The organism is Micromonospora terminaliae (assembly GCF_009671205.1).
GTDB classification, from domain to species: Bacteria; Actinomycetota; Actinomycetes; order Mycobacteriales; family Micromonosporaceae; genus Micromonospora; species Micromonospora terminaliae.
Map to the genome: position 1 here is coordinate 5,684,712 of NZ_CP045309.1, position 112,111 is coordinate 5,796,822.

Genomic DNA, 112,111 nt, shown 5'->3' on the forward strand with positions numbered 1-112,111 from the left:
CCAGCACGAGGTCGCGGTAGAGCCCGCGGTACTCCTCGTCGGTGAAGTCGACGCGGTACTCGGTCCCGTCCGGGCCGAGCGCGCTCTCGATCCGCTCGCCCTCTGGCGTCAGCAGCTGCACGAGCTCCGGTTCGCCCGTGGCGGCGGCGCGCTTCGTACGGGGTGCGGCCCGCTTGCTGCGGGTGGCGGCCCCGGGATCGCCCTTTGCCATCCGTCTCTCCCTGTCTGGTCTGCGCCGGCGCCGGGGGGTGACCCGTGCCGCGCACATCGTGCGCCCGATCCGGCATGGTGCCGGACCGGTCCCTGGCGGCCGCGCCTAGCCCCGGTGAGGGTTGCCGCGCGGCGTGAGCCGGGTCCCGTGAGGAGCCCGACCCGGGAGCGCCGGCGCCGTACCGCACCAGCCGCGGGGTGCGCGGAGGTGGCGGCTGCGTTGCCGTCGTGCCTGAATGATTGCAGAGGAGGTGAGCGGGCCCACAGTACGGCCTCCTCGGGCGGTGACGTTCCGTCGTGTTCGTGATGCATAGACGTATTTGTCTGGTGAGTCACTCTCGGGCGACGGACAATTTGTGTGTCGACACGCTGTGGTGGCTGGTGAACTGAGCGTCACTGGTTCAAGCTGACGGTGGTTCCCTTGTGGCTTTTGTCCGTTTGGCTTGCGCCGGGATCCTGCCCTGTCGACGCGTACGAGGAGTGTGTCCGTGTCCGAGCCGCCAGAAGGTTCACCGTTCCTCGGGCGGCACCGGGCTGCGTCGCGGTCCACCTACCGGCGGGTGGTCGGCGCGCACCGCGCGCAGGGCCTGGGCGGCCCGAGCCGGGGCTACCTGTTCACCGTGGCGCTGCTGGCCGGCACCGCGTCCATGCCGATCCTCGCCGCGATCAGCGCCGGGTCGGCCACCGTGGGGAACAGCGCTCTTCCGGACACCAGCACCCCGTTCATCCCGACTCCCTCGGTCGGCCCGGTGGTGATCCCGCTGCCCGAGGGGACGCAGTCCCCGCTGCTGCCGTCCCCGACGCCGGTCGCCGGAGCCGCGACCGTGCCGCCCGCGGCACCGGTGCTGCCGGCCGCACCAGCCCTGCCCGACGACAGCGACCTCGCCGCGCGCCACCGGTCCCGGCCGCCCGCTCCCGCGCCGGCACCCGGCCCGACCCGTACCAGGCCGGCCGTCCCGCCGCGCCCGTCGCCGGTGCCCTCGCCGTCGCCGTCGCCGTCCGACCCGGTCACGCCGGAGCCGAGCCCCAGCCCGACCGCCGAACCGACCGAGACCGAGCCGACCCCCGATCCGACGCCGACGCCCGATCCGACGCCGACTTCCGAGCCGACGCCGACCGGCGATCCGACGACCGCCCCGCCGGACGGCACTCCGTCGCCCACCGGCACCCCGCCGGAGGAGTCGCCCACGCCGACCCGCACCCCGGCCGACGATCCGGACCCGAGCGCCACGGCGTCGGCCACACCCGAGGTGTGAGCCGGTGCCGGCGGGTCAGGCCGGGTCGTCGGTGAGGCGGTGGCGGTTCGCCTCGATCCAGGCGTCCAGCGCCACCGGGTCGTCCGGGTCGACGCCGTCAGCCATGAGCTGCGCGACCGCCGCCGTGGCCGGGCTGCGCCGCTCGCCGGTGCTGTAGAGCCGGGCGAACTCGGGGATCATCTCCTCGATCGCCTCGTCGGTGCGGGCGGCCGCCGCCGGCGCGAGCCCTCGCTGGCGGGCCGCGTACGCCGCCCAGCCACGCAGCACCCGCGGCAGCATGGCCGCGTCGTCCATGTCGAGGACGGCCCGCCGGTGCACCCAGTCGAGCAGGAACAGCTCGGCCACCGTCGGGCTCCACCGCATCGGGTCGGCGTCCGGGAAGCTCGCCGCGTGATCGAGCAGCAGCCCCAGGCAGAAGTGCAGCGAGGCCAGCTCCCCGTCGGCCACCCGGTCCAGGCCGAACCGGACCGCCTCCGGCGAGCCGAGGAAGGCGCGCACCAGCCGGGTCCGTGTCTCGTCGGTGAGCGGCGGGGCGACGGCCGCCGCCCCGGGCCCCGGAGCGGGCAGCGCGGCCAGCCGCGCGCCCACGAGCGCCCGGTCGGTGGCCAGCGAGCCCTGTGCGGGCAGCTCGCCGAGGTCGTCGGTGATCGCCAGATGCCGGCTCACCTCGGTGCGCATCCGGCCCGGGTCCTCGTTGCGGAACCAGGTGAACTCGTCCTGGGTGCAGATCTCCCGGGCCTGCTCGACGATCCGGGCGGCCGGACCGCCCACGAACACGTCCTTGGTGATCCCGATGTTGTGGTCGACGAGGGCCACGAGGGCGTGCTCCGGCCCGCCCTCGGCGTCGTCGTAGGCGAAGGTGGCCAGGTAGGAGGTCTGATCGCCGTACACGTCGCCGTACGACCAGGCACCCGTGAGGTGCACCCGGCCGAGCTGGCCGGCCCAGGCCGGGGCGTACGCGCCCGGGCGGACCCGGGCGGCCCCCTCGGCGTCGGGGACCAGGGCGGCGAAGACGGCGCGGATGGTCGTCGCGGCGGCGCTGCGGCGGCGCGAGGTGGCGGTGAGGAAGCCGGCCACGAACTCGCGGACGGCGGTGTCCCGGTCGGTCTCGGCAACGGCGTAGACGCTGCCCAGCAGCGCGGCGCCGAGCATCTCCGCGTCCAGGGCGGAGTCGAGCCTCGTCACGTCGCGAGCGGCGTGCAGCACCGCCTCGTAGGGGGTCTGTGGCGTGGCCATGCACCGACCCTACGCCGCCCGGCCCGCGCGGACACCGCTCAGCACGCCGGGCTTTCCGCGCCGGCACTCAGCCGCGGGCCGCCTCCCGCAGCGCCTCGCGCGCCTGTCCGTAGCGGGCCAGCACCGCCCAGACCGGGTTCAGCACGTACTTCTCGCCGACGCTGCCCACCGAGGTGAGCAGCCGCTCCTCGGCCCGGTGGCGCGCACGCCGCGCCGCCCACCGGATCACCGGACGGGTCAGCGCCGCGACCAGCAGGCCGGCCAGCAGGCCGCCGAGCAGCAGCACGGTGGGCCAGGGCACCTCGCGGAGTTCCGGGTAGTCGAGGGCGGGCAGGCCGAGGATGCGCAGCGCGTAGCCCAGCACCAGCCAGGCCAGGCCGGCCAGCGCGGCGAGGGTGACCAGCCACTGCAGCCCACCGATCACCCGCCACCAGACCGGCCGGCGGTCCATGCCGAGGTCCGTGGCGGCCACCGCATGGTCCAGCGCGTCCGGCAGGTCGGCCAGCCGGGACCGGGCCGCAGCGGTCACCGCGGTCGGCCAGGGCGCCGGCAGGCCGGCGGCGGAGCGGTCGGCCACCGCGCGGATGGCCAGGTTGAGCGCCGAGCGCTGCGCGGCGGTCGGATCCGGTACGGAGGTGGCCGCGACGAGGCTCTCCGCCGGCGCGTCGGCGCCCCCGCCGGGCAGGTGCAGCCGGCGCAGCGGGTCCGGTCGCAGCTTCCGCCAGCCCCGGACCAGCGGCCAGCCGGTGCTGCCGACGGCCCGGTGCCGGTACGCCCCCTCGACCGCCTCCGCCACGGTCGGCACCCCGGCCGCTCCGGCCAGCGCCGTGGTGAGCTCCCGCGCCGAGGCGTCACCCGGCCCGGTGCGCGGCGGCTCCGGCCCGACCAGCGGGCCGAGTCCGGCCACCACGGCGTCCACGTCGCCGGCCAGCCGGCGCAGCGCGGCCTGCCGCTCGGCGACCGTGCGCTCCAGCTCGGCGCGGAGCCCGTCCAGCCCCGCCGGGTCCACCGCCACCGTGGGCAGCAGCGGCACCCCCTCCAGCCCGTCGGCGTCGAGCAGCCGGCGGAGGTCGCCGAGGACCCGGGGCAGCTCGGCCGGGGGCAGCCGGTCGGCCTGGTTGAGCACCACCACGGTCACGTCCCTGTGCCGGTGGAACTCGCGCAGGTAACTGGTGTGGATCACGCGGTCCGCGTACTTCTGCGGGTCGACCACCCAGACCACCAGGTCGACCAGGCCGAGCAGCCGGTCGACCTCCAGCCGGTGGCTCCGCTGCACCGAGTCGAAGTCGGGCAGGTCCAGCAGGACCAGGCCGTGCAGGGCCGACTCGTCGTCGCCGTCCAGCGGGCTCTCCCGGACGAACCGGTGCCGCGGCAGCACCCCGATCCAGTCGAGCAGCCGGGACGCGCCGTCGAGCTGCCCCCACACGCAGGCGTGCGCCACCCCGGTGGTCGGCCGGCGGACGCCGACCGGGGAGAGGTCCAGCCGGGCCAGGGCGTTGAACAGGCTCGACTTGCCGCTGCCGGTCGCACCGGCGAGCGCGACCACGGTGTGGTGGCCGGACAGGGCGAGCCGGGTGCCGGCCCGCTCGACCACGGTGTGCGCGGCGACCAGGTCGGCGTCGGGCACCTGGCCGTCGACGGCGCCGAGGAAGCGCTGGACCGCCTGGAGGCGCGCGATCAGGGCGTCGGGGTCGACGCGCTGGTCGCCCCGGAACGCCTCCCGCATCCGGCCGACGATGTTGCTCACGCGCGCCCGCCCTCGTCGGCGGCGGGCAACGCCGGACCCGGCGTGCCGGAGAGGCCGGCGCGGTGCCGGGCCTTCTCCACCTCGCCGGCCGCCCGGCGCAGCGCGGCACCGGTCTCGGTGGCCGGGCGCGCCTCGGCGGTGCGGGCGAGGAACCGGTCGGCCTCCTCGCCGAGCAGCGCGCCGATCCGGTCCAGCAGGTCCACCCGCGCCTTGCTGGCCAGGTTGCGGACCGCCTGGTCGCCGAAGATCGCCTGGAGCACCGCCTGCGCGGCGACCGTGGTGCCGGCGCCGGTGGCGACCTCCAGGCCGGTCGGGATGAAGGCGGTGGCCGCGAAGACCGCGATCATGACGGCCAGGCCGGTGGCGTTGACCGCGTACGCCGCGGTGCGCGCCACGAAACGCCGGTCGCCGCCCTCGGCCCGGACCAGCTCCAGGACCCCGCGCTGCCAGTCGCGGACCAGCCGCTCGGCCCGCTCGGGCAGGTCGGCCGACGCGTGCGCCAGCTCCGGTTCGAGCAGCGCCGCACCGGCCGGGTGCGCCTTCCACCCGGTGTACGCGTTTTCCGCCGCCTCGGCGGACACCCCGCGCAGCAGCGTGACCAGCTGGGACTCGATGGCGTTCCGCAGCTCGGCGGCCGGGGCCGGCCGGCCGGTGACCGCGGCCACCAGGCGGTCCCGCAGCCGGCCGATCCGGGCCTCCAGGCTGCGGAAGAACTCACCGGTGCCGACGAACTCCTGCCAGCGGGCCAGCACCTCGCCGCGCAGCAGCCGGCCGTCCTTGAGCCCCTGGTCGACGGTCCGCTCCGCCCCCCGGTACGCGGCCCGGACCCGCTCGTCCAGCGCGTCGGCGGCGGCCACCTGCTCGTCGGCGGCGTCGGCCAGCGCGTCGACGGTGGGGTGCAGGGCGGCCAGCGCGCCGTCGAGGGTCTGCCGGACCACCGCCGAACGCGCCTCGGCGTCGGCGGCGAGCCGGGCGAACCAGGCGGCCAGCGGCGCGGTCACCTTGTCGGGGAGCAGCCCCTGCCCGTCGACCCAGGTCTCGGGAAGGACGAACAGCGGCGCGGCCCCCAGATCCTGTGCCGCGAGCATCTCGGACAGGTGGGCGGCGATCTCGTCGGCCGCTTCCGGGGGCACGCGGTCGAGGACCATGGCCACGGCCGTGCCGCGGGCGCGGGCGCTGCGCAGCAGCTCCCATGGGACGGCGTCGGCGTAGCGGGCGGCCGTGGTGACGAAGAGCCAGAGGTCGGCGGCGGCCAGCAGCTGCCCGGCGAGCGCCCGGTTGGCGTCGACCACCGAGTCGATGTCGGGCGCGTCGAGGAAGGCCAGCCCGGCCGGGAGCGCCGGGGCGGTGACCAGCTGGAGGGTGCCGGGGTTCTCGCTCGGCTCGGTGGTGCGGGTGAGGCCGGGCAGCAGCTCGCCCTGGCGGAACCAGGCCGCGTCGGCCGGGTTGCAGACCAGCACCGGCGAACGGGTGGTCGGGCGGAGCACCCCGGCGGCGCTGACCCGCGCCTGGACCAGGCTGTTGACCAGCGTCGACTTGCCGGCGCCGGTCGAGCCGCCGACGACCACGAGCAGGGGGGCGTCGAGGCGGGCCAGCCGGGGCAGCAGGTAGTCGTCGAGCTGGTCGGTGAGGCCGGTGGCGGTGCGCCGGGCCGGCTCGGCCGAGGGCAGGGCGAGCGGGAACCGGGCCGCCCCGATCGCGGCCCGCAGGCCGGTGAGCGCGGCAGGCAGACCTTCGGCGGCGTCGGCCGGCAGGCCCCCACCGGCGTCGTCGGGCCCGCTGCGGGCTGCGACGGCGGGCGCGCCGGCATGGGTGGCGGGATCGCCGTGCGTCGTCACCGCTAAAGCGTGCCCGACCGACGCAAGGTAAGACAACCGGACGGTAATAACGGTCAGGTTGCGTCGGGTCGGCTCAACCTCGACTTGCGGATCCCGTAGCGCGTGGCACTATTGAGTCAAGTTCACTCAACTTGTGGTGCGGTCGCTGCGGGCGACCCGCCGGGCAGGCCCGTTGACCTGCTCACCGTTACGAAGCGAGGAAGCGAACATGGCACGTGCGGTCGGCATCGACCTCGGCACGACGAACTCCTGCGTCAGCGTTCTCGAGGGCGGTGAGCCCACCGTCATCGCCAACGCGGAGGGCTCGCGGACGACCCCCTCGATCGTCGCGTTCGCCCGCAACGGCGAGGTGCTCGTCGGTGAGGTCGCCAAGCGCCAGGCGGTGACCAACCCGGACCGGACCATCCGCTCGGTCAAGCGGGAGATCGGCACCAACTGGACCGTCGACATCGACGGCAAGAAGTACACCCCGCAGGAGATCTCGGCCCGCACGCTGATGAAGCTCAAGCGGGACGCCGAGGCGTACCTGGGTGAGCAGATCACCGACGCGGTGATCACCGTTCCGGCCTACTTCAACGACGGCCAGCGGCAGGCCACCAAGGAGGCCGGCGAGATCGCCGGCTTCAACGTGCTGCGGATCGTGAACGAGCCGACCGCGGCCGCCCTGGCGTACGGGCTGGACAAGGGCTCCAAGGAGCAGACCGTCCTGGTCTTCGACCTGGGCGGCGGCACCTTCGACGTCTCGCTGCTGGAGCTGGCCGAGGGCGTCATCGAGGTCAAGTCCACCAGCGGTGACAACCACCTCGGTGGTGACGACTGGGACCAGCGCATCATCGACCACCTGGTGAAGACCTTCCGCGGCGAGCACGGCATCGACCTGTCCCAGGACAAGATGGCCATGCAGCGGCTCAAGGAGGCGGCCGAGAAGGCCAAGATCGAGCTGTCCGCCGCCACCACCACCAACATCAACCTGCCGTACATCACCGCCGGTTCGGCCGGCCCGCTGCACCTCGACGTGACCCTGAGCCGCGCCGAGTTCCAGCGGATGACGCAGGACCTGCTGGACCGCTGCAAGGGCCCGTTCGAGCAGGCCGTCAAGGACGCCGGGATCAAGATCTCCGACGTCGACCACGTCATCCTGGTCGGCGGCTCCACCCGGATGCCGGCCGTGACCGACCTGGTCAAGCAGCTCACCGGCCGCGACCCGAACAAGGGCGTCAACCCGGACGAGGTCGTCGCCGTCGGCGCCGCCCTGCAGGCCGGTGTGCTCAAGGGCGAGGTCAAGGACGTCCTGCTGCTCGACGTGACCCCGCTGAGCCTGGGCATCGAGACCAAGGGCGGCATCTTCACCAAGCTGATCGAGCGCAACACCACCATCCCGACCAAGCGCTCCGAGGTGTTCACCACGGCCGACGACAACCAGCCGTCGGTGCTCATCCAGGTGTTCCAGGGCGAGCGGGAGATCGCGGCCTACAACAAGAAGCTCGGCACCTTCGAGCTGACCGGCCTCCCGCCGGCGCCGCGCGGCGTCCCGCAGATCGAGGTCACCTTCGACATCGACGCCAACGGCATCGTCAACGTGCACGCCAAGGACCTGGGCACCGGCAAGGAACAGAAGATGACGATCACCGGCGGCTCGTCGCTGCCGAAGGACGACATCGAGCGGATGCGCCGGGACGCCGAGGAGCACGCCGACGAGGACAAGCGGCGCCGCGACGAGGCCGAGACCCGCAACGTGGCCGAGGCGCTCCAGTGGCAGACCGAGAAGTTCCTCGCCGAGAGCGGCGACAAGCTGCCCGCGGAGAACCGCGACCAGCTCAACGAGGCGCTCGGCGAGCTGCGCAGCGCCCTCGGCGGCCAGGACATCGACAAGATCAAGGCCGCGCACGAGAAGCTGGCGCAGGTCTCCCAGCAGGCCGGCTCGCTGCTCTACTCGCAGCAGCAGGGCGAGCAGGCCGGCCCGGGCGAGGCCGGGCCGGGCGCGGGTGCGGGTGGGCCCGGTGGCGCCCAGGCCGGCGGCCCCGACGACGTGGTCGACGCGGAGATCGTGGACGAGGACAAGAAGTGACCTTCGGTCCCGGACACGTTTCTCGCAGAGGGATGAGGTAGCCGCATGACGGAGAAGCCACGAGCCGCCGACCCGGGCTCCACCGGGTCGGCGCCGGGTGGCTCCGCGACCGCCGGGCAGGGCGCCGGCGAGGAGCCGCGGGTCGTCATCCGTGACAAGCGCAAGATCAGCAAGACCACCGAGCAGGCGGTGACCGACACGTCGGCCGCCGACGCCGCGGCCGACGCCCCCGCCGAGGGGCTGGTCGAAGAGGCCGAGGTCGTGGTCGACGAGATCGAGGGCGAGGCCGAGGCCTCGGTTCCCGGCCCGCCGGTGGTCGACGCCCCGGCCCAGCCGAGCGGGGAGGCCACCCCGGCGAACGCCCCGCTCGGCGCCGAGCTGGAGTCGCTCCGGGCCGAGCTGGACGAGCGGACCCGCGACGTCCAGCGGGTGTCGGCGGAGTACGCCAACTACCGCAAGCGGGTCGACCGGGACCGCAGCCTGGTCCAGGAGCAGGCCACCGGCACGGTGCTGACCGCGCTGCTGCCGATCCTCGACGACCTGGACCGGGCCCGCGAGCACGGCGACCTGGTGGGCCCGTTCGGCAGCGTGGCCGAGCAGCTCAACACCGCGCTGACGAAGTTCGGCCTGACCGCGTTCGGCGAGCAGGGTGACCCGTTCGACCCGACCCGGCACGAGGCGGTGGCGCACCAGACCTCCGCCGACGTGACCGAGCCGACCTGCGTGCAGGTCATGCGCCGGGGTTACCAGCTCGGCGAACGGCTGCTGCGGCCCGCCCTGGTCGCGGTCGCCGAGCCCGAGTAGTGCCGACCCGTGACGTCCCGCCCGCCCACACCGGGCGGGCGGGACGACCGGGAGTCCCGTGGAAGGGGGTGGACCGGTGAGTTCCAAGGACTGGATCGAGAAGGACTACTACGCCGCGCTGGGCGTGGAGAAGTCCGCCTCCTCGGACGAGATCAAGAAGTCGTACCGGAAGCTGGCTCGGGAGTCGCACCCGGACCACAACCCCGGTGACCCGAAGGCCGAGGAACGGTTCAAGGCCGTCTCCGAGGCGTACGCCGTGCTCGGCGACGAGAAGAAGCGCCGCGAGTACGACGAGATGCGGTCGCTCTTCGGCTCCGGCGCCTTCCGGCGCAACGCCCGCGGCGGGGGCCAGCCAGGCGGCATGCCGTTCGACGTCTCCGACCTGTTCGGCGGGGCGGCCGGCGGCGCCGACACCCGGTTCGGTGGCGGCGGATTCACCGATCTGTTCAGCTCGATTTTCTCGGGCGGCGGTGGCGGTGCGGCCCGCGCCCGCGGCCCGGCCCGGGGCCGGGACGTCGAGACCGAGGTGGCACTGGACTTCCCCGACGCGGTCCGGGGCGTCACCCTCCCGTTGACGCTGCGGGCCCCCGGGGTCTGCGAGACCTGCCACGGCAACGGGGCGAAGCCCGGCACCCAGCCGGTGGCCTGCCCGGTGTGCCACGGCGCCGGCGTGACCACCCGGAACCAGGGGTCGTTCAGCTTCTCCGAGCCGTGCCGCAACTGCCAGGGCGTGGGCACGATCGTCGAGGAGAAGTGCCCGGAGTGCCACGGCACCGGCGGCGTCACCAAGACCCGCACGCTGAACGTGCGCTTCCCGGCCGGTGTGGCCGACGGCCAGCGCATCCGGCTGGCCGGCCGGGGTGAGCCCGGCGAGCGCGGCGGCCCGGCGGGCGACCTGTTCGTGCACGTCAAGGTCCGCCCGGACGAGCTGTTCGGGCGCACCGGTGACGACCTGACCCTGACCGTGCCGATCACGTTCGCGGAGGCGGTGCTCGGCATCGACCTGCGGGTGCCGACCCTGGACGGCACGGTGACCCTGCGGGTGCCGCCGGGCACGCCGAGCGGCCGGGTCCTGCGCGCCCGGGGCAAGGGCGTCGTACGCAAGGACGGCCGCGCCGGTGACCTCCTGGTCACCCTCGACGTGGTGGTGCCCGCGAAGCTGTCGGACGAGGCGCGGGCGGCACTGGAGACGTTCGCGGAGCAGACCCCGGCGGCCGCGCGGGAACATCTCGACGCGCGGGTGCGTCGATTCAGTTGACCGGGTGACGAGGCAGCGGAGGTGAGCGGGGATGTCGCAGGAGTTCGTCGGCTCGGGTGACCCTGCCTACGAGGCCAAGGTTCTGATGATCTCGGTGGCCGCGCGCATGGCGGGCATGCACCCGCAGACCCTGCGCCAGTACGACCGGCTGGGCCTGGTGCAGGCCGGCCGGGCGTCCGGGGGTGGCCGCCGGTACAGCGTCCGGGACGTGGTGCTGCTCCGCGAGGTGCAGCGGCTCAGCCAGGACGACGGGATCAACCTGGCCGGGGTCAAGCGGATCATCAACCTGGAACGGCTCCTGGAGGAGGCCCAGCAGCGGGTGGCCCGGCTGGAGGCGGAGCTGGACGCCGCGTACCGCCGGATCGCCGAGCTGGAGTCGCTGGGCGGATTCTCCCGCGGGGACCTCGTCCCCACGAACCGCACCTCCACCGCGCTCGTCGTCTGGCGCCCCCGCCGCACCTCCGAACGCTGACCGCGATACGCCGCAGGCCGGTGCGTGCCCGCTCCCGGGTCGCGCCGGCCTTCCGCGTTCCGGTCCCCCGACCGGCCGCGGTCCGGGGTGCAGGAGTCGATCAGTAACGTCTCGGCGCATGAGAATTCTCGTCGTCGGGGCGGGCGCGACCGGAGGCTACTTCGGCGCCCAGCTCCAGCAGGCCGGCCGGGACGTCACCTTCCTCGTCCGGCCCCGGCGCGCCGACGTGCTCCGCGAGCGCGGGCTGCGGATCACCGGCCTGGGGACCGCTACCGTGCTCACGCCACGGCTGCTGACCGCCGCCGAGATCGACGGGCGCTACGACATCGTGCTCGTCTCGGTGAAGGCCACCGCGTTGCCGGCGGCCATCGAGGACGTCGCCGCCGCGGTCGGTCCGGGTACCACGGTGATCCCGTTCCTGAACGGGATGGCGCACATGGACGCGCTCACCGAGCGGTTCGGCGTGGACGCCGTGCTCGGCGGCGTGGTCCGCGTCCTCACCACGCTCGACGCCGAGGGGGACATCGTCCGGCTGGGCGCCCTCGCCGAGATCGTCATCGGCGAACAGCAGGGCGGCCCGTCGCCACGCGTCGAACAGATCGCCGAGGTGCTGTCCGGGGCGGGCTTCGACTTCTCCGTCTCGCCGGACATCCGCCGGGCCATGTGGCACAAGTGGGTCTTCATCAGCACTTTGGCCGCCCTCAACACCCTGGTACGCGGTTCCGTGGGCGACGCGACGGCGACGCCGGGTGGCGACCGCCTCGGCCCGCAGATCGCCGCCGAGGCCGCGGCCGTCAGCGCGGCGGCCGGTTATCCGCTGCCGCAGCAGGCGCTCGACGGCGTCCAGGCCTTCGTGACCCGGCCCGGCTCGGCCGACACCGCCTCGCTCTACCGGGACCTGGTGGCCGGGCAGCCGACCGAGGTGGAGCAGATCTTCGGCGACCTCACGGCGCGGGCCCGCACGCTCGGCGTACCCACCCCGCTGCTGGACGCCACGACGGTGGCCCTGCGCGTGCACGAACGGCGCCTCACCGGCGAATAGAGCTGCCGCAAGGCGAGTAAACCGGGGTGCCGGGCGGGCGCGATCCGCTACCGTCTGAACCAGGCCCAACCAACTCAATCCGGACTCCGAACTGGCAGGGGGAGCCATGGCGGAATCGGCGAAGACGGTGGCGGAACGGGCGGAGGAACGGCTGGAGCAGGTGGCCGAGAACGTCCGGGAGCGATTCGACCGGGTCACCGGAGGTCGCTTCACTGACAAGATCAAGGAAGGGCGCTTCGCCGACCAGTTGGACCACGGCGTCGACCGCGCCAGGGACGACGAGCGGCGGAAGAAGCGGGGCGGATCGACCGGCTGACCGATCCGCGACGTGCGGGCCGGGACCCACGGGGGGTCCCGGCCCGTTCGCCGTCTCAGGGCGGGGCCACACCCCACCCACAGAGCAGAGGAACTAGAGCCGCCGGTTCTCCCGCACCAAGCCGCCCTCGCACCAGTCCCGGTACACGAAAAGGTCCGGCCGCGCCAGCAGCACCCGGCTGTTGTGCGCCCAGTTGCGCATCAGCTCGTCGCCGGCTCGCTCGGCATGTTCGACGAGCTTGCGGAAGCGGCGCTTCGGGTGGGCCCGGAAGTTCGTCCGGATGCCGTCGGCCGCGTAGATGTAGAGGCAGTGCAGGGCGAACCGGCGGGCCGGGCAGGCCGGGTCCATGGCCAGGTCGAAGAGCGTCTGCACCAGGTGGTCCCCGGCGACAAGCAGGTCCCAGTCGGGCGGCATCGAGGTGAGCGGGACGGAGTCCGGCTGGTAGGCCCACGACCGCAGCTCGGCGGGCGACGGGTCGACGGGGTTGGCGAAGCCGTGGAACGTCTCTTCCTGCACGCTCACCGGCCGACCTTCCGCTTCCGCTGGCGGGGGCACCGGCCACCCGCGGACCCTGGCTGCTGGGCCGAAACGTTAACGCGGTTTCGCGGGGCGGCGGTAGACCTTCCCGGAATCAATTCGGCAACCGTTGGCCGGGCCGGGGCGACCGTACGGCGGACCCGGCCCGGCCGAGGTCAGTCGGCCACTCCCACCGGCACCGGCCGGCGGGCGGCGGCGCGCCGGCGCAGCCAGCGCTTGAACCAGGGCAGGTCGGGCAGACGGGCCAACATCGGGCCGGTCACCACGGTGATCAGCACGTACGCGGTGGCGAGCGCGGCCAGCCGGGGCTCGACCGGGTACGCGGCGGCGACGGCCAGCCCGGCGATGACGATGGAGAACTCGCCGCGCGGGGTGAGCGCGAAGCCGGCCCGCCAGCGACCGGGCTCGGCGATCCCGGCCCGGCGGGCGGCCAGGTAACCGGTGGCCAGCTTCGTCCCCATGGTGACCACGGCCAGCAGGAACGCCGGCAGCAGCACCGGCGGCATGTCGAGCGGGTCGGTGACCAGGCCGAAGAAGACGAAGAAGACCGCGGCGAAGAGGTCCCGCAGCGGCGAGAGCAACTCGGTGGCGTGGTGCGCCACCGGCCCGGACAGGGCGATGCCGACCAGGAACGCGCCGACCGCGGCGGAGACCTGGAGCTTGGCCGCGACCCCGGCGACGAGCAGGGTGAGGCCGAGCACCCCGAGCAGGAGCGCCTCCGGGTCCTTCGCCGAGAGCGCGGCGGAGATCAGGTGGCCGTACCGGATCGCGACGGTCAGCACGACGACCACGGAGAGCACCGCGACGGCGAGCGCGATGCCGCCCTTCACGAAGCCGACCCCGGCGAGCAGCGCGGTGACCAGCGGCAGGTAGAGGGCCATCGCCAGGTCCTCGATCACCAGGACGGAGAGGATGACCGGGGTCTCCCGGTTACCGACCCGGCCGAGGTCGCCGAGCACCTTCGCGATGACGCCCGACGAGGAGACCCAGGTGACGCCGGCGAGCACCACGGCGGCCACCCAGCCCCAGCCGAGGAGCAGGGCGAACGCGAAGCCGGGCAGCGCGTTGAGCACCGCGTCGATCAGGCCGGCAGGTGCGGCCGAGCGGAGGTTGCCCACCAGTTCGTTGGCGCTGTATTCCAGGCCGAGCATGACGAGCAGCAGGATGACGCCGATCTCCGCGCCGATGGCGAAGAACTCCTCGCTGGCGTTGAGCGGCAGCAGGCCGCCGTGACCGAAGGCGAGGCCGGCGAGCAGGTAGAGGGGGATGGGTGAGACACCGAAGCGGCGGCTGAGCCGGCCGAGCAGGCCGAGCAGGAGCAGCAGCGCGCCGACCTCGACGAGAAGCGTGGTGGTTTCGTGCATCCGCGCCTCAGCCGTCCGGGTCCGCTTCGGCGAGGATCGCGGTCACCCCGTCGAGCCCTTGCCGGGTGCCGACCACGACCACCACGTCACCGGCCTGGAACCGGAAGGTGGGATCGGGCGAGACGATCACCTCGCCCTGACGCAGCACCGCCACGATGGAGGCGCTGGTGCGGGTGCGTGCCTTGGTGTCACCGAGCGGCCGGCCGACGTAGCGGGAGCCGGCCGGGATGGCGATCTGCTCGGTGAGCAGCCCGGCGGCCTGGTCGCGCAGCCCCGCGAGCTGGCCGAGCATGAGCGACGCGCCGAGGATGTCGGCCAGCGCCTCCGCCTCGTCGTCGGTCAGCGGTATGTCGTGCTGACACGAGTCGGGGTCATCCGGGTCGTACAGGACCAGGTCGCGGCGGCCATTGCGGTGGGAGACCACGCCGAGGCGGCGCCCGGATTCCGTCATCAAATCGTGACGGACGCCGATCCCCGGTAGGGCAGTCTGTTCGACACGTACTCGCACCCGCGCAAGGCTACCGTGCGGAGGAGGCCCCATGATCGGGCGCCGATTGCTCCCGGGTCTCGGTCTGCTGCTGGTGCCGGCCATCGCCGCCTGCTCGATCGGTGACGTCCGCCGGGCCCCACCGGACCGGTCGTCCGCGCCCCCGCGGCCGGCGCCGACCGCGCCGGCGCCGTCGCGGCCCGTCGGTTTCGACGAGGTACGCCAGGTCCGGGTCGACGTCGACCGCCGGTACGACCGCCCGTTCGTGGAGTTCGCCGACGCCGACCACGGCTACGCCCTCTTCGTCGCCGCCTGCGACAACCCGCCGCCCAGCGGCGGCTGCCCCGGCCCCCGGCTGTTCGCGACGGTGGACGGTGGCCGTAGCTGGCGCGCCCTGCGGCACCCCCGTCCGGTGGCGGCGAGCCAGCAGCTCTACGCCGTGCCGGGGGCGCTCGTGCTGCTCTCCGAGCCGTACGGTTGGTACACGTCGACCGACGGCGGGGCGACCTTCGTCCACAGCACGGGGGCGGAGCCGGCGCCGCTGGTGGCCGCGCGGGGCCGATTCCAGGTGGTCGAGGGGCGCGGTGCCGTGGCCGAGTGGGACGGCGCGAGCCTGCGGCCGACGGCCGCCCAGCCGTCCGTACCCGGGCTGAACACCGTGGGCCACTCCGGCGACCTCGTGGTGGCGGCCGGCGTGCGCGACGGCCGTCCCTACGCCGCGCTGTCCCGGGACGGGGGCCGGCACTGGGCGTCGACACCGGTGTCCTGGCGGGGCGACGAGGTGGGGGTGCTGCGCGTGGCGATCGCCCCGGACGGCGGCGTGTGGCTGGTCGGGGAGCGCCCGGACCGGACGGGTTTCCCGGCGCTGTGGCGGCTGGTGGCCGGCTTCGAGTGGGCCCTGGTCCGGGCCGTCGGGCATCCGGCGCAGGCCCGTTCGGTGGCACCGCTCGGGGCCGAGCTGGTGGCGGTGACCAGCCCGGACGGGGTGGGCGTGGTGGCCGGCGGCCGTTACTACCGGGTCGACTGGCCGCTCACCGGGGAGCACCACCTCAGGGTCCTGGGTGACGGCACGATCGCCGCCAGCGGACCGGACGACCTGGTGCTCGGCACGGGCTGGACCGCAAACCGGCGCTGGGTCCGGGTGGTGCTCGACAAACAGCCGTAGTGACGGGCGTCACACCACTGGAGTTGAGCGGAATAGACTCAACTCTGGTTGTGTCCTTCCCAGTGGACACGCCGATCCGGGGGAGCCCATGAACACGGAACGACTCACCACCAAGAGCCGCGAGACCATCACCGGTGCCGTCGCGCTGGCGAACCAGCGCGGTCACGCCACCGTGGAGCCCTGGCACCTGCTGCTGGCGCTGCTGGACACCGAGGGTTCGACCGCCGCGGGCCTGCTGCGCGCCGTCGGGGCGGACCCCGCCGAGCTGCGCCGGGTCGCCCAGCGCTCGGTCGACGCCCTGCCCGCGGCGCGCGGCTCCAGCATCGCCGAGCCCACCCTGGCCCGGGAGTTCGTCAACGCCATCGGCGCCGCCGAGCAGATCGCCCGGCCGCTGGGCGACGAGTACACCTCGACCGAGCACCTGCTGGCCGGGCTGGCCCGGGTGGGCGGCGCGGTCTCCGTCGCGCTGAAGAACTCCGGCGCCACCGAGGAGAACCTCGTCGCCGCCTTCCCGACCGTGCGCGGCGGGGACCGGCGGGTCACCACGGCCGACCCCGAGCAGACCTACCAGGCCCTCGCGAAGTACGGCGTCGACCTGACCGCGAGCGCGCGTGAGGGGAAGATCGACCCGGTCATCGGCCGCGACTCGGAGATCCGCCGGGTGATCCAGGTGCTGTCCCGGCGTACCAAGAACAACCCGGTGCTGATCGGCGAGCCGGGCGTCGGCAAGACCGCCATCGTCGAGGGCCTGGCCCAGCGGATCGTCGCCGGTGACGTGCCGGAGTCGCTGCGGGACAAGAAGCTCGTCTCGCTCGACCTCGGCGCCATGGTGGCCGGAGCGCAGTACCGCGGCCAGTTCGAGGAGCGGCTCAAGTCGGTGCTGGAGGAGATCAAGAACTCCGACGGCCAGGTCATCACCTTCCTCGACGAGCTGCACACCGTCGTCGGCGCCGGCAAGGGCGAGGGCTCGATGGACGCCGGCAACATGCTCAAGCCGATGCTGGCCCGCGGCGAGCTGCGGATGGTGGGCGCCACCACGCTGGACGAGTACCGCGAGCACATCGAGAAGGACCCGGCGCTGGAGCGCCGCTTCCAGCCGGTGCTGGTGGGCGAGCCGACCATCGAGGACACCATCGGCATCCTGCGCGGCCTGAAGGAGCGCTACGAGGTGCACCACGGCGTCCGGATCACCGACGCCGCGCTGGTGGCCGCCGCCGCGCTCTCCGACCGCTACATCACCGACCGCTTCCTGCCGGACAAGGCCATCGACCTGGTCGACGAGTCCGCCTCGCGGCTCCGGATGGAGATCGACTCCCGCCCGGTCGAGGTGGACGAGATCGAGCGGGCGGTACGCCGGCTGGAGATCGAGGAGATGGCGCTGGCCAAGGAGCCGGACGCCGCCTCCGCCGAGCGGCTGGCCCGGCTGCGCAAGGAGCTGGCCGACAAGCGCGAGCAGCTCACCGCGCTCTCCGAGCGCTGGCAGCTGGAGAAGAGCCACATCACCAAGCTCTCCACCGCCAAGGAGGAGCTGGAGCGGCTCGGCGGCGAGGCCGAGCGGGCCGAGCGTGACGGCGAGCTGGAGCGCGCCGCCGAGCTGCGCTACGGCCGGATCCCCGCCCTCCAGGCCGAGCTGAAGCGGGCCGAGGAGGAGCTGGCCCGGCTCCAGGCCGACGGCGCGATGCTCAAGGAGGAGGTCGGCGCGGACGACATCGCCGCCGTCGTCGCCTCCTGGACCGGCATCCCGGCCGGCCGCCTGCTGGAGGGTGAGACCGCCAAGCTGCTCCGGATGGAGGAGACGCTGGGCTCCCGCGTCGTCGGCCAGACCGAGGCCGTCACCTCGGTGTCCGACGCGGTCCGCCGTGCCCGGGCCGGCGTCGCCGACCCGGACCGCCCGACCGGCAGCTTCCTCTTCCTGGGCCCGACCGGTGTCGGCAAGACCGAGCTGGCCAAGGCGCTCGCCGAGTTCCTCTTCGACGACGAGCGGGCCATGGTTCGCATCGACATGAGCGAGTACGGCGAGAAGCACTCCGTCGCCCGCCTGGTCGGCGCCCCGCCCGGTTACGTCGGCTACGAGGAGGGCGGCCAGCTCACCGAGGCGGTGCGCCGCCGGCCGTACTCGGTGATCCTGCTGGACGAGGTGGAGAAGGCGCACCCGGACGTCTTCGACGTGCTGCTCCAGGTGCTCGACGACGGCCGCCTCACCGACGGCCAGGGTCGCACCGTCGACTTCCGCAACGCGATCCTGATCCTCACCTCGAACCTGGGGTCGTCGGTCATCAGCGACCTGACGCTGGCCGAGGAGCAGCGCCGGGAGGGCGTCCTCGCGGTGGTCCGGTCGCACTTCAAGCCGGAGTTCCTCAACCGCCTCGACGACATCGTGGTGTTCGCCGCCCTCCAGGGTGAGGACCTGCGAGCCATCGTGGACATCCAGCTCGACCGGATGCGGAAGCGGCTCGCCGACCGCCGGTTGTCGCTGGACATCAGCGACGCCGCCCGGGTGTGGCTGGCCGAGCACGGGTACGACCCGATCTACGGCGCCCGCCCGCTGCGCCGCCTGGTGCAGTCGGCGATCGGCGACCAGCTCGCGAAGGCCCTCCTGGCCGGCCAGATCCGCGACGGCGACACCGTGCGGGTCGACCTGTCCGACACCAAGGACGGCCTCACGGTGACGGCGGCCTGACCCCGGACCCCGGCGATCAAGGAGTTTGCGTCGGCTGCGGCACATCGGCCGACGCAAACTTCTTGATCAACAGGGTCGGCGGGGGCCGGCCGGGGAAATAGTGGGGGCATGTTCGGGATCGGGGAGAAGGACCGGGAGTTGGACGCGGCCGTCGAGGAGCTTCGGCGGGCGGACACCCTCGCCTTCGGCGGGGTGGGTATCGCGGGGCAGATCCTGCCGGCGACCGAGGCGTACCGGCACGTGGAGCGGGCCCTGCGGGAGCATCCCGAGGCGGCCCGCAAGAAGGTCGACCGGCTGCTGAAGCACGGGTCGCCGGCCGGAAAGGCGTACGCGGCCACGCTGCTCGACACGGTCGACCCGGCGGCCGGCCGGGCCGCGTGGGAGCGGCTCCGCGACGACGACGGCGAGTTCACCACGTTCAGCGGCTGCCTCATGGACCGCGCCACCCTGCGCGAGTACGCCACCGAACGCCTCGCCGGCACCGCACGGTAGTTGAGCCGTCACTCAACGAACAACACTTCGGCGCGGGTGCGTCGGGTTGTTACCGTCTCCGCCGATGGACCTTGGGGGGAGACGGCCGTGAACGGTTCGCTGGCGTACGTGGTGACCACGTTGGGCTGCCTGGTCGGGGTGGCCGGCGTCGTGATCGCCGTGGTCGCCCTGCGCAAGGCCCGGTCGGCGCCACGCCCGAAGGCCGCACCCGGTGACCCCTTCCGGGACCGGGACGCCGATGCGCTGCGCGGCGACCCCCGCGCCCTCAAGCCGGGCGACATCGTGGAGATCCGTCAGGTCCCCTACACCGTGCGCGGCTCGGTGCACCTGGTCGAGGGCGGCTGGAGCTGGGCGGAGCACCTGCTCGACGACGCCGGCGGCGTGAAGCGCTGGCTCTCCGTCGAGTCGGAGCCGGACCTGGAGCTGGTGCTCTGGACCAGCGAGCCGTCGGCCACCGTCACCCCGGGCGCGCCGACCCTGGAGATCGCCGGGCGGCGCTACAACTGGGACGAGTCCGGCCAGGCCAAGTTCACCGCCACCGAGGGCACCGGCCTCGACCCGCGCGGCACCATGCGCTACCACGACTACCAGGCGCCCGGCGGCGCCCGGCTCTCGTTCGAGGCGTACGGGGAGGCCGGCTGGGAGGTGAACCTCGGCGAGCAGTTGCACCGGGCCGAGGTGATGATCTACCCGCAGGGCGGGCCGGAGAAGGTGGGCTAGAACGTGCTCGTCGCCCTGGAGGCCCCGTACGTCGACACCCGCGCCGCCGATCTGAGCCTGGCCCTCGGTGGCCCCGAACGCCCCGCCCTGCACGTGCGCGAGCTGACGCTGCCGAGCGGGCTGCGGGTGCGGCTGCGCCTGCTCGGCGCCTCGCACCAGGTGGTCTGCGGCGACCTCACCGAGACGGTCGCCTGCCTGCCCGGCCGCCCTCCGCACCTGCCGGACGCCCTGCACGACGAGACCGCCGGCTACCGGTTCACCGCCACGGTGCTCCGGCCGGCGGGCGACGGCCTGCGCACCCGGGTCGCCGCGCTCCGCGCCGACCTGGCCGACGACCCGTACGCGCTGGTCGGGGTCTTTCCCGGCGACGAGGACGCGGTCACCGCGCTCGCCGTCCGCCCGGACCCGCCGGACGGCTCGGTGGCCTGGCGCACCTGGCACGCGTATCCCCAGACGAACGAACTGGTCCTGACGGAGACGGTGGTGGCACTGTGACGTACCGACGGTGGTTCGTGGTCGGGATTGCGGTGGCCGTGGTGGGTGCCCTGGTCGCCGCCTTCGCGATCTTCTACGGCAACTTCTCGCCCCGCGGCTACGTGCAGGACCACTACACCCGGGCGGTCAGCCGGGACCTCGGCTCCGACGCGCTCGCGTACACCTCGACGCGGGCGCCGAGCCAGGTGGCGAAGGACGTCACCGACGCCTGGCAGCCCGCCGACCAGTACGTCGACGGCAGCGGTGTCTACCTGCGCTACGACGACGACTCGGTGGTGATCCTGCCGCTCGCCGCCGGTTCGCTGATCCTGCTCGAACGGATGACCACCGCCTACCCCCGCTACCACCACGTCGTCGGCGGTGGCTGGGGCTGGGGCCGTGGCACCACCGTCCGGGGCGGCGGCCCCGGCGCCGGCAAGTAGCCCGTCCGACCCCTCACCCTGGAGCCCCCTGTGCAGCACCTCGCCACCGATCTGCTGGTCACCCTCGCGTACGGGGTGGTCGGCGTCGTCCTGATGGGCATCGGGTACGCGCTGGTCGACCTGGCCACCCCGGGCCGGCTCAACCACCTGATCTGGCACGAGCGCAACCGGAACGCCGCCGTGCTGCTCGCCTCCAACCTGGTCGGCGTCGGCATCATCGTGGTCGCCGCGATCGTGGCGAGCGAGGACGACTTCGCGCTCGGCCTGGTCGGCGCGGCAGCATACGGGATCCTCGGCCTGGTGATCATGGCGGTGGCGTTCGTCCTGCTGGACGTGGCCACCCCGGGCAAGCTCGGTGAGCTGCTGGTCGACCCGGAGCCGCACCCGGCCGTGTGGGTCTCCGCCGTCGTGCACGTCGCCACCGGCGCGATCATCGCAGCCGCGATCAGCTGATGGCGGCCCAGCGTTCCGACCTGACCGGGGCGAAGAGTCCGGTCAGCAGCGGGAAGAGCGCCACGGGCAAACAGATCCTCGGCGGGCTGGGCGTCGTGGCGGTGATCGGGCTGTGCGCGCTCGCCGGTGTGTTCGGCGCCAGCGACTCCGGCACCGACGTCCCCGCGCCCGTGACCGACGAGCGGGCCGCCACGGTCTCGATCCTCCAGCGCGCGGCCGACAGCCAGGGCATCTGCTACGGGTGGAAGCTCCTCGACTGGACCAACCCGACCGACGCCGGCTCGAACCTGGGCGAGGGGGTGGCGGTGAACACCGACCCGCGCTGCCCGCGCTACGTCGAGGTGGTGGCCAACATCCGCTACACCTCCGAGAGCAGCGAAGCGTCGGACTCGGCCGAGATCCACGTCGAGGGATCGTCCGACTTCGGCGACGCCGACCTCTCCGCGATGGCGAGCGGCCTCGCGCGGTTCGGGCTCGACGAGGACGCCTTCATCGACGACCCGGGCTGGGCGGTCACCCGCGCGGCGACCACGCTTCCGCTGCTCGCCGCCGAGGCCGGGCTGGTGGAGCCCGCCCCCACCCCGACCGCCGCGCCGGCCGGTTCGCCCAGCCCGCTGCCCGCCGCGGGCAACGACTTCTGGCGGGACCGCTGGGGCGGCCTGCTCGCCGCGGTCGGGCTCTTCCTGCTCGCCGCGCTCCTGGTGGCCGTGGGCGTGGTGCAGCGCCGCAGGCAGCGTCGGGTGGCCGTGCCCGCGCAGCGTGCCGGGGCGTCGACCGCGCAGTCGCGTACCCGGGAGAAGGCGTGACCGCCGAGGCGCCCGCACGGCCGCGGTGGCGCCCGGCCCGCGCGGCGGTCCTGCTCGCGGTCTTCGTGTGCGCGGCCTGCGGCCTGGTGTACGAGCTGGCGCTCGTCGCGCTCGGCAGCTACCTGATCGGCGACGCGGTCGGCCAGGCGTCGATCGTGCTCGGCGTGATGGTCTTCGCCATGGGCGTGGGCGCGCTGGTCGCGAAGCCGTTCCAGTCCCGGGCGGCGGCCGCGTTCGCCGCGATCGAGCTGACCCTGGCCCTGCTCGGCGGGCTCTCCGTGCTCGGCCTCTACGCCGCGTTCGCCTGGCTCGACCTCTACGGGCCGGCGCTGGTCGGCACCGCCTTCGTACTGGGCCTGCTCATCGGCGCTGAGATCCCGCTGCTCATGGTGCTGCTGCAACGCATCCGCGCGCAGTCCGCCGGCAGCGCCGTGGCCGACCTCTTCGCCGCCGACTACGTCGGCGCGCTGCTCGGCGGGCTGGCCTTCCCGTTCCTGCTGATGCCGGTCTTCGGCCAGCTCAAGGGTGCCCTCGTGGTGGGCGCGGTCAACGCCGTCGCCGGTCTTGCGCTGGTCTGCACCGTCTTCCGGGCCGACCTCGGCCGCCGGGCCCGCGTCGCGCTCGGCGCCGGCGCCGCCGTGGTCGCCCTGTGCCTCGGGTACGCGTGGGTCACCGCACACGACTTCGAGGTGACCGCCCGGCAGCAGCTCTACCGCGACCCGGTGGTGCACGCCGAGCGCAGCCGCTACCAGGAGATCGTGCTGACCCGGTCGGTGCGGGAGGTCGGGCACACCGACACCGACCTGCGGCTGTTCCTCAACGGCGACCTCCAGTTCAGCTCGATCGACGAGTACCGCTACCACGAGTCGCTGGTCCACCCGGCCATGCGCGGGCCGCACGGCAACGTGCTGGTGCTCGGCGCCGGCGACGGCCTGGCGCTGCGGGAGATCCTCAAGTACCCGGACGTGCGCCAGGTGACCCTGGTCGACCTCGACCCGGCCGTGGTGCGGCTGGCCCGCTCCGAGCCGCAGCTGCGGGATCTCAACCACCACTCGCTCGCCGACCCCCGGGTGCGGGTGCTCAACGTCGACGCGTTCGGCTGGCTGCGCTCCGCCACGGAACGTTTCGACGTGGTCGTCGCCGACCTGCCCGACCCGGACGAGACGGCCACCGCCAAGCTCTACACGGTCGAGTTCTACGCGCTGATCCGGCCGGTGCTCGCCCCCGGTGGGCGGCTCGTGGTGCAGTCCGGCTCGCCGTACTTCGCGCCGCGGTCGTACTGGTCGATCGAGCGGTCGATCCGGGAGGCGGGCTTCGCCACCGTGCCGTACCACGTGGACGTGCCGAGCTTCGGTGACTGGGGTTTCGTGCTCGCCGCCCCGGGTGCGACGCCGCCCGCGCTGGGGCTGCCCGCCGACGCGCCGCCGCTGCGCTTCCTCACCCCGTCGGTGCTCGCCGCGGCGGCCACCTTCCCGGCCGACCGGGCGCGCGTCGACGTGCCCGCCTCCACGTTGCTGCAGCCCAGGGTGCTGGAGTACGCCCGCGCGGAGTGGCGCGGCTACTAGCGTCGGAACCATGCCCGCCCGTCCGTCCCGCTGGTCGCGACCGCCCCGGGCACTGGAGGCGCCGTCGTACCTTCAGGCGTTCGTGCTGTCCGGGGTGGTGACCGTGCTGGTCACCCGGGCGTACCTCCAGGCGACCGGGTTCCCGCAGCTCGGCGGCGGCGGGCTGCACATCGCGCACGTGCTCTGGGGCGGTCTGCTGATGACCGCGGGCCTGGGGGTGGGGCTGGTCTTCCTCGGCAGCGTGGCGCGCATCCTCGGGGCGATCCTGGGCGGGATGGGCTTCGGACTGTTCATCGACGAGGTCGGCAAGTTCGTCACCGCGGGCACGGACTACTTCTACGCACCGGCCGCCAGCATCATCTACGTGGCGTTCGCCCTGCTGGTCGTGCTCACCCAGGCGCTGCGCGGCCGGACCCGGCTGTCCGGGCCGGAGCGCACGGCGAACGCGCTGTACACCATCGTCGGCGGTCTCACCACCGGCCTCACGGCCCGGCGCCGGGCGGCCGTGCTGCGGCTGGTCCAGGGCTGCGGGCCGGAGGTGGAGGAGGCGGTCGTCCGGCTGCTCGACGTGGTGCCCCGGCGGGAGACGCCCCCGTTCCGGTTCTGGCACCGCTGGCTCCGCCTGGCCCGCCGCGGCCTGGTCTATGTGGCCACGCACCGGTGGGTGGTGTCCCTGGTGGTGCTCTACGTGATCGGCGAGCCGTTCGTCGTGGTGCTGCGGGTGCTGCTCGACGCGATCACCGGCCAGCTGCCCGACCAGGACGAATGGGGTGCGCTGCTCGGGGTCTCGGTCTCCGCGCTCATCACCGCGGTGCTGAGCATCCGCGGCGCCCTGCTGCTGCCCAGCGACCAGACGCGGGCCTTCCGGCTGTTCAAGCTCGCGCTCCTCGTGGACCTGCTGTTCGGGCAGATCTTCAGCTTCACGGTCAACCAGTTCGGCGCGGTCTTCGCGCTCGGCGTGGACCTCTTCCTGCTCGCGGTGGTGACGGCCGAGTACCGCCGGCTGCAGCGGGAGGCCGGGGAGGAGCCGACGAGCTGATCTTCGGTGCGCGGCATCGATGGGTCCGGGCCGCTACTGTGTGGGCCTGATCTAGAGAAGGAGAGAGTCAATGACCGATTCCTCCCCGGCGCCGGGCCGCGCGCGCCCGGGCGTGGTGGCGGCGTCCTTCTACCTGCTGCTGCTCTTCGCGCTCACCCAGTTGATCGGTCTGATCGCGACCGTCAGCGTCGCCAGCAAGCTGCGCGAGGGCTTCGAGCGGGCGTTCGAGGGCACGACGACGGGCGCCCAGGACGTCGGTACGTTCGTGGTCGGGTTCACCATCGGGACCGCCGCCCTGCTCCTCGTCCTCTCGCTGGTCCTGGTCGTCCTGGGCGTGTTCAACAACCGGGGCAGCAACGGCACCCGGATCACCACCTGGGTGCTGGGCGGCATTCTCGTCTGCTGCCTCGGTGGCAGCCTGATCAGCGGCGCCACCGGGGCCGTAGGCGGCAACACCGGGGGCGACGGGCCCTCCGCCGAGGAGCTGCGGCGCAGCCTCGACGACGCCCTGCCGTCCTGGTACACGCCGGTGAACACGGTGCTCGGTGTGCTGGGGCTGCTCTCGCTGCTGGTCGCCCTGATCCTGCTGGCGCTGCCGAAGGCCAACGAGTTCTTCCGCAAGCCGAAGCAGGGCTGGGAGCCGCCGGTCCCGGGTGGCGCCTACCCGGCCGAGCCCGGCTACCCGCAGACCCCGGGTTACCCGACCACGCCCGGTTACCCGGGCCAGCCCGCTCCGGGCCAGCCGGGTGCGGCCGCTCCGGGGCAGCCGGGTCCGGCCGGTCCGTCGCCGGAGTCCGGGGAGCGCCGGGACGGCGAGCCGCCATCGGCAAGTTGACGTTCGGATAAGAGCGACGCCGACGATCCCTCCGAGTAGGTTGCAAGCCGACGCCTACCGGAGGGATCTGTCGTGTCGTACCCCCATCAGGTCCCGCCCCGCCGGCCGGGCGCGGTGGTCTCGGCGGCGGCGCTGCTGCTGCTGATGGCGGTGGGCGCCGTGGCGTACGCGGTGGCCAGCCTGCTGGTCACGGCGGGCACGGTGGACCGCTTCCGGGAGGCGGCACGGGCGACCGGCGCGAGCGGCGGCGAGATCGACGGGGTGGCGTCGCTGCTGCGCGGCTCCACAGTCCTCTCCGCCGTGCTCGGCGTGCTGGTCGCGCTCCTGCTCCTCGGGCTCGCCCTCGGCCTGCTGTCCGGCCGCGCCGGCGCCCGGGTGGCCACCTGGGTGGTCGCCGGGCTGGGCCTGTTCTGCGGCTGCTGCGCCCTTGCGGTGCTGGTCGGGCAGCGGGCCGCCCCGCTCCGGCTCGGCGCCGACGAGCGGGTCACCGCCGACCTGCTGGCCCGGGTCGGCGACGCCTACCCGGACTGGTGGATCCCGGTGAACGCCGCGCTGTCCGTGGCGCAGATCCTCGGCTACCTGGTGGTCGCCGCCCTGCTGACGCTGCCGTCGGCCGGCGCCTTCTTCCACCGCCGCGCACCGCGCCCGCCGGCCGGTCCGACCCCGCCGCCCGGTCCGGTGGCGCCCGCGCCGACCGGTCCGGTGGCGGCCGCGCCCGCCTACGGACACCCGTCGCCCTGGGGGCCGCCCCCCGCCCCGCCGCCGCCGTCGGCCCCGCCCGGGCCGACCCGACCCCCCGAGGACCGCCCGTGACCGACGCACCACCCCCCTCCTCGCGCCGGGCCCTCGTCACCGGCGCCAGCCTGGGCATCGGCGAGGCGTTCGCCCGCCGGCTCGCCGCCGACGGCTGGGACCTCGTCCTGGTGGCCCGGGACGCGGGCCGGCTCGACGCCCTGGCGGCCGAGCTGACCGGCCGGCACGGCCACCGGGTCGAGACCATCGCCGCGGATCTGTCCACCGACGACGGCTGCGCCGCGGTGGAGGGCCGGCTGACCGCCGAGCCGCCCGTCGAGCTGCTCGTGAACAACGCGGGGATCAGCCTCAACACCCCGTTCGTCCGGTCGGCCGTCGCGGACGAGGCCCGCCTGGTCCGGCTCAACGTGCTGGCCGTGCTCCGGCTGACCCACGCGGCGCTGGGCCCGATGGTCGAGCGCAGCCACGGGGCAGTGATAAATGTCTCTTCCGTCGCGGGTTTCGGTGTCCCCATGCCGGGATCGACGTACTCGGCCAGCAAGGCCTGGGTGACGAATTTCAGTGAATCGATCGGCCAGTCGGTGGCCCCGCTCGGCGTACGCGTGATGGCGCTCTGCCCCGGTTACACCCGCACCGGCTACCACGAGCGGGCCGGCATCGACATGTCGCGGACCCCGGCGTGGATGTGGCTGCGGGCCGCGGATGTGGTCGACGAAGGGCTGCGTGACCTGCGCAAAGGCAAAGCCGTCAGCGTGCCGAGCTGGAAGTACAAGCTGGCCGTGGCGGGGCTGCGGCACGCCCCGCGGCGGCTGCTGCGCGGGGCGTCCCGGGACACCCGCGGCCGGGTCGGCCGGTCCGGCGGCTGACCGCGGGTCGGTGGACAGGTGTGCCGTCGCCGGGATGCCCGCCCGCTGACCGGCATGGACGGTCGCACAGCGTAGTCGGCCGTCGCCACCCGCCGGTCGCCCGCAGGGTTGACCGGGGTGGACCCCATGCCCGCCTCCCAGACTTGCGAAGTACCCTCTATCGCCATGGGGGACCACGACGACCTGCGTAAATTCATCACTGACCTGGCTGTGGTCCACGGCCGGGTGGTGCTCTCGTCGGGTCGGGAGGCGGACTGGTACGTCGACTTGCGTCGCGTCACGCTCCATCACCGGGCGGCGCCCTTGATCGGCCGGGTGATGTGCGACCTCACCGCCGACTGGGCGTACGACGCGGTGGGCGGCCTGACCCTCGGGGCCGACCCGGTGGCCACCGCGATGCTGCACGCGTCGGCCGGTACCGATCGCCCGCTGGACGCCTTCGTGGTCCGCAAGACGGGCAAGGCGCACGGCCTCCAGCGACGGATCGAGGGGCCGGACGTCGCCGGGCGCCGGGTCCTGGCGGTCGAGGACACCTCGACCACGGGCGGCAGCGTGTTGACCGCCGTCGAGGCATTGCGCGAGGCCGGGGCCGAGGTGGTGGGTGTGGCGGTTATTGTTGATCGAGGCGCCGGCGACGCGGTGCGAGCCGCCGGACTGCCTTATAGGGCGGCCTATACGTTGGCTGACCTCGGCCTTGTGGCGTAAAAGTTTGCCGATTCGGATCTGCTGATATGCAGGCGGATCGATGCTGCTGGTGGAAGGATGGAAAACGTGGGAACTGCGTTGGCTGAAATGACCATGCCTCAGATCTCGCCGCTTGCCGGCGAGCCGATCGAACGTGCCGACGCCGAGCGGCTTGCGGGGGTCCTCAAGGCCCTCGCGGACCCCGCCCGGCTGCGGCTGCTCAGCCTGATCCAGTCGGCTCCCGAGGGGGAGGCGTGCGTGTGTGACCTCACCGCGCCGCTCGGCCTCTCGCAGCCGACGGTCAGCCACCACCTGCGCATCCTCACCGAGGCCGGCTTGCTGGAGCGGGAGAAGCGTGGTGTCTGGGCGTACTACCGGCTGGTGCCGACCGCGATCGCGACGATCGCGGATCTGCTGACCCCGCCGCGGAAGCGGGCCACCAAGAAGGCCCGCTGAATCCGGACGTGTCCGAGTCGGTGGCCGCCTCGCACGAGTGCGGCGACGGGTGGCGTGCCAGGGGTGGCGCCACCCATCGGATGGCTGTCCGGGGTCGTGGCGCGGCGTCACACGCGCCGAGCCCGGACAGCCACGGGTGACGGCTGCCCGGCATCCGTGCCACCCGCAGGTCGACAGGTCGTAGTCGAAGGCCGGCCCCCGGTAAGGGGGCCGGCCTTCGGTGTGTTCGAGGTCAGCGGCGGTGCTGGCCGCCGCGCCGGTGCTGCTGGTCGTCGTCGCCGTCGATGGCGTCCCGGACCGCGTCCACCGCGCCCGCCGCGCTGGCGGCGGCGACCACCGCGACCGCCTCGCCGCGCTTGCGCGCCCGCCGGTCGCGGAGGAACTCGAAGACGATCGGCAGCACCGAGATCAGGATGATCAGCGCGACCACCGGCAGGATGTACCGGTCGATCTTGTCGCCGATCGCGTCGTAGATCTGGTGGGCCAGCAGGTAGCCGATCAGCAGGATGCCGTCCACCCACAGGATCGCGCCGACCACGTTCCACAGGAGGAACTGGCGGGCGGGCATGCCGAGCACACCGGCCACCGGGTTGAGGAAGGTGCGCACGATCGGGATGAACCGGGCCAGCACCACGGCCTTCGCCGGGCCGAACTTCTGGAAGTAGTACTCGGCCTTCTCCACGTACTCCCGCTTGAACAGCCGGGAGTTGGGGCGGTCGAACATCCGCTTGCCGTAGCGCGCGCCGAGCCAGTGCCCGAGCTGGGCGCCGGCGATCGCGCAGAGCGGGCCGCCGATCAGCAGGCCGGCCAGCGAGAGCCGGGTGCCGGATCCGAAGATCGCGTCGGCCACCGGCGAGGCGGCCACCCCGGCCAGGAAGAGGAGCGAGTCGCCCGGGAAGAAGAAGCCGACCAGCAGGCCCGTCTCGGCGAAGAGGATCGCCCACACGCCGATCATCCCGAAGGTGTGGATGAGCTCCTTCGGGTCGAGCGGGTTCAGGGCCACGCTCTCGGAGAGCACCCGGGTCTTCTCTGCTGTGTCCACGGCCACAAAGGGTACCCGGGCCCGGTCCGGCCATGCGCCGGACCGGGGTACGGGTCACAGCCGCGGGTCGACCGGCTCGGACTCGCAGGCGAGGATGGCGACGACCAGCTCGTGGCGGCGCCAGAGCGGGGCGTCCTCGGCCAGCGCGTCCAGGGCGGCCAGCCCCAGCGCGTGCTCCTGCAGGGCCAGGCCGCGCTTGCGGCCCAGCGACCGCTTGCGCAGCCCGGCGAGCTGCCCCGGCCCGGTGTACCCGGGACCGTAGATGATCCGCAGGTACTCCCGGCCCCGGCACTTGATCCCCGGCTGGAGCAGCGAACCCTTCGGCGAGCGGGCGGCCGGGCCCGCGTACGGCTTGACCACCATGCCCTCCCCGCCGGCCGCTGTGAGTGACAGCCACCAGTCGGTGGCCGCCGCCACCGCCGCCTCGTCGGCCAGGTCCACCACCTGCCGTCGGGTGGGGGTGAAGAACTCCGGGTCGGCCGCGCAGAGCCGGTCGGCCAGGGCCAGGTGCCAGCCGTGGTCCCGGTCGGCGTAGCTCGCCCCGGCCCCGGCCAGCACCGCGAACGGCGCCAGCGTCACCCCGCGCAGCCCGTCCGTCGGCCCCACGTACGCCCGGTAGGCCGCCGAGTACGCCTCGACCTCGGCCGCCCGGTCGGCCATCCGGCCGCGCAGCTCACCCACCGGCAGCCCGCGTCCGCCGGCGGCGTCGAGCGTCGCCAGCACCGCCGGCAGGGCCGCCCGGCCGGCCGCACCGACCCCGGCGTACTGCTCGCGGATCAGCCCGCCCGCCTTCGCCGACCAGGGCAGCAGCTCGCAGTCGAGGAGCAGCCAGTCGGTGCCCAGCTCGGCCCAGAGACCGGCCGCGGTGACCGCCGCGCGGACCCGGGCCAGCAGTTCCCCGTCCAGCGGCGGCCCGAAGAACGGCCGCCCGGTGCGGGTGTGCACGGCGCCGCCGGAGAACCGCCCCGGCTCCCGCTCGACCAGCACCACGGCCCGCGAGCCCATGTGCTTCTCCTCGCAGACCACCCGGTCCACGCCCGCCGACCGGTAGTCGGCGAACGCCTGCGCCGGGTGCTCCAGGAACCCCTCGACCATGGAGGTCGAGCAGGGCGCCATGGTGGGCGGCAGCCAGACGAGCCGGTCCGGGTCGAGCGCGTACCGGCTCATCACCTCGAGCGCGGCGGCGGCGTTCTCGGCCGGCACGGTCAGCGTCCCGTACGCGTGCGTGAGGTGCCGCCGGCCGGTCACGTCGGCCAGGTCGAGCACGGTGTCCGGCCGGGCCGGCCCGGGCGCGACCAGCGGGCGGGCCGGGGCGTACCACTCCTTGACCGCCGGTACGGCGACCAGCTCCTTCTCCGGGTAGCGCAGGGCGGTGAGCTTCCCGCCGAAGACGCAGCCGGTGTCCAGGCAGATGGTGTTGTTCACCCACTCCGGCTCCGGGGTCGGCGTGTGCCCGTAGACGACCATGGCCGAGCCCCGGTAGTCGCGCGCCCACGGGTAGCGCACCGGCAGGCCGTACTCGTCGGTCTCGCCGGTGGTCTCCCCGTAGAGCGCGGACGACCGCACCCGCCCGGACGCCCGCCCGTGGTAGGCCTCCTTGAGGCCGGCGTGCGCCACCACCAGCCGGCCGCCGTCCAGCACGTAGTGGCTGACCAGGCCGTCGATGAACGCCGCGGTCTCCGCCACGAAGCTGTCCGGCTCCGCCTCCAGCTGGGCCATCGTCTCGGCCAGGCCGTGGGTGAGCCGCACGTCGCGGCCGCGCAGCTTGCGCAGCAGCTTCTGCTCGTGGTTGCCCGGCACGCAGATCGCGTGGCCGGCCGCCACCATGCCCATGACCAGGCGCAGCACCCCGGGGGAGTCCGGGCCGCGGTCCACGAGGTCACCCACGAAGACCGCGGTACGCCCCGCCGGGTGCACCGCGTCCACCGGGCGGCCCGCGCCGTCGCGGTGCAGCGCGTAGCCCAGCCGGAGCAGCAGCGCCTCCAGCTCCTCGCGGCAGCCGTGCACGTCGCCCACGATGTCGAACGGCCCGGTCAGCTCGCGACGGTCGTTGAACAGCTTCTCGTAGCGGATCTCGGCGGCCTCGATCTCCTCGACGCCGCGCAGCACGTGCACCTTCCGGAAGCCCTCCCGGGCCAGCCGCCCGTACGACTGCCGCAGGTCGCGCTGCATCCGGCTGAGCACCTGCCGGCCGTGCGTCCGGTCGGCCCGGGAGTGCGTACGCTCCCAGGCCACCGCCTCCGGCACGTCCAGCACGATGGCCACCGGCAGCACGTCGTGCTCACGGGCCACCGCGATCAGCCCGGCCCGGGCATGCGGCTGGAGGTTGGTCGCGTCGACCACGGTGAGCCGGCCGCGGCGCAGCCGGATCCCGGCCACGTGGTGCAGCGCGTCGAACGCGTCGCCGGAGGCCGACTGGTCGTTCTCGTCGTCGGCCACCATGCCCCGGAACGTGTCGGAGGACAGCACCTGGCTGGGCCGGAAGTGCCGGCGGGCGAACGTCGACTTGCCGGAGCCGGAGACGCCGACCAGCGCCACCAGGGCGAGTTCGGGAATGTCCAGGACGGTCATCGGGTCGTCTCCTCCGTCCGGGTGCTGGTCTCCGTGCTGGTCAGGACGGCGAGCTGGGTCGGGGCGCCCACCTCCGGGTCGTGGTCGCCGATGCCGCTGATCGTCGCCGTGTAGCCGTGCGTGGTGGCCACCCGGTCGACCCAGGCGGCGAACTCGGCCCGGGTCCACTCGAAGCGGTGGTCGGCATGCCGGAACCGGCCCGCCCCGAGCCCCTCGTACCGGACGTTGTACTCGACGTTCGGCGTGGTCACGACGACCGTGCCGGGCCGGGCGTGACCGAACACGGCGTCCTCCAGCGCCGGCAGCCGCGGCGGGTCGAGGTGCTCGACCACCTCCATGAGCACCGCCGCGTCGTAGCCGCGCAGCCGGTCGTCCCGGTAGGTCAGGGCCGACTGCCAGAGCCGGATCCGGTCCCGCTGCCGCTCCGGCAGCCGGTCCAGCCGCAGCCGCCGGGCGGCCAGGGTGAGCGCCTGGCTCGACACGTCGGTGCCGACGACCTCGGTGAAGCGCCGGTCGGCGACCAGCGCGGCGAGCAGTGCGCCGCCCCCGCAGCCCAGGTCCAGCACCCGCGACGCCCCACTGGCGTGCAGCGCGGCCAGCACCGCCTCGCGCCGGCGTACGGCCAGCGAGGCCCTGGGTGCCTCGCTGCCGGCGCCGTCACCCGTGGCCGGCCCGCCCTCGACGCTGTCGTCGGCGGCCGGCTCGTCGGTGAGGCGCAGCTCGGCCAGGCGGGCCAGCGCGGTGCCGGCCAGGGCGCGCCGGTGCGCCAGGTAACGGCGGGTGATCAGACCCCGCTCGGGGTGGTCGGCCAGCCAGCCGGCGCCGGCCCGGAGCAGTTTGTCCACCTCGTCCGGCGCCACCCAGTAGTGCTTGGCGTCGTCCAGCACCGGCAGCAGCACGTAGAGGTGGTTCAGCGCGTCGGCGAGCCGCAGCGTGCCGGTCAGCGTCAGGTCGACGTAACGGCTGTCGCCCCACTCCGGGTACGCCTCATCGAGCGGGATCGGGGTGGCCGCCACGGCCCAGCCGAGCGGGCCGAACACCCGCATCGCCAGGTCGGCGCCGCCCCGGCAGCGCAGCACCGGCACCCGTACCTCCAGCGGGATGGCGGTGGCGGCCAGCTCCGGGCGGTCCCGGGACTCGCCGCGCAAGGCCGAGCGGAACACTTTGGCCAGCGCCGACGAGAGCAGGCTGGACGCCGCGTACGGGCGGTCGTTGACGTACTGCCCGAGCGTGAAGCTGTCCTGCGTGGCCGCCTGCCGGCGGCGACCGTTGCCCAGCTTCAGCGGGTCGACCTCGACCAGCAGCGCCGCCGTGCACCGCGCCTCGTCCGCCTCGGGGTAGAGCACGTGCGCGGTGCCGGCGGGCAGGTCGAAACTCTGCACGCGGTCCGGGTGCTTGACGAGGAGGTGGCCGAGGTCGGTGGCGGGGCGGTGAGTCGTGGTGAGGGTCAGCAGCACGGTTCTGATGCTCTCAGGGGTGTCGATGCTATTTCGCGGTTGCGGTGTGGGTTTCCGGGGAGCCCGACCCGCTCCGGGCGGTCAGGCTTGATCCCTGCGCGGGTCGGGCTCCCCGGAAACCTGACCTCGTCCGGCGCCGTCCGTGCCGGCTGCTTTTTCGGGCCTTGGGGGTGACCCGGGAATGACGGTGCCCCGCCTCCTGGGTGGGGGCGGGGCACCTTCTCGGTGCTTTGTCAGGCGATGAAGCGGGTCTTGCGGCGGCGGGTCACCACGTAGCCGGCCGCGCCGGCGGCGAGCAGCAGGGCGCCGACGCCGGCGATCAGAGCGGTGTTGGCGCCGGTGATCGGCAGCGAGCCGCCGTCACCGCCACCCTGGCCACCGCCACCCTGGCCGCCGTGACCGATGGCCTTCACCACGATCTTCGCGGTGTCGTTGGCCGGGTTCAGGTCCTTGCGGCCGGTCTCGTCCGGCCCGCCGTGGAACAGCTCGACCGTGCCGGCGAGGGTGCCGGGCTGGTCGACACGGAGCGAGAACGGGAACTCCACCTTCTTGCCGCTGCCCACCACCTCCGGCACGAAGCAGGCGTAGACGGCCGCGCCGGCCTTGCCGGAGTCCTGACCGAACTCGCCCTCGGCGTCGGCGCACTGCTCGGGCGCCTTCACGGCCGTGGTGCCCTTGGGCAGGGTGACCAGCGCCAGCGTGTAGATGCCGTCCTCACCGCCGGCGTTGATCGCCGCCGGGCCGTTGTTGGTGAAGCCGACCGTGACCGGGACGGTGGCACCCACCTCGGCGTCCACGGTCGCGCCGTTGGCCGCGACATCGGCCTTCTGGTTGCCCTTGATTGCCAGCTGGATCATGGTCTCGTTGTTGGTCGGGTCGACGTCCGTCTGCTGCATCGCGCGGGCCAGGGCCCGGGACGGAGCAGTCGGGTTGAGCTTCAGGACACCCTCGTCGCCCTTCTCGCTCTTGCCGAAGTCCGGCACCTCCGACCGGAACGCCTGCCAGTCCGCGGGGGTCATCCAGATCGCGAAGCCGTAGTCGGTGTTCGGCGCCCAGGCATCGCGCGGGACGGCAAAGCCGAAGGAGTCGTCCAGCTTCGCGCTGCCGCCCGCCGCAACCGTGGCGTCGAGCGTGCAGGCGTACGCGTACTCGTCGAAGTTGTCCTCGAAGTACTCGCAGTTCTCGTACCGCTTGGCCGGAGCGACACCGTAGGAGCCGAAGAAGAACAGCACGGCGCCCTCGGCGTCGGTCTTGCCCTGGTTGCCCACGGACAACGGCGCCGGGACGGTGCTGCCCGGGGTGCCGGACAGGTTGACGAACGGCTCGGACGTCAGGTCGACGCCTTCGCCCACCGTCACCGTGGAGCGGTAGGTGGCGGTGCCGGCGCTCGGGGTGGTGACGGTGAACTGGAGCTGGCCCTCCTGCCCGGCCTTCGCCCCGTCCCGCGGCAGCACCGCGAGGGAGAGCAGGTCCAGGTCCGGCTCCGCGTCGTTCTTCACGGTGCACGTAAGGACGGCCCCGGTCTCGGTGCAGGAGCCCGGGCCCTCCGGCTTCTGCACGTCAGCGAAGCCGTCGACCGCACTGCGGTCCACCTTGACCGTGTAATCGGTGAACGGTTCGTCCACCAGCGAGTAGAGCGAGATCCACTTCTCCGGGCCGTCCGGAGCGACGATGACGTTGTTCGCGTACAGCGAGAAGCCCTCGGCCCCGACCGCGTCGGCGATGGTGGGGTCCGCGGCGAAGGCGGGGGTGGCGGAGGCGGCGACGAACGCGCCTGCGACGCCCAACCCGGCGAGCCAGCGCCGGGTGGAGTTCGTGAGCATGGTTGGGGGTTCCTCCCGTGAATGATCAGGTGGAGCCCGTGGAGCTTAAAGAACCGTTAAGCCGCGCGCAGCCCTAGGCGGCGCCGCCCTGCAGATATTGACCGAACGGTTGATCGGCGTTGGTGCAATGTTCGGGCGGCCTGTGCCCGTCAACAGGGCGGGACACCGGGAGGTGCAGTGACGTACGAGGAGTTCGCCGACGCGCGGCTGGGCGCCCTGCTGCGGTACGCGGTCATGCTGACCGGCGATCCGCATCAGGCTCAGGACCTGGTGCAGGAGACCATGGTCCGGGTCCAGCTCAACTGGCGCCGGGTCGCCCGCAGCGACGCGCCGGAGCGGTACGTGCGCCGGATGCTCACCAACCAGTTCATCGACTGGCGGCGCGGCTCGTGGGCGCGCCGGGTGCTGCTGCGCGGCGAACCGGACGAAGGGGTGCCCGCCCCGGTCGACCACGCGCAGGCGGCGGTGGACCGCGACCAGGTCTGGTCGTGGCTGTCCCGGCTGCCCCGGCGGCAGCGGGCCACGCTGGTGCTCCGCTACTACGAGGACCTGCCCGACGCGGAGATCGCCGAGATTCTCGGCTGCGCCGTCGGCACCGTCCGCTCCTGCATCTCTCGCGCCCTGGCCACCCTCCGAGCCGAGTACGTGGAGGTCTGCTGATGATCGAGGACGACCTGCGGGCCGCCTTCGCCCGGCGTGAGGAGCTGACCCCGGCGGTCGGCCCGGTCCGGGCCGCCATCGACCGGGCCGTGGTCCGCCGCCGGCGCCGCCGGCTCCGGCTCCGGCTCGCCGGAACGGCGTTGGCCGTGGTGGCCGCCGCCCTCGCGGGCTTCACCGCGGTCGCGCCCCGCCAGCCGGACACCGCCGACCTGATCGCCGCGCCGGCGACGCCGCCACCCAGCGGGGCGCTGAACGTGCTGCTGCTCGGCTCCGACGCGGCCGGCCCCGACGGGAGCCGCCGGGCCGACTCGATCCTTCTGGTGCACCTTCCGGCGGACCGCAGCCGGCTCTACCTGGTCTCCCTGCCGCGCGACCTGGTGGTGCCGACCCCGGGCCGGGGGACCGCGAAGCTCAACCTGTCCCTCGCCGCCGGGAAGGACCTGGCCGCGGGCTACCAGGAGACCCGGCAGGTGGTCGCCCAGCTCACCGGCGTACGGATCGACGCCGGCGCGGTCCTCACCTACCGGGCGACCCGCGAGCTCACCGACGCGGTCGGTGGCGTGCCGGTGTGCCTGCCGACCGCGATCCGCTCCTACCACACGCGGCGGACCTACCCCGCCGGCTGCCAACGTCTCGATGGGGCGGCCGCCGTGGACCTGCTCCGCCAGCGGTACAACATGCCCGAGGGCGCCGTGGACCGGGATCGCAACGCCGCCCGGTACGCGGCCGGACTGCTCCAGCGGGTCCAGGAGCAGGAAGTGCTGACCAACCCGCTGCTGCTCAGCCGGTTGATCACGAAGGTCGGCCCGGACCTGGTGACCGACACCGGGGAGTCGTCCCTGCCGGCCCTGGTCTCGGCGGCCGGGGCGGCAGCGAACGCCGAGCCGGTCGCGGTCGGCCTGCCGGTCCGCCACGGGACCACGAAGGAGCTGCCGTACGGGTTCCGGCTCGACCCCACCCTGGCCCCGGGTTTCCTCGACGCGCTGCGCACCGACCGGCTGGGTGAGTGGACCGCCGCGCACCCGAAGCAGGTGACCACCCTGCGCTGAGGCGGGGCGGGGGCACCGGCCCCCGCCCCGCGCGGGCTCAGCGGTAGTCGTCCTCGTCGGCGGTGACCACCCGGGCCTGCTCCATGGCGTCCCAGTCGTCGACCTCGAGCCCTCGCTGCGGCTCGCCGTCGCCGTCGTCGGGGGTGACCGCCACGGTTTGCTCGACCGCGTCGGCCGGCTCCGCCTCCAGGTCCCGCTCCTCCGGAGCGAGGTGGTCGCTCGGGGCGAAGTCCTCGTCGGGCTGACCCATCGTCCCTCCCTGGATCTCGGTGCGGACAGTCACCACCACACCGTACGGGCTGACCCGGGCCCGCGCTCGGCGGCGGGCGGAACGGTGGAGTCGGCGATTGTCCCCTCCGGGGGGATCACCCGGTGCCAGGATGGTGACGTGGGCTTCCTCATCCGGCTGGCGATCACCGCGGTCGCGCTGTGGATCACCACGCTGATCGTGCCCGGCGTGGAGGTGACTGGCCACAACGGTTTCAACACGGTGTTCACCCTGGTCGTGGTGGCGCTCATCTTCGGCGCGGTGAACGCCCTGCTGAAGCCGGTCATCAAGGTGATCGGATGCGTGTTCTACCTGCTCACGCTCGGCCTGTTCGCGCTCGTGGTCAACGCCCTGCTGTTCCTGCTCACCGACTTGATCGCCCGCGGGCTGGATCTGTCGTTCCACGTCAACGGCTTCTGGGCCGCCTTCTGGGGCGCCATCGTGATGGCAGTGGTGACCTGGCTGATCAGCGTCGTGCTGCCGGACAGCCTGGACGAGCGGTGAGCGGATCCCGGGTCGGTTGTGTCCGGCGCGCGCTCCTACGGGATACTTCCCGCGGTGGACAGCGCGGTCCGGCGCACCCATGGACGTCAGCGGCCGGAACGGTCGCCTTCATGGAAGACAGCGGCCTGCACGGCCGAGAGCGGTAAGTAAGGAGCGTTCGACATGCCCATCGCTTCCCCCGAGGCTTACGCGGAGATGCTGGACCGGGCCAAGGCCGGCCGGTACGCGTACCCCGCGATCAACGTGACCTCGTCGCAGACGCTGAACGCGGCGCTCAAGGGCTTCGCCGACGCGGAGAGCGACGGCATCATCCAGGTCTCCACCGGCGGCGCGGAGTACCTGTCCGGCCCGTCCGTGAAGGACATGGTGACCGGCGCGGTGGCGTTCGCGGCGTACGCGCACGAGGTGGCCAAGAAGTACCCGGTGAACATCGCGCTGCACACCGACCACTGCCCGAAGGACAAGCTGGACAAGTTCGTCCGGCCGCTCATGGCCATCTCGCAGGAGCGGGTGAAGAACGGCCAGGAGCCGCTCTTCCAGTCGCACATGTGGGACGGTTCGGCCGTACCGGTGGCGGAGAACCTGGAGATCGCCGAGCAGCTGCTCACCGAGGCCGCCAAGGGCAAGATCGTCCTCGAGATCGAGGTCGGCGTCGTGGGCGGCGAGGAGGACGGCGTCGAGAACGCCATCAACGAGAAGCTCTACACCACCGTCGAGGACGGTCTGGCCATGGTCGACGCGCTCGGCCTCGGCGAGAAGGGCCGCTACATGGCCGCGCTGACCTTCGGCAACGTGCACGGCGTCTACAAGCCGGGCAACGTCAAGCTCCGCCCTGCCGTGCTGCACGACATCCAGGTGGCCGTGGGCGCCAAGTACGGCAAGGACAAGCCGCTCAGCCTCGTCTTCCACGGCGGTTCCGGCTCGCTGCTGTCCGAGATCCGCGAGGCGCTGGACTACGGCGTCGTGAAGATGAACATCGACACCGACACCCAGTACACCTTCACCCGGCCCGTCGCGGACCACATGTTCCGCAACTACGACGGCGTGCTGAAGGTCGACGGCGAGGTCGGCAACAAGAAGATGTACGACCCGCGCGTCTGGGGCAAGGCCGCCGAGGCCGGCATGGCCGCCCGCGTCGTGGAGGCCTGCGAGCACCTGCGCTCCAGCGGCACCACCATGAAGTGAGCTCGTGAAGAAAGGGGCCCCTCGTTCGAGGGGCCCCTTCGTTCATGCGGTGAGCACCCGGACGGCCTCGCGGACGTCGTCGGTGAGGTGCACGGTGCGCGACAGGTCGCCGAACGGTGAGGCCGCGAAGAGCGGCCGCAGCAGCGACTCCACCGGCAGCTCGGTCGTCCAGTAGGTCCGGTCCAGGAACACGTACGCCCCGCTAGCCCCGTCGGTGCCGTAGTAGGTCTTCGTGGCCGCCTGGAACACCTCCTGCACCGTGCCGGCCCGGCCGGGCGCGAAGACGATCCCGCCCCGGGCCAGCCGCAGGATGGTGTCCTCGCGGATGGCGTTGGAGAAGTACTTGGCGATCCGCCCGGCGAACAGGTTCGCCGGCTCGTGGCCGTACAGCCAGGTGGGGATGGCCAGCCCGCCCGAGCGGGCCCACTCGGTGCCCGCGGCCGCCGGGCGGGGCGTCGGCAGGGCCGGGCCGGCCGCGTACCGGGCCCGGACCCGCAGCGCCGCGTCGGTGTAGCGGTCGTGGTCGGTGAAGTCCGGCGCGGTGGCCAGCAGGTCGATCGCCGCGGTCAGCTCCTCCGCCGGCCAGGCCGCGAGGAACGCGCCCAGGTTGGCCGCCTCCATGACGCCAGGCCCGCCGCCGGTCACCACGAGCCGGTCGGCCCGCGCCAGCTCCCAGCCCAGCACCGCCGCCATCCGGTACGCGGCGCTGCCGCGCGGCACGGCGTGCCCACCCATCACACCGACGACCGACTGCGGCCCGTGCACGGCCAGCCAGGCCCGGGTGGCGTCGGCCAGGGCGTTGTCCACCCCGTGGTCGTGCAGCCGCTGGCCGAGCGCCTCCCGCACGTCGGGCAGCGCCCCGCCGTGCGCCCGGAAGTGCGCGTACACGCGGGTGTCGTACATCCCCTCGAAGCCGCCCTCGGCGAAGCCGGCGGCCAGGTCGTCGGCGGTGTAGAGGTGGGCCGGCTGCGTCGGGTAGGGCAGCCCGGAGAAGGGCGGTACGACGTTCGCGCCCCGCCGGACCAGGTCCGCACCGACCTCGCGGTCGGCGAACCGGCAGCCCACGAAGAGCGCGCCGGCGACCTCGACGCCGCGCAGGTCGGGCACCGGGTCCAGGTCAAGGCGGAGACCCTGCACGGTCAGTCCGGCGAGGCTCCCCTCGGCCAGGCGCCGGTCGAACTCGGTCCGGGTCTCGATCTCGTCGATGCTGGTGTCGTGCGGCTCGATGACGTCCGCGGGTGGTGGGGTCGGCACCAGATCATCCTGCCCCCGGGCGGCAAGCCCGCAAACTCGGGCGGCACGGACAGGAGCCCGGAGGCCAGGCCGCCGGGCTCCTGCACTACCCGGTCCTGGGGAGGCTCCGGATCTGTAGTTGTAGTGGAAAAGTCTCGCCGTGGCATGGGCCGCGGGTACGTGGGTGGCACACCGCAGGCGTGACGAAACCCTCAGCCGTTCAGCCGACCGGCTCGCCGGACCCCCTCGCGTACCCCAGGGCGAAGCGGGTTGAATGGGGCGATGCAGAACCTGTTGCCTGAGCCACCGGCCACCCTGCTCCCCGCCCACGAGGAGGCCGACGCCGCGCTGGCGGCCGCCGCCGAGCAGGACACCGACGAGGCGTACGCCGAGGTGGCCGCCCGCTTCCCCACCTACAGCGCGGGCTGGGCGGCGCTGGCCAGCCGGGCGCTCGCCGCGGGCCAGGTCATCCCGGCGTACGCGTACGCCCGCACCGGCTACCACCGCGGTCTCGACCAGCTCCGCCGCAGCGGCTGGAAGGGCCACGGGCCGGTGCCCTGGTCGCACAAGCCCAACCGGGGCTTCCTCCGCTGCCTCTACGTGCTGTCCCGCGCGGCCGGCGAGATCGGCGAGGCGGACGAGGCGGCGCGCTGCGCCCAGTTCCTCCGCGACTGCGACCCGGCCGCCGGGGACGCCCTGGCCAGCCACTGATCGCCGCGACGGCCGGTTCCCCGGGTGGGGAGCCGGCCGTCGCGCTGCTCACAGCCCTTCCGCCACCGAGGCGGCGATCTTCAGCCAGGCCTCGCGGGTGGCCGTGGAGAGCTGGCCGTACCGGATCGGCTCGCCGGTGTCGATGAGCCGCTCGTACGGCGCCAGCAGCACCGCCCGGGTCCGGGCCGCGAAGTGCTCCTGGATGGCCGGCAGGTCGATCTCCTTGCGGGACGGCGGCATCGACACCACCGTCACCGCCTGCCGGACCAGCCGCTGCCGGCCGCTCTGCTCCAGGTGGTCGAGCATCCGGGCGGCCGTCTCGGCCGAGTCGTTCCGCGCCGACATGGTCACCACGAGCTGGTCGGTGGCGTCCATGGCGGCCTGCCAGTTCTGCGCCCGGACGTTGTTACCGGTGTCCACGAAGATCAGCTTGTAGAAGCGGCTCACGACCTCGCGGATCTCGGCGAACGCGGCGGCCGTCAGCATCTCGCCCCCGGTCGCCGACTCGTCCGAGGCGAGCACGTCGAACATCCCCTCGCCCTGCGAGCGGACGTACTGCGACAGGTCACCGACCCGGCCGTGCGGCCCCTGGAACTGCGCGAGGTCGCGCAGCATGTCCCGCACCGTGCGGGAGTGGAAGTCCTGCTGGGCCCGCATCCCGAGGGTGCCCTGGGTCTCGTTGTTGTCCCAGGCCAGCACGTACCCGCCGCGCTTCTGCCCGAAGGTCATGGCGAGCAGCAGGATGGCGACCGTCTTGCCGGCGCCACCCTTCGGGTTGACCACGGTCACCTGGCGCAGCCCGCCGAAGTTGCGGCGCACCATCTCGATGTCGCGCCGCATCTCCTGCTCCTGCCGCCCCGGCGCGAGCCGGACCAGCCCGATCTTGTTGACCACGGCCCGGACGCCCATGGTGGCCACCGGGTCGACCGGCCGCGCCTGCCGCCGCCGCGCGAAGTCCTCCGCCGTCGGCGGGGCGCCGCTCGCCGGCGTCCAGACCGGCTTCGGGTACGCGGCCGGCCCCGGCTGCTGCGGCCCGTTCTGCTGCGGCGCCAGCTGGTGCGGCCCGGTCTGGTGTGGCCCGGTCTGGTGTGGCCCGGTCTGCTGCGGGCCGGCCTGGTGCGGGCTGGGCTGGTGCGGCGCGGCCTGGTGCGGCGGTGGGGGCGACTGCGGTGGGGCGGCGGCCTGCTGGGGTGGGCCGCCGGCCTGCTGCGGCCAGGGCGGGGGGTACCAGCCCGGTGCGCCGGGCTGGGGCGCCGGTTGCCCGTAGCCGACCGGTCCCGGCGGGTACCCCGTCCCGTCGCCGTAGGGCTGCTGGAGGGGCACGCCCGGCGAGGGCGGGAACGGGCCGAGCCGGGGCGGGGCGGCGTCCGGCGAACCCCCGGCCGGGCTCTCGGGAGCGCTGTGCGGGACCCCTGCGGACGCCACCGGGGCAGGGTCGGTCGCACCGGCGGCCGGCTGCGGCGGGCCGGCCTGGTGGGGCGAGGCCGCCGGGGTGCTGTTCTCGACGGGGTGGCCCGAGGCTGCCGGGGTGGTGGCACCCCTCCGTGGCGGGTCGGCCGGGGTCGTCGCGCCATTCTCGGTCGACCGCACCGCGGGTCCGGGGTGCGCTGGCGGTGCCAGCGCGTCAGCGGTCGAGCGCTGCGGCGGCTGGGCCCAGGGCGACTCCGGCCGGCCGTTCGGCGGCGTACCGGCTGGGCCGTCCACGGGGGTGACCGCAGCCGTGGACATGCCGTCCGCGCTGCTCGCCGCCTCCGCCGGAGCGGCCGTCGGCGGCGTGCCGGCGACGCCGTCCGCGTCGGCCGCCGCGAGCGGGTTCACGGCGTCGGCGGCACCATCCGGGCTGCCGACGTCGGCCGTCCCGTCGGGGCGGATCGCGTCGTTCGAGCCGCCGGCACCGATTGGGCCGGCGACTCCATTCGGGTTGGCGGGGCCATTCGGCCCGGCGGCGCCATTCGGGTCGGCGGCGTCGGCCGGGTCGGCGGTGGTCGCCGGTTGCGCAGTGGTGGCGTCCGCCCTGGTCGGCGCCGGGGCGGGTGTCGGCTGGTCGAGGGTGAACGGGAGGTCCAGGTCGACCGGGGCCGGCGTCCGGCGGAGCGGCACCGGGTCGCCCGTCGCCGCGTCAGCCGCCGGTCCCACCATCGAGGCCGCCGGCTCCGCCGTCGAGGCCGCCGGCTCCGACGGATCGGCGGGCGCCGGCGTGGGCCAGGCGGGGACGGGCCAGGCTGCCACGTTGGGCTGGGCCGGGGCCGCCCACGGCGGGGCGGTGACGGCCGCGTCGGTCTGCTCGGGCGGCCAGAGCGGTTCGATGTCCCGCTCCGGCACCTGCGGTTGACCCGGCACGTGGGCCCGGTCGGCGTTCTCGTGCACCACGGTTCCTCCCCATTCCTCCCGCCGAGGATAGGCCGTCCGGCCAGTCCGGTCGCCTGAGCGGGGGATCGACGGAGGTCAGGCCTTCCAGACCGCCCAGGCGCCCGGCTCGGTCCACCACGACCGCTTGCGGCTCAGCTCGCCCTCGACGCCGTCGTCGAGGAAGGGCACCTTCTCGTCGCGGGGCACGACCGCCGCCGCCCGGCCCCGGGCCCGGCGGACCTCCAGCCGTACCTTCTTCCGGCCCAACGCGGACCGGGTGACCACCGGCACGGCGACGGCGACCTCGACCCGGCCGTCGGTGGGGTCCGGGTCGGCCAGCAGCACCACGTCGTCCAGGCGCGCGTACCCGCCTGCGTTGGCGATGGCGCAGGCCATGATCGGCTCTTCGCCGGTGCTCAGCACCGTGCCGTCGACCTCGACCCGGGCCCGCCAGTGCAGCGGGCGGCCCGCCTCGTCGGCCGCGCCGAGCAGCGCGCCGTCCAGGGTCACCGAGCCGCCGTCGTTGCGCAGCAGATCGAGCCGGCGGGCCGTGCCGTCCAGCACCGCGGCGGCCACCTCCGCCGGGTCGCGGGGCAGGCCGAGCTGCGCGGCAAGGTCCCGGGCCGCGCCCGAGCGGGCCGGGTCGAGCGGGAGTACGCCGACCGGCGGCAGGTCCGGCACGGTCCGGTTCCCGGGCAGGTCGGCGGGGCGGCGGCTGGGCGGCGGAGCGTACCGTCGGACCAGCCGGCGCAGCACGGCGCGCAACTGTGCGTCACTGGCCGTGGCGACGACCAGCCGGGTCTTGGAGTCGGGGTCCGGCCAGGTGAGGCCGTCGGCCCGGGCCGGGCCGTCGAGGCGGGCCAGCACCTCGTCGATCTCGGCGTCCGAGCGGGCGGTCACCGTCTCCACCCGCGCGCCCCGGGCGGTGAGCGCGTCCGCGCAGGCCAGCACCGGCACGCGCGGCGTCTCGCAACGCTCCTCGGGGTGCTCGCCGGTCGCCTCCGACGCGCCACCGCAGCAGGCTCCACCGCTGCCGCAGCCCCCGCCGGGAGCGTCCCGCTCCGAGCCCAGGGTGAGCAGCACCACGTCGTACACGAAGGAGCCTCCTGCTTCTCGACGAACCCCTGCCGGTCCCGCCGTCACTACTTGTTAGCCTGACACCCCGGGCTCGCCGACCGGTCGCCACCTGGCACCCGAGCCTTCTGGAGGCGGAGAAGATGCCAGCGATCGTGCTCATCGGCGCTCAGTGGGGCGACGAGGGCAAGGGCAAGGTTACCGACCTGCTGGGTGAGCGGGTCGACTACGTCGTGCGCTACTCGGGCGGCAACAACGCCGGCCACACGGTGATCACCCCGGACGGCCAGAAGTACGCGCTGCACCTCATGCCGTCCGGCGCGCTGTCGCCGAACGCGATGATCGTCATCGGCAACGGCGTGGTGGTCGACCCGAAGGTGCTGCTGGAGGAGATCGACGGTCTGGCCGAGCGGGGCGTGGACGTCTCCCGGCTGCGGATCTCGGGTGACGCGCACCTCATCATGCCGCACCACCGGGCGCTGGACCGGGTGGTCGAGCGCTACCTGGGCAGCTCGCGGATCGGCACCACGGGCCGGGGCATCGGCCCCGCCTACGGCGACAAGGTCGCCCGGATGGGCATCCGGCTCCAGGACCTGCTCGACCCGGGCATCCTGCGCAAGAAGCTGGAGCTGGCGCTCCGCGAGAAGAACCAGGTGCTGTTCAAGGTCTACAACCGCAAGGCGATCGACGTCGACGAGACCGTCGAGGAGTACCTGCGGTACGCCGAGCGGCTGCGGCCGTATATCGCGGAGACCCGCGTCATGCTCTGGGACGCCCTGGACCGCGGCGAGACCGTCCTCCTGGAGGGCGCCCAGGCCACCATGCTCGACATGGACCACGGCACCTACCCCTTCGTCACCTCGTCGAACCCGACGGCGGGCGGGGCGTGCGTGGGCGCGGGCATCCCGCCGACCGCGATCACCAAGGTCATCGCGGTGAGCAAGGCGTACACGACCCGGGTGGGTTCCGGCCCGTTCCCGACCGAGCTGTTCGACGACAACGGCCAGCACCTGCGCAAGATCGGCCACGAGTACGGCACCACCACCGGCCGGGAGCGCCGCACGGGCTGGTTCGACGCCGTCGTGGCCCGGTACGCCTGCCGCCTCAACGGCGTCACCGACCTGGTCATCACGAAGCTGGACGTGCTGACCGGCATGCCCAAGGTGCCGATCTGCGTGGGCTACGAGATCAACGGCGAGCGGTTCGACGACATGCCGATGACGCAGACCGACTTCCACCACGCCACCCCGATCTACGAAGAGCTCGACGGCTGGTGGGAGGACATCACCAAGGCGAGGACCGAGGACGAGCTCCCGGAGAACGCGCGCCGCTACATCGCCCGCATCGAGGAACTCTGCGGAACGAAGGTCAGCATCGTGGGCGTAGGCCCAGGCCGAGAAGAAAACGTAATCCGCCACCCCCTCCTCCCGTAACCCCCACCCCCCACCCACGCCCGCCCGGTAGGCGAGTTGATCAAGAAGTTTGCGTCTGGACCGGCGCGGATTTTGACGCAAACTTCTTGATCAACAACGCGGGATGTCGGTTGTCCACAGGGTGGTCCACAGGGGTTTTGGGGCTGTGGGTCTTGTCGGCAGCCTGGGGCCGTGGCTGATCGTGTTTTGTTGGGTCGGGTTGCTGCTCGGCAGGGTGGTGTGGTGACGGCCGCCCAGGCCGTTGCTCTGGGGTTCAGTCGGGACCAGGTTCGTCATCTCGTCCGGTCCGGGCGGTGGATCCGGGTGGCGCGGGGCTGTTTCGTGCCGGCACCGCAGCTGGCCGTCGCCTCGCTCCGGCGGGCCCGGATCCGGGCGGCCGTCGAGAGCCTCGGTGTCGGCGCCGTCGCCGTGCTGGACACCGCCGCCGAGCTGCATCGCATCGGTGGCCTGCGTGCCACGTCAGCGGTCCACGTCTCGGTGCCTCCCGACCGTCCGCGTCCGCAGCGACCGGCCGACCCCGATCTCGTGGTGCACCAGCTCACCCTCGGCCCGGCCGATGTCGGCACCGCCGCCGGCGTCCCGGTCACGACTCCGGTCCGTACGGTGGCCGACGTGATTCTCCGCGCCGATCGCTACCCGGCGGTGTGCGTCGTCGACTCGGCGCTCAACCGGGAGCTGATCGACGAGTCGGACCTGTCCCTGGTGGCGGGGCTCATCGCGCGGCGGCGGGGAGCCGTGGCGGCCCGCCGTTGCCTGGCCGAGTCGGACGGCCGGGCCCAGTCACCCCTGGAGACCCGGGTCCGACTGCGGTGCGTGGACGGTGGCGTGCCACCTGACACGTTGCAGTTGGAGGTCCGCGACGACGACGGCTACCTGCTCGGCATCGGCGACCTGGCCTGGCGGGGCGCCCGCATCATCGCCGAGGCCGACGGTCAGTCACCACACCAGACGCCCCAGGCCGTCTACGAGGACCGCGTCCGCCAGAACCGCCTGAGCAACGCAGGCTGGACCATCCTCCGCTTCACCTGGCCCGACACCCTCCGCCCCGACTACATCCCCCACACCGTTGCCCGCGCCCTCCGAAGACCCCGTTGATCAAGAGGTTTGCGTCACCGAAGCCCGGATCTGAGACGCAAACTTCTTGATCAACAAGGTGGGGTGGGGTGGTCAGTAGGATGCCGTCGTGCGGGTTCTTCTTGTGGGTGGTGGGGGGCGGGAGCATGCGCTCGCCCTCGGCCTGGCTGCCGATCCTTCCGTCGACGTGCTTGTTGCCGCTCCCGGGAATCCCGGGATCGCGGCGGTCGCCGAGGTGCGGGAGGTGAACGCCACCGATCCGGCGGCGGTCGCGGCGCTCGCCGTCGAGACCGCGGCGGACCTGGTCGTGATCGGGCCGGAGGCCCCGCTGGTCGCGGGGGTTGCCGACGCGGTGCGGGCCAAGGGCATCCCGGCGTTCGGCCCGTCGGCCGAGGCGGCCCGGCTGGAGGGCTCGAAGACGTTCGCCAAGGACGTGATGACCGCCGCCGGCGTGCCGACCGCCCGGGCGTACACCTGCACCGACGCGGAGAGCGTCGGGCGGGCGCTGGACGAGTTCGGCGCGCCGTACGTGGTGAAGAACGACGGGCTGGCCGCCGGCAAGGGCGTCGTGGTGACCGACGACCGCGCCACCGCCGAGCGGCACGCCGCGGAGTGCGGCCGGGTGGTGATCGAGGAGTACCTGGCCGGTCCCGAGGTCTCCCTCTTCGTGGTCACCGACGGCGAGGCCGCCCTGCCGCTGCTGCCCGCCCAGGACTTCAAGCGCGTCGGCGACGGCGACACCGGGCCGAACACGGGCGGCATGGGTGCGTACGCGCCGCTGCCCTGGGCCCCGCCCGGCCTGGTCGACGAGGTGATGCGTGACGTGGTGCACCCGACGCTGGCCGAGCTGCGCCGGCGGGGCGCCCCGTTCGTCGGCCTGCTCTACGTGGGCCTGGCGATCACCGCCGCCGGCCCGCGCGTGATCGAGTTCAACGCCCGCTTCGGCGATCCGGAGACGCAGGTGGTGCTCGCCCTGCTGGAGACGCCGCTGGGCGGGCTGCTGCACGCCGCCGCCACCGGCACGCTGGCCGCGCACCCGCCGCTCCGCTGGCGTGACGGCGCGGCGGTCACTGTCGTGGTGGCGGCCGAGGGCTACCCGGCGGCGCCGCGTACCGGTGATGTGATCACCGGCGCGGACCGCGCCGGGGTCATCCAGGCCGGCACCCGCCGCGACGCCGACGGCACCCTGCGCTCCGCCGGGGGCCGGGTCCTCTGCGGTACGGCCACCGGCCCCGACCTGGCCGCCGCACGGGACGCCGCCTACCAGGTGGTACGCGGCATCGAGCTGGCCGGGGCGCATCACCGCTCGGACATCGCCGGCCTGGCCATCGAGGGCCGGATCACGATTCCCGGCTGACCGGGCAACCCCGCACCTCCTCGCCGCCGTTTGAGTCGTGAGGTGAGGAGGTGGCGGGATTGCCGGCCGACATCGAGGGTTATCGCGAGTACGTCGCGGCACGCCTGGATCCGCTGCGCCGTACGGCGTACCTGTTGTGCGAGGACTGGCACACCGCCGACGACCTGGTGTCGACGGCGCTGGTGAAGCTGCTGCGGCACTGGCGGCGGGTCTCCGCGATGGACAACCCCGACGCGTACGTCCGGCGGACCCTGCTGCGGACCTGGCTGGACGAACGGCGGCGGCCGTGGCGGCGGGAGGCCGCCTGGGCCGAGGTGCCCGACCGCGCGGTGCGCGCGGCGACCGACGCGACGGCCGACCGGGTCACCATTCTCGCTCTCCTCGCCGATCTGCCCCCGCGCCGCCGGGCGGTGCTCGTGCTGCGCTACTTCTGCGATCTGTCCGTCGAGGAGACCGCGCACGAGCTGGGGTGCAGCGTCGGGACGGTGAAGAGTCAGTCCGCACGGGCCATCGAGGCGCTTCGGGGCCGCCTGGTCACCGCGCGGACCAAGCCGCGGGAGGCGGAGGAGCATGGATGAGATCGGCAACGAGTTGCGTGCGGTGGTGGCCGACCCGCCACCGACCCGGATCGACGTCGACGGGCTGATCCGCGCCGAGGGGCGCCGCCGCCGGCAGCGGACCTGGGTGTGGAGCGGTACGGGTGCGGCAGCCGCGGCGGCCGCCGTGCTGGCGGTGCCGGCCCTGGTGGTCGGCGGGGGCACTTCCCGGCCGGCGCCGGCCGGCCTGCCGAGCGCCTTTCCCGCACCCGAGGTCAGCCTCTGCACGGGCGTCAGTCCGAAGCCGAGTGGCCCGCAGCCGCCGCTCCAGTCGTACGGCACGGTTCGCGTCCGGCCCACCGAAACGCCGCTGGACGGGGTGACCCGGCTGACCGGTGCCCTGCGGGAGGCGCTGCGGGACGGGCTGCCGGCCGGTGTGCGGATCGAGTCGTTGCAGCCGGGCTGCACCGAGCCGCAGTTCCAGTTCCACCCGAGTTACCGGGAGTACGAGGCGGGTGGACGGTTGCGGCGGGGCGAGGACAGCGGGTTCCTCCTGCTTCAGATCCGGCCGACCGCCCGGGATCAGACGCCACCGAGCTGCGAGCACGCGGTGAACCCGCAGGACTGCACGGTGGTCCGCCATCCGGACGGCACGGCGACGGTCCGGAGCACGCTACCCGGGGAGCCCGGCGAGCGGCAGCTGACCGTGCTGGCGCTGCGGCCGGACGGCACCGCGGTGCTCGGCATCACGAACAACTTCCGGAGCGGCCCGGAGGGCAGCACCACCACGGCGCCGGAGCCGCTGCTCACCATGGATCAACTCGACGAGCTGGCCCGGTCGCCGGGGCTGACCCTCTACCCGTGAGACCCGGGGCGGGGTGCGCGCCCCCGCCCCGGCGTGAACCCGGTCAGCCGTAGTAGCGGCGCAGTTCGCGGCCGAGCACCTTGCCGGTGGCGTTGCGGGGCAGGTACTTCACGAACACCACGTCGCGGGGCACGGAGAACCGGGCCAGGTAGTGCCGCACGTACTCGCGGACCGCCTCCGGGTCGAGCGTCTCACCGGGGTGCAGGGCCAGGAACGCGGCGAGCCGCTGGCCGTACTCCGGGTCCGGTACGCCGATCACGGCGACCTCGCGGACCTGCGGCAGCCGGGCGATGAGATCCTCCACCTCGGACGGGAAGACGTTCTCCCCACCGGATACGATCATGTCGTCGGCCCGCCCGTCGACGAAGAGCAGCCCGTCGGCGTTCATCCGGCCCAGGTCGCCGGTGTCGAGCAGGCCGTCGCGGCTCTCCCGGCCGGCGCCCGTGGTGTATCCCTCGAAGAGCATCTCGTTGCCCACGAAGATACGGCCCACCCGGCCGTCCCGGACCGGTTCGCCGGCGTCGTCCACGATCTCCAGCCGGGTGCCGTGCGGCGGGCGGCCCGCCGTGGTGGGGGCCGCGCGCAGTTCCGCCGGGCTGGCGATGGAGGCCCAGGAGACCTCGGTGGAGCCGTAGAGGTTGTGCAGGACGTCGCCGAAGCGGTCCATGAACGCGGTGGCCAGGCCGCCGGGCAGCGCGGAGCCGCTCACCGCGACCACCTTGAGCGGCGGCCGGGGCTCGGGCGCTGGCACCTCCATGAGCCGTTGCAGCATGACGGGTACGGCGAAGAGCGCGTCACAGGGCTGCCCCGCCAGGGCGGCCAGCGTGGCGGCCGGGTCGAACCGGCGGTGCAGCACGATCGTGGCGCGCAGCGCGAACGACACCTGGAGGGCGGCGTACCCCCAGGTGTGGAAGATCGGCGCGGCGATCAGCACGGTGTCGTGCACGTGCAGCGGGATCCGGTCGATGATGGACACCAGCGGGCCGAAGCCGTGCGGCGTGGGCCGGCGCGCGCCCTTGGGCGCGCCGGTGGTCCCGGAGGTGAGCACGATGGTGCGGCCGTCCCGCTCCGGCGGCTGGAGCTGGTCACCGGGCAGCGCGCCGGCGATCAGCTCCTCCTGGCGGCGCTCGTCGACCCGGTGCAGGTCGGCGGGGAGACCGAGGATCCGCTCGGCGAACTCGGCGTCGTGCACGAGCACGCGCAGGCCCTGCTCCTCGGCCACGGTGGCGAGCTGGGCGGCGGAGAGGCCGGTGTTGACGAGCACGGCGTCCGCGCCGAGCAGCATGGCGGCCACGACGGCCTCGATGAGGCCGTGGTGGTTGCGGCAGAGCACGCCCACCCGGTCGCCGGCCTGCACGCCGAGCCCGGCGCGCAGCGACCGGGCCAGCCGCTCCGACCGGTCCAGCAGCTCCTGGTAGGTCAGCGAGGCGCCGTGCTCGTCGACGACGGCGGTACGCCCCGGGTCGCGCGCGGCGGCCTGGCGCAGCTCTCCGGCCAGGCTCCAGCCCCACCGGCGCAGGGCATTCAGCTGGGAGGCCACCCGGATGGGGCGGCCCGGGTTGAGCAGTCCGCGTCGGGTCAGCGTGGCGACGATGAACGGCAGGTCCAAGTCGCAACCCTCCTTCGCGTTCGTGTTCTCCCGATCATGCACCCGGGGCGGCGCCGGGCCCAGCCCACGTGGTCACGTGCCCAGCCTGCGGAATGCGAAGCGCGGTCCGGCGGCCCGACCCGCGACGGCGGTACGCCCGGCACGGCGGTGCCGTCGCGGGTCGGGTCGGGGTCCGCCGGCGATCAGCGGATCTGCATGCCGGAGATGGCCCGGGAGATGACCAGCCGCTGGATCTCGGAAGTGCCCTCGAAGATGGTGTAGATCTTGGCGTCCCGGTACCACCGCTCGACCGGGTGGTCGCGCAGGAAGCCGGCCCCGCCGAGGAGCTGGACGGCACGGTCGGTCACGGAGACGGCCACCTCGCCGGCCTTGAGCTTGGACATCGAGCCCTCGCCCGCGGTGAACGGCCGGTTGTTGCGGCCCATCCAGGACGCCCGCCAGACCAGCAGCCGGGCCGCGTCGATCTCCATCTTCATGTCGGCCAGCGTGAACGCGACCGCCTGGTTCTCGATGATCGGCCGGCCGAACTGGACCCGCTCCTTGGCGTAGTCGAGGGCGTACTCGTACGCGGCGCGGGCCACGCCGAGCGCCTGCGCGCCGACGGTCGGGCGGGACAGTTCGAAGGTGCGCATGGCCGCCTGGCCGGAGGCGCGCTGGCCCGTGCGGGCCCGCGCCAGCCGCTCGTCGAGCGCCTCCTTGCCGCCGAGCAGGCAGCGCCCCGGAACCCGTACGTCGTCGAGGAAGACGTCGGCGGTGTGCGAGGCGCGCAGCCCGAGCTTGCGCAGCTTGCGGGTGGCGGTGAGCCCCGGCGTGCCGGGCGGCACGACGAACGCGGCCTGCCCGCGCGAGCCCAGGTCGGGCTCGACCGAGGCGGTGACCACGTGCACGCCCGCGATGCCGCCGTTGGTGGCGTACGCCTTCTGCCCGTTGAGCACCCACTCGTCGGTGGCCGCGTCGTAGACCGCCCGGGTCCGCATCGACCCGACGTCGGAACCGGCCTCCGGCTCGGTGGTGCAGAACGCGGCGACGGCCGGCTGGTCGACGTCGCCGAAGCACTGCGGCACCCACTCGACGAGCTGGTCGGGGGTGCCGGCGCCGTAGATGGCGGCCACGGCCAGCGAGGTGCCGAAGATGCTCAGGCCGATGCCGGCGTCACCCCAGAACAGCTCCTCGCTGGCGATCGGCAGGGAGAGCCCGGTGGGGTCGGCCCAGCAGGTGGCGAGGAACTCGAAGCCGTACAGGCCGACCTTCGCGGCCTCCTGGATGATCGGCCAGGGAGTCTCCTCCCGGGCGTCCCACTCGGCCGCGGCCGGGCGCACGACCTCGGCCGCGAAGCCGTGCACCCAGTCGCGAAGGTCCCGCTGTTCCTCGTTCAGGTCGAGCGAGAACTCGGCCATCTCAGGCCTTGGGGATGTCGAACAGGTTGGCGATGTTGGCGGCGAGGCCCAGGTCGCCCTTCGCCTTCAGCTTGCCGGTCATGAACATCATGACCGGGTTGCCGCCACCCGAGACGATCTTCAGGAACTCGACCGGGCCCATGGTGAGGCTGAGCTTCGGGTCCCGGGTGGGGGTCTCCGAGACGGTGCAGGTGCCGTTCTCGATGACGATCTCGTAGGTGTCGGTGCCACCGTCGGGACGGCCGGTGATGTTCCAGTGGATGACCGCGTTGGTCGAGCCGGCCCGGTCGGCCCGGAACAGCGACGGCATCCGGTTGAAGACCTCGCTCAAGATCTTGCCGCGCAGGTCGCCGGACATGATCTCGGCGATCTTGTCGTCGGGGGTGGACTTGACCAGCTGCGCGAACTCCTTCGGGCCGACGTTCGCGAAGTTGGCCGGGTCGAAGTCACTCATGGGGGATGCACCTCTCGGGCGAGCCGACTTTGGTTACTCTGGCGTAACCCTACGCACGAGTAGGTATGCTCGCAAGGGTGTCCAGCACACCGACCTTCAAGCGCCTACCCCGCGCCGTGCGCGAGCAGCAGATGCTCGACGCGGCGGTGAAGGTGTTCTCCCGCCGGGGCTTCCACGCGGCCAGCATGGACGAGATCGCCGACGACGCCGGCATCTCGAAGCCGATGGTCTACGCGTACCTGGGCACCAAGGAGGAACTCTTCGTCGCCTGCCTGCACCGCGAAGGCACCCGGATGATGGAGGCCATCGCCGGGGCGGCCGCGCCCGACCTGCCCGCCGACGAGCGGCTCTGGCGCGGGCTGCGCGCGTTCTTCGGCTTCGTCGGCGCGCACCGGGACGGCTGGGCCGTCCTCTACCGACAGGCCCGTGGCGAGCAGCCGTTCGCCGCCGAGCTGGCCACCATGCGCGGCCGGCTCGTCGAGGTGGTCGCCGGGATGCTCGACCACGCCCTGCGCGCCAAGGGCCGCGAGGTCGGCGCCACCGACCTGGAGGTCGTCGCGTACGCCCTGGTGGGCGCGACCGAGTCGCTGGCGGACTGGCTGGCCGACCACCCGGAGGCGGACCCGGAGAAGACCGCGACCCGGATGATGAACGTGGCCTGGCTGGGCGCTGACCAGCTGCTGCGCGGCGTCACCTGGCATCCCCGCACCTCCTGACGCGGTCAACGGCCGGCGGTGGCGCGGGCGCGGGCGCGGCGGCGGGCCCAGCGGACGACCTCGAACAGGCCGGTGACCGCCACCGAGAGACCGACGCCGGCGAGCAGGCCCTGGACGGGGTTGTGCTCGAAGGCCAGCCCGCCGAAGTAGCCGAGCAGGCCGCAGTAGATGCCCCAGGTGCCGCAGGCCAGCGCGTCGTACATGAGGAAGGAGCGGTACGGGTAGCGGACCGCGCCCATGGTCAGGGTGACGGCGGTGCGGCCGCCCGGGACGTACCGGGAGGTCGTCAGGATGATCCCGCCGCGCCGGTCGACCGCCCGCCGGGCCCACTCCGAACCGGCCCGGCGGCGGCTGTCGACGGGCAGCCGGGCCAGCCGGTGGGCGCCGCCGCCGCGCCCGATGGCGTACGAGATGTGGTCGCCCGCGAACGCGCCGAACGCGGCGGCCACGATCACCCCGACCACGTTCGGCTCCCCGCCGGCCGCGAAGACCCCGGCGGTGATCGCCACGGTCTCGCCCGGCACGGCTGGGAAGAACGCGTCGACCGCGGTGACCGTGATGATCACCAAGTACACCCACGGTGAGGTCACCGTCTGGTGCAGCAGGTCGACCACATCCCCCATGTCCCCATGCTCGGTGGTGGGGTGTCAGCGGGGTGCGGAAACGGCTCCGGCGAGGGCCGGGACCTTGTCCTCGGCGGTCGGCCCGTACGAGGTGAGCAGCACCTGCGTGTCCAGCTCGGCCGCCACCGCGGCCGGCCAGTCGGTGGGCGCCTCGTCGAGCACCGGGCGGGCCCGGAGCAGCCGCGCGGTCAGGGCGGCCTGGCGGTCCAGGTCGCCGGCCGGCCCGGGGACGAGCCGGTCGGCGGTGTCGTAGCGGCGGCAGATCCGCAGGGCCGGACCGGCCAGGTCGAGGTGGGTGAGGGCGAGCCCGTCCACGCCGCCGGCCACCTCCAGCGCGTAGCGGTGGGCCACCGCGTCGAAGTGGCCGAACCGGAACCGGCCCTGCCACGGATTGGCCGGGTTGCGCGGGTCGGCGAACGGCAGCGCCGGGTCCTCGGTGACCAGCGGCCCGGGGCCGTGCCGGGTGGTGGTCACCCGCAGTACGCCGAGCCGTTGCGCGGTGCCCGCCAGCCCGGCCTCGGCGAGCAGCGCCTCGGCGTTGGCGAAGGTGGTGGTGCTCCACGTCGTGTACGGGTGGAAGCCGTGCCACTCGTCCAGCAGCACCCCCTGGGCGCCCTCGAAGACGCAGGTGCCCGCCCGCAGGGCGCCGGACAGCCACGCCCGGTCGACGATCGCCACCCGGCCGGCGAAGGCGGCGTACGCGGGCAGGCAGTCCTCCACCGGCGGGGCGTCCAGCGGGCCCAGTTCGGCGGTGAGCCGGTCCCGCAGCGCGCTGAGCCGGCGGCGCAGCACCCCCGGGCGGTGGCAGTCCGCCACCCGGGGCGCCTCGTCGGGGTGGGCGAGGCCGTACGCGACCGCCTCGCCCACCCCCAGCCCGCAGGAGCCGTGCCGGTCGGCTCCCCGGGCGATCTCCCGCGCCCGGTTGGCGGCCCGGTGGTACGGGGTGGCCAGCAGCGCCTCCCCGTCCACGGTCAGCCGGTCGAGCGCGTCGGGCACCCCGGCCGCCGCGAGGGTGGTCGGCCTCGGCGGCCAGCGCCAGCGGGTCCACCACCACGTGCCGCGACAGGTGCGTACGGACCCCGGGGCGGAACGTCCCGGCGCCGAACTGCGCGAACGTGTGATGTCGTCCGTCGCGCAGCACGACGTTGTGCGCCGCCTGCGCGCCCCCGTTGAACCGGACCACCGTGTGCACCGGCCGGCTCGCGCAGAGCCAGTCGACGACGGTGCCCTTGCCGGCGTCGCCGTAGCCGAGGTCGACCACCATCACGTGTCTCACAGCCGGGTGACCCCGCCGCCGTCGGTCGGGGTGAACGGCAGCGTGGCCACCGCGCGCCGGTCGCCCCCGAGCCGGGCGAGCGCCCGGGAGACGGTGCGGCCGGCCGTCGACCCGGCCCGGTCCAGGTCGCGCAGCCCGGCGTCCAGGTCGATGGCCTGTTCGCCGAGGCCGACGGTGAGCGCGATGGTCTCGCAGACCGCGTCGAGGTCGTCCAGTTCGACGGCGTGCTGCCCGAGCAGGTCGCGCCAGAAGTCGAGCACCTTGCGGCTGCCCGCGTACGCGCTGCCGGCCGGGAGCAGGTAGTAGGTGTCCCAGCGCCGGGTCACCTCGTCGACGATCTGCCGCAGCGGCACGTCCTCACGCAGGTCGTCGCCGATCAGCCGGGCCACCTGCCGCCGGTCCACCCGGGGGTACGCCAGCTCGTCGCCGATGAGGAACAGGTAGCCGCGCCGCCCCCGCTTCGCCCAGCTGTCGGTGACCGTGTGCCGGGCCATGAAGTAGAGGGCCAGCTCGTACGACTCGGTCATCTGGCCGCCACCACCGCCCTCCAGCACGATCCGGCCGAGGTCGTCGTCCATCCGGTTGTCGGACTCGAACTGGCCGACCTGCAACGGCACACGGTCGCAGGTGGCGTCGCCGATCGCGCCGAACAGGATCTGCGGGTCGCGGGCGTACCCCTGGCGGAGCAGCAGGCCGAGCAGCTGCGGCAGCTTGCTCTGGAGCACCCGGGGCACGTGGCCCATCGACCCGGTCACGTCGAAGAGCACCGCGATGGGCGTCGACTGCGGGTGCTCGGCCGAGTCGCGGCTCTCCCGGAGAGCGTCGCGCGGGTCGAGCGCGGGGTGCACGGTCCGCGCCCCGCTGTCGCTGTAGGAGAAGGCGCTCGCGCCGGTGGCCCGCCGGTAGCGGTCGGCGGCGTCGTACACGTCGGTGGACCAGATTCCGCTGCCCATGGCAGCCTCCCTAGGGATTGAGGGTGAAGGGGCGGAAGGTGCGGGGGCCGAAGAGGCGGTCCAGCACCTCGTCGAGTTCGCCGAGCAGCCGCCACGCGTCGTCGGGACGCGCGGCCGGCTTCGGGCGGCGGCAGCCGGCCGCGAAGGCGCGCAGCTCGCGCGGGGCCCGGTCGGCCATCAACCAGGTCATGCAGTGGGCGGCCATGGCCAGGTCGGTGCCCGGGCCGGCGGGCCGCCGGGCGGTCACCTCGGCCGGGTACCAGTCCTCGTGGCCGGGAACCAGCGCCGGGACGGTCGCGCCGGGCTCGGCCGAGAAGCACCAGTCGACCAGGACCACGCCGTGCGCGTCCGGCTCGATGAGCACGTGCCGGGGGAGCACCGCGCCGTGCACCACCCCGGCGCGGTGGGCCAGGCCGAGGGCGACCAGCAGCCGCCGCCACATCCAGGCCGCGTCGCGCGGGTCCAGCCCGTCGGGGTACGCCCTGCGCACCTCGTCGAGGCTGTGCAGCCCGGGTGCCGCGGCCACCACGTTGACCAGCCGTTCCGCCCCGGTCGCCGGGTCGCGGACGGGCAGGTGGTCGACGAGCCGGGGCACGTACGGCAGGTGGCGCGGGTCGCCCCGCTCGGCGATCCGCCGCAGGGCGCGCGCCTCGCGGGCCATGAGGTCGTTGTCGGCCGGATCGCGGGGCAGCTTGAGCAGCCGGTCCCGCCCGACGTCGTGGAGATCGGCCAGGTCACCGGCGTACGCGATGCGGTGCAGGGTGTAGTCGCCGAGGCGGGTGCCCCGGCCGCCCCGCCAGCGGGCGGTCACCGTCCGGAGCGCGTCGGAGGCGGCGGCGCGTACCCCGGGGTCGACCGCGCCCAGCCGGTCGGGGTGCAGGGCCGTGACCAGCTCGCGGTAGCGGCGGGCCGGCGCGTCGGTGCCGAACAGGTCGGCGTCCCCCCGCGCGGCGGCGACCAGCCGGATCGCCTCCTCGGTCCTCACCGCACCGTCTCCTCCCGGGCGGGGCGCAGCAGCGCCGGGTGGAGGAGCCGGGCGTCGCCGGCCCGGTAGAGCTTCGCCCGGGGGCCGCCGCGCGACCCGCCGCGTTCGGTGCTGGCGCCGGTGCTCTCCACGAAGCCCGGCACGGAGAGCACCTTGCGATGGAAGTTGCCGGCGTGCAGCGGGTGCCCCCAGACCGTCTCGTAGACGGCGCGCAACTCGGTGATGGTGAACTCGGGCGCCAGGAAGCGGGTGGCCAGCGGCGTGTACTCCAGCTTGGACCGGGCGCGCTCCAGGCCGTCGTCGATGATCCGGCCGTGGTCGAAGGCCAGCTGCCGGCTGGTCAGCGCGGTCACCGGCAGCCAGATCGCCTCGTCGGCGTCGGTGTCGGCGACCGGGTCGGGCAGGTCGGGGGCGAAGGCCAGGTGGGCCACCGAGACCACCCGCATGCGGGGGTCCCGGTCGGGCCCGCCGTAGGTGGCGAGCTGTTCCAGGTGGACGCGACGCAACCGCTCGCCGCCGAGCCCGGTCTCCTCGGCCAGCTCGCGCCGGGCGCCGGCGGCCAGGTCCTCGTCGGGGCGGACGAAGCCGCCGGGCAGCGCCCAGTGGCCCGCGTAGGGCGGGGCGGCCCGGCGGATCAGCAGCAGGTGCAGCGCGCCGTCGCGGATGGTCAGCGCCACCACGTCGACGGTGACGGCGACCGCCGGATAGTCCCGGGGGTCGTAGGCGGCGAGAAAGTCCTGCTCGTTCACGGCGTCCTGTCTCTGTCATCTTGAGAACAACTCAATCTGAGAACAACTTAGCGCACGAAAGAGGGGGCTTCAAGCCCCCTCTTTCCTCAGCGGACGGTGCCCACCAGGTGCGGCCGCCCCTGCCGCGCGTCGTGCAGCGCGAAATCCCAGGTCGCGCCCGTGGCGGTGGCGCTGAAGGCCACCGTGGACGGCAGCGGCACCGGCAGCTTGAACGCCACCTCGACCGTGTAGGACTCCGGCAGCCGGCTCTCCAGCGCGGCCAGGCAGCGCGCCTTGCTCCACATGCCGTGGGCGATCGGGCGTGAAAAGCCGAACAGCCGAGCGCCCAGCCGCGAGGTGTGGATCGGGTTGTGGTCACCGGAGACCCGCGCGTAGTCGGTGCCCACCCGGGGAGTCACCCGCCAGTGCGCCGACGCGGCCGGCGCGCTCGGGCGGTCACCCGCGTCGCGCCGCGGACCACCGCCGGCCGCGCGCTCCCTCCCGAGGTACGTCGAGACGCCCCGCCAGACCTCCTCCCCGCCGACCGAGCCCACCAGCACCACGTCGAGCTGCCGGCCCCGCTCGTGCGGGCGAAGGTTCTCGGCGTACGTGCGGAAATCCACCGTCTCGCCGACCTCGACCGGCCGGTGCACGGTGATCCGGTTCGCCACGTGCACCACCCCGGTCAACGGGATGGGGAACTCCGGCGCCGTCATCAGCCGCAGCGACAGCGGAAAGCCCAGCACGTGCAGGTACGTCGCGGGCAGCCGGTCGGCCAGCCGGAACCCGCACACCCGGTCGTAGTCGGCCAGGTGGGCCGGGTCGACCGGCACCCCGGCGACGCCCAGCTCGACCGCCGGCACGTCCGGCCGCCGCCGGCCGCCCCTGCCGGGCAGCGCCCCCAGCAGGGCCCGCCGGTAGAGCGCCCCCGGCGCCGGCAGCCGCGGCAGGTCGAGACGCAGGCGGCCGTCCGGCCCGGTGCGCTCCGGGGCCGTCAGGGTGGCCGCGCCGCCCGACGTGACCGCCGCGGCCGCGGCGGACAGGTCCCGCGTGCGGTCGTCGGCCAGCGCGGACAGGTCCCGCGTGCGGTCGTCGGCCAGCGCGGACAGGTCCTGGGTGTGGTCCTCAGCCAGCGCGGACAGGTCCTGGGTGGCCTCCACCGGCGCGACGTCCCGGGCGGCGAGCGCCGCGCGGGCCGAGGTGAGGTCCTGCGTCGGCCCCTCGATCAGCTCGTGCACCGACAGCTCCTCGGCCGGCTCCTCCGGCCGCTGCTTCCGCCGCGCCATCACGCCCCCAGCAGGCTCTGGCCGCAGACCCGGACCACGTTGCCGCTGACCGCGCCGCTCGCCGGCCAGGACAGCCAGCCGATCGTCTCGGCCACGTCCAACGGCAGGCCGCCCTGGGCCATGCTGTTCATCCGCCGGCCCGCCTCGCGGATCATCAGCGGGATCCGGGCGGTCAGCCGGGTCTCGATGAAACCGGGTGCGACCGCGTTGAGGCTGATGCCCCGCTCGCGCAGCACCGGGGCGAGGGAGTCGACCAGGCCGATCACCCCGGCCTTGCTCGTCGCGTAGTTGGTCTGGCCCCGGTTGCCGGCGATGCCGGCGATCGAGGAGACCGAGACGATCCGGCCACCGGCCGGGATGAGGTCCCGCTCCAGCAGCACGTCGTTGATCCGCTCCTGGCTGGAGAGGTTCACGTCGATCACCGAGTCCCAGCGGTCGGCGTCCATCCGGCCGAGCGTCTTGTCCCGGGTGATGCCCGCATTGTGCACCACCACGTCGACCCGCCCGTGCCGGCTCGCCAGATGCTGCGCCAGGCGGGTCGGGGCGTCCGGCGCGGTCAGGTCGAGCTGCACCGCACTGCCGCCGATCTCGTTGGCGACGGCGGCCAGCTCGTCCCCGGCCGCCGGGATGTCCAGCGCGACGACCGTGGCGCCGTCCCGCGCGAGCACCCGGGCCAGCGCCGCGCCGATGCCGCGGGCCGCCCCGGTGACCAGGACGACCTGACCGTCCAGCGGCCGGTCCCAGTCGGCCGGCGCGGCGGCCGTCCCGGCACCGACCCGGATCACCTGCCCGGAGACGTACGCGGACCGGCCGCTGAGCAGGAAGCGCAGGGTGGACTCCAGGCTCACCGGGGTGCCCGCGTCGGCGTCCTTCGTGACGTACACGAGCTGCGCGGTCACGCCCCGGCCGAACTCCTTGCCGATGCTGCGGGTCAGCCCCTCCAGCGCCCGCTGGGCGGTCGCCTCCCGGGGCGAGCCGCACTCGGCCGGCGGGGTGCCCAGCACGATCACCCGGCCGCTGGGCAGCAGCGCCCGGGCCTGCGGGTGGAAGAAGTCGTAGAGCTGGCGCAGGCCGGTGGAGTCGCTGATGCCGCTGGCGTCGTACACCAGGGCCGCGAAGCGGGCGGCGGCGTCGGTGGCGGCGGCCGGGTCGACCAGCTCGACCCCGGCGGCGGTCAGGACCTTGCCGACCGGCTCGGCGAGCCGGCCGCCGGACGACGACCCGAGCAGGACCGGCCCGGGAACCAGCGGGTCGCCCGGCGTGTGCCGGCGCAGGCGGGGCGGGTCGGGCAGCCCGAGGCGCTTGACCAGCGTGCGGCCGGCCCCCGTTTGGACGAAGCTCGCGTACCTGTCGGTCATAGGCGTAGCCTACTGGCGAGTAGGGTTCGGGCAACAGTTTCGAGGAGGCCGATCGTGCAGAGTGTCCGGCGGGTCGCGGTGATCGGCGGCAACCGCATCCCCTTCGCCCGTTCCAACTCGCGCTACGCCCACGCGTCCAACGCGGACATGCTCGGTGCGGCGCTGGACGGGCTGGTCGCCCGGTTCGGGCTGGCCGGGCAGCGGGTCGGCGAGGTGGTGGCCGGCGCCGTGCTCAAGCACTCCCGGGACTTCAACCTCACCCGCGAGGTCGTACTCGGTTCCCGGCTCGACCCGCACACCCCGGCGTACGACATCCAGCAGGCCTGCGGCACCGGGCTGGAGGCCGCCATCCTGGTCGCCAACAAGATCGCCCTCGGGCAGATCGACGTCGGCATCGCCGGCGGCGTCGACACCACCTCCGACGCGCCGCTGGCCGTCAACGAGGACCTGCGCCGGACCCTCATCCAGCTCAACTCGGCCCGCACCCTCGGCGAGCGGCTGAAGCTCGCCGCCAAGCTCCGCCCGCTCCAGCCGTTCAAGCCGGAGATCCCGCGCAACGCCGAGCCGCGCACCGGGCTGTCGATGGGCGACCACGCCGCGAAGACCGCGCTCAGCTGGAACGTCGACCGGCAGGCCCAGGACGAGCTGGCACTCCGCTCGCACCAGCGGCTCGCCGCGGCGTACGAGAAGGGGTTCTTCGACGACCTCATGACCCCCTACCTGGGGCTCACCCGGGACCAGAACCTGCGCGCGGACACCAGCCTGGAGAAGCTCGGCTCGCTGAAGCCGGTCTTCGGGACCAAGGGGCCGGACGCCGAGCGGGCCACCATGACGGCGGGCAACTCCTCGCCCCTGACCGACGGCGCGTCGACGGTGCTGCTCGCGTCGGAGGAGTGGGCGCGCGAGCACCACCTGCCGGTGCTGGCCTGGTTCTCCTGGTCGGAGACGGCGGCCGTCGACTTCGTGCACGGCGACGAGGGCCTGCTCATGGCCCCCGCCTACGCGGTGCCCCGGATGCTGGCCCGGGCCGGGCTGACCCTCCAGGACTTCGACTACTACGAGATCCACGAGGCGTTCGCCTCGCAGGTGCTCGCCACCCTGGCCGCCTGGGAGTCGCCGGAGTTCTGCAAGGAGCGCCTCGGCCTCGACGCGCCGCTCGGGTCGATCGACCGGGACAAGCTCAACGTCAACGGCTCCTCGCTGGCCGCCGGGCACCCGTTCGCGGCCACCGGCGGCCGGATCGTGGCGACCCTGGCCAAGCTGCTCGACCAGAAGGGGAGCGGGCGCGGGCTCATCTCCATCTGCGCGGCCGGTGGGCAGGGCGTGACCGCGATCCTGGAGCGCTGACGCCGACGCCCGCCCGGGCGACGATCCGAGGCAACCCCGGCCGTGGCCTCCTCCGTCACCTGGGCATGAGGCGAGCGAGAGGCACCGGACCGTGAACCGGGCCGACGAGGACGAGTACCGGCAGTTCGTCGCCGTGCGGCTGGAGCCGCTGCGCCGCACGGCGTACCTGCTCTGCCGGGACTGGCACACCGCCGACGACCTGGTGTCCATCACGGTCGGCAAGCTCTACCGGCACTGGCGGCGGGTGCGCGCCGCGGAGAACGTCGACGCGTACGTCCGGGCCGTCCTGACCCACGCCTGGCTGGACGAGCGGCGGCGGCCCTGGCGGCGCGAACGGAGCACCGACGAACTGCCCGAGCAGGCCGACCTGGTCCTGCCGGAGCCGACGCTGGCCGACCGGGAGATGCTGCTGGACCTGTTGGGCCAACTGCCGCCCCGGCGCCGGGCGGTGCTCGTGCTCCGCTTCTACTGCGACATGTCCGTGGAGGAGACCGCCGACATCCTGGGCATCAGCGCCGGGACGGTGAAGAGCCAGGCCGCCCGCGGACTCGATGCGCTGCGCCTGCTGATGACCGGCACCTCGTCGGCCCGGGGGGAGCTGTCATGACGTACCAGCAGCTGTTCGACGACCTGATCGGCGAGTCCCCGGTCTCCACCGTGGACGTGGAGCGGGTGATCGGCCGGCAGCGCCGGGCCCGCCGGCTGCGGATCGGCGCGGGGACCACCGCGGTCGCGGCGGCGGTGGTCGCGGTGGTCGTCGGTGCCAGCTCCCTCTTCGGTACGCCGCACGCCGCGCCCGCCCCGGTCACCACCCGCTCGCCCGCCCCCGACCGCTCCCCGACCTCGACGGACACCGTCGTGGCCGGCAGCGCCGAGGACCTGGCGCGGGTGCGGGACGCGGTGACCGACGGACTGCGTCGGGAGCTTCCCGAGCTGGCCTGGATCACTGGGATCGCGGGAAAGGACAGTCCGAAGCCGGTGATCAGCGATCAGACCGCCCGCGGCGGGGCGGGCGTGTACCGCCGGGTCGGCCTCTGGTTCCGGATCGGCCAGCGCGCCGGGCGGCTGTCGGTCCAGCTCAACCGGAACGGCGCGGAGGTCTGGGCGAATCGACCGCCGTGTCCCACGCGAGGGTTGGCCGCTCGTGAGTGCACCTCGACCGAGCGCCCGGACGGGACGAAGATCCGCTCCCGGCGGCTGATGAGGTTCTTCGATGACACGGGCCGGTTGGCGCCCAAGGTCCTCGACGGCCGGGAGGTCGAGGTGTTACGGCCGGACGGCACCCTGATCTCGATATGGACGCAGGGCGTCAGCGACGTGACCACACCCGATCTCCTGGTCCGGCTGGCTCTCGCCCCCGACCTCGTGTTCCCCCCGCTCGGGGCGGACCCCGACGTGAACCTGATCCATCCCCAGAACGACGAGCACTACGAGATCGTCTCGCAGGATGTGCCGACCATCGCGCTCGGCCAAGCGGTCGCTGACGTGTCGCCGGGCGGGCTCACCTTTCTGCAGGGAGTCCGGGGGGCGACCCCCACCGGACCGGCGGGGCACTGGATGTGGTTCGGATTGCAACGGGGCGGCCTGCGGGGCGAGGGTGAGATCCGGATTCACCGGTTGCCGTTCGAGCTCAGCTGCGACAACCTCGCCGACCTGAGTCGCGACCAGCACTCCGGGCATGCGCACAGCGGGCAGTGCGCGGCGACGGTAGGGGCGGACGGCAACCGGTTGATCACCTTGCTGGACGAGGCGGGCAGTGGGATCACCTACAGCGTGTTCGTCCAGCGTCGGGACGGCGTGCTGGTCGAGGCGCTGGTCACCAACCGGATGGGGTGGATCGTCCCGCCGATGCCCGGTGGAGAAGGCGATGCCTGGCGGGCGATCCGCAACGCCGGGGACGGGCCTGCTCCGCCGTTGAGCCCGGACCAGCTCGCCGCGCTGGCCACGCACCCCGACCTGCTCGGCCTGCTGCCCTGACGGCAACGCCCGCCCGGATCATCGGATCCGGGCGGGCGTCCTGCTTCTTCGTTCAGCCGCCGAGGGTGAACTTCTCCCAGGGGCCGATCGCGGTGCGGTTGGCGATGAGCGGTTTGGCGCCCGCGCTGTCGGCGGTGACGTAGCGGTTGTTGACGGCCGCCTTGAGGCTGACCGTGCCGTCGGTGTTGCGCACGAGGGTGAACGTCTCCCAGGCGCCGGCGCTGAGCCGGTTGGCGATCAGCGGCTTGGTGCCGGTGCCGTCCGCGCAGACGAAGCGGTTGTTCGCGCGGGCGAAGACGGCGATCCGGCCGTTGCCGAGGTCGACCAGGTCGAACCGTTCCCAGGCGCCGACGCTGGTCCGGTTGGCGATCAGCGGCCTGGCGCCGCCGCTCTCGGCGGTCACGTACCGGCTGTTGGCGCCGGCCTTGACCGAGCGGTTCGCATCGGCGACGTTCACCCGGTAGAACTTCTCCCGCGCGCCGATCGTGGTGGCTGTCGCGGTCAACGGGGCCGTGGTCGACGGTGCGCTCAGGTACGTGTCTCCGAGAGCGCGGAGGCTGATCGTCCCGTCCGTGTTCACGAGCAGGCGGAACCAGCCGGTCGTGTCGACCGACGTGCCGTTGGGGATGAGCGAGCTGCTGCTGGTCACGTACCGGCCGGTGGCCCGCGAGAAGAGGGCAACCCGCCCCGTGCCGATGTCGGCCAGGTCGAACTGGGTGCTCGCACCCGGCGCGGCCTGGTCGGCGATCAGCCTGCTGTCGGCGGTCGCCGCCCCCACGTAGCGCAGGCCGGACATCGCGAGCAGTGCGATCGTCCCGGTGCGCCGCGCCACCGTGACGCTCTGGGTGCCGGTGCTCGAGCGGCCGTCGCTGCCGGACACCTTCACCGACACGGTGTAGGTGCCCGTGGACGTGTAGCGGTGCGAGGCGACGGGGGTGGCCTGGGTGACGAGCGTGCCGTCGCCGAAGTCGAACTGGTACTCACTGATCGGCACGAAGCCCGGCTTCGACGCCGAGGCGTCGAGCTTCACCGTGCTGGTGCCGAGGTCCAGGCCGACGGTGAACGCGGCCCCGGGCGGGCGGATGTACTCGGTCGAACCCCGGTCGGCGTACGTGACCGGACCGGCGCCGGTGTTCGGCACCGTGGGGTCGTCACCACGCGCGGCGCCCAACCGGTCGGTGGCCTGGTAGCCCGGAGCGGCGGAGTTCGCCGAGTCGTAGTTGTCCGTCACGGCACCGGTGTTCAGGTCGTGCGTCGCCTGGCCGGAGGCGGTACGGAACTGGTCCATGGTCAACGGGGTGTTCCACGCGTACATCACCGGCGCCGGGTCGGTGCCGTGGTACGCGTTGTTGTAGTCGACCACGGTGTCCTTGACGGCATCGCCGTAGACCCCGAGCTCCAGTCCTCCGGTGGCGGACGGGTCGCAGTTCGTCCGCCCGAAGTACCCGTTCATCCGCAGCACGTTGTTCTGCACGGAGACCCGGGTGGAGTTCCCGTCGACCCGGATGCCGTCGAGGCAGCGGCTCTGCACGGTGTTGTTGGTGATCGCGGTGCCGGTCGCGCCGCTGTTGCGGATGCCGAGGCCGGCGCCGCTGTTGATGACGTTGTTGACCACCACGTTGTCGGCCGCGCCCGGCTCGATCGCGATCGCCGTACCGGTGAAGCCGCTGACCTGGCTGTTGATGATCGTGTTGGCCGATCCGTGGACCTGGATGCCCTGGCTGTTCGCGACGGAGTCGTACTTCAAGGAGCTCGCCACGATCGAGTTGACGACGGTGACGCCCCGGGTGGCGGCGTCCATGGTCAGGCCGGCGACCGCCGTCGGCGCGGCGACCGTGGACTGCTTGAGGAACGAGGCGGTGACCGCCGACAGTCGGACGGCGGGCGTGGAGGCGCCGGTGGCCATGAGGACGTTGACACCGCTGGTCGTGATGGCCGACGAAGCGCGGAGGTCCAGGCCGGGCTCGCTGGACGCCCCCTCGACGCGCAGGTTCGAGATCGTGATGTCGTGCTGGCCGTCGATCACCACGCCTGCGGTCGCGCCGGACAACGTGACCGTCCCGTTGGTGGTGGAGCCCTGGACGTGGATCGGACTGTCCGGCGTACCGGAGCTGGCGATGGTCACCCGCTCGGGGTAGGTGCCGACGCCGATGTCGACGGTCTGCCCCGCGGTGACCTTGGCGGCGGCGGGTCTGATGGAACAGAACGGCTGGGCCAGCGTGCCCGGCCCGGTGTCGGAGCAGGCGCTGGAGAGTTGCCGGACGTAGAGGGTGCCGTCGGCTGCCTGGGCGGGGGCGGCGGTGGCCAGCGAAGTGCCGCCGGCCAGCGCAAGTGCGGTGAGGCCGGCGAGGGAGGCTGTGCGCATGTGTCGTCCTGCGGTGCGGAAGATGGATCCGGGTCTGTTCCCGAAGTCAGATGGATAGAGGATCCGCCACCTGTCCGCCTGCCGGTGCCCCGCGGAACAAATCGGGCATCATTCCTCCGGTCCCGTCGGGCCGGTCGGAGCGCCGGCCGGCAGGTACGGGAGAATGGGGCCGTGACGATCCCGAACGTGCTCGCCAACCGCTACGCCTCGCCCGAGCTGGTGGCCCTGTGGTCGCCCGAGGAGAAGGTACGCATGGAGCGGCGGCTCTGGCTCGCCGTGCTCAAGGCCCAGCGGGACCTCGGCGTGCCGGTGCCGGACGGGGTGGTCGAGGCGTACGAGCGGGTGGTCGACGACGTGGACCTGGCCTCGATCGCCGAGCGCGAGCGGGTCACGCGGCACGACGTGAAGGCCCGGATCGAGGAGTTCAGCGCCCTCGCCGGCCACGAGCACGTGCACAAGGGGATGACCTCCCGGGACCTCACGGAGAACGTCGAGCAGCTCCAGGTCCGGGCCTCGCTGGAGCTGGTCCGGGACCGGGTGGTCGCCACCCTGGTCCGGCTCGCCTGGCACGCCCACGAGTACTCCGGTCTGGTGCTGACCGGCCGGTCGCACAACGTCGCCGCGCAGGCCACCACGCTGGGCAAGCGCTTCGCGTCCGCCGCCGAGGAGCTGCTCATCGCGTACGAGCGGCTGACCGACCTGATCGACCGCTACCCGCTGCGCGGCATCAAAGGGCCGGTGGGCACCGCCGCCGACCAGCTCGACCTCTTCGACGGCGACGCCGGCAAGGTGGCCGATCTGGAGCGCCGGGTCGCCGAGCACCTGGGCTTCCGCCGGGTGCTGGACAGCGTCGGCCAGGTCTACCCGCGTTCGCTGGACTTCGACGTGCTCTCCGCGCTGGCCCAGGTCGCGGCGGCGCCGTCGTCGCTGGCCACCACGATCCGGCTCATGGTCGGCCAGGAGCTGGTCACCGAGGGCTTCAAGCCCGGCCAGGTGGGCTCCAGCGCGATGCCGCACAAGATGAACACCCGCTCGTCCGAGCGGGTGAACGGCTTCGCGGTGATCATCCGGGGCTACCTGTCGATGGTCGGCGAGCTGGCCGGCGACCAGTGGAACGAGGGGGACGTCTCCTGCTCGGTGGTCCGCCGGGTGGCCCTGCCGGACGCCTTCTTCGCCGCCGACGGGCTGTTCCAGACGTTCCTCACCGTGCTGGACGAGTTCGGGCCGTACCCGGCGGTGATCAACCGCGAGCTGGAGCGTTTCCTGCCCTTCCTGGCCACCACGAAGATCCTGGTCGCGGCGGTGCGCCGGGGCGTCGGCCGGGAGGTCGCGCACGAGGTGATCAAGGAGCACGCGGTCGCCGTGGCGCTGGCCATGCGGGAGAAGGGCGCCGCCGAGAACGACCTGTTCGACCGTCTCGCCGCGGATGGCCGGCTCGGCCTGACCCGGGCCGAGATCGACGCCCTGGTCGCCGACCGCAACGCCTTCGTGGGCGCCGCCGGAGCGCAGGTCGACCGGGTGACCGCCCGCATCGCCAAGATCGTCGAAGCCCACCCCGAGGCCGCCGCCTACTCTCCGCCGCCCATCCTCTGACCCGGGTTCAGGAGCCCGGGGTGGGGGTCTCGGCGGCGGACTGGAGGTTCGGGGCGCTGGCCGGTTCGGCGATGCCGCCGGGCGCCGCGGTGATCTCCGGCTCGTGGGCGGTCTCGGCCGCGATCATCGGCTGGTCCGGCGGCATGATGTCGGGCGTCTTGGGTACGACGATCACCGCCGTCCCGTACGCGCAGATCTCCATCCACATCTCGCCGCAGTCCCGGCTGTCGAAGCGCATGCCGATCACGGCGTTCGCGCCGAGCCGCATGGCCTCCTCGCCGAGCCGGGCCACCGAGTCGGTACGCCAGCGGGTGAGGTTGTCCGGCGCCATCGGGTCGTAGGCGCCGCCGCGCAGGTTCTTGACGCCCTCGCGGTAGGGGTTGCGGGTCCGCGCCATCGAGGAGACCACTTCGCCGAGGATCTGGCGGATCTCGTAGCCGGGCAGTTGATCCGTCGTCACGACCAGCACGGTTCCGATGCTGTCAGCCTCCGGGCGGCCGGTTCGTGAGCCGTGTTCACCTGATCGGATGCTGCAAAACGGCGCGGCGCGGACGGTCGGGGTGCCACCGACCCATCCGCGCCGCGCCGGCGCTAACCGTCAGACACCGGCCACCGAGGTGATCCAGGACCGGTTGTACGCGACACTGCCGTAATTCTGGATGCTGGAGCCGTCGGCCGTGGAGGCGACGCCGACCTGGCGGCCGTTGTAGAACTGCGGGCCGCCCGAGTCGCCCCGCCAGGCGTTGCCGTTGATCCGGGTGCTGCGGATGGCCTGGCCGCCGTAGGCGTCGGTGGCGTTGGTGCTGGTCACCTGCACGCTGGCGGTCTTGAGCTGGGGCGACGCTCCGCAGCCGCTGTAGCAGGTCATGCCCCAGCCGTAGATCGAGTTGGTGGAGCCGACCGGCGGGTTGCTGCTGGCCAACGTCACGGTCGAGGTGCTGACCGCGCTGGAGAGGCGCAGCAGGGCCAGGTCGTAGCGGGTGTAGGAGGCGCTCACCGTGCGGGTGACCCCGCCCGAGGCGTAGTAGACGCTGCCGACCCGGACCGACATCGAGCCGCTCACGCAGTGCCGGGCGGTGAGCACCCACTGGGACGCGATCACGCTGCCGGAACAGGTGAACGACCCGTTGCTGAACACGGCGGCGGCCCAGGGTGCGGACGAGACGGTGCTGCCGCCGATGATCGGCTGCGGGCCTGCGGGCGCGGCGGTGGCGCCGGAGGCGGTGGCGAGCACGCCGGCGAGGGTGGTGGTCAGTACGGCGAGCAGGGGACGGAGACGCATGCGGGGCACTCCTTTAGCATCGACATCTGACGATGCATGCTAAGGGCCGGTCGATGTCCGTCACAAGACGTCAATCGAAATTCACCGATCGATTCAGCCGGTCGGGGCGGCCCGGGCGGCCACCTGTCGGAAACCGGTCCCGCCGTGCGGTCCGTGCAGCAAAATGCCTGGTGGGGGACCTGCCGTCGGAGCCTGCCGGCCGTCCCGGGCAACGAATTCGTATCGACGCCGCAACGAACGCGTATCGGCCGTCGATGCGGGCGGCCGGTTACGCCGATCACTGCCCCGCCCGGCACCGGCCGGTGCGGGTGGAGCGGTATCTGCCAGGTAGGCTGGCTGCGCTCGCCCGTTGTGGGCCGGCACCCAACTGCGTACACAGTCAGGAGTGCCCCGTGCCTCGCGTCGTCGTCGACGTCATGCTCAAGCCCGAGATCCTCGATCCTCAGGGCCAGGCCGTCGCAAACGCGCTGCCCCGGCTCGGCGTCAGTGACGTCGCCTCGGTCCGGATCGGCAGGCGGATCGAGATCGAGTTCACCGGTGAACCGGACCTGGACCGGGCCCGGGAGATCGCCGACAAGCTGCTCGCGAACCCGGTCATCGAGGACTTCACGGTCCGCCTGGCCGAGGCCGACGAGACCGCGGACGCGCGCTCGTGACCGCGCGGGTCGGTGTGGTGACGTTCCCCGGCTCGCTCGACGACGGGGACGCGGCCCGGGCCGTCCGGATCGCCGGCGCCGAACCGGTCCGGCTCTGGCACGGCGACCCGGACCTGCACGGCGTCGACGCGGTGGTCCTGCCCGGCGGCTTCTCCTACGGTGACTACCTGCGCTGCGGCGCGATCGCCCGGTTCGCCCCGGTGATGGGCTCGATCGTCGACGCCGCCCGCGGCGGCCTGCCGGTGCTCGGCATCTGCAACGGCTTCCAGATCCTGTGCGAGGCCCACCTGCTGCCCGGCGCGCTCACCCGCAACCAGCACCTGCACTTCCGCAACCGGGACCAGGTGCTGCGGATCGAGGCCGTCGGCACTGCCTGGACCAACGCGTTCCAGCCCGGCCAGGAGGTGCTCATCCCGGTCAAGAACGGCGAGGGCTGCTACGTGGCGGACCCGGCGACGCTCGACCGGCTGGAGGCCGAGGGGCGCGTGGTCGCCCGCTACGTCGGCGGCAACCCCAACGGGTCGCAGCGCGACATCGCCGCGATCACCAACGAGGCCGGCAACGTGGTCGGCATCATGCCGCATCCCGAGCACGCGGTGGAGGCGCTCACCGGCCCCTCCCTGGACGGTCTCGGCTTCTTCACCTCGGTGCTGAAGCACCTGGTGGGAGCCCCGGCGTGACCGTGCGCGACGGGATCATTGGTCGGCTCACCCGCCGCCACGGCGGCGAGCGCAGCGAGGAGAGGTCATGACCACCCATCCGGACCCGGCCCTGCGGGAGACGCCGGGCGTGGTGCCGCAGGCCGGCCCGGCCGACGACTGGGCCAGCGGCGTGGACACCGTGCCCCGTGCCGCCGGCACCTCCGAGGAACTCCAGCCGTACGCCGAGCTGGGCCTCCGCGACGACGAGTACGACCGGATCCGGCACATCCTCGGCCGCCGGCCCACCCAGTCCGAGCTGGCCATGTACTCGATCATGTGGAGCGAGCACTGCTCCTACAAGTCGAGCAAGGTGCACCTGCGCCAGTTCGGTGAGAAGGCGCCGCCGAGCGACCGGCTGCTGGCCGGCATCGGCGAGAACGCCGGCGTGGTCCAGGTCTCCGACGAGCTGGCCGTGACCTTCAAGGTCGAGTCGCACAACCACCCGAGCTTCGTCGAGCCGTACCAGGGCGCGGCGACCGGCGTCGGCGGCATCGTCCGGGACATCCTCGCCATGGGCGCCCGCCCGGTCGCCGTCATGGACCCGCTGCGCTTCGGCGCGGCCGACCACCCGGACACCGCCCGGGTGCTGCCCGGCGTGGTGGCCGGCGTCGGCGGCTACGGCAACTGCCTCGGCCTGCCCAACATCGGCGGCGAGGTGGTCTTCGACCCCTGCTACCAGGGCAACCCGCTGGTCAACGCGCTCTGCCTCGGCGTGCTGCCGGTCGACCGGCTCCAGAAGAAGGACGCCACCGGCCCCGGCAACATCGTGGTGCTCATGGGCGCCAAGACCGGCCGGGACGGCATCGGCGGCGTGTCCGTGCTGGCCAGCGCCACCTTCGACGAGGGCAGCGAGCAGCGCCGCCCGTCCGTGCAGGTGGGCGACCCGTTCATGGAGAAGCTGCTCATCGAGGCGTGCCTGGAGCTCTACGACGCCGAACTGGTCGTCGGCATCCAGGACCTCGGCGGCGCCGGCCTGACCTGCGCGCTCACCGAGACCGCCGCCTCCGCCGGCACCGGCATGCGGGTCTGGCTGGAGCGGGTGCCGCTGCGCGAGCCCTCGATGGAGCCGCACGAGATCCTGGCCAGCGAGTCCCAGGAGCGGATGCTGCTGGTCGTCTCCCCGGACAAGCTGGACGCGGTGCTCAAGACCGCCGAGAAGTGGGGCGTCTGGGCCACCGCCATCGGCGAGGTCACCGCACCGTCGCCGGACGGCCAGCCGGGCCGGTTGGTGATCACCTGGCGCGACCAGCTCGTGGTGGACGTGCCGCCGGGCTCGCTGGTCGACGACGGGCCGGTCTACGCCCGCCCCATGCGCGAGCCGGCCGACCTCATCCTGCTCCAGGCCGACCGGGCCGAGACGCTGCCCCGGCCGAGCGACCCGGAGGCGCTGCGGGAGACGCTGCTCCGCATGATCGCGTCGCCGAACCTGGCCGACAAGACCTGGGTCACCGAGCAGTACGACCGCTACGTGCTGGGCAACACCGTGCTCGCGCAGCCGGAGGACTCCGGCGTGATCCGGATCGACGAGCGGACCGGCCTGGGCGTCGCCCTCTCCGTCGACGGCAACGGCCGGTACGCGCGCCTCGACCCGTACCACGGGACGAAGCTCGCGCTGGCCGAGGCGTACCGGAACGTGGCGGTGACCGGTGCGAAGCCGATCGCCGTGACCAACTGCCTCAACTTCGGCTCGCCGGAGGACCCGGCCGTCATGTGGCAGTTCGCCGAGGCCGTGCGCGGCCTGGCGGACGGCTGCCTGGAGCTGGGCATCCCGGTGACCGGCGGCAACGTCAGCTTCTACAACCAGACCGGCGCGGCGGCCATCCACCCGACCCCCGTGGTCGGCGTGCTGGGCGTGCTGGACAACGTCGCCGAGCGGGTGCCCATGGGCTTCGTACCGCGGCCGGCCGGTGACCACGACCAGCTCTTCCTCCTGGGTGAGACGCACGTCGAGCTCTCCGGCTCGGAGTGGGCCTGGGTGACCCACGAGCACCTGGGCGGCATCCCGCCGCAGGTCGACCTGGCCCGCGAGCGCCAGCTCGCCGAGCTGCTCGCCGAGGCGGCCCGGGTCGGGCACCTCAGCTCCGCGCACGACCTCTCCGACGGTGGTCTGGCGCAGAGCCTGGTCGAGTCCAGCCTGCGGCGCGGCGTCGGTGCCCGCGTCGTGCTGCCGGAGCAGTTCGCCGGCGGGTCGATGCCGTTCGTCTTCCTGTTCAGCGAGTCCGCCGGCCGCGTGCTGGTGTCGGTGCCGCGCGGGCACGAGAAGGCGTTCACCGCCCTCTGCGCCGAGCGCGGGGTGCCGTGGGAGTTCATCGGGGTCACCGACCCGGCCGGCGGCGCCCTGGAGGTGCACGGCCAGTTCCGGATCGGCCTCGACGAGCTGCGCGAGGCGCACACCGGCACCCTGCCGCGCCTCTTCGGCGGCGCGGAGGCGGCCCGGGTGGAGGTGGAGGCGACCCGCACCGGGACCACCACCGTCCTGCCGGCCACCGCCGAGCAGCCGATCGACGTCGACCCGGCCGAGGTGGCATCCGAGCCGATCGCCCAGGCCGGCGCCGCTCCGGCGGCGACCGGGGCCGAGGCGACCGGGTCCGCGGACGTCGCGGACGCTCCGGTGACCGACGACGCCCCGGCGGACGAGGCTTCGGCGGACGAGGCACTGGTGGACGAGGCTCCGGCGGACGCCGACGCCGCGACCGAGGCTGACGCTCCCGAGGCCGCCGAGCCGGACGACTCCGCGACGGCCACCGGCGACCCGGACCAGCGCCCCGCCACGGACCAGCGCTGAGGCCCAGGCCTTGGCCGTCTTCGCCCAACCCGGCTCCGGCGCCCGGTTCGACTGGGGGCTGAGCGGGGCCGCGGAACTGGGCCGGGTCTGCGCCGCCCTGGTGGTGGTGGACGTGCTCTCGTTCACCACCGCCGTGGAGGTGGCGGTCAGCCGCGGCATGCGGGTGCACCCGTTCCCGTGGGGTGAGCAGGCGGCCGACTACGCCCGCCGGGTCGGGGCCGTCGCGGCGGTCGGCCGCCGCAGGACGACCCCGGAACACCCGTGGTCGCTCTCCCCGGCGGCGCTGCGGGCCGCGCCGGTCGTCGCCGACCTGGTGCTGCCCTCGCCGAACGGCTCGGCCATCAGCGCCGCCGCGAGCGCCACCGGCGTGCCGGTGGTCGCGGCGTGCCTGCGTAACGCGGCTGCCGTCGGGCGCTGGCTCCGGGCCCAGGGGTACGGCTCGACCGACGCCCCGGTGGGTGTCGTGGCCGCCGGTGAACGCTGGCCGGACGGCTCGCTGCGCCCCGGCGTGGAGGACCAGCTCGGCGCGGCCAGCGTGCTGGACGCCCTCTCCGGCGTCCCCGGCGGGCTCTCCGTGGAGGCGGCCATGGCCCTCGCCGCGCTGGCCAGCACGCCCGACGTGGCGGCGGCGGTGCGCGGCTGCGTCTCCGGCCGGGAACTCGCCGAGGGCGGCTTCGCCGAGGATGTCGCCGTCGCCGTCGAACTCGGCGTCTCCGACGTGGTGCCGGTGCTGCGCCAGGGCTACTTCGCCGCCGCCTGACGCGGCGTCCTCCTGCGCGAAGTGGCCGCCCGGCTCAGCCGGGCGGCCACTCTCGTCGTGCTCGGTGGGGCACTCGTGCCCCGGTCGTCAGTCGTCCAGCCAGTCCAGGCGGCGACCGCCACGGTCCTGCGGGGCGTCCGGCCGGCCCCGGCCGGCCTCGGCCGGGTCGGCGTAGTAGCCGCCCTGGTCGTAGCCCTGGTTGTCGTAGCCGCCGCGCTGCTGGGGCGGCTGCTCCTGGCCGTAGCCGCCCGGCTGACCGTAGCCACCCTGCTGCGGAGACTGGCCGTAACCGTCGCCGCCGCCGTAGCCGCCGCGCTGGTCGTAACCGTCGTAGCCGCCCTGCTGGCCGCCGTCGTACCCGCCCTGCTGGCGGCCGTCGTAACCGCCCTGGCGGTTGTCGTGGCCGCCCGCCGGGCCGCTGTCGTAGCCGCCGCCGCTCGGGCCGTCGTAGCCGCCACCTCGACCGTCGTAGCCGCCGGCCGGGCCGTTGTCGTAGCCGCCCGCGGAGCCGTTGTCGTAGCCGCCGCCCGGGGCGCCGTAACCGCCAGCCGCGCCGTAGCCGTTGCCGCCCTGCTCCGGGCCGCGCCCGTACTGGGCCTGGCCGGGCTGGTCGTAGCCCCGGCCCTGGTCCGGCTGGTAGGTACTGGTCGGGTAGGGGTCGGCCGGCGGGGCGTACTGGGTGCCGTCACCGGTGTAGCGGCCGGTGGGCTCGTCGTAGCGCTCGTTGCCGTAGCCGCCAGCCTGGGCGGGCGGGTAGCCGGCGGCGCCGGCGCCGTAGTCCGGGCCACCGTAGCCGCCGCCCGAGGAGGGGGCGTTGCCGTAGCCGTTGTTGCCGGGGCCGTAGCCGCCCTGGCCGGGGGCCCCGTCGCCGTAGCCGTTGCCCGCCCAGCCGGCCGGGCCGGCCCCGGCGCCGTACGCGGGCCCGGGGGGCGCGCCGTACGGGTCCGGCGGGACGTCGTCCACGACCGGGCGGTGCATCATGGTCGGCGCGTCGCTGAGCGAGTTGCCGCCGACCATGGTCGGCGCCGCCCCGGCGCCCATGCCGTTCACCACGCGGGTCTGGTCGTCCGCGCCCCGGTAGGCGCCCCGGGCGCCCGGCACCGCGCCGGCCGCTCCCACAGGGCCACCGGGACCGGTCGGCCCGTCCGGGCCGTCACCGTCGCCGTCCTCGTTCTTACGCCGCATGTAGAGCAGCACGATGGTGCCGACGCCCACGGCGACGAAGAGGCCGCCGAGCAGGATCAGCAGCCAGGAGCCGAAGCCGCCGGAGTCCTCGTTGGCGGCCGGCTGCTGGGCGGCGGGCGCCTCGCTGGCCGGCTCGTCGGTGGCCTCGTCGGTCGCCTCCTCGCTCGGCAGCGCCTCTTCACTGGCCGACGCGGTGGGGCTCGGGCTGGCCTCGACCTGGACCGGCACGCTGATCCGCTGCCCGGTCACCGACTGGCCGGCGGCGGCGTTGAAGGACTTGGTCCCGATCTTGCCGTCCTTGTTCGCGCCCAGGTCGATCCGACCGGGCGCGATCGGGTCCGAGGCCGAGCCGCTGAAGCGGAAGTTGCCGCTACCGTCCGTGCTGGTCTGGCGCTGCGTGCCCCGGCTGTCCCGGAGCATCACCACCGCGCCGGTCACCGGGTCGCCGTTGGCCGAGGCGACCACCTTGCCGGAGATCGACTTCACCGTCTGGGTCTCGGGAGGTGGCGCCTTGGCGACCAGGGTCACCGTGACGGTGGCGGTCTCCTGCTCCTTGTTCGGCCCGTTGGAGTCCTCCGCCTTGATCGTGATCGTGGCGGAGCCGTTCGGCGCGTCGCCAGCAGCGCGCAAAGTGGCGTCGAACGTGCCGTTCTGGTTCACGCGGCCCCGGGAGCAGCCGTCGACGCAGGTGAGCTTCGGGTTACTGGACGTAACCGAGATGTCGGCGCTGGACAGCGGGTCGGTGAAGTTGAGGCTGTAGGTCACCTTGACGGAACCGCCGGCCTCCACCGAGTTCGGCGAGGCGGACACGTTGCCGATGTTCGGGGCCGCCAGGGCGGGTGTGGCGGGGACGGTGAGCAGCGCGCCGAAGACCAGCGCCACGACCACACCGGCCCGCTGCTTCCAGGCACGTCGGTGTGTTGACACGTCCACCGCCTTCCGGGTCTGATCTCCCCGCCGGCCGGTCCGGCCGGGTGATCACTCACGGTACGAATACGCCGTCGGCAACTATGCCTTGTCCGGGCGGGCTATCTCTACCCAGGGCCAGCGTCGAGCGGGATGCTGCCGGGTCGTATCGTCCCGTCGTGTCCTCTCCGCACACTTATTCCGCCGCGGTTGCGGCAACGTTGACGGCGCTGGACGAGGGGCGTACGCCCGATCGACCGGTGTACCGGGAGGCGGTCCGTACCCTCTTGGCCACCCTCGCGGAGCGCGCCCCCGGCCGATCGGTGGAGGTGCGGGTTCCACCCTACGGCGCGGTGCAGTGCGTGGCGGGGCCGCGACACACCCGTGGAACACCACCGAACGTGGTGGAAATGGACCCGGCCACCTGGGTGGCGCTGGCCACCGGCCGCCTCGGCTGGGCGGAGGCCGTCACCGAGGGTCGCGTACGCGTGTCCGGCACCCGGGCGGACCTCTCCGAGCATCTTCCGCTCTAGCAGCGGCGACACAACTTCTCACAATCACGCACAGCGGGCGGATCGTGACTGTCGGTATCGACCGCTGTTCGCGTACACTGTGAGGCGACCACGGTCCCGGCCCACTGTGCGGAGCTTGCCCCCCGACCTCCGCCAGGCCAGTCCAGACCCCAGCAAGAGGGAGCGGCAGGTGCCCCGAGGCGATGGCCGGCTGAGCCACGACCTTGATCCCCAGCGACCCGGCCCCCAGGACGCGTGCGGCGTCTTCGGTGTCTGGGCGCCCGGGGAGGAGGTCGCGAACCTGACCTACTTCGGGCTCTACGCCCTCCAGCACCGCGGCCAGGAGGCCGCGGGCATCGCGGTGAGCGACGGATCGGGCGTGGTGGTCTACAAGGACCTCGGCCTGGTCGCCCAGGTCTTCGACGAGCCGACCCTGGCGAGCCTGCGCGGCCACGTGGCGATCGGGCACGCGCGCTACTCGACCACCGGCGGGTCGACCTGGGAGAACGCCCAGCCGACCATCCGGGCCACCAGCGCCGGCACCACGATCGCGCTGGCCCACAACGGCAACCTGGTCAACACCGCCGAGCTCCAGCGCGAGGTGGCCGAGCGGGGCCTGGACTCCGACGGCTCGACCAACGACACCTCGCTGGTCACCATGCTGCTGGCCGGTCGGCCCGACCTCTCGGTCGAGGCGGCGGCCCTGGAGGTGCTGCCCCAGCTGCGCGGCGCGTTCAGCTTCGTCTTCATGGACGAGTCGACCCTCTACGCCGCCCGTGACCCGCACGGGGTCCGCCCGCTGGTGCTCGGCCGGCTGGAGCGCGGCTGGGTCGTGGCGAGCGAGACCGCGGCGCTGGACATCGTCGGCGCGAGCGTGGTGCGCGAGGTGGAGCCGGGCGAGCTGATCGCCATCGACGAGGACGGGCTGCGGTCCAGCCGGTTCGCCGCGCCGGAGCCCAAGGGCTGCCTCTTCGAGTACGTGTACATCGCCCGCCCGGACGCCACCATCGCGGGGCGGAACGTGCACTCCGCCCGCGTGCAGATCGGCCGCCAGCTCGCCAGGGAGCACCCGGTCGAGGCCGACCTGGTCATCCCGGTGCCGGAGTCCGGCACCCCGGCCGCGATCGGCTACGCCGAGGAGTCCGGCATCACCTACGGCCAGGGCCTCATGAAGAACCCGTACGTCGGGCGCACCTTCATCCAGCCTTCGCAGACCCTGCGCCAGCTCGGCATCCGGCTCAAGCTCAACCCGCTGCGGGAGAACGTCCGCGGCAAGCGCCTCGTGGTGGTGGACGACTCGATCGTCCGCGGCAACACCCAGCGGGCCATCGTGCGGATGCTGCGTGAGGCGGGGGCGCTGGAGGTCCACGTCCGGATCTCGTCCCCGCCGGTCCGCTGGCCCTGCTTCTACGGGATCGACTTCGCCACCCGGGCCGAGCTGCTGGCCAACGGGCTGGACAACGAGGGCATCCGGCGGTCGATCGGGGCCGACACGCTGGGCTACGTCTCGCTCCCCGGTCTCATCGCCGCGACCGAGCAGCCGAAGACCCGGCTCTGCCGGGCGTGCTTCGACGGGGAATACCCGATCGAGCTGCCGGCCGGGAACCTGATCGGCAAGCACGTGCTCGAAGGGGTGGGCCGGCGGGTCGCCGCCGAGGCGTCCGAGCCCACCGCCCCACTGAGCGACGACTTCAGCTCGGCGCGCCTGACGCCGCGCCCCGACCTGAAGCCGTCGGCCGCCACTCCGGGCGGCGCAGCCACCCACCGCCCGTAGCACCACCGACGCGGAACGGCCCACCGGCCGGCCCGCGGGAACCAAAGGGGAGAACCGTGACCCACGTGTCCGAGCGCAGCGGCGCAGGATCCAGCCCGACGGGCGCCGGCGGCGACCGCCAGCCCTGGTCGGCCGGGACCGGCCGTACGCAGCGCAAACGCTCGGTCTCGTACGCCGACGCCGGGGTGTCGATCGACGCGGGCGACCGCGCGGTCGAGCTGCTGAAGTCCAAGGTCCGGCAGACCCGGCGGCCGGAGGTCATGGGTGACCTGGGCGGCTTCGCCGGCCTGTTCCGGCTGGACACGAAGAAGTACAAGAACCCGATTCTGGCCTCTTCGACCGACGGTGTCGGCACCAAGCTGGTGATCGCCCAGCAGCTCGACATCCACGACACGGTCGGCATCGACCTGGTCGCCATGGTGGTCGACGACCTGGTGGCGTGCGGCGCCGAGCCGCTGTTCCTGCTCGACTACATCGCCACCGGCGAGGTCGTGCCGGACAAGGTCGCCGAGATCGGCGCGGGCATCGCCGACGGCTGCCGCTACGCCGGCTGCGCCCTGTTGGGCGGCGAGACCGCCGAGCACCCGGGCGTCCTTCGTCCGGACGAGTACGACATCTCCGCGACCGGCGTCGGCGTGGTCGAGGAGAGCGACATTCTCAGCTCGGAGCGGGTCGAGGTGGGCGACGTCGTGATCGCGATGCGCTCCTCGGGCCTGCACTCCAACGGCTACTCGCTGGTCCGGCACGTGCTGCTGGGCGCCGGCCGGATGCGGCTGGACGTGGTGATCGAGGACTTCGGCCGCCAGCGCACCCTCGGCGAGGAGCTGCTCACCCCCACCAAGATCTACGCGCAGGACTGCCTCAAGCTGATCGCCGAGGCCGAGGTGCGGGCGCTGGCCCACGTCACCGGCGGCGGCATCCCGGGCAACCTGGTCCGGATCCTGCCCGAGCACGTCGACGCGGTGGTCAACCGCTCCACCTGGAAGCCGCAGCCGATCTTCGACCTGATCCAGTCCAAGGGCCGGATCGAGGACCCGGAGATGGAGGCGACGTTCAACATGGGCGTCGGCATGTTCGCCATCGTCTCCGCCGAGGACGCCGACCGTGCGCTGGCGACCCTGACCGGGCGCGGCGTCGACGCCTGGCAGGCCGGCGAAATCATCGAGGGATCCGGCAACGTGCAGATGATCGGGCAGCACACCCGCGGGTGATCACTCTCTGGTGATCATCCGGGCACCTGATCGGGGGTTCACCCGAGTGGCCACCGCCGCCTAGCCTGAGGGGCAGTTCAGGCTAGGCGGGGGAGGGTTGATGGCTGCGCGCACGCACACCGGAATGCGGGGCCTCGCCGCCGTCCCCTCGTACGTGGTGATGCAGCCGACCACGCTCTGCAACCTCGACTGCGTCTACTGCTACCTGCCGCTGCGGGCGGTGGACAAGCGGATGCCCGTGGCGGTCGCCGAGGCGGTGGCGGCGGCGGTGAACCCCTGGGCGGCCGCCGGTCGCTTCTCGGTGGTCTGGCACGGCGGTGAGCCGCTCGCGGCCGGCCAGGAGCACCTGGCCGCCCTGCTGGCCCCGTTCGGGCCGGAGGTGGAGCACCACGTCCAGACCAACGCCACGCTGATCGACGACGCCTGGTGCGCGTTCTTCGCCGAGCACGGGATCCGGGTCAGCGTGAGCGTGGACGGCCCCCGGGACCGCAACGGCGAGCGGGTCACCCGGGGCGGGCGGCCGGCGTACGACCGGATCCTGGCCGGGGTGGCGGCGCTGCGCCGGCACGGGCTGCCGTTCTCGGCGCTGGCCGTGGTCTCCCGCCCGGAGGCGGGGCTGGCCACCGAGCTCTACGACTACTTCCTCGACCTCGGCTGCGACGTGCTGGGGATCAACATCGAGGAGACCGAGGGCGTCAACACCCGCACCAACGCCCGGGACGCGGCCGCGGTGACCGGCTTCTGGGCGGAACTGGTGGGCGCCTGGCGCCGGGACCCGCGGATCCACCTGCGCGAGGTCGAGTGGTCGCTGCGCTACGCGGGCGCCGTTCTGGCCGGCACGGCGGACGACGTGCTGCCCCGCCGGCTCGACCCGATCCCCACGGTCGCCCAGGACGGCTCGGTGGTGGTGCTCTCGCCGGAGCTGGCCGGCTTCACCGACCCGCGCTACGGCGACTTCAGCAGCGGTAACGTGCTGACCACGCCGCTGGCGGAGATCCTGGCCGGTGCCGGGCGCACACCCTGGGTGGGCGAGTTCCTCGCCGGCGTGGAGGCGTGCCGGTCGTCCTGCCCCTACTTCGGCTTCTGCGGCGGCGGCCACGCGGCCAACCGCTACTTCGAGCTGGGGCGTTTCGACGGTACGGAGACCGAGCACTGCCGCAACAGCAAGATCCGCCTACTGGAGGGAGTGTTGGAGCATGCCCGAGACCACGAGTCACCGGCAGTCTGAGCGCGTCGAAGGAGCCGAGCCCGATCCGGTCGCGGACCGGGTGCGGGAAGCCGCCGTCGGCCTGGCCGCACTTCTCCACGAGGCCGAGGCCGCGCGCCTGCTGCGGGCGGAGGTGTCGGGCGGCGACGGTGCCAGCGCGGTGTGCGCCTGGAACCACTTCGAGAACATCCCGACGTTCTACAACTGGAACAACCGGCCCCGCTGAGGGCACGCGCCCGCGATCAGGGGCCCGCCGGTCGGCCGGATCGGCTCCGGGACGGCGTGGCCCCTGATCGTCGGTGCGACGCTTGGAAGGGCACATGCGTGAGCACGCGGGGAGTCACCGCGTGCTCAGATGCGACCGGAGGTCAGCGGGTCGGACGGACCCAGGTGTCCGGGTCGTCGTCCGCGTGATCCTCATCATCGTCGTCGACATACTCTTTGTAGTCGTCGTCGAAGTGCTGCTCAGACTTCCCACCAGCACCCGCCAACTCGCGCTGCAAGGCGGTGAGGTCGGTGTTCGGGGAGTGGTACTTCAACTCCCGGGCCACCTTCGTCTGCTTGGCCTTAGCACGGCCGCGCCCCATGGCTCGACCCCCTCGCACAGAATGCGGGGCAGCCCGAAGGCGGGCCCCGATGACGTCAGGCATCTCTCGTGGCTCTTACGGTACATGGGGATGCCACCGTTCGGCACCTCGGGTTACCGTCAACCGGCCCTGCGCGTCGCAGTGATCCGGCCGTCACAAAGTGTACCCGGTAAGGAGCGGGCGGCGGGACCGGCCGTGACAGCGGTCAAATCGCCACGAAGCACCCCAATGGCCAGCTTAACCCCGCTGCCGGCCACGCCGCGGCCCGGGGGCGGAGCCGTGTGACCCGCCCCCGGGTGACGCTCAGCGCAGGTGGATCGTGCGGAGCCGGCCGACCTCGGCCATCCGGCGCTCGGCGAGCCGGTCCGCGGCCACCGCCGGCGGGACGCCCTCGTCGTCGGCGAGGCGCAGGATCTCCCGGGTGGTGTCGAAGATCCGGGTGGCCCGCAGCTTGGCGCGCTCGAAGTTGAAGCCCTCGATCTCGTCGGCGACCTGGATCACGCCGCCGGCGTTCACCACGTAGTCCGGCGTGTAGAGGATGCCGCGGTCGGCGAGGACCTTCTCGATGCCGGCGTGGGCGAGCTGGTTGTTGGCCGCTCCCGCGACCACCTTCGCGCGCAGCACCGGCACGGTGTCGTCGTTCAGCGCGCCGCCCAGAGCGCACGGGGCGTACACGTCGATGTCGGAGGCGACGAGGGCCGCGGTGTCGTCGACCAGGGTGACCTGCGGGTGGGTGGCGCGCACCCACTCCAGGGCCTTCGGGTTGACGTCGGTCGCCACGACCTCGGCGCCGTCCTCCAGGAGGTGGCCGGTCAGGTACTTGCCGACCTTGCCGAGGCCGGCCACGCCGACCCGCCGGCCGGCCAGCGTCGGGCTGCCCCAGACGTGCTCGGCGGCGGCCCGCATGCCCTGGAAGACGCCCCAGGCGGTGAGGACCGAGGAGTCGCCGGCACCGCCGTGCTCCACGCTGCGGCCGGTGACGTAGCGCGTCTCCCGGGCGATCACGTCCATGTCGGCGACGTAGGTGCCGACGTCGCAGGCGGTGTAGTAGCGCCCGGCCAGGGACTCCACGAAGCGGCCGTAGGCGCGCAGCAGCGCCTCGCTCTTGATCTGCTCCGGGTCACCCCAGATGACCGCCTTGCCGCCGCCGAGGTCGAGGCCGGCCAGGGCGTTCTTGTACGCCATGCCGCGCGAGAGGTCGAGCACGTCCGCGAGGGCGGCCTCCTCGTCGGCGTACGGGTAGAACCGGGTGCCGCCGAGCGCGGGGCCCAGCGCGGTGGAGTAGATCCCGATGATCGCCTTGAGCCCGGACTGCTTGTCCTGGCAGAACACGACCTGTTCGTGACCGGTGGATCCCGGGTCGTCGGTGCTGGCGAATACGCCCATGGCTGGCTCCTGTGTCGGTGTGCGTCCTTGTGGGGCGCGGACCTGTTGGTACGCCGGCGGGATGGTGCCGGTGCTGCTGAGCCTAATATCGGCCGCAGCCGTACTGTCGCGCACGTCACGGGGCCTCGTGGCGGCGGCTTCGGGGAAGTCCCGTCTCGTGGGAGGATCGCGCCGTGCCGTCGCTCTTCGCTTCATACCTGCGCGTGTACGAGCCGCTGACCGCCTTCGATCGCGACCGCCAGTCGTTCTGGCGCCGCTACGTCGACGAGGGCCGCGCGGTCGCCCCGCTGGAGGGGCCGGTCCGGCAGCGGACCGCGGTGATCGAGGCGCTGGGCGCGGGCTGGACCCGGCTGCCCGACCTGCCCGACGAGGCGTACGTCCTGGAGACCGACGACACGCTGCTGGTCTGCCCCTGGAACCTGCGGATCCGGGTCGCCGAGGCGGCGCTGAGCGCCCGGGACGGGGTGCCCTCGGTGCTGGCCGACGCGTTCGTCCCGCCGGTCCTGGCCGGCCAGGCGAAGGTCGTGGTGGAGGACTGGCGCAGCGGGGCGCGGGTGCTGGAGCACGGCGTGCCCCGGGTGCACGAGCAGATCGCCACGTGGGGTGTGCCGCTGCGCTGGTTCGTGCTCTTCGACCCGCAGGAGCGGCACCTGGTGACCGAGCCGGAGCGGCGGGCGCTGCGCTACCGGACGGAGATCTCCAAGGCGCGCCGCCGCTCGTCCCGGGCGTTGTCGGTGCTGCGCAAGTCGGTCGGCGAGGCCCCGATCACCGAGGCGGTCGAGGAGGCCGCCCGCTGGCTGGAGGAGTTCCACCCGCGTTCGGTGGTGGAGCTGGACTACGGCGGCCTGGTGCAGCTGCTGCCCGACGACACGCTCGCCGCCGACGACTCGACCGAGCTGGTCGCGGCCGGGTTGGCCGGGCTCTCCCGGGGCGAGGCGGAGGACGCCTCGGCGGCGTACGACAAGCTGGTCGCCCGGTGGCGCGCCGTGCAGCTGCTGGAGCGCTGCAACTAGGGCCGGGTTTGCCCGGGTTGAGGCATCTCGATGCGAGAGTGTCTCGTAGTTGACGCATCACGACCCGTGATCATGAGTCCCATTAAGGTACTTTCTGCGGCGTAAAAGTCGTAAAAATCGGGCATGGTTCATCCGTCCGTCTAGGGACCTTCATCCGTTCGGCCCATGTCGGACATCGGGGACTAGCCGGACCATGGGAGACGCGTCGGCCGGCGGGACCCCGGCCGATGTCTATACATGTGGAGGAGTGACCCCGATGGCATCGCGAACGCACGAACCAGAGCCGCTACTCACACCGGCCGAGGTGGCGTCGATGTTCCGTGTCGACCCGAAGACGGTGACCCGGTGGGCCAAGGCTGGCAAGCTCAGCGCCATCCGGACCCTGGGCGGCCACCGCCGCTACCGCGAGTCGGAGGTTCGGGCCCTGCTGCAGGGGCAGATTCCCCAGCAGCGTCAGGGGGACTGAGACCCGGACGTTTCTCAGGCGTTCCGAGCAGGGGCGGTGGGACGTCGCGACAGCGACGATCCGCCGCCCTCAATCGTTTCCGGGGCCGCTCAGTCGAGCACGATGCGCAGGCCCACGGTGCCGGCCTCGCCCCGGCGCAGCCGGCTGCCCAGCAGGCTCAGCCGGCCGATCAACCGGTACTTCTGCTTGAGCAGGCCCCGGATCCGCCGCGTCGACTCCGGGCCGCTGATCGTGGCGTGCCCCGGCACCGCCTCGCCGTGCGGCCGGCCGCGCACGTCGCACGGCGCCACCGTGACCCGGCCGTCGCGCCGGATCCGCTTCACCTTGCCGGAGTCCGACACCGTCCAGACCGCCAGCGCCTCGCCGTCGCGTACCGCCCACACCGGAGTCGGCACCGCCCGCCCGTCCTTGCGGAACGTGGTGAGCAGCACGTACTTCTCCGCCGCCAGGCGATCCAGGTCTGTCACGCCGCTCAGGATACGGCCGCGACAGCCAGGTGGAGCCCGGATAGCGTCATCGCCGTGAGCGCGAGGAGTGAGCCGGGTCTGCGAGCCCCGCAGCCGCGAACAGAGACAGCGCAGTGAACGGGGAACCGACGATCGGCGACGTGTTCGGGGAGATGATCCGCGACGCGTACGCGGTCCGCACCGGGATCGGGCCCCGGCCCCTGGTCGGCGGGCGGCTGCCCCGGCCGGTCATCGAGATCATCGAACGCGACGACGGGCTGGTCAACGGGGCCCCCGCCGAGCACTATCTGGACCCGCCGGAGCACTGGCAGCCGTACGACCACCGGGCCGTGAACCGGGTGCACGGGCGGGTGCTCGACATCGGCGTCGGGGCCGGCCGGATCGCGTTGCACCTGCAGGAGCGCGGCGTGCCGGTCACCGGGCTGGACACCTCGGCCGGGGCGCTGCGGGTCAGCCGGCACCGGGGCGTACGCGACCTGGTGCTCGGCTCCGTGGACGAGCACGTCGCCGACGGCCGGCGGTACGACACGTTCCTGCTGCTCGGCAACAACCTGGGGCTGTTCGAGGGACGGGAGCGGGCCCCCGCGCTGCTGGCCGCGCTCGCCGCGCTGGCCCGCCCCGGCGCGCAGATCATCGCCCACGGCACCGACCCGTACGGCACCACCGACCCGGTGCACACCGGCTACCACGAGTTGAACCGGCGGCGGGGTCGGCTCGGCGGGCAGCTCCGGCTGCGGCTGCGCTACCGGCTGCTCGGCACCGAGTGGTTCGACTATCTGGTGTGCTCGGTCGAGGAGTTCGCCGAGCTGGTCCACGGCTCGCCGTGGCGACTGGCCGACGTGGACGACCGGGACCACCCGTACTACCTGGCCACGCTGCGACTGGCCTGAGGCCGGCGGGCACCGGAGGCGCCCGCCGGCGCGCCCGTCAGACCTGCACGGTGGGGGTGGTCTGCTCCGGGGGCAGGCCGCCGTCGCCGTCGACCACCTCGTCCGGGGTGCCGTCCTCGTCGATGTCGACCATGGTGATGTCCACCTTGCCGTCGCCGTCGGTGTCGAACTGGAACAGGTCGGCCTTCCCGTCGCCGTCGGTGTCCACCACCCAGACGTCGGTCTTCCCGTCGTTGTTGGTGTCCGCGCGGAGCAGGTCCACCCGCTCGTCGCCGCGGGTCTCCACGGTCTCGGTGCTCTCCGCGCTCTCCGGTGCCTGGCTCATCTCGATCCTTCCCTCGGCGTTGACGGCCGTCTGTACCCGATCCGGCGCGCCCCCACGCATGCCCCCGGGCCCGGCCCTGCATAGGGTCGCATCCAGGAACCAGCGGACGGTCCGGCGCGGCGGAGACCCCGCCCGTCACCGGCCGCGGCGGAGGGACATCGATGAGTGGTCGTTTTGTGGTCGTCGGGGCCGGGACCATGGGCCTCGGCATCGCGTACGTGGCGGCCGGCGCCGGCTACGCGGTCGAGCTGGTCGAGGTGGACGCGGCGCGCGGCGCGGACGCGGTGCGGCGGCTCGGTGAGCTGTGGGACCGTGGCGTGCAGCGCGGCAAGCTGACCGCCGAGGCGGCGACGGAGAACCGCGAGCGGGTCATTCTGCGGGCCGGGCTCGCCGAGGTGGCCGAGGGCCCCGACGTGATCGTGGAGGCGGTCCCCGAGCGGCTCGACCTGAAGCGGGCCGTGCTCCGCGACGCGGAGGGCCGCCGGCCCGTCCTGCTGGGCAGCAACACCTCCAGCATCCCCATCGCCGAGCTGGCCGAGGGGCTGGAGCGGCCGGCCGGCTTCCTCGGGCTGCACTTCTTCAACCCGGTCTGGGTCATGGCCCTGCTCGAGGTCGTGGTCGGACCGGCCACCGCGCCGGAGACCACCGAGGCGGCCGTCGCGCTCGCCGGCCGCCTGGGCAAGGACCCCGTCGTGGTACGTGACCTGCCCGGCTTCGCCACGTCGCGGCTCGGCGTGACGCTCGGCCTGGAGGCGATCCGGATGGTCGCCGACGGGGTGGCCAGCCCCGCCGACATCGACAAGGCCATGGTGCTCGGCTACCGGCACCCGGTCGGCCCGCTGGAGCTGACCGACCTGGTCGGGCTGGACGTCCGGCTCGACATCGCCCGCACCCTCCAGGCCGCGTACGGGGACCGGTTCGCGCCGCCGCCGCTGCTGGAGGAGATGGTGGCCGCCGGCCGGCTGGGCAAGAAGTCGGGCCAGGGCTTCTACACCTGGGAAGGCGGGGTCAAGCAGTGAGCGCGAGGAGTGAGCTTGCGAGCTCCGCAGTCGCGAACGAAGGGCGGGCACAGTGAGCGGGCTGCGGATCGAGGAGCTGCCGGACCGGCTGGTGGTCACCCTGGACCGGCCGGAGAAGCGCAACGCGATCGACGCGGACCTGATCGGCGAGCTGCACGCGGTCTGCGCGGAGCTGGAGGCACGGCCCCGGCTGCTGCTGCTCACCGGCGGGACGGACGGCATCTTCGCCGGTGGCGCGGACATCGCCCAGCTCCGGGAACGCGGCCGGCTGGACGCGTTGGCCGCCATCAACCAGGCGGCCTTCGCCCGGATCCGGGCGCTGCCGATGCCCACCGTGGCCGCCGTGGACGGCCCGGCGCTGGGCGGCGGCGCCGAGCTGGCGTACGCCTGTGATCTGCGGGTGTGCACGGCGCGTGCGGTGTTCGGCCAGCCCGAGGTGCGGCTGGGCATCCTGGCCGGCGCCGGTGCGACCTACCGGCTGCCGGCGCTGATCGGCGAGGCCCGGGCCAAGGAACTGCTCTTCACGGGCCGGCGGGTGGACGCCGACGAGGCGCTGCGGATCGGGCTGGTCAACCGGGTGGTGGCCGAGTCGGCGGAGCTGCTGCCCACCGCGCACGGGCTGCTCGACGAGATGGCCAAGGGCTCGGCGCTGGCGCTGCGGCTGACCAAGCTGGCGGTGGACGCGCCGGCCGCCGCGCACCCGCAGCTCGACCTGCTCAGCCAGGCGGTCCTCTTCGAGGACGAGGAGAAGCACCGGCGGATGACCGAGTTCCTGGAGCGGCGCCGCTCCCGCTGACCGGCGGACACGACGAGGGCCGCACCGGTTCCCGGTGCGGCCCTCGTCGTCGTCTCAGTTCCGGATCTGCACCCCGGCGTCGGCCAGCGCGGTGATCACCCGCGCCGACTCACCGAAGCCGATCACCAGCACGGCGTCCGCCCCGTAGTCCTTGATCTCCCTGGCCCCGGCGGAGAAGTCCACCGGCGGCGGCGACGTGCCCTCCGGGGGCATGTAGGAGAGCAGCTTGACCTTGTCGGCGCCCATGCCGGCCCGCTCCAGCTCGGAGCGGACGTTCTCCTGGAGGCCCTCGCCGTAGGAGTCCTTCCGGGCGACGATCGCGATCTTGTGCGGTCCGTCGCGCATTATCACGTCGGCCAACGCCCGGCCCTGGAGGCTGTCCGGCGGCGCGGTGCGGAAGTAGAGGCCCTTGTCATCCACCGTGCTCAGCCCGGCGTCGGTGTTCGACGGGGAGAAGAGGATCCGGCCGGCGGCCACCACGTCGGGCAGCACGGCCCGGGAGATGCCCGAGGCGCCGGCGCCGATGATGACGTGCGCGCCCTGCTGGACGTGCGCGGCCACCGTCGCCTTCGCCACCTTCGGGTCGGTGCCGTCGTCACCCTCGATCCAGACCACCGGCTCGCCGAGCGCGCCGCCCGCCGCGTTGATCTCGCGGATCGCCAGCGCCGCGCCGGCCGCCATCGGCGGGTACGCCAGGGCCAGGTCACCGGTCTTCGGCAGCAGCCCGCCGAGCACCAGCGGGGAGCCGTCGTCCTTGTAGGACTTGGCCGGACGCGACTTCTTGCCCCGCGGCGGCGCCTTGGTGCTCGCGCCCGACTCGTCGCCGGCGCCGACGAACTCGGTCTTGCCGTCATCGATCTGCCGGTTGTCGAAGTGCAGGGTGGCGTAGCTGGCGGTGGCCGGCTCGCCGACGTCGGTGAAACCGGCCCGGTTCAGCGACACCCCGCGGTACTCGATGTCCTCGCCCGCGCGGGCGAGCTGGAGGCAGGCGGTCACCTCCTCGCAGCGCTGGCCACCGGTGGTCACCCCGACGATCTGCTTGGCGATCTCGCCCGGCTCGGTCGTGCCCGCGAGCTGGGCGGCCAGCGCGCTTATCACGATCGCGTCGTAGGTCTCCGCCGCGTACAGGTAGTCCTTGAGCTTCGGGTCTACGGTGCGTAGTTGATCCTTGAAGCTCTCGGGCAGCGGCGTGAGCGGCGTGGTGCCCTTCATGCCGTTGAGAAGGTCCGCGCGGTCCTTCAGCTCGTCGGCGTACGAGTTGAGCATGTTGCCGTCGGTGCCGTAGAGGCGGACCTGGGTGGTGGCCGCCTCCTCGGGCTTTTCGCTCCCGCAGGCGCTGGTGGCGAGCAGGAGCGCCGCGCAGGCCGTGGACAGGGCCGCACGCGACGCGCGAGATCTGAGCATTGTCGTCCTTCCTCCGGCGAGGGTCCGCTGCGCACACTAGCGTGCCGACGCGGAGCGCGGGACCGTGGAGGTCCGTCCGTCGGCACCCCGACTGCCGGTATCACTCTGTGTGATTGCCGGGCTGTTCCGGGGTCACCGCTTGACCTCCGGAACTACTGTTCGGCAGGTGACCGACGAAGCACAGCAGACGCTGGACGATGCGACCGCCGTGCTCCGCTCGGCGCTGGCCGGGGACGGCGCCGGCGTGGTGGGCACCTTCGACGCCGTGGTGGACCGCTCGGGGCTGGCCGGCGCGTACGGGGTGGCCTGGTGCCTGGCCGCCACCATGCTCGGCGACGACGCGCCCGGAGGTGGGGCAGCGCTCGACTTCCCCGGCATCGACCAGGCCGACTACGACACCCGGTGGGTGGCCCGCTTCGTGAGCGCGTACGCCAACGACGACGCCGACACCGGCGAGGCGCTGTTCGGGGCCGCGGCGGCCGACGGGCTGCTGCCCGACTGCCTGCTCACCCTCGCCGGTTCGACGGTCGCGACGCTGCGCAGCCGCGTCGAGCCGACCGACCTGTGATAGCTCTGGTGCATGTCCGAGGCGATGCTGAGCAAGGTCCGCAAGCTGCTCGCCCAGGCCGAGGACTCGGCCTGCACGCCCGCCGAGTCGGCCGCCTTCATGGAAAAGGCCACCGAGCTGATCGCGCGCTACGGCGTCGACCGGGCGCTGCTCGCCGCGCGGGAGCCGGCCACCGACCCGGTCGGTGACCGGGTGGTCGAGGTGGTCGCCCCGTACGCCCGGGAAAAGGCCGGCCTGCTCGCGGCCGTCGCCGACCCGCTGCGTTGCCGCTGCGTGCGCCGCCGGCAGGGCAGCGGCTTCGACCTGCACCTGTTCGGCTTCGCCAGTGACCTGGAACGGGTGGAGCTGCTCTTCACCTCGCTGCTCGTCCAGGCCGCGCACGGGCTCGCCGGCACCGCCGTACCGGCCGGGGAGCATCCGGCCGCCTTCCGGCGCACCTGGCTGGCCGGCTTCGCGCACGTGGTCGCCGAACGGCTGCGGACGGCCGAGGCGGGCGCGGCGGCCGAGTCCGGGGCGCCGTCGGTGGCGCTGGTGCTCGCCGACCGCACCGACCGGGTCCAGCGGCGGCTCGCCGAGGTGTACCCGCGGCTGCGTACCGCCCCGCGCCGCCGGCTCGCGGGCAGCGGCTTCGATCCGGGCGCGGCCGCGGGTCGCCGGGCCGACCTCGGCGGTACCGGCGTGACCGGCGCCGGGACGAGGGCGCGCAGCATCGGCGGCTGAACCCTCGGCCGTGGCCGGCTCTTGCGGCCGCCCCTGGTCAGTCCGGGGTGCGGGCGACCGTGGCCAGGTAGCGGCAGAGGAGTTCGTGCCAGCCGGCCGTGAGCGCCTTGCGGTAGCCCTCGGCGGCGTCGCCGTGCCGGTCGAAGTAGCGGTGCTCGACGTCGACCCGGGTCAGCTCCGGGCCCTCGGGCTCGAAGAGGACCTCGACCTCGCTGGCCCGCGCCGGGTCCGGCACCGGCACCCGGTCCGGCCCGAGCTGCCAGGTGAAGACCAGCCGCCGGGGCGGATCCCAGGTCAGCACCCGGCCCCAGTCGCCACGGAACCCGTACGGGCCGATCTCGTAGAGCATGCCGCCGGCCCGGGGCTCGATGCCCAGTTCGGCAAGCGCCTCCGGCCCCGACCAGGTGTATTCGCGAACCCACCAGTCGGTCAGCGACCCGGTGAACACGGCGTACGCGCGTTCGGCCGAGGCGGGGGCGAAGAGGGTGCTGCGGAGGGAGAAGCGGTCGAATTCCTGCCGGACCTCATCCGGATCGGCCATCCCCTGTCCCATAGGCCCGGACCATACCGGCTCATGCCCCGCTGTGCAGCTTTCATGTTGGCCCGCTTTCCGACAGCGGAGACCGCTCTCCGGCCGCCCGCCGCCGCGACGGTGCGGGACCTCCCGGCCCATCAGGGATGCCGGGCCGGAAAGCGGGTAACCGCGGCTGATTCGGCCCGGCCGGCGGGCCAGCGGGGAGCGGGACAGCATGAGCGAGAGCGGAGCGACCGGGCGGGAGCCGGACGCGACGAGCGGGCGGCCCGCCCGTCAGGGCGACGGGCAGTCGGAGCCGGACGTCCTGCTCGACATCCCCGAGGTGACGGTCGACCAGATCCGGCTCTCGGTCGAGGGGCTCGACGCCGACCTGTCGCTGCGCGCCCGGCTGGCCAACCTGCTCCAGCTCGACGCCGGTGTGCGGGTGCACCTGGAGAACGTGGATCTGGACGTCACCGGGGTGAGCGCCGAGGCGCTGCTCAAGGTACGCCTGGACAAGCTGGTGCAGATCCTGGACCGGGCGCTGACCACCATCGACCGGAACCCGCACCTGATCGAGGCGCTGGCCCGCTCGGCCCTGGGCGTCGACGACGTCAACCGCGTGGCCCAGCAGCTCGCCAGCGCGCCGGTCCGGGACGAGAGCGGGCAGCGGATCGGGACGGTCGGCGCGGTGGCCGACCGGGCACTCCGGGAGGGCGTCGGCGCGCCGCCGCCCCTGTCGACACCGACCGGAGCACGTGCGCCGGAGCCGCCGACGGGTGCCGGTGGTACGCCGCCGTCGAGCGGTCCGTCCGGTCGTGGACAGCAGCCGTCGAGCGGTGGGGGCGGCGGCGAGCCTCCCTGCGCGACCCGGGAGGGCGGCCCGTCCCGCGAGGGCTGGCAGCCTGGCGTGGGCGGTCAGCCTGGCGTGGGCGGTCAGCCTGCTGCGGGCGGGCAGCCCGGCGCGGGTGCGCGCGGGCCGTCGGCCGGCCCGGCGCCCACCGGAACCGGGAAGCCGCCTGCCTCTGGAGAAGAAGAGCCCGGGAAGCCTGCGGACCAGGGGAAGCCGGCCGAGCAGGGGAAGCCGGCCGAGCAGGGGAAGCCCGCCGAGCAGGGGAAGCCCGCCGAGCAGGGCAAGGCTGGCGAGCCGGGGAAGGCCGAGCCGGGCAAGGCTGGCGAGCAAGAAGAGGCCGGCGAACGAGGAAAGGCTGGCGAGGAGGGGAAGGCCGAGCCGGGCAAAACTGCTGAGCAAGGAAAGGCCGGCGAGCAAGGAAAGGCTGGCGAGCAGGGGAAGCCGGGCGCCGGCGGGAAGCCGGAGACCGACAAGGGATCGGGTGGCCCGCCCGGGCCGGCCCAGCTCGCCGGCCAGGCCGGCGAGACCCTGTTGCAGGCCGGCCGCAGCGTCTGGGAGGCGATCCAGAGCGGCATGGGCCAGCACCGCCCGAAGCGGTAGTCCCGCCGAGGATCAGCGGAGCGGGGCCGGCGACCGCCACCAGGCCGTACGCCGCAGCAGCAGCAACCCCGCGACCGGCGCGAGCGTCACAGCGAGTGCGACGCCGCTGGTCAGATCGCGCGGTGTCCAGAGCAGGTTGTCCCCGATCCCGTTGGCGTGCGCGATGAGCGAGCAGGCCACCAGCAGCCCCGCAGCCGCGAGTACCGCCCCGGCCCGAGGCCGGCGCCGGCCGTGCGTCGCCCCGGCGTCGCGCCGGACGGTCGCGCCGGGCGCGGGCAGCGGCGATGCGGGCGGAACGTCCACCGGCCCGGCGGGGACGGCGGGCGGAGGAGCAACCGGTTGGGCGACATCGCCCGGTCGGACGTAAAGCACCTCGGGGGCATCGACCGGTCGGACGTTCAGGACCTCGGGGGCATCGACCGGTCGGACGTTCAGCATCTCGGCGGCAGCGGCGGGGCGGACGTCCACCGGCTCGACGCGGATCCGTCGGACGTCCGCCGTGGAACGGGACGCGACGGCCGGTGCGGCCGGGGCCGACCGCTGGCCGGTCAGCCGCAGCTGGAGTGCGGTCAGCCCGCGGACGGCCCAGACCACGGGCGGCACGACCAGCAGCAGGATCAGGGCGGTGTGGGTCGCCCACGCGCCGGCCAGGGTCGGTCCGCCCCAGGCGTCCGCGTACCAGGCGGTGCCCGTCCGCTCAGCGAGCCCGAGCACGGGGCGGAACGGATACCCCACCACGTTGATCAGCACCAGGTAGGCGAGTACGGCGGTGAGCGCGGTGGAGGCGACCGCGACCGGCAACGCCAGCAGTGCGCCGCCCAGCGCCCGCAGCCGCCCCGGGCGGAGCAGCGCGCCACCCAGCGCACCTACCGCGCGAGGCACGGCAACCACCGACCAGGCGAGCCGCCGCCAACTCCCCAACCCGTAGGCGATCCGCCAGGGCGCGAAAACGTCGAGCCGATCTCGTGTCATGCGGCCAGTCTCGGCACCACGGGAGCGCCGGACCATCGGGACCAACCCCGGCCCAACCCCGAACCCGGACCCTGACGCCGGCCGTCGTTGACCAAGAAGTTTGCGTCAAGAAGCCGGGCCGCGCAGACGCAAACTTCTTGATCACCTTGACGTCACTTGCATGATGGCCGCATGAGCGCGGGCGACCGGGACCTGGTGTCGATCGCCCTGAGCCTCGTCACCGTGGTTCTCGGCCTTGTCGTGGTCATACTCGGCTTGCGTGTCGCGGTGACGCGACGGTTTCCGGCGGCCTGGGTACGGGGTGGGCGCTTGACGGCGAGCCAGCGATCCCAGCCCGTCCGCCGCGGTGGCTTTCTCGCCCTGCTCGGTGCGGGCCTGCTCATCCAGCAGGCACCGTTTCTCATCCCCGTGCCCCTCGCGGTCGGACGTGCCCTCTTCGCAGCGGCACTGCTCCTCGTCATGAGTGCGCTCGGATGGTCATTCTTGGTCCGGCGCTAACCAACAACCCGCTCCGCATCGCATGCCGAGGCAGCCGTGCGACATCTCCGTGCGCGGCCAGCTCGGACAGGGCTTTGGCGATCTCCCGGTCACGCCCGTCGACGGCGTGCAGGTAGCGACGAGCTGCCGCCATGGACGAGTGGCCCAACCGCTTCATCAGGTCGCCCAGGGTCGTGCCGGTCTGTGCGGCGAGGGTCTGCCCCGTGTGCCTCAGGTCGTGAGAGGTGAGGTCTCCCGGCCGGCATCGGCCGGGCCGGCCGGCCACGCTGGCGGGGTTCTAGAGGCGTTTCCAGCCCCGTGGCTTCGCTAGCACGATGATCAGGGTGCCGAGCGGACCCCACAAGCTGGGCACGAAGTACGGCCGATGGTCCAAGCCCTTGCGGTCGACTATCCATTGGTTCAGGCGGAAGAAGGCGAAGATTGCCGCCAACCAGGCCAGCGGTTCGATCAGTCTGCCCACCAGTCTCCATCCGAGTCGTCAGGCCGGGACCCTACGCCAAGGCCCCTACTTTCGACTTCGCCCTCGACTGGCGCGGGCAATCAGGGCGGCGGTCACTACCAAGAGCCCCACGATTATCAGGACGGTCCCGGCGTCGTGAACCACAGGCCCGATCCCCGGCCGAGCGAACTGGAGTCCAACAATGAACGAAAGGAAGGCGAGGGCGATCAGCGCACCCCACGCTTGCCGACGCCGCATCAAGAAACTCCCATTCGTCCCACGTTCGGATACGGACTCGTAATGCGCCGGTCATACCACCTGTAGATCGAGCCCGCTCCCAGGCCGTAGGAACGTCGCCGTGAACGTCATCGACCGTTCCGCTAGGGCCGCTTCCAGAGCGATCGTCTCCGTGCCGGCGAGGTGCACCTCAACCGGCGGGCTGCTCTGCCAGTCCAGATGAGCCCGCACCACATGCCGGCCTGGCGCTACGTCGACGCTCTGGATGGCTCCACGCTTCAGGCGTGCCACTACCTGCCCGTCAATCTCGATCGCAACGCGGCGCAGAAGGCCACCAGTGTCCAAGGCGCGACGAACGGTGATCCTCGGCATGAGGGTTCCCATCCCTTCCCTGCGGCGCGGTAATACATCGGAATGCCTCAGCGCCGTGCACGTCAAACCAACGGGCGGCAAGTACAGCCATCCGTACCGCCGAGCCGTTGACGGACAGGAGCTGCAAGCGACGACAGTCGACAGGCCGAGCAGGTCAGCGGCAGAGGCCGACGCCGGCCGACAGCAGTCTTGATCTTTGCTAGGCAGGGGTCGGCGACGTTCTCTCGGCCGACCGGATCACCGGGTGGGCCGTGCGATCTGCGTGCGATAAGAATCGGCCAGCAGCGGGATTCCGGGGTCAACGAGGGGTAGACCGGACAGCCGGGCTCCCGGGGCGTAAAGCAGAACGCCGACCGGCGTTTCCGCTGGTCGGCGCTCCTGTAGCCCGGCGAAAGGCTATGTGGCCAGGGGCGGGGTCGAACCGCCGACCTTCCGATTTTCAGTCGGACGCTCGTACCAACTGAGCTACCTGGCCGTGGTGCTCGGCTCATGCTACCGCACGGGCCGATACGCAGAACGCCGCGCGTGAAGGGCGCGGCGTCAGCGCTTGCGGTCCTGACGGGACTTGAACCCGCGACCTCCGCCTTGACAGGGCGGCGAGCACTCCAACTGCTCCACAGGACCTGGCTGGTGTTGCATCCGGCCTGAGCCGGACCGTGCCCCCAACGGGATTCGAACCCGTGCTACCGCCTTGAAAGGGCGGCGTCCTGGGCCGCTAGACGATGAGGGCGGCCCCGCCATCATTGCACACTCGCAACTTCAAGCGGACTTGCTCCCATCCGGCCCCGCCGGAGGCATCAGAAGCATATGCCATGCCTCCTCGGTCGGCCAAACCGGTATGGCTACCGGCGGGCGGCCCGGTGAAACCGCAGGTCAGAGGCGGTTTCACCGGAGCCGGGAGATCCCGTACCGCCGCTTGAGGTCGGGAATCAGGCGCCGGCAGGCGGCCATCGTCTGGGCCCGGTCACCGCCCGCATCGTGCATGAGCACGATCGAGCCGTGGTGGGTGGCGGCGGTCACCCGCTGAATGATCGTCTTTGCCGGCGGGTGGTCCCAGTCCCGCGGGTCGACGCTCCAGTGCAGCGGGCGCAGCCCGAGCTGGCGGGCCACCGTCAGCTCCTCGGCCGTCCACCGGCCGCCGGGCTGGCGGAACCAGGTGATCGGCGCGCGCGGGGCGGCCGCCCGGATGGCCTCGTTGGTGCGGACCAGGTCGGCCCGGATCTCGGCGAGCGGTCGCCGGCCGAGGTTGATGTCGTGCCGCCAGCTGTGGTTGCAGAGCTGGTGGCCCTCGCGGGCGATCCGCGCCACCAGTTGCGGGTAGCGCTTGGCCTGCTTGCCGACCAGGCAGAAGGTCGCCGTGACGTGGGCGGCGCGGAGCTGGTCGAGGATCTGGGGCGTGTACCGGGGGTCCGGCCCGTCGTCGAAGGTGAGGGCGACGCCCCGGTCACCGCTGGACCGGTGCAGCCCGGCGGGCAGGGTCTTCGGCAGTGGGCGCAGCTTCGGCTTCGGCGGGGTGGTGTGGCTCGGGCTGGGCCGTGGTGCCGTTGGGGCCGGCGTCGGCGTGGGGCCGGCGGACGGCGGGGCGCCGGCCGGTGACGGCGTCTTGCCGGGCTCGCCGCAGCCGGCCACGAGGAGCACCAGGCCGAGGGCGAGCGCCAGCACGGCGCGTGGACGCATCGTCGCTCCCGAGAGGGGTCGGGTTGGGCGGACTTTCCGACCGTAGTGGACGCCGCGCCGAATCGGGAGGGCCCTTCAGCCCGCTGTCGACTGGTCCAGGGAGTCGCGTACGGCCACGGCCAGTGAAACCGCCTCGCCGAGGTGCACCGGGCGGACCACCCCGGCCGGGAGCGTGTCGGCTCGCCAGCCCGGCCCGGCCGCGAGCACCAGCAACGGGCGGCGCGGAGCGGCGAGCACCGCGGTGAGCTGCGCCGGATCGGCCGTGAGCCGGGTGTGCGACCAGAGCACCACGGCCGCCGGCCCGGTCCGGTCGACCGCCTCCAGCAGCGCGGCCACCGGCACCCGGGCACCCAGCATGCGGTAGCCCACCCCGGCCTCGGCCAGGGCGGCGGCCAGCGCCTCCAGCGGCAGCGTGTGTTGTTCCTCATCGGCGCAGGCGAGCAGCATCCGGGCCGGCCCCGCGGCCGGGTGCGCCCGGGCCACGGCGGCGAACGCCTCGGAGACGCACCGGGACATGAGGTGCTCCACCTCGATGAACTCGCCGGTGGCGGCGTGCCGTTCGCCGATGCCGGCGAGCACGGGCCGGAGCAGCCCGTCCCAGGTCGGCACCACGCCGTCGGTGGTCAGGGCGTGCGCGACCGTCTCGCCGATCGCCACCGCGTCCAGCCGCATGGCGGCGCGGGCCACGCCACGCGCCACCGGCCCGGCCCGGCCGACCGGGATCGTCGTTCCGCCGCCGTCCCGGGCCGCCGAGACCCGGCGCCGCGGCCCGAGCCGCTCGGGCGGGAGGACGGCCGGCGCCTGCTGGGCCCAGCGGGCGGCCTCGGCGGGGGTGACGCCCTCGGCGGTGAGCCGTCGCATGATCTCCAGGCGCGCGAGGTCGGCCGGCGTGTAGCGCCGGTGGTGTCCCGGCACGTGCTCGCTCGGGCCGAGGCCGTAGCGCTGGTGCCAGGTGCGCAGCGTGGTGACGGCGACCCCCAGCCGCCGCGCGACGGCTCCCGCGCTCAGCGCCTCATCGGCCACCCGACCGCTCCGGTGCATCGTCGGCAGGCGTGCCCGCCCGCGCCACGTCGGTGGCGGGCCGGGCCGGCCGCAGCAGCCGGTTCACCACCCCGCCGAGCCAGGGCGCGTACGCGCGGGGGTCGGCATCCAGGTCGGTCTCCAGCTCGCGCGGGTCGACCCAGCGCAGCGTGGCCACCTCGTCCGGGTCGGGCCGGATGGGCAGGTCGGCCGGTACGTCGGCGCGCAGCACGTGGTCGTACTCGAATTCGACCCGACCGGTGGCCGGGTCCTCGGCGTAGTAGACGTACACCCCGATCTCGGTGAGGTCGACCGGGTCGACGCCGAGTTCCTCGGCGAGCCGGCGGTTGGCGGCCTCGATCAGCGACTCGCCGGGCAGGGGGTGGCCGCAGCAGGCGTTGGCCCAGCGCAGCGGGAACCGGGTCTTCGCGGCGGCGCGCTGCTGGAGCAGGATCCGCCCGTGCGGGTCGACCAGCAGCACCGAGAAGGCCCGGTGCAGCCGGCCGGGCGGCTGGTGGGCGGCGGCCACGGTGGTCTCGCCGAGCACGCGCCCGCCGTCGTCCACCAGCTCGACGAGGTGCTTCTCCCGGGCCGTCACCGTGCCAACCTTTCGTTCGCGACCGCGGGGCTCCGCTCCGCTGCACTCCTCGCGCTCACCGCATGCCGCCGGTGATGCGGGCGGCCGCGAGCTTGCCGCTGATGAGGACCATCGGCACGCCCACGCCGGGCTGGGTGCCGGAGCCCACGAAGACCACGTTGCCCAGCGTGCGGTGCAGGTTCGGCGGGCGGAACGGGCCGGTCTGGAAGAGGCTGTGCGCCGCGGCGAACGGGGTGCCGGCGGCCATGCCCTGCGCCGCCCAGTCGGCTGGGGTCACGGCGCGCAGCACCTCGATGCCGTCGCCGAAGCCGACGTAGCCCCGCTCCTCGAGCGTCGCCACGAGCTGGTCGGCGTAGCGGCGGGTCAGGTCACCCGGCCAGTGCAGGGGTGCCCGGTCGAGGTTGGGCACCGGGGCGAGCACGTAGTAGGTGTGCCTCCCCGCCGGGGCCACCGACGGGTCGGTGCGGCTCGGGTTCGTCACCAGCAGCGACGGGTCGCTCATCAGCTCGCCGCGCCGGATCACCTCGTCGAACGTGCCCTTCCAGGACCGCCCGAAGTGGATGTTGTGGTGGGCGATCCGGCGGTAGCCCTGCGTCGATCCGACGTGCAGCACCACGCAGGAGGGCGAGTAGGTGAGCTTGCGCTGCCGGCTCGGCGGCAGCAGGTCCCGGTAGGCGACCGGCAGGTCGGGGTTGAGCACCACGGCGTCCGCCGGGACGAACTCGCCGTCGGCGGTGACGACGCCGGTGGCCCGGCCGTGCGCCGTCTCCACCCGGGTCACCGTGGTGCCGTACCGGATCTGCACGCCGTGCTTCTCGGCCGCGCCGGCCATCCCGCGCGAGACCGCGTGGATGCCGCCGCGCGGGAAGCACACCCCGGCCACCGAGTCGAGGTACGCGATGACCGCGTAGATGGCCAGCGCGTCGTGCGGCGCGAGGCCGGCGTACATGGCCTGGAAGGAGAAGATCCGCTGGGTACGCGGGTCGCGGAAGAACTGGTTGATCTTGGTCTGGAGTCGCCGGAACGCACCGTTGGCCAGCAGTTTGAGCAGGTTGCCGGTGATCAGGTCGGTCGGCGCGTCCAGGTTCCGCTCGATGAAGTCCGCCCGCTCCCAGCGCCACAGGTCCCGCGCGAAGTCGACGAAGCGCAGGTAGCCGTCGGCCTCGCGGGGCCCGCACACCCGGGCGATCTCGGCCGCCATCCGGGTGGTGTCGCTGATGACGTCCAGCGTCGACCCGTCCGGGTAGTACGCCCGGTAGGCCGGGTCGAGCGGGGTCAGGTCGAGCCAGTCGCTCAGCTCCTCGCCGACCGCGCCGAGCGCCTCGGCGATCAGGTCGGGCATGGTGAGCACGGTCGGGCCGGTGTCGAACTCGTAGCCGTCGACGCCGAGCCGGCCGGCGCGCCCGCCCGGCACGGGCTCGCGTTCCAGCACGGTCACCTGCCGGCCGCTGCCGGCGAGGTGCAGCGCGCAGGCCAGCCCGCCCAGCCCGGCGCCGACGACCACCACGCGGTCGGTACGCCCGCTCACGGTCCGCATTCCGGCCCTCCTGTTCACGAAGTTGCCCATCATGCCCGCCGCGTCGTGGCGGCGGTGGCCAGGCCGGTCAGCGCGGTCCGCGCGGTGCCCTCGATGGGCGCGCCGTCCAGCGCCACCTGTGCCTCGGTCACCCGCTCGGCGATCATCCGTTCCACCCGGGCCGCCGCCCCGGTGTCGCGGACCAGGTCAGCAAGCCGCGCCACCTCGCCGGCCCCGGTCACCGTGCCGGCCCGTTCCAGGGCGCGGCGCTGGGCCGGAGTGGCGAGCTGCCGGGCCAGCATCAGCAGCACGGTGGGCTTGCCGGTCCGCAGGTCGTCACCGGCCGGCTTGCCGGTGGTGGCCGGGTCGCCGTAGACACCGAGCAGGTCGTCGCGCAGCTGGAACGCCTCGCCGACGGCCAGCCCGTAGCGGGTGTAGGCGGCGATCAGCGGCGTGTCCGCCTCGGCGCCGGCCAGGGCGGCACCGAAGAGCAGTGGCCGCTGGACGGTGTAGCCGGCCGTCTTGTAGCGGGCCACCCGCAGCGCCCGGTCGACCGACCAGTTCGCCGCGTCGTGCTCGCCGAGCACGTCGAGGAACTGCCCGGCGACGGTCTCCACCCGCATCTGGTCGTAGCAACGGCGCACGTCGAGCAGCCGGGCCGGCGGCACGGCGGCGTGTGCCATCAGCCGGTCGGCCCAGACCAGGCAGAGGTCGCCGATGAGCACAGCGACGGCCTCGCCGTAGCGCTCCGGGTCGCCGGTGTGCCCGGCCGACCGGTGCCGCGCGGCGGCGGCCCGGTGCGCGGTGGGGCGGCCGCGCCGGGTGTCGGAGGCGTCCATCACGTCGTCGTGCACCAGCGCGAAGGTGTGCAGCAGTTCGAGCGCGGCGAGTGCCGGCAGCACCGACGGCAGCGGCGCGTCGACGCCCACGACACCGCGCCAGCCCCAGTACGCGAAGGTCGGCCGGACCCGCTTGCCGGGGGCCAGCGCGCAGTCGCGGGCCGTCTCGGCGAACCCGCCCATCGCCGCGTCGATCTCGGCGAGCGCCTCGACCTCGGTGGCCAGGAACGCGGCCAGGGTCTCGTCGACCGCCGTGACCAGGTCGTTGGTGAATGCGGCCAGGACGTCACGGACCGGATCGTCGGTCTCCCCGGTCTGCGCCGGCGCGACGAAGCGGGGCGGACTAGAGGCAACTGCGTCGTTGGCCATGCGGGCGAGCGTACCCTAGAGTGCGAGTTGCGTCGATTGCTGCGTCGAATCCGAGGGAGGGCCGGTGGACACGGATCTCACCGCTGCCTACGAGCGCTGTCGGGAGCTGCACCGACGCCACGGCCGCACCTACTATCTCGCCACCCGGCTGCTGCCCGCCTGGAAACGGCGACACGTGCACGCCCTTTACGGCTTCACGCGCTACGCCGACGAGATCGTCGACCGCACCGAGGAGCTTCCTCCGGCCGAGCGCGCCGCCCGGCTGGCGGAGTGGTCCGCCCGGTTCGTCGCCGGCCTGCACGGTGAGCCGGTCGACGACCCGCTGCTCCCCGCCGTCCTCCACACCATCGCCGTCTTCGACCTGGACCGCGACGACTTCGCCTCGTTCCTGCGCAGCATGACGATGGACCTGACGGTCCTGGCGTACCCGACCTACGACCACCTGCTCGACTACATGGAGGGGTCCGCGGCGGTCATCGGCACCATGATGCTGCCGATCCTGGGCAGCTCCGACCCGGCCGCCGCCCGGGAGCCGGCGCGCCAGCTCGGCTTCGCCTTCCAGCTCACCAACTTCATCCGGGACGTCGCCGAGGACCTGGACCGGGGACGGACCTACCTTCCCGACGAGGATCTGGCTGCCTTCGGCGTCACCCGGGACGACCTGATCGCGGCCCGGGCCGCCGGCCGGGCCACCCCGCGGATCCGCGAGCTGATCGAGTACGAGGTGACCCGCGCCCAGGCCCACTACGCGGCCGCCGCGCCGGGCATCCCGCTGCTCGCCCCGGCCTCCCAGGCCTGCATGCGCACCGCGTACGCGCTCTACGGCGGGATCCTCGACGAGGTGGCCGCCCAGGACTTCGATGTGTTCACCCGGCGGGCCCGCGTACCCGGGCGGCGGCGGATGGCGGTGGCCGCGCAGGCGCTGGTCACCTCGGCCGGCGCGCCCGTGCGGGTTCCCGGCCCGGTGCTCCGGCCCGCTGTGGCCGCGTGAGCGACCGCACGGCGGTCGTGCTCCTCACCCGTGACCTGCGGGTACACGACCACCCGGCGCTGGCGTCGGCCTGTTCGGCCTTCGACCGGGTGGTGCCGCTGTACGTGCTCGACCCGGCACTGCAACGGCTCTCGCCGAACCGCACCCGGTTCCTGCACCAGAGCCTGGCCGACCTGCGCGAGGCGCTCCGGCGGCGCGGCGGCGACCTGGTGGTCCGTCGGGGTGACCCGGTGGCCGAGACGGTCCGGCTCGCCCGCGCCGTCGGCGCCGAGGGGATCGGCCTCTCCGCCGACGTCAGCCGGTACGCCCGGCGTCGCGAGCGCCGGCTGCGCGAGGAGTGTGAGCGGCACCGGATGTTCCTGCGGCTCTTCCCCGGCCTCACGATCGTCGGGCCGGGCGACCTGCGCCCCGCGGGCGGGGACCACTACCGGGTGTTCAGCCCCTACTTCCGCGCCTGGCAGGGGACGAAGCCGCGGGACGAACTGGCCGCCCCGGAACGGGTACGGCTCCCTGGCGGCGTCGATCCGGGCCGGTTGCCCGACCCGCCCGGGGGTGAGTCCCCGGACGCGGCCGCCGGCGGGGAGACCGCGGCCCGGCGCCGCCTCACCGAGTGGCTGCCGGCGCTGGGGCGCTACGACGACATCCACGACGACATGGCCGGCGACGACACCTCCCGGCTCAGCCCGTACCTGCGCTTCGGCTGCCTCTCGCCACTGGCGGTGGCGAACCGCGCCGGGGACCGGAGCGGCCCGTTCGTCCGGCAGCTCTGCTGGCGGGACTTCTACCACCAGGTGACCGCCGCCTTCCCCGACCTCTCCTCCCGGGCCTACCGGCGCGGGGCGCAGGAGGACTGGCGGTACGACCAGCCCGCACTGGACGCCTGGACCGAGGGGCGTACCGGGATGCCGATCGTGGACGCGGGCATGCGGCAGTTGCGCGCCGAGGGTTGGATGCACAACCGCGCCCGGCTCATCACCGCCGGCTACCTGACCAGGCACCTGCGGCTGGACTGGCGGTCCGGGGTGGCGGTGTTCTTCCGCTGGCTGCTCGACGGCGACCTGGCCGACAACTCGGGCAACTGGCAGTGGGTGGCCGGCACCGGCAACGACGCCCGGCCGCACCGCGGCTTCAACCCGGTCCGGCAGGCCGAGCGCTACGACCCCGACGGCACGTACGTCCGGCGGTACGTGCCGGAGCTGGCCTCGATCGAGGGGAAGGCGGTGCACCAGCCGTGGCGGCTGCCGGTGCCGGTGCGCGAGGCACTGGACTATCCGCAGCCGCTGGAGGTTCCGGGCGCCGACCCGGTCTGGCTGCGCTGAGGGCGCACACCCGCCGGTCCGCCTCCCGTCAGAGGCAGGAGTGCAGCGCCTCGACCAGTTCCTCCACCCGGTCGTGGTCGGCCAGCCGGGCGGTCGCGTACGCGAAGGTGTAGCCGCGTTCCGGGTCGGCCCAGGCGCTGCTGCCGCCGATCCCGCCCATGCCCCAGCTCCCGTCCGGCTCCCACTGCATGCCCAACGTCCACGACGCCCGCCGGTCCAGCACCAGGTCCGGCCCGTCGTACTGCACCCGGGTCGCCTCGGCGACCAGGTCGGGGCTGAACCGGCGTACCCCGTCGAGGGTGCCGCCGGCGAGCAGGCCCGCGTAGAGGCGGGCCAGGGCGGACGCGGTGGCGTGCAGGTTCACGGCGGGGAACTCCGTGCCCCGCCAGAGCGGGCCGTTCATCACCGCCACGTCCAGGCCGCCCGCCGGGTTCCCCACGGCCCGGGCGCGCAGCGACCCCGGCTCGCCCAGCATCCGCACCGGCCAGCCCGGATCGGCGTACGACAGGTCGGCGCAGCGCCGCTGGTCCGCCGCGTCGAGACCGAAGGCCAGGTCGAGGCGCCACGGCCCGGCGATCTCCTCGGCCAGGAACCGCCCCACCGGCCGCCCGTCCACCCGGCGGACCAGCTCGCCGACGAGGTGCCCGTACGTCCAGGCGTGCTCGCCCGCGACGCTGCCCGGCGCCCACTCGGGGTCGGCGGCGGCCAGGTCGGCGCAGAGCAGCCCCCAGTCGGCGATCACCGCGGCGGGCCGGGGCACCGGGAACGCGGGCAGCCCGGCGGTGTGGGCGAGCACCTGCCGCACGGTGGCCGGCGCGCGGAATTCGGGCCAGTACGCCGACACCGGCGCGTCGAGGTCCACCCGGCCCCGGTCGACGAGCAGCAGGAGGCAGAGCGCGACCACCGGCTTGCCCACCGAGTAGACGTTCACCAGCGTGTCCGGCCGCCACGGCGCCTCGGCCCCCACGGCCGGTACGGCAACGCCGGGCGGGACGGCGGCACGGGTGCCGCCCATCAGGTCGAGCACCGGCGCGCCGTCGTACCAGACGGCCAGCGCGGCGCCGGTCTCCCGGCCGGTGGCGAACAGGTCGTGGAAGCAGTCCCGGACCGGGGCGAAGCGTTCCTGCATGCGGCCACCGTAGGCGGTGGCGATGATCACCGGCGCGGGAATTCCGGCCCGACGCGGTGGCCGCCGGCCCGGCGGTGCGGAATGCTGGCGGGATGGCGGAGCCGGAACTGGTGGACGTGGTCGTGGTCGGGCTCGGAGTCGGCGGTGAGGAGGTGGCCGGGCGGCTCGCCGAGGCCGGCCTCACCGTGGTCGGCATCGAGCGGGACCTGGTGGGCGGCGAGTGTCCCTACTGGGGCTGCATCCCGAGCAAGATGATGATCCGGGCGGCCAACGCGCTCGCCGAGGCACGCCGGGTCGACGGGCTGGCCGGCAGCGCCGAGGTACGCCCCGACTGGGCGCCGGTCGCCAAGCGGATCCGCGAGGAGGCCACCGACACCTGGGACGACAAGGTCGCGGTGGACCGGTTCACCGGCAAGGGCGGCCGGTTCGTCCGGGGCAGCGGGCGGCTCGACGGCCCGAACCGGGTCCACGTCGGCGACCAGGTGTTCGAGGCCCGGTACGGCATCGTCCTCGGCACCGGCACCCGCCCCTCGGTCCCGCCGATCGACGGGCTGGCCGACACCCCGTACTGGACCAACCACCAGGCCATCGAGGTCGAGGAGCTGCCCGCATCGCTGCTGGTGCTGGGCGGCGGCGCCATCGGGCTGGAGCTGGCCCAGGTCTTCGCCCGGTTCGGGGTCCGGGTGACCGTGGTCGAGGCGGCCGACCGGGTGCTCGCCGTCGAGGAGCCGGAAGCCTCCGAGATCGCCGCCGCCGCGCTGCGCGCCGACGGGGTGGAGATCCACACCGGGGTCCGGGCCGAGCGCGTCGCGCACGACGGCATGAGCTTCACCCTCCACGCCGGCGACCGCGCGTTCAGCGGGGAGAAGCTGCTGGTGGTGACCGGCCGCAAGGCCCACCTGGAGGAGTTGGGCCTGGACTCGGTCGGCATCGACTGCACGCAGCGCTACCTGCCGGTCAACGAGCGGATGCACGCCGCCGAGGGGATCTGGGCGGTCGGCGACCTCACGGGCGAGGGCGCGTTCACCCACATCGCCATGTACCAGGCGGGCATCGTCGTCGCCGACGTCCTCGACCACGTGCGGCGGATGAAGGGCGGGCCGGACGCCAGCGGCACCGCCAGCGTGATGGGCGGGGCGGCGGGCGTGGTCAGCGCGGTCGGCGGGTCGATGAGCGCGGGCGGCTCGACCGTCGCGCCGGGCAGCGTGCCGGTCGCCGACTACCGCGCGCTGCCGCGGGTCACCTTCACCGACCCCGAGGTGGGCGCGGTCGGCCTCACCGAGCAGCAGGCCCGCGCCCGCGGCATCAACGTCCAGGTCGGCTACACCGACCTGACCTCGTCGACGCGCGGATGGATCCACAAGGCCGGCAACGCGGGGTTCATCAAGCTGATCGCCGACGCCGACCAGGGCGTGCTGGTCGGCGCCACCTCCGCCGGGCCGGCCGGCGGCGAGGTGCTCTCCGCGCTGGTCGTGGCGGTGCACGCGGCCGTCCCGGTCAGCCAGCTCCGGCACATGATCTACGCGTACCCGACCTTCCACCGCGCCATCGAGGACGCCCTGCGCAACCTGAAGTGACCCTCAGTCGGCCGGCGCGCCGTGCCGGCCCGCGCCGGCGGTGAACCGGTTCGCGCCGTGCATGCCGTCGGTGACCAGCGACTCCATCCCGAAGGCCAGTTCGGTGGCCATCGCCTCCGGCTCGGGCAGCCCGGCACCCGACAGCACCGCCGCCCGGTCGTTGCGCAGGCAGGTCTGCGGATGCCGGGCGATCTCGGCGGCCAGCCGCTCGGCCTCCGCCCGGGCCGCACCCGGCGCGACCACCCGGTTCACCAGACCCATCGCGTACGCCTCGTCGGCGGGCACCGGGCGGCCGGTGAGGATCAGGTCCAGGGCCCGGCTCTCGCCGATGAGCCGGGGCAGCCGCACGGTGCCGCCGTCGATCAGCGGCACGCCCCAGCGCCGGCAGAACACGCCGAGCGTGGCGTCCGACTCGGCGACCCGCAGGTCGCACCAGAGCGCCAGCTCCAGGCCGCCGGCCACGGCGTACCCGGAGATGGCGGCGAGCACCGGCTTCGACAGGCGCATCCGCGTGGGGCCCATCGGGCCGTCGCCCTCGGGCTCGACCCGGTTGCCGCGCGGCGTACCGATGGCCTTGAGATCGGCGCCCGCGCAGAACGTGCCGCCCGCGCCCCAGAGCACGGCGACCGCCGCGTCCGGGTCGGCCTCGAAGGCGCGGAAGGCGTCGGCCAGGGTCCGGGCGGTCGGGCCGTCGACGGCGTTACGGGCCTCCGGCCGGTCCAGGATCACCGTGGTCACCGGACCGGCGTGCTCGACGCGTACCCCCATCGGGTCAGCATGCCCTCGACGTCACCCGCCACGCCAGCTCGCCGCTATTCCTCAGCCCGGCGGGCCAGGGTGGCGCCGAGGGCCGCGCCCACCACGCACGCCACGCCGGCCAGCTGCGGCCAGGCCAGCAGCTCGCCCAGCAGCAACGTGCCGACCACCGCGGCGACCGCCGGCTCCAGGCTCAGCAGCACCGCGAAGACGCGCGCCGGCATCCGGCGCAGCGCGGCCAGCTCCGCCGAGTAGGGCAGCACCGACGACAGCAGCGCCACCCCCAGCCCGAGCGCCACGATCCGGGGGTCGAGCAGCTCGGCGCCGCCGGACGCGACCCCGAACGGGAGTACGCAGACCGCGCCCACCGCCATCCCCAGCGCCAGCCCCCGGGTGCCCGGCAGGTGGTTGCTCATGGCCTTGCCGAGGAGCACGTAACCGGCCCAGCCGACCGCGATGAGCCCGCAGAGCAGCAGCCCGAAGGGGTCGACGCCGACGCCGCCGAGCCCGGCCAGGAGCAGCACCCCGGTGCCGGCCAGCAGTGCCCAGAGCACGTCGACCACGCGGCGGCTGCCCAGCAGCGAGACGACCAGCGGGCCGGCGAACCCGACGGTGACGGCCACCCCGAGCGGCACCCGCTGGAGCGCGGCGTAGAAGGCGAGGTTCATGGCGGCCATGGCCATCCCGAACGCCACGATCAGGCCGGCCGCCCGCCAGCCCGGCCAGCGGGTCGGGCGGGTGACCGTGAGCAGCACCAGCGCGCCGAGGCCGAGCCGGAGGGTCGTCGTACCCCCGGGGCTGGTGGCGGTGAAGAGCTGCTTGGCCACCGCCGCGCCGACCTGGGTGGAGACCATGCCGAGCAGCATCAGCAGCGGCGGGGGCACGGCCTCGGGCCGGCCCAGCGCCGCGACGAGCCGGGCCGCCGGTGCGGCCGAGGGGGTACGGGAGGCGTGTGCGTACACCCGCACAACAATGGACGGCGACGGCACCGGCCGCGAGTGGTTTCCCGGCGGCTCAGGCGAAGTCGGCCGCGTGGTCGGCGGCCCAGTGGGCGAACGTCCGCGCGGGCCGCCCCAGCACCGCCGCCACGTCGCCGGTCACCTGCTCCGGAGTCTCCGCCATGGCGGCCCAGCCGGTCAGCGCCGCGTCCGCGAACGCGGCGCTGCCCATGGCGGCGGCCAGCATGGGGCGTACCGCCTCGGCGGGCACGTCCTGCCACCGCACGTCGCGGCCGATCGCCGCACCGATGATGCGCACCTGCTCCGCCTGGGTGACCGTCTGCGGGCCACTGAGCACGTAGGTCTGCCCGTCGTGCCGGTCCGTGGTCAGCGCCTCCACCGCCACGGCCGCGATGTCGTCCTCGTGGACCATCGACCGGGCCGCCGCGCCGTACGGCCAGCGCACCACGCCCTCCGAGCGGATCGACTCGGCCCAGGCCAGCGCGTTCGTGGCGATTCCGGTGGGACGCAGCATCGTCCAGGGCAGGCCGGCCGCGACGACGGCGCGTTCCACCAGGGCCCAGAACGAGTTCGGGTCGGCCTCGGCCGTGGCTGCCGACACGTACACCACCCGGGGTGACCCGGCGTCGGCGAGCACGGCGGCGACGCGCGGGGCAAGCTGCGCCGTCGTGGCGGGATCGACGAACGGCCAGATGAGGAACACGGCCCGGACGCCGTCCAGGTGCGGGCGCAGCGTCTCCGGATCGGCCAGGTCGGCGGCCACCGCCTCCACACCCGCCGGCAGGCTCGCGCGGGCCGGATCGCGGGTGACGGCCCGTACGCCGTGGCCGGCACCGGCCAGCCGCTCGACCACGCGCCGCCCGACGTTGCCCGTCGCGCCGGTCACCAGAATCATCGTCGCCTCCAGGAATTCTCGTGAACTCGATGGGCCGACCGTAGAACCTCAACAATTGTTGAGGTCAACTCCCGGTGGGCATACTCGGGGCGTGAAGCAGGACACGTCCTTCGACTGGCACGAGCCGGGTCTCACGATCGGTCAGGTCGCGCAGCGCAGCGGCGTCTCCGTGTCGGCGATCCGGTTCTACGAGGCGCAGGGCCTCCTCAGCAGCGATCGCACGGCCGGTAACCAGCGCCGTTACCACAGCGACGTGATGTGCCGGCTGGCGATGATCGAGGCGTGCCAGCGGGTCGGGCTCACGCTGGCCGAGGTGGGCGGGGCACTCGCGGCGCTGCCACCGGGACAGGCACCGACCCCTGCGGACTGGGACGCGCTCGCCGAGCGGCTGCGCACCGAGGCCCAGTCCCGCATCGACCGCCTCAACCAGGTGCTGCGCGAGCTCGCCCCACCCGCCTGACCCGAGCCACCCGATGGGGTGATCCGTCGTCGCCGCCCGGTTTGGGACGTCTCCGGCCGGGAAGTCGGACCACGTGCGCGAACTATTGACGAAACTCGAACAGGCCTCGGGGCTCGACCGGGTGGGTGACCGGTTGCAGCGCGCCGTCCAGGGCACCCTGCGCCCCCAGCGGGTCCGCGACTTCCTGCACGGCGTCTGGCTGGGCCACCCGCTGCACCCGGCCATGGTGCAGGTGCCGGTCGGCGCCTGGATCTCGGCCGCCGTCGTGGACCTGATGCCCGGTCAGCGCCGGGCGGCGACCGCGCTGGTCGGGGTCGGCACGCTCAGCGCCCTGCCGGCGGCGGTGGCCGGGCTCAACGACTGGGCGGCCCTGTCCCGTGACCAGCGCCGGATCGGCCTCGTGCACGCCGCCGCGAACACCATCGGCGTGACCCTCTACGCCGGCTCCCTGGCGGCCCGGTTGAACGGGCGGCACAACATGGGCCGGGCGCTGGCCTACCTGGGGCTGTCGGCGGCGAGCGCCGGCGCGTACCTGGGCGGGCACCTCGCGTACAAGCAGGGCGCCCAGGTCAGCCAGAGCATCTCCGAGCTGCACCTGGTCAGCGAGGGCTGGCACCCGCTCGGCGACATGTCGAGCCTGCCGCAGCGCCAGCTCCTCACCCGGGAGATCGACGACGTCTCGGTGATCCTCTACCGGCACGGCGACGACGTCACCGTGATGCTGGAGCGCTGCCCGCACCAGAGCGGCCCGCTCGGCGAGGGCGAGGTGCAGGAGATCGACGGCCACGCCTGCGTGGTCTGTCCCTGGCACGGCAGCACCTTCCGCCTCAACGGCGGCGAGGTCGTCCACGGCCCGTCCGGCAACGACCAGGTCGTCCTGCCCACCCGCGTGGTCAACGGCCGCCTGGAGGCCCGACTCCCCTGACGAGGACCGGCGTCAGCCCCTGCGGTGGCGGCCCACTACGAGGTCGCGGACCGTCGTCCGGGTCGCCGGGCGGCGGCGCAGGCCGAGGACCGCGCCGATCTGGGCGCCCACGATGCTCGCCACGGCCAGGACCGCCGAGATGGCCAGTGGACGGTTGATGCCGTCCTCGGGGGTGGCCCGGGAGGCGCCCGCCGACATGGCGGGCCCGGTGGGCGCCTCCACCGTGGGGGTGGTGTCCCGTGCGGACGGTCGCGGGGAGGGCCTGCCCTTCGGCGTCGTCGAGGACGCGCCACCGCCCGGCGTCGCCGCCGAGCCGGGAGCCGGGCGCGACTGGCCGGCCGGAGTGACCACGAGCCGGCCGGTGGCGTGCCGGCGGGCTCCGGCGTCCACGGCCCGCTCGGGCAGCTTGATCAGTTGCCCCGGGCGGATCCGGTCCGGGTCGGCGAGCCGGTTGAGCCGGGCCACCTCGCGGTAGCCGTCGAAGTCGTCCAGGTAGCGCTCGGCCACCTCGCCCAGGTAGTCGCCCTTCGCCACCCGGTACACCGCCGGGTCGGTGGTCACCGAGGCGGTCCGGGCCGGCGGGGCGCCCACGCCCTGCGCGGCGACCATCGCCTGCGGGCCGACCACGGCCGGCGCCGCGGCGACCGGGTGCGGTGCGGCCAGGGTGGCGGCGCTCGCCGCGGCCGGGCTGGCCGCCAGGATCAGCGCCACCGAACCGACCAGCGCGGCCGCGACCCGTTGTTGGCGGCGCATCCCGGGCAGCCGGGGCGCCGGCCGGCGCAGCGCCGCCGCGAGCAGTTCCACGAGTACGGAGAACGCGAACGTCGCCCAGCCGAACCAGCCCACCACGGCCAGCGCCCGCAGGAAGAGCTGCCCGTCGTCGCGGCTGGTCAGGGCGGTGCCCACCTCGGCCAGGGTGGGCAGGTGGTCGGGGAGGGGGTTGCCGGCGAACGCCAGCAGGGCGATCGGCCCACCGGCCAGCACCGCGCAGAGCACGACGAGAGCACCGAGCCCGGTGAGGACCTGACCGGTCCGCCGGACGGCCGAACGTGGCGACGCACCCATGGCTGCCTTCCCTTCCTACGGGGCTCCGGTGAGCGCCCGCGCGGTGGCCTCACCGGTGACGGTGGCGGTGTTCCGGAAGCCGAAGAGACCGAGCAGGTCCCGGCGGTAGGTGATGCGGACGCGTACGTGGATCTGCCGCTCCCCGGCGACCACCGGGAAGCTGACGTCGTGGTCGCGGACCCCGCCGGCGGCGCTCAGGTAGGCCGCGACGGCGTCCCGGGCCGCCACCTCGTCGATCTGTTTCGGGCCGCCCTCGATGGCGCGGGCCCGGTCGATCATCTGGCCGCCGCTTCGGGCCGCCTCGGCGGCCAGGTTGTCCGCGCGCTGCAACGAGCGGAGCTGCCCGGCGCCGTCGTACGCGAGGCTGATGATCACGAGTACGCCGGTCATCGCCACGGCCAGGAAGAGGCTCACCCGGCCGCTCTCCGCCGCCCGCCGCCCGGTCATGCGCGGCTCCGGTAGGTGTCCAGCGGGGACGTGAAGCTCGCCGAGACGGTTTTGCCGCCGAGCGCCAGGGGCAGCCCGCGTGCCCGCAGATCGTCGAACGAGACCGTGCAGGTCACGGTGACCGTGACGGTGGCCGGCACCCCCGGTGCCCCGCGGTACGCCGCCCCGAAACTGGTTTCCGTGCCGCCCACCGAGCCCTCGAAGGCCAGTGCCGGTGGTGCCGTGCAGCGCAGGCCCCACCAGTCGAGCTGGCGTCGCGCGGCGTCGGTGGCGTCGGACTCGCCGGTGCGCGCGTCGCGGGCGATGGAAGCGGCCCGGGCCGCGTCGTGCGCGGCCGACTCCACGGCCTCGTCGGCGACGGCCGTCCGGCCGGCCACCCCGGCCAGCACCATCAACCCGATGAAGGCGGGGGCCAGCACCGCCACCTCGATCGAGACGGAACCCCGGTCCCGCGCCATCCGCCTCACCCCGTCGTCCAGCGTTCGGCGGTGCCGTGGGCGGTCTGCCGGACCGGGAAGTCGATGCCCGGGATCACCGACA

At 73.6% G+C, this 112,111-nt stretch carries 109 protein-coding genes, 3 tRNA genes and 1 pseudogene (2 of these 113 only partly in view); 60 read left to right on the forward strand and 53 right to left on the reverse strand.

What is annotated here, in order from left to right; all coding sequences use genetic code 11:
- Positions 1-211, reverse strand: partial view of a pyruvate dehydrogenase (acetyl-transferring) E1 component subunit alpha gene (gene pdhA, locus GCE86_RS26230; RefSeq protein WP_154229376.1) — the beginning only. The gene continues 968 nt to the left of window position 1, outside the view; the window shows 211 of its 1,179 coding nt (coding positions 1-211); its start codon is at positions 209-211; its stop codon lies off the left edge, out of view.
- A gap of 487 nt (positions 212-698) precedes the next feature.
- Between pdhA and GCE86_RS26235 the strand changes: the two genes are divergently transcribed.
- Positions 699-1,466: a hypothetical protein gene (locus GCE86_RS26235; protein WP_154229377.1), complete on the forward strand. Its 768-nt coding sequence runs from the start codon at positions 699-701 to the stop codon at positions 1,464-1,466.
- Positions 1,467-1,481: 15 nt separating this feature from the next.
- Here the strand turns inward: GCE86_RS26235 and GCE86_RS26240 are convergent, their stop codons facing one another.
- The 3 genes from GCE86_RS26240 to GCE86_RS26250 all read right to left on the reverse strand — a co-directional run bounded on the left by GCE86_RS26240 (position 1,482) and on the right by GCE86_RS26250 (position 6,287).
- Positions 1,482-2,702 (reverse strand): hypothetical protein, encoded by a 1,221-nt coding sequence (locus GCE86_RS26240; RefSeq protein ID WP_154229378.1) that lies wholly within the window; start codon positions 2,700-2,702, stop codon positions 1,482-1,484.
- A 67-nt stretch (positions 2,703-2,769) separates the two neighbouring features.
- Complete coding sequence (locus GCE86_RS26245) at positions 2,770-4,428, reverse strand: GTPase (RefSeq protein ID WP_154230682.1); 1,659 nt, start codon at positions 4,426-4,428, stop codon at positions 2,770-2,772.
- Between the two features lie 17 nt (positions 4,429-4,445).
- Positions 4,446-6,287, reverse strand: a complete 1,842-nt coding sequence (locus tag GCE86_RS26250) for a GTPase domain-containing protein (RefSeq protein WP_154229379.1) — start codon at positions 6,285-6,287, stop codon at positions 4,446-4,448.
- A gap of 208 nt (positions 6,288-6,495) precedes the next feature.
- Here GCE86_RS26250 and dnaK point away from each other — a divergent pair, with 208 nt between their 5' ends.
- The 6 genes from dnaK to GCE86_RS26280 all read left to right on the forward strand — a co-directional run bounded on the left by dnaK (position 6,496) and on the right by GCE86_RS26280 (position 12,247).
- A complete protein-coding gene (gene dnaK / locus GCE86_RS26255) occupies positions 6,496-8,355 on the forward strand; it encodes a molecular chaperone DnaK (RefSeq protein ID WP_154229380.1) in 1,860 nt (619 codons plus the stop codon).
- Positions 8,356-8,400: 45 nt separating this feature from the next.
- Complete coding sequence (grpE, locus tag GCE86_RS26260) at positions 8,401-9,159, forward strand: nucleotide exchange factor GrpE (RefSeq protein ID WP_154229381.1); 759 nt, start codon at positions 8,401-8,403, stop codon at positions 9,157-9,159.
- A 76-nt stretch (positions 9,160-9,235) separates the two neighbouring features.
- The gene (gene dnaJ / locus GCE86_RS26265) at positions 9,236-10,417 is read left to right on the forward strand and encodes a molecular chaperone DnaJ (RefSeq protein WP_154229382.1); all 1,182 of its coding nucleotides are present in this window, start codon (positions 9,236-9,238) and stop codon (positions 10,415-10,417) included.
- A 31-nt stretch (positions 10,418-10,448) separates the two neighbouring features.
- Positions 10,449-10,889, forward strand: a complete 441-nt coding sequence (locus tag GCE86_RS26270) for a heat shock protein transcriptional repressor HspR (protein ID WP_091264506.1) — start codon at positions 10,449-10,451, stop codon at positions 10,887-10,889.
- Positions 10,890-11,007: 118 nt separating this feature from the next.
- Complete coding sequence (locus GCE86_RS26275) at positions 11,008-11,931, forward strand: ketopantoate reductase family protein (protein WP_154229383.1); 924 nt, start codon at positions 11,008-11,010, stop codon at positions 11,929-11,931.
- A 106-nt stretch (positions 11,932-12,037) separates the two neighbouring features.
- Positions 12,038-12,247, forward strand: coding sequence for a hypothetical protein (locus GCE86_RS26280; RefSeq protein ID WP_154229384.1), 210 nt, complete (start codon positions 12,038-12,040; stop codon positions 12,245-12,247).
- Positions 12,248-12,340: 93 nt separating this feature from the next.
- Here the strand turns inward: GCE86_RS26280 and GCE86_RS26285 are convergent, their stop codons facing one another.
- The 3 genes from GCE86_RS26285 to GCE86_RS26295 all read right to left on the reverse strand — a co-directional run bounded on the left by GCE86_RS26285 (position 12,341) and on the right by GCE86_RS26295 (position 14,656).
- Complete coding sequence (locus GCE86_RS26285; protein ID WP_154229385.1) at positions 12,341-12,769, reverse strand: hypothetical protein; 429 nt, start codon at positions 12,767-12,769, stop codon at positions 12,341-12,343.
- Positions 12,770-12,939: 170 nt separating this feature from the next.
- A complete protein-coding gene (locus GCE86_RS26290) occupies positions 12,940-14,148 on the reverse strand; it encodes a cation:proton antiporter (RefSeq protein WP_154229386.1) in 1,209 nt (402 codons plus the stop codon).
- Positions 14,149-14,155: 7 nt separating this feature from the next.
- Positions 14,156-14,656: a cation:proton antiporter regulatory subunit gene (locus tag GCE86_RS26295; protein WP_091264487.1), complete on the reverse strand. Its 501-nt coding sequence runs from the start codon at positions 14,654-14,656 to the stop codon at positions 14,156-14,158.
- A gap of 31 nt (positions 14,657-14,687) precedes the next feature.
- Here GCE86_RS26295 and GCE86_RS26300 point away from each other — a divergent pair, with 31 nt between their 5' ends.
- From GCE86_RS26300 to GCE86_RS26370, 15 genes are all read left to right on the forward strand, one after another.
- Positions 14,688-15,800, forward strand: a complete 1,113-nt coding sequence (locus GCE86_RS26300) for a beta propeller repeat protein (RefSeq protein ID WP_154229387.1) — start codon at positions 14,688-14,690, stop codon at positions 15,798-15,800.
- 88 nt (positions 15,801-15,888) lie between these two features.
- Positions 15,889-18,480 (forward strand): ATP-dependent chaperone ClpB, encoded by a 2,592-nt coding sequence (gene clpB / locus GCE86_RS26305; protein WP_154229388.1) that lies wholly within the window; start codon positions 15,889-15,891, stop codon positions 18,478-18,480.
- 108 nt (positions 18,481-18,588) lie between these two features.
- Entirely contained in the window at positions 18,589-18,972 is a 384-nt protein-coding gene (locus GCE86_RS26310) for a hypothetical protein (protein ID WP_154229389.1), read from the forward strand.
- 87 nt (positions 18,973-19,059) lie between these two features.
- Complete coding sequence (locus GCE86_RS26315; protein WP_154229390.1) at positions 19,060-19,692, forward strand: DUF4178 domain-containing protein; 633 nt, start codon at positions 19,060-19,062, stop codon at positions 19,690-19,692.
- Positions 19,693-19,695: 3 nt separating this feature from the next.
- The gene (locus GCE86_RS26320; RefSeq protein WP_154229391.1) at positions 19,696-20,187 is read left to right on the forward strand and encodes a DUF2617 family protein; all 492 of its coding nucleotides are present in this window, start codon (positions 19,696-19,698) and stop codon (positions 20,185-20,187) included.
- Entirely contained in the window at positions 20,184-20,609 is a 426-nt protein-coding gene (locus tag GCE86_RS26325) for a DUF4247 domain-containing protein (protein WP_154229392.1), read from the forward strand. The genes GCE86_RS26320 and GCE86_RS26325 overlap by 4 nt, the downstream gene beginning before the upstream one ends.
- A gap of 30 nt (positions 20,610-20,639) precedes the next feature.
- The gene (locus GCE86_RS26330) at positions 20,640-21,062 is read left to right on the forward strand and encodes a DUF350 domain-containing protein (protein ID WP_154229393.1); all 423 of its coding nucleotides are present in this window, start codon (positions 20,640-20,642) and stop codon (positions 21,060-21,062) included.
- Positions 21,062-21,868, forward strand: a complete 807-nt coding sequence (locus tag GCE86_RS26335) for a hypothetical protein (RefSeq protein ID WP_204341651.1) — start codon at positions 21,062-21,064, stop codon at positions 21,866-21,868. The genes GCE86_RS26330 and GCE86_RS26335 overlap by 1 nt, the downstream gene beginning before the upstream one ends.
- Positions 21,865-23,433 (forward strand): polyamine aminopropyltransferase, encoded by a 1,569-nt coding sequence (locus GCE86_RS26340; RefSeq protein WP_154229394.1) that lies wholly within the window; start codon positions 21,865-21,867, stop codon positions 23,431-23,433. The genes GCE86_RS26335 and GCE86_RS26340 overlap by 4 nt, the downstream gene beginning before the upstream one ends.
- A gap of 10 nt (positions 23,434-23,443) precedes the next feature.
- Complete coding sequence (locus GCE86_RS26345) at positions 23,444-24,472, forward strand: hypothetical protein (protein WP_154229395.1); 1,029 nt, start codon at positions 23,444-23,446, stop codon at positions 24,470-24,472.
- A 70-nt stretch (positions 24,473-24,542) separates the two neighbouring features.
- Positions 24,543-25,307, forward strand: coding sequence for a hypothetical protein (locus GCE86_RS26350; RefSeq protein ID WP_154229396.1), 765 nt, complete (start codon positions 24,543-24,545; stop codon positions 25,305-25,307).
- A 72-nt stretch (positions 25,308-25,379) separates the two neighbouring features.
- On the forward strand, positions 25,380-26,120 hold the full coding sequence (locus GCE86_RS26355; RefSeq protein ID WP_154229397.1) for a hypothetical protein: 741 nt from the start codon (positions 25,380-25,382) through the stop codon (positions 26,118-26,120).
- On the forward strand, positions 26,117-26,926 hold the full coding sequence (locus tag GCE86_RS26360; RefSeq protein WP_154229398.1) for an SDR family NAD(P)-dependent oxidoreductase: 810 nt from the start codon (positions 26,117-26,119) through the stop codon (positions 26,924-26,926). The genes GCE86_RS26355 and GCE86_RS26360 overlap by 4 nt, the downstream gene beginning before the upstream one ends.
- A gap of 165 nt (positions 26,927-27,091) precedes the next feature.
- Positions 27,092-27,631, forward strand: a complete 540-nt coding sequence (gene pyrE / locus GCE86_RS26365) for an orotate phosphoribosyltransferase (RefSeq protein WP_154229399.1) — start codon at positions 27,092-27,094, stop codon at positions 27,629-27,631.
- Between the two features lie 57 nt (positions 27,632-27,688).
- Complete coding sequence (locus GCE86_RS26370) at positions 27,689-28,066, forward strand: ArsR/SmtB family transcription factor (RefSeq protein WP_076468717.1); 378 nt, start codon at positions 27,689-27,691, stop codon at positions 28,064-28,066.
- Between the two features lie 232 nt (positions 28,067-28,298).
- Here GCE86_RS26370 and GCE86_RS26375 read toward each other — a convergent pair whose 3' ends face one another.
- The 4 genes from GCE86_RS26375 to GCE86_RS26390 form a co-directional block, all read right to left on the reverse strand.
- Positions 28,299-29,021 carry a DedA family protein gene (locus tag GCE86_RS26375; RefSeq protein WP_239542218.1) on the reverse strand — a complete coding sequence of 241 codons (723 nt, stop codon included), beginning with the start codon at positions 29,019-29,021 and terminating at the stop codon, positions 28,299-28,301.
- Positions 29,022-29,162: 141 nt separating this feature from the next.
- The gene (locus tag GCE86_RS26380; RefSeq protein WP_154229401.1) at positions 29,163-31,679 is read right to left on the reverse strand and encodes a polynucleotide kinase-phosphatase; all 2,517 of its coding nucleotides are present in this window, start codon (positions 31,677-31,679) and stop codon (positions 29,163-29,165) included.
- A complete protein-coding gene (locus tag GCE86_RS26385; RefSeq protein ID WP_154229402.1) occupies positions 31,676-33,136 on the reverse strand; it encodes a 3' terminal RNA ribose 2'-O-methyltransferase Hen1 in 1,461 nt (486 codons plus the stop codon). The genes GCE86_RS26380 and GCE86_RS26385 overlap by 4 nt, the downstream gene beginning before the upstream one ends.
- A gap of 233 nt (positions 33,137-33,369) precedes the next feature.
- Positions 33,370-34,959 (reverse strand): LPXTG cell wall anchor domain-containing protein, encoded by a 1,590-nt coding sequence (locus tag GCE86_RS26390; protein WP_154229403.1) that lies wholly within the window; start codon positions 34,957-34,959, stop codon positions 33,370-33,372.
- Between the two features lie 177 nt (positions 34,960-35,136).
- Here GCE86_RS26390 and GCE86_RS26395 point away from each other — a divergent pair, with 177 nt between their 5' ends.
- Together GCE86_RS26395 and GCE86_RS26400 are read left to right on the forward strand one after the other, a co-directional pair.
- On the forward strand, positions 35,137-35,619 hold the full coding sequence (locus GCE86_RS26395; RefSeq protein ID WP_154229404.1) for a SigE family RNA polymerase sigma factor: 483 nt from the start codon (positions 35,137-35,139) through the stop codon (positions 35,617-35,619).
- A complete protein-coding gene (locus GCE86_RS26400; RefSeq protein WP_154229405.1) occupies positions 35,619-36,668 on the forward strand; it encodes an LCP family protein in 1,050 nt (349 codons plus the stop codon). The genes GCE86_RS26395 and GCE86_RS26400 overlap by 1 nt, the downstream gene beginning before the upstream one ends.
- A 37-nt stretch (positions 36,669-36,705) precedes the next feature.
- Here the strand turns inward: GCE86_RS26400 and GCE86_RS26405 are convergent, their stop codons facing one another.
- A complete protein-coding gene (locus tag GCE86_RS26405; RefSeq protein WP_154230684.1) occupies positions 36,706-36,918 on the reverse strand; it encodes a hypothetical protein in 213 nt (70 codons plus the stop codon).
- Between the two features lie 138 nt (positions 36,919-37,056).
- Between GCE86_RS26405 and GCE86_RS26410 the strand changes: the two genes are divergently transcribed.
- Together GCE86_RS26410 and fbaA are read left to right on the forward strand one after the other, a co-directional pair.
- The gene (locus tag GCE86_RS26410; protein ID WP_154229406.1) at positions 37,057-37,440 is read left to right on the forward strand and encodes a phage holin family protein; all 384 of its coding nucleotides are present in this window, start codon (positions 37,057-37,059) and stop codon (positions 37,438-37,440) included.
- Between the two features lie 162 nt (positions 37,441-37,602).
- Entirely contained in the window at positions 37,603-38,625 is a 1,023-nt protein-coding gene (gene fbaA, locus GCE86_RS26415) for a class II fructose-bisphosphate aldolase (protein WP_154229407.1), read from the forward strand.
- A gap of 42 nt (positions 38,626-38,667) precedes the next feature.
- On the opposite strand, the gene GCE86_RS26420 is transcribed toward fbaA, so the two are convergent.
- A complete protein-coding gene (locus tag GCE86_RS26420) occupies positions 38,668-39,879 on the reverse strand; it encodes an LOG family protein (RefSeq protein WP_154229408.1) in 1,212 nt (403 codons plus the stop codon).
- 261 nt (positions 39,880-40,140) lie between these two features.
- On the opposite strand from GCE86_RS26420, the gene GCE86_RS26425 reads away from it, so the two are divergent.
- Positions 40,141-40,569, forward strand: coding sequence for a DUF3151 domain-containing protein (locus tag GCE86_RS26425; RefSeq protein WP_154229409.1), 429 nt, complete (start codon positions 40,141-40,143; stop codon positions 40,567-40,569).
- A 48-nt stretch (positions 40,570-40,617) separates the two neighbouring features.
- On the opposite strand, the gene GCE86_RS26430 is transcribed toward GCE86_RS26425, so the two are convergent.
- Both GCE86_RS26430 and GCE86_RS26435 read right to left on the reverse strand, forming a co-directional pair.
- Positions 40,618-42,939: a chromosome partitioning protein gene (locus GCE86_RS26430; RefSeq protein WP_154229410.1), complete on the reverse strand. Its 2,322-nt coding sequence runs from the start codon at positions 42,937-42,939 to the stop codon at positions 40,618-40,620.
- A gap of 75 nt (positions 42,940-43,014) precedes the next feature.
- Entirely contained in the window at positions 43,015-44,013 is a 999-nt protein-coding gene (locus tag GCE86_RS26435) for a diacylglycerol kinase family protein (RefSeq protein WP_154229411.1), read from the reverse strand.
- Between the two features lie 122 nt (positions 44,014-44,135).
- Here GCE86_RS26435 and GCE86_RS26440 point away from each other — a divergent pair, with 122 nt between their 5' ends.
- The 5 genes from GCE86_RS26440 (at position 44,136) to GCE86_RS26460 (ending at position 49,257) form a co-directional block, all read left to right on the forward strand.
- Positions 44,136-45,425: an adenylosuccinate synthase gene (locus GCE86_RS26440; protein ID WP_154229412.1), complete on the forward strand. Its 1,290-nt coding sequence runs from the start codon at positions 44,136-44,138 to the stop codon at positions 45,423-45,425.
- 222 nt (positions 45,426-45,647) lie between these two features.
- Positions 45,648-46,520 (forward strand): type IV toxin-antitoxin system AbiEi family antitoxin domain-containing protein, encoded by an 873-nt coding sequence (locus tag GCE86_RS26445; RefSeq protein ID WP_244317081.1) that lies wholly within the window; start codon positions 45,648-45,650, stop codon positions 46,518-46,520.
- An 88-nt stretch (positions 46,521-46,608) separates the two neighbouring features.
- On the forward strand, positions 46,609-47,856 hold the full coding sequence (gene purD, locus GCE86_RS26450; RefSeq protein WP_154229414.1) for a phosphoribosylamine--glycine ligase: 1,248 nt from the start codon (positions 46,609-46,611) through the stop codon (positions 47,854-47,856).
- A gap of 50 nt (positions 47,857-47,906) precedes the next feature.
- Positions 47,907-48,434 carry a SigE family RNA polymerase sigma factor gene (locus GCE86_RS26455; protein WP_420846444.1) on the forward strand — a complete coding sequence of 176 codons (528 nt, stop codon included), beginning with the start codon at positions 47,907-47,909 and terminating at the stop codon, positions 48,432-48,434.
- Positions 48,427-49,257, forward strand: a complete 831-nt coding sequence (locus GCE86_RS26460; protein WP_154229415.1) for a hypothetical protein — start codon at positions 48,427-48,429, stop codon at positions 49,255-49,257. The genes GCE86_RS26455 and GCE86_RS26460 overlap by 8 nt, the downstream gene beginning before the upstream one ends.
- Before the next feature lie 43 nt (positions 49,258-49,300).
- Here the strand turns inward: GCE86_RS26460 and GCE86_RS26465 are convergent, their stop codons facing one another.
- The 3 genes from GCE86_RS26465 to GCE86_RS26475 form a co-directional block, all read right to left on the reverse strand.
- The gene (locus GCE86_RS26465) at positions 49,301-50,866 is read right to left on the reverse strand and encodes an AMP-binding protein (RefSeq protein WP_154229416.1); all 1,566 of its coding nucleotides are present in this window, start codon (positions 50,864-50,866) and stop codon (positions 49,301-49,303) included.
- Positions 50,867-51,048: 182 nt separating this feature from the next.
- Positions 51,049-52,263, reverse strand: coding sequence for an acyl-CoA dehydrogenase family protein (locus GCE86_RS26470; RefSeq protein ID WP_154229417.1), 1,215 nt, complete (start codon positions 52,261-52,263; stop codon positions 51,049-51,051).
- A gap of 1 nt (position 52,264) precedes the next feature.
- Positions 52,265-52,717: an SCP2 sterol-binding domain-containing protein gene (locus GCE86_RS26475; RefSeq protein WP_154229418.1), complete on the reverse strand. Its 453-nt coding sequence runs from the start codon at positions 52,715-52,717 to the stop codon at positions 52,265-52,267.
- A 77-nt stretch (positions 52,718-52,794) separates the two neighbouring features.
- Here GCE86_RS26475 and GCE86_RS26480 point away from each other — a divergent pair, with 77 nt between their 5' ends.
- A complete protein-coding gene (locus GCE86_RS26480; protein WP_208818043.1) occupies positions 52,795-53,433 on the forward strand; it encodes a TetR/AcrR family transcriptional regulator in 639 nt (212 codons plus the stop codon).
- A 5-nt stretch (positions 53,434-53,438) separates the two neighbouring features.
- On the opposite strand, the gene GCE86_RS26485 is transcribed toward GCE86_RS26480, so the two are convergent.
- The 7 genes and pseudogenes from GCE86_RS26485 to GCE86_RS26515 all read right to left on the reverse strand — a co-directional run bounded on the left by GCE86_RS26485 (position 53,439) and on the right by GCE86_RS26515 (position 60,642).
- Positions 53,439-54,056: a DedA family protein gene (locus tag GCE86_RS26485; RefSeq protein WP_154229420.1), complete on the reverse strand. Its 618-nt coding sequence runs from the start codon at positions 54,054-54,056 to the stop codon at positions 53,439-53,441.
- Positions 54,057-54,080: 24 nt separating this feature from the next.
- Positions 54,081-55,332, reverse strand: a pseudogene (locus GCE86_RS26490) (adenylosuccinate synthetase).
- On the reverse strand, positions 55,329-56,285 hold the full coding sequence (locus tag GCE86_RS26495) for a hypothetical protein (protein WP_154229421.1): 957 nt from the start codon (positions 56,283-56,285) through the stop codon (positions 55,329-55,331). Before GCE86_RS26495 ends, GCE86_RS26490 begins: the two are co-directional and overlap by 4 nt.
- A 10-nt stretch (positions 56,286-56,295) precedes the next feature.
- Entirely contained in the window at positions 56,296-57,270 is a 975-nt protein-coding gene (locus GCE86_RS26500; protein ID WP_154229422.1) for a protein kinase family protein, read from the reverse strand.
- Positions 57,267-58,019: an NUDIX hydrolase gene (locus tag GCE86_RS26505; RefSeq protein ID WP_154229423.1), complete on the reverse strand. Its 753-nt coding sequence runs from the start codon at positions 58,017-58,019 to the stop codon at positions 57,267-57,269. Before GCE86_RS26505 ends, GCE86_RS26500 begins: the two co-directional genes overlap by 4 nt.
- Before the next feature lie 86 nt (positions 58,020-58,105).
- Entirely contained in the window at positions 58,106-58,996 is an 891-nt protein-coding gene (locus GCE86_RS26510) for a MaoC/PaaZ C-terminal domain-containing protein (RefSeq protein WP_239542228.1), read from the reverse strand.
- 287 nt (positions 58,997-59,283) lie between these two features.
- Entirely contained in the window at positions 59,284-60,642 is a 1,359-nt protein-coding gene (locus GCE86_RS26515; protein WP_154229424.1) for a 3-oxoacyl-ACP reductase, read from the reverse strand.
- A 54-nt stretch (positions 60,643-60,696) separates the two neighbouring features.
- Between GCE86_RS26515 and GCE86_RS26520 the strand changes: the two genes are divergently transcribed.
- The 3 genes from GCE86_RS26520 to GCE86_RS26530 all read left to right on the forward strand — a co-directional run bounded on the left by GCE86_RS26520 (position 60,697) and on the right by GCE86_RS26530 (position 63,966).
- A complete protein-coding gene (locus GCE86_RS26520) occupies positions 60,697-61,989 on the forward strand; it encodes an acetyl-CoA C-acetyltransferase (RefSeq protein WP_154229425.1) in 1,293 nt (430 codons plus the stop codon).
- 91 nt (positions 61,990-62,080) lie between these two features.
- Positions 62,081-62,596 carry a SigE family RNA polymerase sigma factor gene (locus tag GCE86_RS26525; protein ID WP_154229426.1) on the forward strand — a complete coding sequence of 172 codons (516 nt, stop codon included), beginning with the start codon at positions 62,081-62,083 and terminating at the stop codon, positions 62,594-62,596.
- Positions 62,593-63,966 carry a hypothetical protein gene (locus GCE86_RS26530; RefSeq protein WP_154229427.1) on the forward strand — a complete coding sequence of 458 codons (1,374 nt, stop codon included), beginning with the start codon at positions 62,593-62,595 and terminating at the stop codon, positions 63,964-63,966. Before GCE86_RS26525 ends, GCE86_RS26530 begins: the two co-directional genes overlap by 4 nt.
- Before the next feature lie 52 nt (positions 63,967-64,018).
- Here GCE86_RS26530 and GCE86_RS26535 read toward each other — a convergent pair whose 3' ends face one another.
- Positions 64,019-66,331, reverse strand: a complete 2,313-nt coding sequence (locus tag GCE86_RS26535; RefSeq protein ID WP_154229428.1) for a PKD domain-containing protein — start codon at positions 66,329-66,331, stop codon at positions 64,019-64,021.
- 171 nt (positions 66,332-66,502) lie between these two features.
- Between GCE86_RS26535 and purB the strand changes: the two genes are divergently transcribed.
- On the forward strand, positions 66,503-67,924 hold the full coding sequence (gene purB, locus GCE86_RS26540) for an adenylosuccinate lyase (RefSeq protein WP_154229429.1): 1,422 nt from the start codon (positions 66,503-66,505) through the stop codon (positions 67,922-67,924).
- Between the two features lie 7 nt (positions 67,925-67,931).
- On the opposite strand, the gene GCE86_RS26545 is transcribed toward purB, so the two are convergent.
- Complete coding sequence (locus tag GCE86_RS26545) at positions 67,932-68,393, reverse strand: YbjQ family protein (protein ID WP_208818044.1); 462 nt, start codon at positions 68,391-68,393, stop codon at positions 67,932-67,934.
- A 129-nt stretch (positions 68,394-68,522) separates the two neighbouring features.
- Complete coding sequence (locus GCE86_RS26550; protein WP_154229430.1) at positions 68,523-69,206, reverse strand: S1 family peptidase; 684 nt, start codon at positions 69,204-69,206, stop codon at positions 68,523-68,525.
- 392 nt (positions 69,207-69,598) lie between these two features.
- Here GCE86_RS26550 and purS point away from each other — a divergent pair, with 392 nt between their 5' ends.
- From purS to GCE86_RS26570, 4 genes are all read left to right on the forward strand, one after another.
- Positions 69,599-69,862: a phosphoribosylformylglycinamidine synthase subunit PurS gene (gene purS, locus GCE86_RS26555; RefSeq protein ID WP_154229431.1), complete on the forward strand. Its 264-nt coding sequence runs from the start codon at positions 69,599-69,601 to the stop codon at positions 69,860-69,862.
- A complete protein-coding gene (purQ, locus tag GCE86_RS26560) occupies positions 69,859-70,542 on the forward strand; it encodes a phosphoribosylformylglycinamidine synthase subunit PurQ (protein ID WP_091264340.1) in 684 nt (227 codons plus the stop codon). The genes purS and purQ overlap by 4 nt, the downstream gene beginning before the upstream one ends.
- Positions 70,543-70,609: 67 nt before the next feature.
- Entirely contained in the window at positions 70,610-73,348 is a 2,739-nt protein-coding gene (gene purL, locus GCE86_RS26565) for a phosphoribosylformylglycinamidine synthase subunit PurL (RefSeq protein ID WP_154229432.1), read from the forward strand.
- Positions 73,349-73,358: 10 nt separating this feature from the next.
- On the forward strand, positions 73,359-74,108 hold the full coding sequence (locus tag GCE86_RS26570; RefSeq protein WP_154229433.1) for a 2-phosphosulfolactate phosphatase: 750 nt from the start codon (positions 73,359-73,361) through the stop codon (positions 74,106-74,108).
- 87 nt (positions 74,109-74,195) lie between these two features.
- Here the strand turns inward: GCE86_RS26570 and GCE86_RS26575 are convergent, their stop codons facing one another.
- On the reverse strand, positions 74,196-76,220 hold the full coding sequence (locus GCE86_RS26575) for a carboxypeptidase-like regulatory domain-containing protein (RefSeq protein ID WP_154229434.1): 2,025 nt from the start codon (positions 76,218-76,220) through the stop codon (positions 74,196-74,198).
- Positions 76,221-76,378: 158 nt separating this feature from the next.
- On the opposite strand from GCE86_RS26575, the gene GCE86_RS26580 reads away from it, so the two are divergent.
- The 5 genes from GCE86_RS26580 (at position 76,379) to amcA (ending at position 81,129) form a co-directional block, all read left to right on the forward strand.
- The gene (locus tag GCE86_RS26580) at positions 76,379-76,732 is read left to right on the forward strand and encodes a sterol carrier family protein (RefSeq protein WP_154229435.1); all 354 of its coding nucleotides are present in this window, start codon (positions 76,379-76,381) and stop codon (positions 76,730-76,732) included.
- 169 nt (positions 76,733-76,901) lie between these two features.
- Positions 76,902-78,485, forward strand: a complete 1,584-nt coding sequence (gene purF / locus GCE86_RS26585; protein WP_154229436.1) for an amidophosphoribosyltransferase — start codon at positions 76,902-76,904, stop codon at positions 78,483-78,485.
- A gap of 56 nt (positions 78,486-78,541) precedes the next feature.
- The gene (gene purM, locus GCE86_RS26590; protein WP_154229437.1) at positions 78,542-79,696 is read left to right on the forward strand and encodes a phosphoribosylformylglycinamidine cyclo-ligase; all 1,155 of its coding nucleotides are present in this window, start codon (positions 78,542-78,544) and stop codon (positions 79,694-79,696) included.
- A 124-nt stretch (positions 79,697-79,820) separates the two neighbouring features.
- Positions 79,821-80,924 (forward strand): cyclophane-forming radical SAM peptide maturase AmcB, encoded by a 1,104-nt coding sequence (amcB, locus tag GCE86_RS26595; protein WP_204341744.1) that lies wholly within the window; start codon positions 79,821-79,823, stop codon positions 80,922-80,924.
- Positions 80,893-81,129 carry a multiple cyclophane-containing RiPP AmcA gene (gene amcA / locus GCE86_RS26600; protein WP_154229439.1) on the forward strand — a complete coding sequence of 79 codons (237 nt, stop codon included), beginning with the start codon at positions 80,893-80,895 and terminating at the stop codon, positions 81,127-81,129. Before amcB ends, amcA begins: the two co-directional genes overlap by 32 nt.
- 142 nt (positions 81,130-81,271) lie before the next feature.
- On the opposite strand, the gene GCE86_RS26605 is transcribed toward amcA, so the two are convergent.
- On the reverse strand, positions 81,272-81,490 hold the full coding sequence (locus GCE86_RS26605) for a DUF3073 domain-containing protein (protein ID WP_091315761.1): 219 nt from the start codon (positions 81,488-81,490) through the stop codon (positions 81,272-81,274).
- 303 nt (positions 81,491-81,793) lie between these two features.
- Positions 81,794-82,876: a Glu/Leu/Phe/Val family dehydrogenase gene (locus GCE86_RS26610; protein ID WP_154229440.1), complete on the reverse strand. Its 1,083-nt coding sequence runs from the start codon at positions 82,874-82,876 to the stop codon at positions 81,794-81,796.
- 173 nt (positions 82,877-83,049) lie between these two features.
- Here GCE86_RS26610 and GCE86_RS26615 point away from each other — a divergent pair, with 173 nt between their 5' ends.
- Together GCE86_RS26615 and GCE86_RS26620 are read left to right on the forward strand one after the other, a co-directional pair.
- Positions 83,050-83,889 (forward strand): DUF8083 family protein, encoded by an 840-nt coding sequence (locus GCE86_RS26615; RefSeq protein ID WP_154229441.1) that lies wholly within the window; start codon positions 83,050-83,052, stop codon positions 83,887-83,889.
- Positions 83,890-84,145: 256 nt separating this feature from the next.
- Complete coding sequence (locus GCE86_RS26620; protein WP_007073996.1) at positions 84,146-84,355, forward strand: BldC family transcriptional regulator; 210 nt, start codon at positions 84,146-84,148, stop codon at positions 84,353-84,355.
- 89 nt (positions 84,356-84,444) lie between these two features.
- On the opposite strand, the gene GCE86_RS26625 is transcribed toward GCE86_RS26620, so the two are convergent.
- Positions 84,445-84,822: a PPOX class F420-dependent oxidoreductase gene (locus GCE86_RS26625; protein ID WP_091264305.1), complete on the reverse strand. Its 378-nt coding sequence runs from the start codon at positions 84,820-84,822 to the stop codon at positions 84,445-84,447.
- Between the two features lie 113 nt (positions 84,823-84,935).
- Between GCE86_RS26625 and GCE86_RS26630 the strand changes: the two genes are divergently transcribed.
- The gene (locus GCE86_RS26630; RefSeq protein ID WP_154229442.1) at positions 84,936-85,712 is read left to right on the forward strand and encodes a class I SAM-dependent methyltransferase; all 777 of its coding nucleotides are present in this window, start codon (positions 84,936-84,938) and stop codon (positions 85,710-85,712) included.
- Between the two features lie 37 nt (positions 85,713-85,749).
- Here GCE86_RS26630 and GCE86_RS26635 read toward each other — a convergent pair whose 3' ends face one another.
- On the reverse strand, positions 85,750-86,037 hold the full coding sequence (locus GCE86_RS26635) for a hypothetical protein (protein WP_013283434.1): 288 nt from the start codon (positions 86,035-86,037) through the stop codon (positions 85,750-85,752).
- Between the two features lie 161 nt (positions 86,038-86,198).
- Between GCE86_RS26635 and GCE86_RS26640 the strand changes: the two genes are divergently transcribed.
- Positions 86,199-87,056, forward strand: coding sequence for a 3-hydroxyacyl-CoA dehydrogenase family protein (locus tag GCE86_RS26640; RefSeq protein ID WP_154229443.1), 858 nt, complete (start codon positions 86,199-86,201; stop codon positions 87,054-87,056).
- A gap of 52 nt (positions 87,057-87,108) precedes the next feature.
- Positions 87,109-87,852, forward strand: coding sequence for an enoyl-CoA hydratase/isomerase family protein (locus tag GCE86_RS26645; RefSeq protein ID WP_154229444.1), 744 nt, complete (start codon positions 87,109-87,111; stop codon positions 87,850-87,852).
- A gap of 54 nt (positions 87,853-87,906) precedes the next feature.
- On the opposite strand, the gene GCE86_RS26650 is transcribed toward GCE86_RS26645, so the two are convergent.
- Positions 87,907-89,256, reverse strand: a complete 1,350-nt coding sequence (locus GCE86_RS26650; RefSeq protein WP_154229445.1) for an ABC transporter substrate-binding protein — start codon at positions 89,254-89,256, stop codon at positions 87,907-87,909.
- A gap of 166 nt (positions 89,257-89,422) precedes the next feature.
- On the opposite strand from GCE86_RS26650, the gene GCE86_RS26655 reads away from it, so the two are divergent.
- Positions 89,423-89,824, forward strand: a complete 402-nt coding sequence (locus GCE86_RS26655; RefSeq protein WP_154229446.1) for a hypothetical protein — start codon at positions 89,423-89,425, stop codon at positions 89,822-89,824.
- Positions 89,825-89,836: 12 nt separating this feature from the next.
- The gene (locus tag GCE86_RS26660) at positions 89,837-90,544 is read left to right on the forward strand and encodes a DUF2786 domain-containing protein (RefSeq protein ID WP_154229447.1); all 708 of its coding nucleotides are present in this window, start codon (positions 89,837-89,839) and stop codon (positions 90,542-90,544) included.
- A 37-nt stretch (positions 90,545-90,581) separates the two neighbouring features.
- Here the strand turns inward: GCE86_RS26660 and GCE86_RS26665 are convergent, their stop codons facing one another.
- Entirely contained in the window at positions 90,582-91,097 is a 516-nt protein-coding gene (locus GCE86_RS26665) for an SRPBCC family protein (RefSeq protein WP_167537076.1), read from the reverse strand.
- Between the two features lie 196 nt (positions 91,098-91,293).
- On the opposite strand from GCE86_RS26665, the gene GCE86_RS32430 reads away from it, so the two are divergent.
- The gene (locus tag GCE86_RS32430; RefSeq protein ID WP_275587086.1) at positions 91,294-92,511 is read left to right on the forward strand and encodes a collagen-like domain-containing protein; all 1,218 of its coding nucleotides are present in this window, start codon (positions 91,294-91,296) and stop codon (positions 92,509-92,511) included.
- A gap of 12 nt (positions 92,512-92,523) precedes the next feature.
- Here the strand turns inward: GCE86_RS32430 and GCE86_RS26675 are convergent, their stop codons facing one another.
- Positions 92,524-93,483, reverse strand: a complete 960-nt coding sequence (locus GCE86_RS26675) for a hypothetical protein (protein WP_154229449.1) — start codon at positions 93,481-93,483, stop codon at positions 92,524-92,526.
- 171 nt (positions 93,484-93,654) lie between these two features.
- On the opposite strand from GCE86_RS26675, the gene GCE86_RS26680 reads away from it, so the two are divergent.
- Complete coding sequence (locus GCE86_RS26680) at positions 93,655-93,981, forward strand: hypothetical protein (protein WP_154229450.1); 327 nt, start codon at positions 93,655-93,657, stop codon at positions 93,979-93,981.
- A gap of 277 nt (positions 93,982-94,258) precedes the next feature.
- On the opposite strand, the gene GCE86_RS26690 is transcribed toward GCE86_RS26680, so the two are convergent.
- The 9 genes from GCE86_RS26690 to GCE86_RS26730 all read right to left on the reverse strand — a co-directional run bounded on the left by GCE86_RS26690 (position 94,259) and on the right by GCE86_RS26730 (position 101,048).
- Entirely contained in the window at positions 94,259-94,441 is a 183-nt protein-coding gene (locus GCE86_RS26690) for a hypothetical protein (RefSeq protein ID WP_154229452.1), read from the reverse strand.
- 989 nt (positions 94,442-95,430) lie between these two features.
- A tRNA-Phe gene (locus GCE86_RS26695) sits at positions 95,431-95,504 on the reverse strand.
- Between the two features lie 75 nt (positions 95,505-95,579).
- Positions 95,580-95,653 (reverse strand) — tRNA-Asp (locus GCE86_RS26700).
- A 33-nt stretch (positions 95,654-95,686) separates the two neighbouring features.
- Positions 95,687-95,759, reverse strand: a tRNA-Glu gene (locus GCE86_RS26705).
- 155 nt (positions 95,760-95,914) lie between these two features.
- Positions 95,915-96,706: a polysaccharide deacetylase family protein gene (locus tag GCE86_RS26710; protein ID WP_154229453.1), complete on the reverse strand. Its 792-nt coding sequence runs from the start codon at positions 96,704-96,706 to the stop codon at positions 95,915-95,917.
- Between the two features lie 75 nt (positions 96,707-96,781).
- On the reverse strand, positions 96,782-97,729 hold the full coding sequence (locus GCE86_RS26715; protein WP_154229454.1) for a MerR family transcriptional regulator: 948 nt from the start codon (positions 97,727-97,729) through the stop codon (positions 96,782-96,784).
- On the reverse strand, positions 97,719-98,324 hold the full coding sequence (gene idi / locus GCE86_RS26720; protein ID WP_154229455.1) for an isopentenyl-diphosphate Delta-isomerase: 606 nt from the start codon (positions 98,322-98,324) through the stop codon (positions 97,719-97,721). Before idi ends, GCE86_RS26715 begins: the two co-directional genes overlap by 11 nt.
- A 55-nt stretch (positions 98,325-98,379) precedes the next feature.
- A complete protein-coding gene (gene crtI, locus GCE86_RS26725) occupies positions 98,380-99,861 on the reverse strand; it encodes a phytoene desaturase family protein (protein ID WP_204341655.1) in 1,482 nt (493 codons plus the stop codon).
- Between the two features lie 29 nt (positions 99,862-99,890).
- Positions 99,891-101,048: a polyprenyl synthetase family protein gene (locus GCE86_RS26730; RefSeq protein ID WP_154229457.1), complete on the reverse strand. Its 1,158-nt coding sequence runs from the start codon at positions 101,046-101,048 to the stop codon at positions 99,891-99,893.
- 64 nt (positions 101,049-101,112) lie between these two features.
- On the opposite strand from GCE86_RS26730, the gene GCE86_RS26735 reads away from it, so the two are divergent.
- Positions 101,113-102,039, forward strand: coding sequence for a phytoene/squalene synthase family protein (locus tag GCE86_RS26735; protein ID WP_154229458.1), 927 nt, complete (start codon positions 101,113-101,115; stop codon positions 102,037-102,039).
- Complete coding sequence (locus tag GCE86_RS26740) at positions 102,036-103,358, forward strand: cryptochrome/photolyase family protein (protein ID WP_154229459.1); 1,323 nt, start codon at positions 102,036-102,038, stop codon at positions 103,356-103,358. The genes GCE86_RS26735 and GCE86_RS26740 overlap by 4 nt, the downstream gene beginning before the upstream one ends.
- A 28-nt stretch (positions 103,359-103,386) precedes the next feature.
- Here GCE86_RS26740 and GCE86_RS26745 read toward each other — a convergent pair whose 3' ends face one another.
- Positions 103,387-104,487 carry a serine hydrolase domain-containing protein gene (locus GCE86_RS26745; protein ID WP_154229460.1) on the reverse strand — a complete coding sequence of 367 codons (1,101 nt, stop codon included), beginning with the start codon at positions 104,485-104,487 and terminating at the stop codon, positions 103,387-103,389.
- 92 nt (positions 104,488-104,579) lie between these two features.
- On the opposite strand from GCE86_RS26745, the gene GCE86_RS26750 reads away from it, so the two are divergent.
- A complete protein-coding gene (locus GCE86_RS26750) occupies positions 104,580-106,064 on the forward strand; it encodes a dihydrolipoyl dehydrogenase family protein (protein ID WP_154229461.1) in 1,485 nt (494 codons plus the stop codon).
- Between the two features lie 3 nt (positions 106,065-106,067).
- On the opposite strand, the gene GCE86_RS26755 is transcribed toward GCE86_RS26750, so the two are convergent.
- The 3 genes from GCE86_RS26755 to GCE86_RS26765 are packed head-to-tail and all read right to left on the reverse strand — an operon-like array spanning position 106,068 to position 108,674.
- Entirely contained in the window at positions 106,068-106,832 is a 765-nt protein-coding gene (locus GCE86_RS26755; RefSeq protein ID WP_154229462.1) for a crotonase/enoyl-CoA hydratase family protein, read from the reverse strand.
- Positions 106,833-106,876: 44 nt separating this feature from the next.
- Positions 106,877-107,782, reverse strand: coding sequence for an EamA family transporter (locus tag GCE86_RS26760; protein WP_204341656.1), 906 nt, complete (start codon positions 107,780-107,782; stop codon positions 106,877-106,879).
- Positions 107,783-107,834: 52 nt separating this feature from the next.
- Positions 107,835-108,674, reverse strand: a complete 840-nt coding sequence (locus tag GCE86_RS26765) for an SDR family oxidoreductase (protein ID WP_154229463.1) — start codon at positions 108,672-108,674, stop codon at positions 107,835-107,837.
- Between the two features lie 91 nt (positions 108,675-108,765).
- Here GCE86_RS26765 and soxR point away from each other — a divergent pair, with 91 nt between their 5' ends.
- Entirely contained in the window at positions 108,766-109,134 is a 369-nt protein-coding gene (gene soxR, locus GCE86_RS26770) for a redox-sensitive transcriptional activator SoxR (RefSeq protein ID WP_163636701.1), read from the forward strand.
- Positions 109,135-109,207: 73 nt separating this feature from the next.
- The gene (locus GCE86_RS26775) at positions 109,208-110,059 is read left to right on the forward strand and encodes a Rieske (2Fe-2S) protein (protein ID WP_154229465.1); all 852 of its coding nucleotides are present in this window, start codon (positions 109,208-109,210) and stop codon (positions 110,057-110,059) included.
- Positions 110,060-110,071: 12 nt separating this feature from the next.
- On the opposite strand, the gene GCE86_RS26780 is transcribed toward GCE86_RS26775, so the two are convergent.
- The 4 genes in view from GCE86_RS26780 to GCE86_RS26795 are tightly spaced (at most 15 nt apart) and all read right to left on the reverse strand, a layout consistent with a single transcriptional unit that may run on beyond the window.
- The gene (locus GCE86_RS26780) at positions 110,072-111,124 is read right to left on the reverse strand and encodes a LysM peptidoglycan-binding domain-containing protein (RefSeq protein WP_154229466.1); all 1,053 of its coding nucleotides are present in this window, start codon (positions 111,122-111,124) and stop codon (positions 110,072-110,074) included.
- 15 nt (positions 111,125-111,139) lie between these two features.
- Positions 111,140-111,571, reverse strand: a complete 432-nt coding sequence (locus GCE86_RS26785) for a hypothetical protein (protein WP_154229467.1) — start codon at positions 111,569-111,571, stop codon at positions 111,140-111,142.
- Complete coding sequence (locus GCE86_RS26790; RefSeq protein ID WP_154229468.1) at positions 111,568-112,029, reverse strand: TadE/TadG family type IV pilus assembly protein; 462 nt, start codon at positions 112,027-112,029, stop codon at positions 111,568-111,570. Before GCE86_RS26790 ends, GCE86_RS26785 begins: the two co-directional genes overlap by 4 nt.
- 5 nt (positions 112,030-112,034) lie before the next feature.
- Positions 112,035-112,111 carry the 3' end of a TadE/TadG family type IV pilus assembly protein gene (locus tag GCE86_RS26795; protein WP_154229469.1) on the reverse strand. It continues 427 nt past the right edge of the window, so 77 of the gene's 504 nt are visible here — the last part of the coding sequence; its start codon lies off the right edge, out of view; its stop codon occupies positions 112,035-112,037.

What these genes read in the sequence shown, in the direction of transcription:
- GCE86_RS26335 (WP_204341651.1), top strand. Translation starts at nt 21,062, where the DNA reads ATGGCGGCCCAGCGTTCCGACCTGACCGGGGCGAAGAGTCCGGTCAGC.
- GCE86_RS26280 (WP_154229384.1), top strand. Translation starts at nt 12,038, where the DNA reads ATGGCGGAATCGGCGAAGACGGTGGCGGAACGGGCGGAGGAACGGCTG.
- GCE86_RS26485 (WP_154229420.1), bottom strand. Translation starts at nt 54,056, where the DNA reads ATGGGGGATGTGGTCGACCTGCTGCACCAGACGGTGACCTCACCGTGG.
- GCE86_RS26470 (WP_154229417.1), bottom strand. Translation starts at nt 52,263, where the DNA reads ATGGCCGAGTTCTCGCTCGACCTGAACGAGGAACAGCGGGACCTTCGC.
- GCE86_RS26635 (WP_013283434.1), bottom strand. Translation starts at nt 86,037, where the DNA reads ATGAGCCAGGCACCGGAGAGCGCGGAGAGCACCGAGACCGTGGAGACC.
- GCE86_RS26780 (WP_154229466.1), bottom strand. Translation starts at nt 111,124, where the DNA reads ATGGGTGCGTCGCCACGTTCGGCCGTCCGGCGGACCGGTCAGGTCCTC.
- GCE86_RS26765 (WP_154229463.1), bottom strand. Translation starts at nt 108,674, where the DNA reads ATGATTCTGGTGACCGGCGCGACGGGCAACGTCGGGCGGCGCGTGGTC.
- GCE86_RS26660 (WP_154229447.1), top strand. Translation starts at nt 89,837, where the DNA reads ATGTCCGAGGCGATGCTGAGCAAGGTCCGCAAGCTGCTCGCCCAGGCC.
- purL (WP_154229432.1), top strand. Translation starts at nt 70,610, where the DNA reads ATGACCACCCATCCGGACCCGGCCCTGCGGGAGACGCCGGGCGTGGTG.
- GCE86_RS26240 (WP_154229378.1), bottom strand. Translation starts at nt 2,702, where the DNA reads ATGGCCACGCCACAGACCCCCTACGAGGCGGTGCTGCACGCCGCTCGC.
- GCE86_RS26375 (WP_239542218.1), bottom strand. Translation starts at nt 29,021, where the DNA reads ATGATCGGCGTGTGGGCGATCCTCTTCGCCGAGACGGGCCTGCTGGTC.
- GCE86_RS26270 (WP_091264506.1), top strand. Translation starts at nt 10,449, where the DNA reads ATGTCGCAGGAGTTCGTCGGCTCGGGTGACCCTGCCTACGAGGCCAAG.
- GCE86_RS26495 (WP_154229421.1), bottom strand. Translation starts at nt 56,285, where the DNA reads ATGGGCAGCGGAATCTGGTCCACCGACGTGTACGACGCCGCCGACCGC.
- GCE86_RS26515 (WP_154229424.1), bottom strand. Translation starts at nt 60,642, where the DNA reads ATGACCGACAGGTACGCGAGCTTCGTCCAAACGGGGGCCGGCCGCACG.
- GCE86_RS26405 (WP_154230684.1), bottom strand. Translation starts at nt 36,918, where the DNA reads ATGGGTCAGCCCGACGAGGACTTCGCCCCGAGCGACCACCTCGCTCCG.
- pyrE (WP_154229399.1), top strand. Translation starts at nt 27,092, where the DNA reads ATGGGGGACCACGACGACCTGCGTAAATTCATCACTGACCTGGCTGTG.
- GCE86_RS26750 (WP_154229461.1), top strand. Translation starts at nt 104,580, where the DNA reads ATGGCGGAGCCGGAACTGGTGGACGTGGTCGTGGTCGGGCTCGGAGTC.
- GCE86_RS26275 (WP_154229383.1), top strand. Translation starts at nt 11,008, where the DNA reads ATGAGAATTCTCGTCGTCGGGGCGGGCGCGACCGGAGGCTACTTCGGC.
- GCE86_RS26665 (WP_167537076.1), bottom strand. Translation starts at nt 91,097, where the DNA reads ATGGGACAGGGGATGGCCGATCCGGATGAGGTCCGGCAGGAATTCGAC.
- amcB (WP_204341744.1), top strand. Translation starts at nt 79,821, where the DNA reads ATGCGGGGCCTCGCCGCCGTCCCCTCGTACGTGGTGATGCAGCCGACC.
- GCE86_RS26605 (WP_091315761.1), bottom strand. Translation starts at nt 81,490, where the DNA reads ATGGGGCGCGGCCGTGCTAAGGCCAAGCAGACGAAGGTGGCCCGGGAG.
- GCE86_RS26680 (WP_154229450.1), top strand. Translation starts at nt 93,655, where the DNA reads ATGAGCGCGGGCGACCGGGACCTGGTGTCGATCGCCCTGAGCCTCGTC.
- fbaA (WP_154229407.1), top strand. Translation starts at nt 37,603, where the DNA reads ATGCCCATCGCTTCCCCCGAGGCTTACGCGGAGATGCTGGACCGGGCC.
- amcA (WP_154229439.1), top strand. Translation starts at nt 80,893, where the DNA reads ATGCCCGAGACCACGAGTCACCGGCAGTCTGAGCGCGTCGAAGGAGCC.
- GCE86_RS26710 (WP_154229453.1), bottom strand. Translation starts at nt 96,706, where the DNA reads ATGCGTCCACGCGCCGTGCTGGCGCTCGCCCTCGGCCTGGTGCTCCTC.
- GCE86_RS26300 (WP_154229387.1), top strand. Translation starts at nt 14,688, where the DNA reads ATGATCGGGCGCCGATTGCTCCCGGGTCTCGGTCTGCTGCTGGTGCCG.
- GCE86_RS26745 (WP_154229460.1), bottom strand. Translation starts at nt 104,487, where the DNA reads ATGCAGGAACGCTTCGCCCCGGTCCGGGACTGCTTCCACGACCTGTTC.
- GCE86_RS26730 (WP_154229457.1), bottom strand. Translation starts at nt 101,048, where the DNA reads ATGGCCAACGACGCAGTTGCCTCTAGTCCGCCCCGCTTCGTCGCGCCG.
- GCE86_RS26370 (WP_076468717.1), top strand. Translation starts at nt 27,689, where the DNA reads ATGGAAAACGTGGGAACTGCGTTGGCTGAAATGACCATGCCTCAGATC.
- GCE86_RS26460 (WP_154229415.1), top strand. Translation starts at nt 48,427, where the DNA reads ATGGATGAGATCGGCAACGAGTTGCGTGCGGTGGTGGCCGACCCGCCA.
- GCE86_RS26610 (WP_154229440.1), bottom strand. Translation starts at nt 82,876, where the DNA reads ATGGGCGTATTCGCCAGCACCGACGACCCGGGATCCACCGGTCACGAA.
- GCE86_RS32430 (WP_275587086.1), top strand. Translation starts at nt 91,294, where the DNA reads ATGAGCGAGAGCGGAGCGACCGGGCGGGAGCCGGACGCGACGAGCGGG.
- GCE86_RS26400 (WP_154229405.1), top strand. Translation starts at nt 35,619, where the DNA reads ATGATCGAGGACGACCTGCGGGCCGCCTTCGCCCGGCGTGAGGAGCTG.
- GCE86_RS26530 (WP_154229427.1), top strand. Translation starts at nt 62,593, where the DNA reads ATGACGTACCAGCAGCTGTTCGACGACCTGATCGGCGAGTCCCCGGTC.
- GCE86_RS26245 (WP_154230682.1), bottom strand. Translation starts at nt 4,428, where the DNA reads ATGCGGGAGGCGTTCCGGGGCGACCAGCGCGTCGACCCCGACGCCCTG.
- clpB (WP_154229388.1), top strand. Translation starts at nt 15,889, where the DNA reads ATGAACACGGAACGACTCACCACCAAGAGCCGCGAGACCATCACCGGT.
- GCE86_RS26640 (WP_154229443.1), top strand. Translation starts at nt 86,199, where the DNA reads ATGAGTGGTCGTTTTGTGGTCGTCGGGGCCGGGACCATGGGCCTCGGC.
- GCE86_RS26350 (WP_154229396.1), top strand. Translation starts at nt 24,543, where the DNA reads ATGACCGATTCCTCCCCGGCGCCGGGCCGCGCGCGCCCGGGCGTGGTG.
- GCE86_RS26475 (WP_154229418.1), bottom strand. Translation starts at nt 52,717, where the DNA reads ATGAGTGACTTCGACCCGGCCAACTTCGCGAACGTCGGCCCGAAGGAG.
- GCE86_RS26620 (WP_007073996.1), top strand. Translation starts at nt 84,146, where the DNA reads ATGGCATCGCGAACGCACGAACCAGAGCCGCTACTCACACCGGCCGAG.
- GCE86_RS26425 (WP_154229409.1), top strand. Translation starts at nt 40,141, where the DNA reads ATGCAGAACCTGTTGCCTGAGCCACCGGCCACCCTGCTCCCCGCCCAC.
- GCE86_RS26440 (WP_154229412.1), top strand. Translation starts at nt 44,136, where the DNA reads ATGCCAGCGATCGTGCTCATCGGCGCTCAGTGGGGCGACGAGGGCAAG.
- GCE86_RS26675 (WP_154229449.1), bottom strand. Translation starts at nt 93,483, where the DNA reads ATGACACGAGATCGGCTCGACGTTTTCGCGCCCTGGCGGATCGCCTAC.
- GCE86_RS26380 (WP_154229401.1), bottom strand. Translation starts at nt 31,679, where the DNA reads ATGACCGTCCTGGACATTCCCGAACTCGCCCTGGTGGCGCTGGTCGGC.
- GCE86_RS26345 (WP_154229395.1), top strand. Translation starts at nt 23,444, where the DNA reads ATGCCCGCCCGTCCGTCCCGCTGGTCGCGACCGCCCCGGGCACTGGAG.
- GCE86_RS26790 (WP_154229468.1), bottom strand. Translation starts at nt 112,029, where the DNA reads ATGGCGCGGGACCGGGGTTCCGTCTCGATCGAGGTGGCGGTGCTGGCC.
- GCE86_RS26290 (WP_154229386.1), bottom strand. Translation starts at nt 14,148, where the DNA reads ATGCACGAAACCACCACGCTTCTCGTCGAGGTCGGCGCGCTGCTGCTC.
- crtI (WP_204341655.1), bottom strand. Translation starts at nt 99,861, where the DNA reads ATGCGGACCGTGAGCGGGCGTACCGACCGCGTGGTGGTCGTCGGCGCC.
- GCE86_RS26310 (WP_154229389.1), top strand. Translation starts at nt 18,589, where the DNA reads ATGTTCGGGATCGGGGAGAAGGACCGGGAGTTGGACGCGGCCGTCGAG.
- grpE (WP_154229381.1), top strand. Translation starts at nt 8,401, where the DNA reads ATGACGGAGAAGCCACGAGCCGCCGACCCGGGCTCCACCGGGTCGGCG.
- GCE86_RS26535 (WP_154229428.1), bottom strand. Translation starts at nt 66,331, where the DNA reads ATGCGCACAGCCTCCCTCGCCGGCCTCACCGCACTTGCGCTGGCCGGC.
- GCE86_RS26755 (WP_154229462.1), bottom strand. Translation starts at nt 106,832, where the DNA reads ATGGGGGTACGCGTCGAGCACGCCGGTCCGGTGACCACGGTGATCCTG.
- GCE86_RS26650 (WP_154229445.1), bottom strand. Translation starts at nt 89,256, where the DNA reads ATGCTCAGATCTCGCGCGTCGCGTGCGGCCCTGTCCACGGCCTGCGCG.
- dnaK (WP_154229380.1), top strand. Translation starts at nt 6,496, where the DNA reads ATGGCACGTGCGGTCGGCATCGACCTCGGCACGACGAACTCCTGCGTC.
- GCE86_RS26785 (WP_154229467.1), bottom strand. Translation starts at nt 111,571, where the DNA reads ATGACCGGGCGGCGGGCGGCGGAGAGCGGCCGGGTGAGCCTCTTCCTG.
- GCE86_RS26550 (WP_154229430.1), bottom strand. Translation starts at nt 69,206, where the DNA reads ATGCGTCTCCGTCCCCTGCTCGCCGTACTGACCACCACCCTCGCCGGC.
- GCE86_RS26390 (WP_154229403.1), bottom strand. Translation starts at nt 34,959, where the DNA reads ATGCTCACGAACTCCACCCGGCGCTGGCTCGCCGGGTTGGGCGTCGCA.